Source organism: Bergeyella cardium (genome assembly GCF_003614945.1).
Classification (GTDB): Bacteria; Bacteroidota; Bacteroidia; order Flavobacteriales; family Weeksellaceae; genus Bergeyella_A; species Bergeyella_A cardium.
In genome coordinates this window covers 1,348,517-1,463,859 of the sequence record NZ_QYCZ01000001.1, presented here as the reverse complement: position 1 = coordinate 1,463,859, position 115,343 = coordinate 1,348,517, and the positions used below count along the sequence as shown (strand labels likewise).

Sequence of the window (115,343 nt, the reverse complement as noted above, 5' to 3'; positions counted from 1 at the left end):
TAAAAATACTGAGATTCTTAGGGTTTACAGGCTTGCTATTGCAGTGGCATATAACCGCTATTCAGATTATTATTTTAATTCGGATGTACAAAAAGTCAAGGATTTCTGGGCGCAGACCGAAGCTTTTCTCAATGAAGTCTATATGAGAGACTTGGGTATTCGTTTTGAGTTGATAAATGATGAAAAACTCATCATAAAAGATGCTGCAAATGAGATGGTTTATGATTATCATACACCAGAATATATCATTAGCTATGCAACTCGCAATATAGGTGCGCTTATCGGAGATAAGAACTTTGATTCTGGGCTTTGGCTCTCGGGTTTTAGCCGTACGGGTATCGTAGGGCTTGCGTATATCTTTGGTGCTTACGATAGTGGCAAGGCAGCGGCTGTTGTGAGTAACTATTCTAAGGAAACGATAGCCCACGAAATTGGGCATCTCTTTGGAGGGAGGCATACCTTTTCTACTCAAGTGGTGCAGAGTGACTCCGAAAAAACAGAGCCAGGTCGCGGACAATCTGTGATGAGCTATGGAGCACCTCGTAACTTCTTCTCTCTATCCAGTATCCAGCGAATGAGGGAGAGAATCACAACTCTTCCTTACTATATTGACAAAAAGAGGACTCAGGTGAGAGGAGATGCCAATTTTCCTAATATTCCTTATGGTGAGCAGCTTACCAATACCCCTCCTGTAATTGATAAATCCAAGCTCAAAACCGAATATATCATTCCGAAAAATACTTTTTTCCAATTCTATATTCCTGCTACCGATGCGGATGGAGATGCCCTCAGCTACTCGGCTCAGCAGAGGGATGTTCGTCTTTTAAATTCCCCATCTATAAGTATTTATAAGGCATATAAGCCCACTCAGACCAATCCTGTTAGTTTTCAACGAGAATATGATACCAATTTGAGGGGTGGAGCTATCTATGACAGCCAACCGCCTCAGGATACTACGGGAGAGTTTAGTTTCTGGCTTGCTGCGAGCGACCCTAAAATGAGTACTCAGAACCATTTTATTACGAATTTCGACCTTGCACAGACTACCGTAAAAGTCATAGAAGGCAAACCATTTAAAATCACTACCGCAATAAAGAAAAAGTATAAAGGAGGCGAGAAAATCAACCTCAATTGGGAAGTAGATGAAGCTATTTTTGGTGCGGATTCCAAAGTGAGAATACTCCTTTCTGATGATTGGGGGCAAACCTTTAAATATACTCTTGCAGAGGAGGTTGAGAATAATGGAAATTGTGAAGTAACATTGCCAAATATCAATATCGGTGAGATAGAAGTAGGCTCGGCAAAGCTCAAAGTAAATGCTGGGATTATAAAAGTGGAAGTGATAGACCGTTTAGCTTTTGATATTACCGAAAAAGCACCAAGTGCCAGAGGTGGTTTCATTGTAGAGGAAGACCCAAGTCTTGCTGCAGAAATCACTGATTTAAAGTCATCAGATATACTTATCTATCCAAACCCTGTAAAGAGCAGTTTCTCACTGAAAGGGTTGCCACAGAGTTCAAAAATTAAAGTTTTTGATATCAATGCTAGACTTTTAAAATCATTTGCTCCACAGCAGAATTATGATGTATCTGAGTTATCTAATGGAAATTATATCCTAAGTATAGAAACTCCAAAAGGAGCCCTTCATCTGAAATTTATAAAGCAATAAGCTGTTTAAAGATTTTTTGATGTTCATAGAATTACGAAAATAGAGATTTCTTTTTTTAATATAAGAGTCTCTATTTTTTTTGTTAGTACTTATCTACTATTAGATATTTAACCGTAAAGCCTTTCATTAAATCAAACTTCTCTAATCGCACTCCTCTTGTTTACAGTGGCAGCCTTTTACTTCCATTTCAAAGGTGGAGTGGTGTATGTTTTTGTGGGCTAATGTGTGCCGTAGTTCTTTTTTTATTTGTTCGGTATCGGCAAGGCTTATTTCCTGTGCTAAGACAATATGTGCAGTGAGGGCATTCTGAGAGCTGCTCATTGCCCAAATGTGGAGGTGGTGCAGGCTGTCAATCATCGGGTGTTGCTCTATTGCCTGCTGTATTTCCTTTGTATTGATGTCGGCAGGCACTCCGTCTAATATAAGTTTCAGACTTTCGGTGAGTAAGTGCCAAGTGGAGACTAATATCACCGCTGCTATTACAAAGCTGATGAAAATATCGGCTGCATTCCAACCCGTTAGTGAGATAATGACGCCAGAGATAATCACCCCTACGGAAACTAAAGCATCGACCATTAGGTGAAGAAAAGCCCCTTTGATATTGATATCTTGCTTCTGACCTTTATAAAACAGAAATGCAGAAACCGAGTTGATCATCACCCCTACAAATGCGGTTATACTAATATCCAAACCCTTTACATTGGGCGGAAGACTTAGCCTTTCCACAGCTTCTATACAGATATTCGCAACAATAAACACCAACAGAATAGCATTGATGAGCGAAGCCAAAATAGAGGCTTTCTTATATCCATAGGTATAGGTACGGCTTGCAGCTTTTTGTGCCAGCTTCATTCCCAGCAGGGAGATGATGAGGCTCGCAACATCGCTAAGGTTGTGGCTGGCATCCGAGATAAGCGCCAGAGAATTAATGCTGAACCCTACGCCATATTCCACAATTGTATACAAAAGATTCAGCCCGATGCCTATATAAAAAGCTCGGTTTATAGCATCCAGACTGCTTACTGAGTGGTGGCAATGCCCTTCGTGTGAATGCTCCATAGTATTTTAAGTTTTAAGGTTTAACTTTTTTTCGCCTTGATGAACCTAATCAGCACCAAACCTATGAAAAAGAAGAAGCTCATAGACAAGGCGGCGTATCTCATATTATTAAAATGGTCTATTAGCGCTGAGAAGATAAAGGTACCGAAGATAATCGCGAGTTTCTCCAATACATCATAGAACCCGAAGAAAGTAGTATTGTCCATAGAGTTCTCTGGTAGCAGTTTGGAGTAGGTAGAGCGGGAGAGCGCTTGCAAACCGCCCATTACTAAGCCAATAATCCCCGCAATGCCGTAGAACTGGTACTCTACATTTGGGTTTTCTTTGTTCAGGAGATACGAACCGAGGCACGCAACAATCCAAAGTATTACCGTAATAGAGATAACATTTTTATTTCCTATCCTCTGGGAGAGTTTGGAGAAGACTATGGCACCGATAATCGCCTCTATCTGTATGATGAGTAAAGTAGCGATGAGCTTCCCTTGTTCCAAGTTGATTTCATTGCTTCCGAAGAGGGTTGCCATCAGGAAGATTGTCTGCATACCTACGCTGTAAAAGAAAAAACTCGAAAGGAAGAACTTCAAGTTTCTATCCTCAAAGAGCTGCTTTTGTACTTTGAACAGTTCTTTAAAACTCTGCTTACCAATATCGATATAAAAACGAATATTATCCATTAAAACAGTGAAAAAGCCTCCCTGCTTGGCGTGTTTCTTAAAGATATTGGTATAGTTGAGCAGTACTAAATCTTTCGGAAGATTGTCCTTCACGCTCCCAAACTGTGGCAGGTGCTTAAAGGTGTACTGAGAGAAGCCAAACCACCACGCACCCGTAAGCAGGAAGCTCACCCTTGTGTATAGCTTGGATTCTTCAGCGGTTTGTGCGGCTACTTTTATCAGTAAAAGGCAGATGATTACTAATACAACAGAGCCTACATAGCCGTATACATATCCTCTTGCAGAGAGGGCATCTTGCCTGTCGGGCGAAGCAATATCTGGCAAGAATGAGTTGTAGAAAACCAAACTTCCCCAAAAGCCAACACTCGCTGTAATACTGAACAGCAACCCGAGGAAAACGGTATTCATCCCCGTAAAAATCGCTAAGCCCATACACGATGTAGCCCCAAGATAACAGAAGAATTGGAGGAAAGATTTCTTATTTCCAATAGTATCAGCCAGCGAAGAGAGGAATGGAGACAGCAGCACCACAATAATAAATGATGCCGTGAGCGAATAGCCATAAACGGCATCTGGGTGATAAGCCTCCCCAAAGATTTTAAGGAAATATCTCTCAGGAACTTTTATCCACTGCTGGGTGCTCTCTATAAATTCTTTTTTATAGCCTTTGGTTGTGAGTAGTGAGTAGTAAATTGGGAAGATGGTAGAGGTGATTACTAATGAATAAACAGAATTTGCCCAATCATAGGCTGCCCAAGCATTCATTATTTTAGGGTTATTTTTTATTCCCGTTTTGCTTGTGGTCTTCGTTCGGTTTTGAGACATTCTTTTTAAAAATTATTTTGAACAAAAGTATAAAAAACTAAAAGATATCTATTAAAAGATGTTTAAATATTCTTAAAATTGCGCCTTTAAAAGCAAACAGAGATGAGATTTAATCTGAGATATGGGCTTCTTAGCCTAATCATTTTTGGTATAGAGGTTTGTATCGCTACTATTTGGAAAGACATATTTCTCCTTAGAGCCTATATAGGCGATGTATTGGTTGTAATGCTCCTCTACACCGCTATTCTCAGCTTTTTTAATATAAAAAACAAGGGTACACTTCTTATTTATATATTCCTGTTTTCTGTGTTGGTAGAGGTTGCTCAGTATTTCAAACTGGCTACTCTACTCGGCTTTAAAGAAGGGAGTATAATGTATATTGTCATTGGAAATTCATTTTCTTGGTTAGATATTCTTTGCTATTTTATCGGTGTTCTTCTTATGTATCTCGGTTTAGGTAGCAAGTTATATGCAGTAGGTAGTAAGCAATAGGTATCTATCTATAAATTAATCATAAGTTTCTTATTTCAAAGGGCGGAAGTCTGTACTCTCATACCAAAATTAAATTTTAAGCAAGGTGAATAATCTAAATTAATTTTAAATAAATTTGCGCTAATATTTTATTGGCAATGAAGAGAAGAAAGATTTTATTCTTTGGATTTTTGTTATTGATGGGGTTGTCTTATGCACAGGTAGTACAGGGAGTGGTGCTGGATAAAGAGACGGGCAAGAGTTTGCAAAATGTAAAGATTAGCCCAGAAGGTACAGATTCTTGGACACTGACAGATGCTAACGGGAGCTTTAAAATAGATTTAAAAGGGCATAAAGAGCTGGTATTTATTCTTTCGGGCTATACCGAAATAAAGCAGAGAGCAGAGGAGAATATGGAAGTACTCCTTAGCCCAGCTACGATATACATAAAGGAAGTGCAGCTTACAGCAAAAAGGCGCAGATTTTCAGAAATAGACATAAAGGAAGAAGCGATAAAAAATAATCAGTCCTTTTCTATCGCAGATGTGCTTACACAGCTCCCAGGTCAGTTTATAAAGCCACTTAACAATAATGAGTTTAAGAATGTAGTCTTCCGAACCGGTAGTGGCCAAAGCCTTAATAATAGAAACAACGATTCCTATGGGAATAAAGCTGCAGGGGTATCTGTACTCGTAGATGGATTGGCAGTTTCTAATAATGAGAATATGCAGCAGTACAGTTCGCCATATTCGGCGGTGTACAGAGGACTTTCTTCCAGAACGGATATACCCACTCCATCCTTACCAAACTATGGGGCAGACCTCAGAGAGATAACCGTAGGAGATATAGAAAATATAAAAGTAGTGCAGGGGATTCCAGATGCAAAATACGGAGATCTTACGACAGGGCTCATTATCGTGGAGACGAAATCGGGCAAAAAACCTCTTCAAATAAACGCTTCATTGCAAAGGGGAACTTATCAGGTAGATGTTACCAAAGGTTTTCAGATTAATAAAAAAGGAGATGCTATTAATTTTCTTATCAACTATATGGATGCAAACCCTAACCCGAGGAATAACCTTACTGACTATAAAAGAATTGTAGGTAAAATACTTTGGGAGATGAGCAGTAGAGATAAGACTGTAAGGAATAAAATCAATTTCCAGTATGCAAAGAATCTGGATGAAGGTAAAACTGACCCAGACGACTATAAGGCGAGGTATGTAAAAGCATCAAAAGTGGGGTTTGTTCTCTCTGATAATTTTACGATGAAATTTAAAGACCGATGGATAGATGGACTCTCTGCAAATGTGAGATTCAGCTACGATAAGCAGACAAATATAGATAAGCAGTTCGTCAATTTAGGTGGAAGACCTTACGGTACTGCTATGGAGAATTCGGTGTATTATGCACCTTACACCCCCGTAACCTTTATGACTGAGAGGAATGTAGAAGGCATACCGATTAACCTCAATATGAATGTAGAGATGTATAAACTCATAGAATCGAGGAATAAATGGAGGCATAATATATCTGCTGGTGGAGCTTTTATCTTTGGTGATAATATCGGTAGAGGGAGGTTTGGTACTACCAATTCGGCAATTGTAGGGATATCTAATGCTGCGAGCAATATGGGGTATAGGGACTATGACTACTCTAAAAATGTACCCGCAAGTGTGCAGTACTCTGCCTACTTACAGGATAATTTGAGGAAAGATATAGGTGAGTACTCATCATTAAGTTTAAATGCGGGGCTCAGATTGGATATTCAGAACAGTATAAAAACCCTATCACCAAGGTTTAATGCTTCGTATAAGTATAAAAATATAAGCCTGAGAGGTGGGGTAGGGCTTACCTCAAAAGCACCTACTCTTGCACAGCTCTATACGGGAGATAGATTTTTAGATTACCTGATAGGGGACTTTCGACTGCCAGGTAAATATAATGTAGCCGTAATGCAAACCGTAGTAACCAAAGGGGATAATGTGGATTTAAAACCATCTAAAAGCTGGAAAACAGAAGTGGGTTTAGATTATAAACTTCCATTTGCAATGCTCAGCCTTACAGCTTATTATAATAAACTTTTTGATGGTTTTACCAATGTATCAGAGCTTAATAAAACCCAGATTTCTGATGTAAAAATCAATTATAATGGTAATCAGCCACCTACTTATCAGATTATCGGGCAGAAAGATTATTATTATACACACAGCCGTATTACCAATGCGCTTAATTCAGTAGATAAAGGTATTGAGCTGGGGATAAATTTTAAAAGAATAGAAGCACTAAACTTGGAAGTTGCCCTTAATGCTACCTATGTACGAACCGATGATAAATCTGATGTGCGCTATCTTCAAAAGTCTAATATAGAAACCAGTGAGTATACTTATGGAGTGTTTACTGCTGGGGGGAATGCTTTTGAGAATGCGAGAATCAATGGCACTTTTGCTTATCACTTATCCCAAGTAGGGCTTATATTGGCATTGCAGACCAATACTTTCCTCCTGGATAATTTCTATGTAGATGCAAACAATAAATATCCCGAAGGCTATTATGACAGGAATCTCACCTATCATCCAATTCCAGAATCAGAGAGGTCAGATGCAAAATATCAGAATATTCACAGGCAGGCAACAGAGACTACCACACAGAGGCTTGGTAAGGTATTGCACAATATTCATCTGAGGGTTACGAAGAATTTTCTAAGTGGCTTCCAAGCATCGGTATATGTATATAATGTGCTGAATAGCCGTCCTGCACGCAAAAATCTGAATAATGGAAGTATAGAAGAGTATGATTTCTTTACACCAATATCATTCGGAGCTAATCTTAGTTATAAATTTTAAATTTTAAATTTGGTGTTGTTAATTTTGTATTTTTTATAATTTACCTGGATAAACTGTACCAAATGTCAATTACCAGATAAGATTAAAGCGGGTTTTGTAGGTGAGCGACAAAGATATAAATGTAAAGATTGTAGCTGTTTTTTAGTGCTGAGAAGAAATCGGATGTAAGAACTTCAGAGTAGAAACTTCTTGCTTTAAAAATAAGTCAAAAACGATGTTAGAAAGTTCTTTAAAACTTTTGTTTTTAATGCTAAATTGTAAACATAATAATTTTTAGTAATACCCCAGAAACAAAGAAAATACCTCACGGACTATGGTACATCCATCTAATTCTTCTTCGTACCATAGCCCGTGAGATGAGGCAGTCACAGTGTGATAGACTCTTGCTGTAGTTTAACCTTCTGCTACTTACCGCCTACTACTCAATAATCACTTCCCCTGTCATTTCTTTTGGAATGGTGATGCCCATAGCGGTAAGAATGGATGGAGCTACATCTCCTAATTTACCAGGTCTTAGTGTCCAAGTTTTGTCTTTATCCATTACAATGAGAGGGACGAGGTTTGTAGAGTGCTGGGTGTTGGGTGTGCCATCTGGGTTGAGCATTACATCCGAGTTACCGTGATCGGCGAGGATAAATACCGTATAGCCGTGCTCATATGCTGTGGTGGCAACTTTTCCTATGCACTCATCTACGGTTTCAGCAGCTTTTACGGCAGCAGAGAAAACACCCGTATGCCCTACCATATCGGTGTTTGCAAAGTTGAGGCAGATGAAATCAGCGCTTTCTTGCTCTATTTCTGGTAATATGTTTTTCGTAATGTCGTAGGCAGACATTTCGGGTTTTAAGTCATAAGTAGCTACATCTTTCGGGCTTGGGCAGAGGATTCTTTTTTCTCCATTGAAAGGCTCCTCCCTGCCACCAGAGAAGAAGAAAGTTACATGGGGATATTTCTCGGTTTCAGCGGTGCGGATTTGCCTTTTGCCATTGGCTTCGAGGATTTCACCGAGGGTATGGGTGAGGACTTCTTCATCAAAGACTACTTGTACTCCCTTAAACTCACTGTCGTAATTCGTCATTGTGATGTAGTGGAGGTTCAGTTTGTGCATACCGAAATCTGGAAAATCCTGCTGAGAGAGTACTTCGGTGATTTCCCTGCCTCTATCGGTTCTAAAATTAAAGCAGAAGACCACATCACCATCTTTAATCTTGGCTATGGGGTTTTGATGCTCATCAATGCAGACAATAGGTTTCAGAAACTCATCTGAAATGCCTTCATCATAAGACTTTTGTATGGCTTCCACCGCATCTTGTGCAGGAGCACCAGTGGCATTTACCATCACATCATAAGCGAGTTTTACGCGCTCCCATCTCTTGTCTCTATCCATAGCGTAATACCTCCCGACAATGGTGGCGAGCTTCCCTACATTCTGGTTCATAAAGCTCTGTAAGTCGGTGATAAAGCCTTTCCCCGAGTGTGGGTCGCAATCTCTCCCATCGGTAAAGGCGTGTACAAAGACATTGTCTCTCAATCCGAAATCCTTAGCTGCGGAGAGCAACCCTTTCAGGTGGTTGATATGAGAATGCACCCCCCCATCTGAGCATAGACCGATGAAATGCACCGCAGCATTATTCTCCTGAGCATACTGAAATGCGGATAGAATGGCAGGCTCTTTACCTAAAGTTTTATTCTCCACTGCCATATTGAGCTTCACGAGGTTTTGATAGACCACTCTTCCAGCACCGAGATTCATATGCCCTACTTCGGAGTTGCCCATTTGTCCTGCGGGTAGGCCCACTGCCATACCGCTCGCCTCGAGGGTGGTGTGGGGGAATTTCTGATAAAAGGAGTCCATAAAAGGGGTTTTGGCTTGGTCTATTGCAGAGATTTTTGGGTCTTTGCCCAGTCCCCAACCGTCTAAAATTGCGAGTAATGCTTTGTGTGCCATAGTATATTTTTTTATTGAATTAATGAATAAGTTGCTTAATTTTTTGCGCTAACAAAGTTAAGAAAACTCAAGCGAAATACGATTAAAATCAAAGTGCGAATAGTTTTATAATAGTAAAATATTATTTCTATTAATTTCAGCTTAGTGGAAGCTCGCTTTTGTTTGTTTTCTACTTTTCACTAATTAGTGAAAGCTCGTTTTTATTCATTTTCTACTATTCACTAATTAGTGAAAGCTCGTTTTTGTTCATTTTCTGCCATTCACTAATTAGTGGAAGCAAAAATTTTTTTTTCCATTCACTAAATAGTGAAAGGAAAATTTATTTTTTTCTTATCATTAAAATAATTATTTGCTAAAAAAAATTGCTGCTTGTTGCTTATCGTTTAGTGGTTATTTAACCGAAAGTTAAAATTATTCATTGGCGACCGTCGGTTATTTAACCGAAAGTTAAAATTATTCATTGGCGACCGTCGGTTATTTAACCGAAAGTTAAAATTATTCATTGGCAGCCGTCGGTTATTTAACCGACGCACAAATATTTTTTTTCATCAGTGATTTAACCGACGCATAAAAGTTTTTTTTTCATCATTAAAATAATTATTCGCTAAAAAAAACCGCCGTCTATCGCCTACCGCCTAAGTGCCTCACCGGCTACGGTGTGCTGCTTTTAACCGAAATTTAACAGATTGTAAAACTTCTTTTAACATTAAAACAAATACTTTTGCCATTGGAAATGAGATGATGCGAAAAATTTATTCTTTACTAGTGTTTTTTGTGTTTTTTGCTACGGCTCAGGAGCGGTATAAGACTTCGATATTTGAAGGAAATAGAGCTTTTGAGAAGGAAAATTATGATGAGGCATCGGCCAAGTTTATGCAGGCAGTAAAGCAAAAGGAGAAAGACTTTTCGGCTCATTATAACCTTGGGAATGCCTTGTATAAGGGGAAAAAGTATGACGAGGCAATGGCTGAATACAAAAAAGCAGAAGCAAATGCCAAAACAAAGCAGGATAAAATGGCAGCCCATTATAACCTCGGGAATGCCTATATGCAATCTGGAAACCCTGCAAAAGCCGCTAAATACTACAAAAAAGCACTGAAAAATGATCCCTATAATGAAAAGGTGAGAAAGAATTACGAAATCGCAAAACTGAAAGATAAGGAGAATCAGCAGAGCCAGCAGAACCAAAATCAGCAGGATAAAAATCAACAACAAAAAGATCAGAATAACACCCCCAAAGATGAGAACAATGGGAAGCCCCCGAAAGGTAAAGACCAAAACCAGCAAGGAAATGATGGCAACACTGATCAAAAACAAAACAAAGGCAAAAACGACGGAGAGCGAATGCCGAAAGACTTAGAAGATGCCCTGCTCGAAAGAGTGAAAAGCAGGGAGCAGGAAACCGCAAGAAAAATCCTTAATAAAAATACTTACTCCGTTCCCCAAAGCAATGAGAAAGATTGGTAATGAGCAATAGACTTTTATATATCGTTTTATTATGGTGCTCTGTGCAGTCTTATGCTCAGGTAAATATAGAATTGCTTACCAATAAGAGGGAATATACTACCAAAGATTTGATAGAGCTTACCGTAACACTTGAAATCAACGGAGCAGATATGGTGCAGGAAACGCCCATTAGACTACCGGATTTCTCTCAGTTCTACGAAAGAGGGTCAGGCTCGAGTAAGAATAGTGTATTTGATCCGGTAACCAATACAGCAATCTCTCAGATGGTTTATCAGATCATCCTCCAACCGAAAAATTCAGGGAATCTAAAGATAGGTTCCGCACTGGTAAAGGTAAATGGTAAAGTCTATAAAACCGAGCCTTTTGAAATCAGTGTAGCGGATATTAAATCTCCTGAGCGAGCGGTAAACAGGCTCCCCTCTGCAGAAGTCTATCTCAATATGGAGGTTGAGGATAGAGAAGTCTATCCTTTCCAGCCTGTAAAGGCAGTTTTAAAGGCGTATAGCAGGGATTTTAACAGCTTGAGGAAGTTTAAAAATATTATCCAACCGAGGCAGAAGAATGTAGAATTTTTCCCCGTGAGCTTTTCGCGTTCAGATATAGAGCTTGACAGGTATTCACAAGTAGCTTCGCAGACGGTTGCGGTGTATCTTCTCTTCCCCGAAGAGGCAGGGCTGATTATGATAGACCCGATAATGGCAAGTGTGGAAACCGAAAGGATAAAATCTAATGGTGCTGACCTAAGAGTGAAGAGGCTTCCTGCTGAGAGCCCATTGAGTTTTAAAAATGCAGTGGGAGAATTTAAAATAGAAATTACAAGCCCTCAGAAGGAGCAGAATATAGAAGTAGGTAAACCGATAAATATTACAGTGAAACTAAAAGGGGAGGGCAATCTCACCAAAAAACTTCTGCCAGTTATAAAAGAAACGGAGCAGTATAAGGTATTCCCTCCGAAGATTAGGCAAAATATAAAAACCACTTCTGAAAGCGTTTCGGGGAGTATAGAGGCAGATTATGTAGTGGTTCCTACACAGGCAGGGCGTATAGAAGTGCATACCTCAGAGTTTTCTTATTTCAGTCCAGAAAAGGAGAGGTATATAGATTTAGGAGCAAAGGCCATAAGCTATAATATCCTTACCTAGCAGCAAGTAAATGAGCAAAAAACAGCTCTGGATAAGGTAAATGACTATACCGATAAGATTATAGATAATGTAAATATCCCCATCTTAAAGACCGATAAAAAGGAAATAGAAAAAACTTTCCTCGATGCTCTTTGGGATAATCTGGCGTTTATTATAAGTAGTTTCGGGATATTAGCAGTAGCCCTTATCTTTCTAAGAAAAGGGAAGAGCAAGCCACAGCCCCCTGCTGAAAAAGAGGAAAACATCTCCGATATAGAAAAGAAATTGAGAGATGAGCAGCTCGCCGATCCAGCATTTACCCTTGATGACCTCGATAGGTTGATTAAAGATGAAAATTATACCGCTTATTTGGAGAATGTGGAGCCACTGCTCTCAGATTTAGATAAAAAATATCAAAAGGGAGGTTATACTGATTTGGCTTTATATATTAGCGAGCAAAAGAATGAATTTTTTAAGGATTATCAGGAATTATTGCAAAGAATACAGCATGAGAAATACAGGCCAATTCCTTTAAAAGATAATATTTTAGAGATACATATCCGTTTGAAATCAATTTTAAATCATATTTCGTAATTCCGAAAATAAAATGATATTTTTGCGAAAAATTTAAATAAATGGATATCCTTTCAGGTTTTGATTTAAGACAATCACTCTCAGCTACAATGGTGCTCTTTACGGTAATAGATATTATTGGGTCTATTCCTATTATTGTGAGCTTAAAATCAAAATTTGGCAAGATAGATTCTGGTAAGGCATCTATTGTTGCGGGGTTAATATTGATTTCCTTTTTATTCATCGGTGAAAAGATTTTGAAATTCTTAGCGGTAGATGTTAATTCATTTGCCATTGCGGGAGCTTTCGTACTTTTTATTATTGCTGTGGAGATGATTTTGGGTATAGAAATCCAAAAGGGTGGGGAGTCTAATTCCGCATCTATCGTCCCGATTGCATTCCCTCTTGTAGCAGGAGCAGCATCGCTTACCACTACGCTTTCTCTCAAGGCTCAGTACCACGATATTAATATTATTATCGCTATTCTGATGAATGTTCTCATCGTCTATATCGTCTTAAAATCGGCGAATTGGATAGAGAATAAGCTGGGGGATGATACTCTTCAAGTGCTTAAAAAGGTATTTGGTATTATCCTGCTTGCGATTTCTATAAAGCTATTTACGGCTAATTTTGCGCATTTGTTAGAGAATTACATTCACTTTAATTAATCTGAAATGAAGATATTTTATAAGATATTCATCGTCTTGTTTATCCTGTTTATTGGGGCGAGTCTTTATGCGATTGACTATGAAATCGGCTTTTTTCACGAGGAGAATACAAGTCTTGTATTATCTTTGTCTGCGGGTATTGTAGGGCTGCTGCTTGTTTTTGTTTTAAATGCGTGGGGCTCTATCGGAAAGAAAAAATAATATATGCTAGATTGGATTAAAGCTGCTCGCCTTCGTACGCTTCCGCTTTCTCTTAGTGGGATTGTTATGGGGGCTTTTATTGCTAAATGGAGGCTTGGTTTGCAGGGAGCTGACTGGGACTGGAAGATTTTTGCTCTTGCAATCCTCGTTACGCTTTTGTACCAAGTGCTTTCTAATTTTGCTAATGACTATGGCGATGGTGTAAAGGGCACAGACACACACCGAACCCATACTGCTGAGAACAGAGCCGTAGCCTCTGGGAAGATTAGTCCTAAGCAGATGAAAAATGCAATGCTTCTCTTCTCCCTCCTCTCTCTGGTAGCTACTCTTGCTTTGCTCTATCTGGCTTTTTTTCTTGATTTTATCTACGAGTTTTTGATTTTTACAGGGCTTGGCTTAGCGTGTATCTTGGCTGCCATAGGCTATACTGTGGGCAAAAAACCTTATGGCTATATGGGGCTGGGAGATATTATGGTCTTTATTTTCTTTGGGCTGGTATCGGTTTGTGGGAGTTATTTCCTTTTTACGAAATCTTTTAGCTGGGATATTCTCCTTCCTGCTTCGGCTATCGGTTTGATGAGTACAGCAGTCTTAAATCTCAATAATATGAGGGATATGGAGAGCGATAAAATCTCAGGGAAAAATACACTTGCATTGAGGCTCGGCTTCCGTGGAGCGATGGTGTATCAAATGCTCCTGATGCAGCTTCCACTGGTTCTGATTCTCATATTCTTGGGGGTAAATCAATTCTTTCAGACGCAGAATTATTATGCTTTTATTGTAATGATTCTCTTCTTCCCACTGACCAAACTCAGGCGAAGTATCTTGCAGACCAAAAAACAGAAAGACCTTGACCCATTCCTGAAACAAGTTGGCATCATTACCCTTATGATGGCTGTACTTATGGCTTTTGGGCTTAATTTTTTTAATTAACTTTTTTCGTTCAGTCTTATGAATCTCAATCATCTTTATACCAATAAGCGAACGGGGCAAGATGTTCCCACTAAGGCATCGCGAACGGATTTCCAGAGGGATTATGACAGGATTATCTTTTCTTCCGCTTTCCGCAGGTTGCAGAATAAGACTCAGGTTTTTCCCCTACCAGGCAGTGTTTTCGTACATAACAGGCTTACGCATTCCTTAGAAGTTTCCTCTGTGGGGCGTAGCCTTGGCAGTTTGGTGGGCGAGTTTATTACTGAGCGTTTTAAAGATGAACTTACCGAAGATTCTAAAAATTTTTACCTTTATAATCTCTCCAATGTAGTGGCGTCGGCTTGCCTCTGCCACGATATTGGCAACCCCGCTTTTGGGCATTCTGGCGAAGATGCTATCGCCAGCTTTTTTGAGCGAAATGAGACACTTCTTAAAGATAAATTTAATGACAAGGAGTGGGCAGACCTTCTCAATTTTGAGGGGAATGCTAATGCCATCCGAGTGCTTACCCACCAGCAAACGGGTAAAGATGTAGGGGGTGCTCAGCTTACCCTTACCACTTTGGCAAGCATTGCAAAATACCCTTGCGAAGCGGTGGCAAAAGTGGAAGGCAAGCTTCACCGTAAGAAATTCGGCTTCTTCCAGAATGAGAAAGCTACTTTCCAACAGATTGCGGAGGAAACGAGTATGATGAAGGAGCAGCAGGAGCCATTAATCTACAAAAGACACCCTTTCGTATGGCTTGTAGAGGCGGCAGATGACATCTGCTATAATATTATCGATATGGAAGATGCACACAGGCTGGGCATTGTCTCTACGGCAGATTGTGAGGATTTATTCTTTGGGCTGGTGCAGTCCAGCGGTGTAGGGAGCGACATTAGCAGGATTCAGAAAAAGCTCTCCCAAATTACCAATGAAAACGAGAGAATCTCCTACCTCCGTGCAAAAGTTATCAATACTCTTATCAATAAAGCACTGAGCCTCTACCAAGAGAATTTTGAGGAAATCCTGAGCGGGAACCTTAATACCGCCCTTTTGGATATACATAAGGAGAGCAATCAGGCTCTGAAAGACATAGAGAAATTCTCAATCGAGAAAATCTACAATCATAAAGCGGTGGTAGAGATAGAGAACGCAGGTTATAATGTAATGTATGAGCTCCTTAATCACTTTATTTTCCCAATTCTAAAGCCAAAAACCGAGCGAAAAGCCTACGATAAAAAAGCTCTGAAACTTATCCCTAAGCAATTCCTCTACGAAGGCAGCATCAATGGTAAGGAGTTCTCCGATTATCAAAAAGTACTTGGGGTGATAGACTTTGTATCGGGTATGACTGATAATTTTGCCACCGACCTCTATCGTAAAATCAAAGGAATAGACATTGGAATGACGATGTAGCTTCTGGCTTCTGTCTAAAAATCTCTACCTTTACTTCTTTCTTGAAAGAGGTCAATATAGTCTTTAAAGATGTAGAGTTTTCCTCTTGTCGCTCTTGTAATTTCAGTAAGAATACCTAAGGTTTCTAAATTTTCTATTAGTTTGTAAGCGGTTACGCTTGTTTTTTCAATAACGGCTGCTGCTGTGGTGGCATCTATAACAGGTTTTTCATACATATAGGTAAGCAGTTTCAGTGCATATGAACTTTTAGTTCCTAATATTTTTATTTTATCTTCTGTTGATTTTTGTAGTTGAAGAATATCATCAAAGGTTCTTATTCCTTTTTTTGAAGTTTCTATTACACCTGTGAGAAAGAATTTTAACCATTGTTTCAAGTCATTATGAGTTCTTACTCGCATTAGGTTATCGTAGTAGAGCATTCTGTTCTTTTCAAAGAAGTCAGATAGGTATAAAATAGGCTGTTCCAGAATGCCACAGATCACTAAGTAGAGTGTAATTAATAATCTTCCTACTCTGCCATTACCATCTAAAAAGGGGTGGATGGTTTCGAATTGATAATGGATGATGGCTGTTTTTATTAGAATGGGGAGTTGATTAAATTCATCATTAGCAAATTTTTCCAAATCAGACATTAAGTCAGATAAGCTGGAAGTTGCTGGGGGGATGAATACAGCATCATTAAGCGTAGCACCTCCTATCCAGTTTTGACTGCTTCTGTATTCTCCAGGTAGTTTATGCTCGCCTCTTACTCCTTGTAATAGAATTTTATGGGTTTGCTTTATTAAACGAGAGGAAAAAGGAAAGGTGTGTAGGAGTTTTACTGCTTCTTTCATCGCAGAGATGTAGTTTTGTACTTCTTCCCAATCATCTCTTCGTTCTATTAATATTTCTTCTTTTTTTAAGAATGCCTCCTCTATATTGGTTTGAGTTCCCTCAATTTTAGAAGATTGCGTAGCCTCTTTTGTAATATGCATTTGTATAAACATATCAATATTAACATATTTAGAATACATATCTAAACGGCCGAGTTCAATATCTGCTTTACTTAATAGAGATATAATCTCCATATCATTAAGCAACCAATTACGGTTGATGAGCTCAGGTTGAAAACTTTTATAATATCCTTGATTGATATACTTCCCTGCTTTAAAATCTTGCATACTTTTTTTAGTTAAGATTTATGCAAAGATATAAATTAATAGATCTCCTTAATTAAATTTTTCGCCTAAAATTTAATTAAGGAGGTTTGTTAATTAAGTTTTTTATTAAAAATTAAAATAAGGGATGGGTTTAGTTAAGTTTTTGCCCAAAAATTAAAATAAGAAAAGCAGCCCCAATTTAAATAAACAACAAAAAGAGGAAAACAATCTCTCTCTCCTAATTGTCCCTCAGAAGTTCATTGAGGACTTTTGCGAGTCGGAGACCGCCGTTTCTTAGCTGTTCTTCAAGTAGAGGGGTGAATTTATATTGATATTCGTAGCCCAATTTACTACCTGCGGGGGTGGCAGCGTAGAGTTTATTTGCTGCTTTGTGGGAGGCATATAGCCAGTCCATCAGCGTGCCAGATTGTATTGCTTTAATCTCTTCTTTATTTTTTGTATCCAATAGGGTGGCATATTCTGTATAGCTGTATTTTTGAGCGTCTATCAGCTTGCTATCCCAGAGTGAATGGAGGTTGGTTTTGTTTCCAAAGTAGGTGATTTCTATTTTGTTTCCTCCTAAATCTTCTGCTCTTCCTGTGTGCATAGGCTGTGAGAGGTCTCCCATTAGGTGGATGAGGAAGATAATTGCTGTTTTTCGTTCTTCTTTCGGTCGTTTTTTGTCTTTTATCGTTTCGGAGAGAGCTAAAATCTGGTTGTAGACATTGGGTTTGTTTTGCGCTTTTACTGCGGTTTTAAAGGCTGCAAAATCTGCCTGCGGTTCTACATTGATGTAATGCCAAACGAAGGTGTCTTTCCAAGTGTCTGTGGAGTCAGATTTTATAGCATCTGGCCAATTTGCCCAGTACGCCATTTTCTCTTTTCCGAAGAGTTTTCTCAGTTCTTTTTTAGATTTCTTTGTGAGGTGTCTCTCTGCGATTTCTGCGATTACCCTGTGCCCTGTAATGCCCCACGAAAATACATAGCTAGACATTAGCAACCCGATAAACATCAAGAGTCTTAGATTTATTTTTCCCATTGTTTCTAAATATTTAAAAAGCCTGCAAATATAGTGTATTTATTGACTAACCCCTTAGCAGAGGAAGCACACCTTGCAGGTGATGCAGCCACAGCGTGGCAGGCGATTATCACAAACTAACCACACACCGCCAGAATCCAAAAGCTAATAGCCAGCAGCCAATTGCCAGTTGCGAGAAGCTAATAAAAAACCTTACTTTTGCCCCCGAAAAAAATCACGATGCAAGACATTAGAAATATTGCGATTATCGCACATGTGGACCACGGTAAGACTACTTTGGTAGACAAAATCATTCACGCTACGAATATTTTCAGGGAAAATCAGGAGAGCGGAGAACTTATTATGGACAATAACGACCTCGAGAGAGAGCGAGGGATTACCATCCTGTCCAAGAACATTTCCGTCAATTACAAAAACACAAAGATTAATGTAATAGACACTCCTGGGCACGCTGACTTCGGTGGAGAGGTAGAGCGGGTACTCAAAATGGCAGATGGGGTTATCCTCCTCGTAGATGCCTTTGAGGGGCCTATGCCTCAGACCCGTTTTGTGCTTCAAAAGGCGCTTCAGCTCGGGCTGAAACCTATTGTAGTGATCAATAAAGTAGATAAGGAAAACTGCCGACCAGAGGAGGTTCACGATAAGGTTTTTGACCTCTTCTTTGCATTAGATGCCACTGAGGAGCAGCTCGATTTCCCAACCTATTACGGCTCATCTAAGCAAGGCTGGTTTAATACCAGTTTGGAACCGACCGATAGCATCCTCCCCATCCTCGATGGAGTACTGAAATATGTACCCGCACCGAAAGTAGAGGAGGGCAGCCTCCAAATGCAGATTACCTCTTTGGATTACTCCTCATTCCTTGGGCGAATAGCCATTGGTAAAGTAGCCAGAGGCTCCGTAAAGGAGGGGCAGTGGATAGGTCTCGCTCAGGAGGGCGACCAGATTATCAAAGGTAAGGTAAAGGAGCTCTATGTATTCGAGGGGCTTGGCAAGAAGAAAGTTCAGGAGGTTTTCGCGGGAGATATCTGTGCTATAGTGGGCTTTGATAAGTTCCAGATTGGTGATACTTTCGTGGATTTAGAAAACCCCGAGCCACTCGACAGAATTGCTATAGATGAGCCTACGCTTAATATGACTTTCAGTATTAATAACTCACCATTTTTCGGTAAAGATGGCAAGTATGTAACTTCCAATCACCTGAAAGACCGCCTTGAAAAGGAGCTCGAGAAGAACCTTGCTCTCAGGGTGCAGCCTACCGATGATGCCAATACTTTCCTCGTATTCGGTAGGGGGATTCTCCACCTCTCCGTACTGATAGAAACGATGAGGAGAGAGGGCTATGAGATGACGATTGGCCAGCCACAAGTTATTCTAAGGGAAATCGATGGTGAGAAATGCGAGCCTTATGAAACAATGGTGGTAGATGTGCCAGAGGAATACTCCTCCCGAGTAATAGACCTCGCTACCCAGAGGAAGGGCGACCTCCTCGTTATGGAAACCAAAGGCGAGATGCAGCACTTGGAGTTTGATATCCCTTCCAGAGGGCTTATCGGTCTCCGCTCTCAGATGCTTACCGCTACGGCAGGAGAGGCGATTATGGCGCACCGCTTCAGTGAGTATAAACCCTTCAAAGGGGCTATCCCAAGCCGTATAAATGGGGTGCTTATTTCTAAAAATCAAGGCCAGTCCACCGCCTATTCCATAGAAAAACTTCAAGACAGGGGTCGTTTCTTTGTAGACCCAGGTGAGGAAGTCTATATGGGTATGATTGTAGGCGAGCAAAACAAGCCTGGCGACCTCGTAGTGAATATCGTAGAAGGAAAACAGCTCAATAATATGCGGGCGGCAGGGAAAGATAAGGACGGAAACATCGCTCCAAAAGTCCTGATGACCCTTGAAGAATGTATGGAATACATACAAGCCGATGAAGCCATAGAGGTAACTCCCAACTTCATCCGTATGCGCAAGAAACTCCTCTCCGAAGAGGACAGAAAACGCGCAGAGAGAGGTAGAATGTAACTTTTTTCATTATTAAATCTGAGATCCTTGTATGTAAAGTGCAAGGGTCTCTTTTATTTTTCACTTATCATAATAGAATAAAACAATCACCCATCTGCCATTTTAAGAAATAAAGACAGAAGACTTATGAAGGCTATAGTCGGGTATTGGCTATAAGCAAGAAAGCCACTATTAAAGTTGTATGTCATTAGCTTATTTACTATAATATTTTATACATTTGCAGCCTTATTTTTAAATTAATATCATCAGAATATGTCTAATATTAACAGAGACGAAAACAGTTTTAGAAAGGCAGCATTGGAATACCACCAATCTGAGCCGAAAGGGAAGATAGAAGTAGTACCGTCTAAACCGCACTCATCGCAGAGGGATTTATCACTCGCATATTCGCCAGGGGTAGCCGTTCCTTGCCTTGAAATAGAGAAAAACCCAACCACAGCCTACGATTATACGGGGAAAGGAAACCTTGTAGCTGTGATATCCAACGGTACGGCGGTGCTTGGGCTGGGAGATATAGGGGCAGAGGCATCAAAACCCGTAATGGAGGGGAAAGGTTTGCTCTTTAAAATCTTTGCAGATATTAATGTTTTTGACATTGAAATCAATGAAAAAGACCCAGATAAATTCATAGAAATCGTAAAAGGAATAGCACCGACTTTTGGGGGGATAAATCTGGAAGATATCAAAGCTCCTGAGGCTTTCTATATAGAGCAAAGGCTGAAAGATGAGCTGGATATCCCACTGATGCACGATGACCAGCACGGTACAGCTATCATCTCTGCAGCGGCGCTTATCAACACCCTTGAAATTGCGGGTAAGAAGATTGAGGAGGTGAAAATGGTGGTGAATGGTGCAGGTGCCGCAGCAATCGCTTGTACGAAGCTCTACATCGCCCTTGGATTGAAGAAGGAAAATATTCTAATGTGCGATTCCAAAGGTGTGATTAATGAGAGAAGAGAAGGATTAACGCCTGAGAAATTAGAATTTATTGCAAAAACCGATAGAAATACCCTCACCGAAGCGATGGAGGGTGCAGATGTATTCGTAGGACTGTCCAAAGGAAATGTAGTAACGCCAGAGATGCTACTTTCTATGGCAGAAAACCCAATTGTATTCGGGCTTGCCAACCCAGACCCAGAGATTACCTATGAGCTGGCAACGGCTACCCGTAAAGATGTGATTATGGCAACTGGGCGAAGCGATTATCCTAACCAAGTGAATAATGTGCTCGGCTTCCCATACATCTTCCGAGGGGCGCTTGATGTGCAGGCATCAGGTATCAATGAAGAGATGAAACTCGCTGCTGTAAGAGCCCTTGCCGCTATTGCAAAAGAGCCAGTGCCAGAGTCTGTAATCCTAGCATATAACCTTAAAAACTTACAGTTCGGGAGAGATTATTTTATCCCAAAACCGTTTGACAACAGGCTGATCACCCGAGTATCTATCGCAGTGGCAAAAGCAGCAATGGAAAGCGGTATTGCTGGCCGACCAATCAATGATTTTGAGGCTTATGAACAGCATCTGCTCGATAGAATGGGTAGAGAGGAAAAACTCCTCCGAATGATGCAAAACCGTGCGAAGTCTAATCCTAAGAGGGTAACCTTGGGCAACGCTGAAGAATATAATGTACTGAAAGCTGCTCAAATCTTGGTAGAAGAAGGGATTGCGAAGCCTATCCTCCTCGGTGAGAAGAAATATATCAAAGAGCAAATGGAGAAATTCGGTATTAATATAGATGTACCGATTATAGACCCTGCCGATGATGACCAAGAAGAAAACCGAAGGAGATACAGAGAAACCCTCTGGAAACTCCGCCAAAGAAAAGGGATGAACGAGTACAAAGCGAAGAGGTATGTACGCCAGAGGGATTATTTCGGTCCGCTGATGCTTCACCACGGAGATACGGATGCGCTTATCGTTGGTTTCTCGAAGAACTATTCCAGCGTACTGAGACCTGTACTCAAAATCATTGGTAAAGAAAAAGGAGTAGAGAAAATCGCATCTATGATGATGATACTCTCCGATAAGAAGCCAATGTTCTTTACAGATACAACTATCAACCAAGACCCTACGGCAGAGGAGCTCGCCAATATCGCTAAAATGGCAGAGCGCACTGTGAAAACCTTTGCCATAGAACCGAGACTCGCAATGCTTTCTTTTGAGAACTTTGCAGGATATTCCCGCACTTCTAAAAAGGTAGCCGAAGCGGTGAGAATCCTCCACAATAAATATCCTAATATGGTGGTAGATGGTGAGATTCAGCCAGACTTTGCATTAGATTCCGAACATTTGAGCGATTATCCATTCTCAAAACTCGGAACAGAACCTGCAAATGTCTTTGTGTTCCCGAATCTGGCATCTGCCAACCTGTCTTACAAAATCCTCAGAGGGATGAAAGTAGCACAAATGGTGGGACCAATCCTTATGGGATTAGATAAACCCGTACATGTACTCCAAATGCGCTCCAGCGTAGATGAAATCGTCAATCTCGCTACCATAGCCGTTCTCGATGCACAGAGAAGAGAGGAGAAATAGATAATAAATTTAGAAATCATTATAAGAAAGTCCCCAAACCGAACGGTTTGGGGGCTCTTCATATAGAAATGAGTGGAAAAAAGTATTTACTAAAATGAATAGAAAACTCCGAGCTGAATATTGGAATTTTTAAACCTCGTCATCTTCGTAGAGTTGTTTTCAGGATCTTTATATGGAGTTGTAAGCCCAAGGCTATATCTTAAGTTTACACCAATATTATCCGAAATATGGTATCCTGCACCTATATTCCAACCAAAGGTGAGGGTATTTGTAGCATCTTTAAAATTTACTTCGGGTTTTACTGAATCATCTCCTGCCCTATCTGTAACCACCTGCTTGCTTTCTATATTAATCTGGAGCTCAGGTCCAGTCTCTAAATAGAGCTCAGGAACAGGTTTAAACTGAAAAGATAGAGGTACAGCGATATAATTGAGCTCCCATCTGCCTTTTATATTGGTATTTTGTTTCATTGTAATGGCGGCTCCTGCGTATTGATAAAGCGCTTCTAACTGCACTGCCGTATTTCTGCTGATTTCATAATTCGCAAAGAAACCTCCATAGAAGCCTAATTTGGATTTCAGGTTTCTGTACTTGTCTTCTCCAGTTATTGTAGTGAAGTTACCACCTGCCTTACCTCCAAAATGAAAGGCACCAGCAGAGCTTTTACTGGAATAAGACGGCGAAGACTTTCTTCTGGCAGGCTCTAAGTCATTATTTGTACTTTTCTTTTGTTGTACTGTGGTCTTTTTATGTTTTACATTTTGCTTCCTCTGTGCAGAGACAAAGGCACAGCATAAGCATAAGGTTGAGATTACAATTTTTTTCATTACATTGGTTTTTAATAGGTTTAATGATAAACTTAAGTTGTTTCAGAGATTTTCTATTTCTTAAATATCAAAGTAATAGAACTACTGTTGACATGAAGTGTTTGATTGTCTATAAGGTTAATGGGTAGTTTTGCTTCCCCTGCTCAGGTTCCAGCAATCGAGATTAGATACATCTTGCGATTGATTGCCATTGGAAATAGCTGCTATTTTCCAGTTCCCAACGATAGGGTCTTTGTCTCCTACATTGTCATCTGCTCTCTTGCAGGAGAAGGCTAATAGAGAGAGGCTTAATATAATAAAGAAAGCCTGAATTTTTTTTCTAAAAGATTTCATAAGTGTTTTTTTAATGTTAATCAATAATTTTTTTCAAACTTAGATAAGCTTACAGGTTTATACAATCCTGCTAATTATGGATTTTGAAATCCCCACTTTTAGGGATTTTTCACCTTTAATGCACTTATTTCCCAAAACCTTAGTACTTTTACCTTTATTTAATTTGTATGAGAATAGTCTTTAGCCTGTTGTTTATTATAATATTTAGCGGTATTTCTGCCCAGAAGAATGATACTTTTCTGGATAGCCTTAATAAGAAGCTCTCAGAAGTTCAGAAGCCTGATGAGAAATTTAAGATATTAATGAAAATATCAGATTACTGGTCTTACAGGGATACAGCTATGGCTTTTTCAGCGATAAAACAGGCAGAGCCTTATATAAAAGATGAGTATACAAAAGGGCTGAAATACTTCTACAAAGCGGGAGTTTATTTTGATAAGGATATAGACGCCAGCCAGCAGCTTTATTTAAAGGCAGAGCCTCTCATTGCTACTAAAAAATCAACAGAATCCTACGAATACAGAGCTCGGCTGTGGCATAACTATGGTGTTTTGGAGCAGATAAAAGGCAATGGCAAACGGCTGATGGATATCACCCTTAAAAAGTGCATTCCTTTTGCAGAAAAATCAAATAATAATACCCTTTTAGCAGGTTATCATACCGATATAGGCATTCTTTTCTTTAATATAAAGGAGTACGAAAAGGCGATTCATTACTATAAAAAAGCCATCAGCATTTTAGATAAAGACACCCAATCATCTATACAAAAAGGAGAAACCACTGCTTGGGCATACATCAACCTTGCTGAAACCTATCTCTTTTTAAAGCAGAATATAGAAGCTCTACACTCAATAGAAAAGGCAGAAAAAGCACTTGTAAATATTCCGCAGTCTCAGTATAATGTACTCATATATAAGGTGAAATCTCGATATTATATCAGTACCGAAAACATAACCGAAGCCTTAACTTATATAGAAAAGGGAATTAGTTTTGCTCAGAAAATGGGACTGGAGTATGATGAGCAGTCCTTGAGCTATGAAAAATTCAGACTTTACAGAGATTTAAAGCAGTACAGCGAGGCAAAACAGGTATTGATTAGCCTGTTAGAAAACAAGAAATTTCTCAAGAACAAGAAAAACCATCTTATTTATCTCAATGATATTGCGAGTTTAGAATATGAAAATAAAAACTATAAAGAGGCTTTTGAGTATCTGAAAAAATTTCAGGTAATTTATGATAGCCTTACGCAGGAAGATGAGAAAACAAAAATCATCTCTCTGGAATCCAAGTTTAAAAATAAGGAGCAACAAACCGAAATCCAATATCTTAAATCCAAAAATTACCAGCAGAAGATTATCTTTTGGATAAGTTCAGCTCTCATTATCATCATTGCATTTTTTATTATTTATACTTATCGGCAGAGGAAGAAACATAATGAACAAAAACTCCTTAACATACAGAAAACAAAGGAAATAGAAGTAAAACAAGCCCTTACTGATGGTGAGAATAAAGAGCGAGAGAGGATATCAAAAGAACTGCACGATGGTATAGGTGGTAAAATTACAGGGATTAAAATCAGTCTGGAGCACCTTGCTCGTGAGCAGGAAGATGAAAAACTGCTAAAAGCCATTAATAGCCTTGATGAAGCGGTATCAGAAGTTCGCCTTATCTCCAAAAACCTCGCTCCCATCACCCTCCTCAAATATGGTTTGGAAGAGGCGATAAAGGACTTTTGCCAAAATTCACAAAACGATTATTGCAAGATTTATTTCTATTCCAAAAACCTTAATATTATAAACGATAAAGTAACTCAAATGCACATTTACCGCATCTTGCAGGAGTCTGTAAGCAATGCTATAAAGCACTCAGAAGCAAGTAAAATCATTGTGCAATGCACCTATGAGCCTCCTTTCCTGCTAATGGAAATAGAGGACAATGGTAAAGGTTTCAATCCAGAGACTGTTAGCCGAAATTTAGGACTTAATAATATAGAAAAGAGAGTCATAGCCCTCAACGGGAAACTCACCATAGAATCTGCACTCCAAAAAGGTACAACCATAAATATAGAATGCAACATATGAAAGCAATAGACATTATTATCTGTGATGATCATCCGCTCATTACCGAGGGGCTTCAAAGTTTTATCAATAATACAAAGGAGATGAGAATTATTGCCACAGCTTCTTCTGCCAGAGAGCTATGGGAGATTCTAAAAGATTACCAGGCAGATGTCCTTCTATTGGATATTAGCTTGCCCGATAGCAACGGTGTAGAGCTCTGTGCGGAAATTAAGGCAAAGTACCCTCATCTCAAAGTACTGGCGCTGAGCAATCATAACGAGCGTAGCTATATCCTCCGTATGCTTAGCAGTAATGCATCTGGTTACCTCATTAAAAGCTCATCTATTGTGGAGATTGAAAAGGCAATAAAAGAAGTCCATTCAGGTAGAATTTATTTTGATGATGAGGCGCGGAAAATTCTTGCTTCTCTTGCGAATACCGAGACTACCAGCCTACCACCGATTACCAAACGCGAAAAGGAGGTTCTAAAATACATTTCCGAGGGACTTACCTCTCCTCAGATTGCTGAAAAAATGTATATTACCTCTCAGACAGTCGATAGCCATCGTAAAAATTTAATGGCAAAATTCTCGGTCAATAAAACCATCAACCTCCTCCAAAAAGCTAAAGAATTAGGTATTATATAAAATGAGAGTGAATGGGTATAATACCAGCTTTATCAAATTAATGAGCTCTATTTTTTAAGAGGTTAATAATACTTTTTATACAATAAAACTCAATTTTAATTTTTAAATTATTAAAAATATTTCTGACAATCTGGCAAATCCTATATTTTATCTCCTAAAAAAAATCTACTTAAAATGGAGGCAAAGCAAAGGCGGAAGGAAAAAGTGATAAATATCTAATATCTGCCAAAATGTCTTTTTCCCTGTCTCTTTGTTTGATAAATTAATAATTCCTCCTCTTTATATAGATTATGATATTCTAAAAATGATTACATTTGTGGCAAACTGCTTATTATTATGAAAGAAACATATCTGAAAACCCAGTCGGTTTCCTTTGAAGATTTTAAGAAAAGCATCTTAGATGACTATAAACTTGGAAGAATCTCCCGAGAGCTTTCCTTGCTTGGAAGGCGCGAAGTGCTTACAGGAAAAGCCAAATTCGGTATCTTCGGAGATGGCAAAGAACTCCCGCAAATCGCTATGGCAAAAGTCTTCCGAGAGGGAGATTGGCGCTCTGGCTACTATCGTGATCAGACCCTTGCGCTTGCTGTAGGTGCTCTTAGTCCGCAGTCTTTCTTTGCTCAGCTCTATGCAGATACAGATACCAGCAGAGAGCCTGCAACAGGCGGTAGGCAGATGAATGGGCACTACGCTACCCGAAGCCTGAATGATGATGGTAGCTGGAAAGACCTTACCAAAATAAAAAATGTATCCTGCGATATTTCTCCTACTGCTGGGCAGTTCCCACGACTCTTGGGTTTGGCTCAAGCATCTAAGATATTCAAGGAAATTCAGTTTGAAGGCTCTGAAAAGTTTTCAAACAAGGGTAATGAAATAGCTTTTGGTACCGTGGGAGATGCCTCCACTGCGGAGGGGCATTTCTGGGAAACCCTCAATGCTGCTTGTGCCCTCCAAGTGCCTATGATTATCTCTATTTGGGATGACGGTTACGGTATCTCTGTGCCTACCCATAACCAAAGAGCAAAAGTAGATATTGCCGAAATGCTATCTGGCTTCCAGAGAAAAGCAGGAGAAAAGCAAGGCTGTGAGATTATTCAAGTGAAAGCGTGGGATTATCCTGCCCTCATTGATGCTTATGCCAAAGCGGAGCACTTCGCTCGTGAAGAGAGCGTTCCTGTAGTTATTCACGCTGTAGAAGTAACTCAGCCACAGGGGCACTCTACATCTGGCTCACACGAAAGATATAAATCCGAAGAGAGACTTGCTTGGGAAGCAGAGTATGATGGATTAGCAAAATTCAAAGAATGGATTCTTGAGTATTCTGTTACATTAGATAAGAAAAAGCATCCTCTGGCTACCCTCGAAGAGCTTGAAACTATAGAAAACGAAGCTAAAAAGGAAGTAAAAGAGGCTCAAAAAGCATCTTGGGCAGCATACAGAAAGCCAATAGATGATGCAAAAGCAGAGGTTTATCCACTTGTAAAGGCATTATCCGAAGGAAATGAAAACATAAAACAGGAATTAGATGCTTTTGATAAGATTGTAACCATAGGTAAAAAGGATGTATTCCATTTGGGAAGGCAGGCGCTTTTATTCTCTGTAAATTCACCTCAGAAAGAAGATTTGAAATCCGTATTACAAAGGCTTTTTAAAGCAGAGGAAGATAATTACTCCTCTCATCTCTATTCTCAGTCTCAGTGGAAAGCGACTTCGGTGGAGGAGATTAAACCTGTATATTCCAGCACTTCCTTAGAGGTAGATGGTAGAATTGTCATCAGAAATAATTTTGATAAAATATTTGAAAAATATCCTCAGACGCTCATCTTTGGAGAAGATTCTGGGAATATAGGCGATGTAAACCAAGGTTTGGAGGGTATGCAGGAGAAATATGGTGCTACACGAGTGGCAGATACGGGTATTCGTGAGGCAACTATCCTCGGTCAGGGTATTGGTATGGCGATGAGGGGGCTTCGTCCTATTGCGGAGATTCAGTATTTGGATTATCTGCTCTACTGCCTTCAAGGGATGAGCGATGACCTCGCTACTCTACAATACAGAACCAAAGGAGGGCAAAAAGCACCGCTTATCATCAGAACAAGAGGGCATAGATTAGAAGGAATCTGGCATTCTGGCTCTCCTATGGCAGGGATTCTCAACCTATCAAAAGGGATTAATATCCTTGTGCCAAGGAGCTTAACAAAAGCAGCAGGTTTCTATAATACAATGCTTAAAACCGATGAGCCAGCACTTATTATTGAATGCTTAAATGGCTATAGATTAAAGGAAACTGAACCTGATAACTTGGGTGAATTTACAGTACCTGTAGGTAAGATAGAAATAACCCGAGAGGGGACAGATGTAACGCTGGTAACTTATGGTTCTACTTGGCGTATTGTAACTCAAGCAGCGGAGACGCTTCAAAAATTAGGTATTAATGCTGAGGTGATAGATGTTCAGTCTCTTGTGCCATTTGATATAGCAGGCGAAATCGTTGGGGAGAGTCTTAAAAAGACCAATCGTCTTGTGATTATAGATGAAGATGTGCAAGGTGGAGCGTCTGCTTATATTCTGCAACAGATTTTGGAGAATCAGCAGGGGTATAAGTACTTAGACTCTGCTCCACTGACCATTACGGGCAAAGACCATCGGCCTGCCTATGGCTCGGATGGGGATTATTTCAGTAAGCCTTCGGTGGATGATATTGTAGAGAAGGTTTATGCGCTCTTTAATGAGGTAAATCCCACGAAGTATCCATTAGATTAATATAAAAGAGCTCCTCTGAATACTCAGAGGAGTTTTTTTATGGAATTGAATTCCAACTTTTAGATCTAATCCCTACTAAATTGTTTTTAGCCATCAGTTTATAGTATGGATCGCATTGTTTAAGGCTTTAATTTTAATAAAAACTCTCCCTGTTGGGGGAGAGTTATATCCATTCTATGGGGAAGATTAATTATTTTTAATTACTCACTAATTGCCTTTATACTAATGAGAACTGTTTGAGCATTCGGATATCGTTTTCAAAGAACATTCGGATGTCTCCCATTTGGTAGAGGAGCATTACGATTCGTTCTATTCCCATTCCGAAGGCATAGCCGCTGTATTGGTCGGGGTCTATGTCTACATTAGTCAGTACGGCGGGGTCTACCATTCCGCAGCCCATTATTTCTAGCCAGCCTGTTCCTTTGGTAATTCGGTAGTCGGTCTCGGAGTTGAGCCCCCAATATACATCTACTTCGGCACTTGGTTCGGTGAATGGGAAGTAGGAAGGACGCATTCTTATTTTGGATTTCCCGAAGAGCTCGGTGGTGAAGAACTGAATGGTCTGTTTCAGGTCTGCGAAGCTCACCGCTTTGTCTATATAAAGCCCCTCTATCTGGTGGAAGATGCAGTGCGAGCGGGAGGAGATAGCCTCATTTCTAAATACTCTACCTGGTGAGAGTATTCGGATGGGTGGCTCGCTTTGCTCCATATGGCGAATCTGCACTGATGAGGTATGCGTTCTGAGGAGTATATCAGGATGGGTTTCTATGAAGAAAGTATCTTGCATATCTCGTGCAGGGTGATATTCTGGCAGGTTGAGCGCCGTGAAATTATGCCAGTCGTCTTCTATTTCGGGACCATCTGCTACGGCAAAACCTATGGATTTAAAGATTTCAATAATTCTGTTTCTCACTAAATTGATGGGGTGCCTTGTCCCTAAATCGAGAGGGAAGCCAGGGCGTGTGAGGTCTTCTTTTACTTCGGTTTGGCTGGTTTCAAAGGTAGATTTAAGAGACTCCAGCTTCTCTGCAACGGACTGTTTTAAAAGATTTATTTTCTGCCCAAACTCTTTTTTTTGTTCGTTAGGCACTTCTTTAAATTTTGCAAATAAATCATTCAGAATACCTTTTTTACCATTAAACCGTATTCTGAATTGCTCCATTTCTTCCTTGCCTTGCGCTACGAAGTTTTGTACCTCTTTCAGATAATCTTCTATACTTTGTATCATCTTGGATTTAATCGTTAGTAAGGCGCAAAAGTAAGAATTTTTTTTATAGGCTTGCTTTCTGGTCATTCAAATATTTTATTTAATTTTAGCTCGTGAATCAGTAGAAATATTAACCCTAAAAAGTAAAAATTATGAAAAAAATTCTTTTTCCAACAGATTTCTCGGAAGTGGCAGATAATGCCTTTGTCTATACCCTGCACCTCGCTAAGAGTATGCAGGCGGAGATTATTGTAGTACACGCCTTCGATGCCGATGTACTTTCCAGCTTCCACAGTGGGCATCCAGAGCTGGTAGCCAATGTATATACTACGATGGAGCTTGGCGAATTTGAGCAGTTTAAGAAAGAAGGTCAGAAATTAAGAGAAATTGCCGAAAAGCATCAGCTCAGCGATTTAAAGATTAGTTTTATGTTTGAGGCTGGTGGGCTACCGCACATCCTTACCAAAGTGGCCAAGAAAGAAGACATCAGTATGGTAGTGATGGGTACTAATGGTGCTTCGGGATTCGGTAAAAGATTCTGGGGTACGAATACCCTAAATGCTATGCAATCTATGAACCTTCCCGTGCTCAGTATCCCAGGCAGTGCTGAGTTTCACGCGATAAAAAATATCGGATTTACAACGGCATTTAAGGATTCCGATAAGGAGATATTACAGGAGCTCCTCACTGCTTCCGAGTATTTTAATGCGCAGATAAAAGTTCTCCACATTATAGAATACAGCGGTAATGTAGAGAAGAAAGAGGCTTTTGCAACCGAGAAAATCAATGAGTGGAAACATTTCTTTAGCAGTGATAGATTAGACTTCGTAGTTTCTAAAGCAGATGATTTAAGAAAGGGCGTACTCGGCTTTACAAAATCTGAAAATATAGATGCTCTGGTCATTGCTAAAAGAAATCTCAGCTTTATAGACAGTCTGTTTTATTCCAGCCTCAGCGATAAGCTCGCCTCCAAAATAGATATTCCGCTTTTGGTTATTAAGGAGAAATAGTATTTTTGGGCTATGAATGTACAGGAGTTTTATAACAGTTATTACAAAAGGGCAAATAAGGTAACCATAGACAGCCGAAAAATAGAGCAGAATGATATCTTTTTTGCCTTTTCCGGTGAAAATTTTAATGCTGCTACCTTGGCAGAAAAAGCTGTAGAGCAGGGTGCTTTGGCGGTTATCGTAGAGCAGCAGGAGTTTGAGAATAGAGACCTCAATATATTTTTTGCACCCTCTACTTTAGACTTCTTGCAGGCGCTTGCGAGGCATCACAGGCAGCAGCTCACCATTCCCGTTATAGGGCTTACAGGCAGCAATGGCAAGACCACTACAAAAGAGCTCATCAGCACCGTACTGATGCAGAAATATAAAGTCCAATACACTTTTGGGAACCTCAATAACCACATTGGTGTGCCGCTCACGCTGCTCTCCATAAAACCATCACACGATATTGCAGTGGTAGAGATGGGGGCAAATCATCAGCACGAAATAGAGGCGTTGTGCAGCATTTCTCAGCCTACCATAGGTTATATTACCAACTTTGGAAAGGCTCACCTCGAAGGCTTCGGTGGTTTTGAAGGTGTTATTAAAGGTAAATCCGAGCTTTATGATTATTTAAAAAGCCATCAGCAGAAGATTTTAATGAATGATAATGATGAAATCCAGCGCGAGAAAGTGGGGGATTACTTTAATAGAGTTTCTTTCGGTACGGAGGCATCAGATTTTATGTTCCAGAAATATACTTCTGACCACTTTGTGGGTATAGAATACGCAGGCAGAAAGGCGCTCTCTCATCTCACAGGCGATTATAACTTTACCAATCTCTGTGCTGCTGCTGCTCTTGGACTGTCGTTCGGTATTGATTTTAATGACATTGCCCTTGCCATTGAGGCATATACGCCTACCAATATGCGCTCTCAAATCATCAAAAAAGAGGGGCAAACCCTCGTCCTTGATACCTATAATGCCAATCCGAGCAGTATGTCTGCCTCGCTCCATAATTTCATCACCTTCGAAGGCTCAAAAGCTATTATCATCGGCGATATGCTCGAGCTTGGGGAAGAGAGTTTAGCCGAGCATCAGCAGATTTTTAACCTTGCCAAAAGTCTGGGCTTTGATGAAATTATTACCGTTGGGCAAAACTTTGCTAAAGTAGATACCGAGCACAACTTCCCCAATACCGAAACCCTGATTGAATACCTCAAAACTCATCCTATTCGTTCCCAAAACCTCCTCCTGAAAGGCTCGCGAGGCATAGCTCTGGAAAAACTGCTATAAGTAGAAATTTAGCTAATAGCCACCCACCGCCTATAGCCTACTGCGAGAAGCAAACCACCCCCAGCTAGCAGCTAAAAGCCAAAAGCTAACCGCTAATTGTTGCCAGATAAAAAATAAGTTTTATATTTGCCTCGCAATTAGATGAAAAAAGGATGAAAAGGAATACACAAAACATGACAAATATCACATGTGCAAACTTGCGTATGTGCGATAATTTGTTATCCTTCCTTCCTTCCTTCAAAATATAGTCTTATTTAAAAGACTATATAGAGCGCCGATAGGCGCGCGGGCTCTGCCCGCGCGCCTATCGGCGCTTTTGCGCTTGCCTGCTTCTCACTTTTTCGCTTATGCAGGAGGCTATAATCCCCACAAAGTCGCGAGCGAAGCGAGCGACAAAGCGCTAGTCAATCTTCTTTTAGAACAAAATCAGACAAGAGAGGAGAGAAGGGAGGCACATTGTCGCCAGCCTTTGGCTGGCGACTCAATCGCAGTTTCTACGCTCAATAATTATTCCCAAGGAAGTAACATAAATAATAGATATATGAGATTTAAAATGATTTTAGCGTTTGTGCTAATAGGAGTATTAGCCAGCGCACAGACAGAGTACGACGGCAGAGTCGGAATCAATACAGAGACGCCAAAGGCATCTTTGGAAATAGCAAGGCACACGGGATTACCCGAGACCTCAGTGCAGGGAGTGCTATTTCCTCAGTTAACGACTGAGCAGAGGGATAAATTTACCAAAACGGATGTAGCCGAAGGGACAATGATATTTAACCTGACGAAAAGGTGTTTGGAAATCTTTACTCAAAATGATTGGAACTGTGTAAGCAAGGGGTCTTCTACACCATTAGGAGTAAGTATGCAGGTGATGGGAGCAGGTTGGGAAGGAGTTTTCCAACAAGGAGTGGATATTCCTGCGGGTTCTGGTACTCATAAAGTGAAGTTCCTTATCATCAATAATGGAGCAACGGCATGGACGGGTGACCTGTCTTCTGCCCTTACGATTACCAACACACCAGCACCAGGCCCAAGTGGAACGCCAGGACCCACAGGGACAGTAGATGTAGATGGCTCCCAAAATAGCAGTGTAACCGTAGCTCCTGGGGCATCTCAGGTGGTGACTTACACCCTCAAAGGAAAACCACAGCCTGGCAATATCAAGGCAAGGCTGGAAGTAGGTATCTATGCTGTGGAGCAAAACTATAGCATAGGTGTAGGATATGCAGAGTTCCAAGATTATAGCGTGTTTGTCTTCTCATGGAAGGAGGACAGCTCTGTACAAGGCCCTAGACCAGCCAACCAAAGCTACCAAGGAAAGATTGACAACAGCACCTACAAAATCCCTGTGAAAATCCCATATAGAAACGGAGATGGTAAGGAGTTTGGGGAGTTCAACAAGACGGTAACGATAGGCACGGGTTCTAATCAGAGAACATTGAAACTAACGATACCAGGCGGAAAGTTGCACCAGAACACCAACCCGAACCTCTATAATGTCATTACAGGGACACTGGAAGTCTTAGAACCAACACCGTATTTAGCGCCGCTATTGGAGGCAGGTAGTGCAGATGAGGAGATAGCTACTATTCCTGTACAGCTAACGAGTGCAACTGCTCCATTTAACTTAAAAGTAATCGCAACAGGAGGAGTGAAGGACAAACAGTATAACTTCAAAACGCCTGGGGTGAATAGATATGACCACCGCTTTGTTTATAGCAAGGTGATGACCTATGACCAGCAGATATGGCTAGACAAAAACCTAGGAGCGTACTATGCAGATGCCACGAGATTTGGAGTATTTGGAAATGATCAAACTTATGACAAGCGTAGCCCAAGTGATGGTGGGGACTATAGAGGACTGGGTTCACTATTCCAATGGGGAAGAGAAGCAGATGGACATGAGCTAGTCGACTGGAAGACTACAGAGCCCAATAATGGAGCAGGAGGTGCTTCATTCAAATATATATACCAGTCTCAATTCCCTACAGGGACAATTACAGATGCATGGAAGCGATATACCCCTTCTGAGTATCCTACCAAAGTGACCAGCTATACGGAACCCTGTCCAAGTGGATGGCATACCCCTACAAGAACAGAGATGGAACAATTGCTGTTAAATTTACATGGAACTACAACAGGGGGATGGATACAACAGGGTAACTTTTTATTAGAGTTAAAGCGCTTAGGATCAGGATGGTATAGTCAAGCCCATGGTGGAGTTGTTCGTAGTTATCAGATAAATTATAATATAGGTGGTTTCTGGCTAAGTACTTCATCAGGAACTAAGGCTGATGTAATTGTTTTAAGGTCAGATGAGTATACTAATCCAACATTTAAAATTCCACAGGCATTGAGTGTATTATCATCTAGTGATAATATTTTAATTAGTGCTAATGTACTTAGAAATGAAGGTAATAATGTTCGTTGTGTACAGGACTAAGATACACCCAAGGGGGGACTCCCCCTTTTATAAAAGGAAACATAAAGAATTATATATAAACCAATAAACATTATTACAATGAAAAATACTTTAAAAGCGTGGCTAAGAGACAACCCTCTTACCAGCGACCCATCAGATTTTGTAGGCGTACCCGCAAGCGTAGGGAGTGTAAGCATAGCAGAGATTGTAGCAGAGCTCAAAAAAGAAGGTATGGAGATAAAAGAGGAGACGGCAATAGACATCGTTTCCCGCTTCAATCGCAAGAGCACAGAGCTGGTGCTCCAAGGCTATGTAGTGAATACAGGTCTCGTGATAATGCGCTCAGCCATCAAGGGAGCCTTCCGCGATAGGACTTGGGATAAGGACAAGCACAGCGTCTATGTAAATGTCAATCAAGGTGCCGAGCTAAGAAAAGCCATCTCCCAAACCAAGGTAGAGTTTCTTGGAGAGCAATCCAGCCCAATGGCAATCTTCGGTATTACCGACCTCAGCACAGGCAAAACCGATGGCACCCTTACCAAAGGCAAGAATGCAGAGATTAAGGGAACTTACCTCAAGGTTGCAGGTACTCACACAGATAATGGCATCTACCTCACCAATATAGACACCAAAGCCAAGACCAAGCTTGAAGACCTTGCCCTCAATGAACCTTCTCGTCTCTTGGTGCTTATCCCCGCCTCGCTCCCTGCCGGCAATTATGAACTGAGCATCACAACGCAGTTTAGCAATACCTCGAAAGTCTTTCTAAAAACCCCAAGAACTGAGGTGCTTAATACACCCGTAGTTATTGCCTGATTAATCTACTTAACTATCTATTATAATGCTATTTAAATCATATATTAATGTTTTTTTGGGACAATTGGAAAAGCGAAGGTGACTCGCTCTCTCGGGCGATAGTGTCTCGCTCTCTCGGGCGAAGGTGACTCGCTCTCTCGGGCGAAGGTGACTCGCTCTCTCGGGCGAAGGTGACTCGCTCTCTCGGGCGATAGTGTCTCGCCTACTCAGGCGATAGAAATTAGCCAAGATATCCCATTAAACCTAAACAATAAATAAGCTTTAAGAATGAATAATAAACTCAGCGATGAATTTTAAAGCCATTAGCTGATAAGAAAGAAAATAGAAACCTTGCACTTTATCACTTGTGTGCATAATGCGTTTTTATAATTGTTAGTATTTATTTGTACGGCACCCCATTTGGGGTGCCGTACTTCTTTTTAGCAGATGGCAAATAGCTATTGGCTTTTAGCTATTGGCGGTGCGCGGTTAGCTTCGTGCAGTAAGCAGTAGGCTTTAGGCAGTAGGCGGTGTGCGGATAGTTTGTGATAAGTGTGCCCCACACAGTGGGTGCCTGCCGTGCTACGGCTATAATTTTCGGATTTTGGCTTCTTTTTTTAGGTAGCCTCGGAAGTCTTCGGCGATAGGTCCGAAGTAGGTACCTTTTTCAAGGTTTCTATTGACTCCCACTTGTGCGAGGAGTACTGTGCCAGAGGCTATTTGCAGCCCAGAGGCTATGCCTACCTGCCCCCACATTGTAACATCGTCTTCTATGATGCAGCACCCGGCAATCCCCGTTTGGGAAGCGATGAGGCATCTTTTGCCGATTAGGGTATCGTGCCCGATTTGTATTTGGTTGTCGAGTATAGACCCTTCACCGATTAGGGTAGAATCGGTTACTCCGCGGTCTATGGTGCAGAGGTTTCCTATTTCTACATTGTTCTCTATCACTACATTTCCTACGGAAATCAGCCTGTCAAACCTGCCATCTACCTTTCTGTAATAGAAGGCATCTCCACCGATAACGGTGCCCGACTGTATAATCACATTATCCCCGATAACACAGCGGTCGCCGATGACTACATTGGGGAATATATGGCAGTTTTTCCCGATTTTTACTCCATTTCCTATTACAGCAGAGGGGTGAATAGAGGTGTTTTCGCCTATTTCGGTATCCTTTAAATCTTCTTTAAAGTTGTAAATCTTAGTAAAGTAGGTATTGATTTTATTAAAATCTCTGAATGGGTCGTTGGAAATCAGGAGCGCTTTACCTTCTGGGCAGGGAACTTCTTTATCGATAAGGATAACGGTTGCCGCTGAGCCAAGTGCCTTGTCATAATACTTCGGATGATTTACGAAGACAATATCCCCAGGGCGAACTCTATGGATTTCATTAGTCCCTAAAACGGGAAAATCATCAGCGCCAATATACTTGGCACCGATGATTTCCGCTATATTCTTTAATATTTGAGCGTGCTGGAAAGTCATAAATAATGAGTTTTCACTTATTTTACTCTTTCTATGTAGGAGCCGTCCTCTGTATTTACTTTGATTTTGTCTCCTGGTTCTATGAATAGGGGTACCATAACCCTTGCTCCTGTTTCTACGATAGCATTTTTCAGAGCATTGGTAGCGGTGTTTCCTTTCACTCCTGGGTCTGCCTCTACTACTTCTAAGAATACCGTTGGTGGGATTTCCGCAGAGAGTGGGCTTTCGTCAGATTCTTTCAAGATGATGGTAACCTCCTCACCTGGCTTCATAAACTGAGCATTCTCTATCATATCTTTATTGATATAGATTTGGGAGAAGTCATCATTATTCATAAAGTGGAAACCGTTTTCATCATCATAGAGGTATTGGAACTTCCTTGTGATAACTTTTACTTCCTCTATTTTATGCCCTGCGGAGAAGGTATTATCTACCACTTTACCGTTGGTTACAGATTTAAGTTTTGTTCTCACGAATGCAGGTCCTTTACCTGGTTTTACATGGAGAAACTCGATTACTTTGTAGATGTCGTTACTAAATTCAATACAAAGCCCTTTTCTAATATCAGCTGTTGTTGCCATTAATTAAATATGTTTTATTATTCTTAAATTTTATTCTTTTGTTGTGCCATATCCTTTTACGATACCTCGAGGAGAGTTCTTTATAAATTCGAGAATCTCATCTCTCTCTGCCGTTGGCAGCATTTCTTTTTCTATGAAGTGGGTAGCCTGGCTTACATTCATTTTCATCTGGAAGATGTAGCGGTAGATTTTCTGTATTTCAAAGATTTTCTCATTGCTAAAACCTCTTCTTCTCAGTCCTACCGAATTGATTCCTGCATAGGAGAGTGGTTCGCGGGCAACCTTTACATAGGGTGGAATATCTTTCCTGATGAGTGCTCCACCAGAAATCATTGCGTGTTTGCCTATCTTCACAAACTGATGAACTGCTGAGAGCCCTCCCATTACTACAAAATCATCAATCTCCACATGCCCAGCAATACCACAGCCATTTACGATAATCACATTATTGCCCAAAGTACAGTCGTGAGCAATGTGTGCCGTAGCCATAATGAGGCAGTTGTTTCCTATTTTGGTATATCCTAATGCCTTCGTCCCTCGGTTTATGGTAACACATTCGCGGACGGTGGTATTATCTCCGATGATGACCAATGAATCTTCGCCGTCAAATTTTAAATCCTGTGGAATAGCAGAGATGACTGTACCAGGGAATATTCGGCAGTTTTTACCGATTCTCGCTCCGTCCATAATGGTTACATTAGGACCTATCCAAGTGCCTTCGCCTATCTCTACATCTGCTGCAATGGTAGTGAAAGGCTCTACGGTAACTCCTTTGCCTATTTTTGCTCGTTTATCTACTGCGGCTAATTGATGTATCATTTAATCAATTTTTGTTTTTGCTACTTGTGCCATTAGTTCAGCTTCTACTACTACGCTGTCTCCTACATATCCGTAGCCTTGCATATGTACAATGCCTCTTCGGATAGGTTCCATAAGCTCAATTTTGAAGATAATCGTATCTCCCGGCACTACTTTTTTCTTGAATTTCACATTATCAATCTTCACGAAGTAGGTAGAATAGTTCTCTGGGTCTGGAACATTAGCGAGGACTAAGATTCCTCCCGTTTGAGCCATAGCCTCTATTTGAAGCACTCCTGGAAGTACAGGTTCTTTTGGGAAATGCCCTACGAAGAAAGGTTCATTCATCGTAATGTTTTTAAGACCTACTACATGGGATTCTGATAGCTCAAGGATTTTGTCTATTAATAAGAACGGCGGGCGGTGAGGGAGTAGCCTCATAATACCGTTAATATCATATACTGGAGGTTTGCTCAAGTCAAAATCTGGAACATTTTTCTTCTTTTGCAGCTTCCATTGTCGGTTTAGTTTTTTAGCAAACTGTGTATTTACAAAGTGCCCAGGTTTGTTAGCGATAACTTTACCCTTTATCTTCACTCCTACCAAGGCGAGGTCTCCTATTACATCGAGGAGTTTATGCCTTGCAGCTTCGTTAGGATATTTTAGTGTAAGGTTATCCAATATCCCATTAGGCTGAATGGATATTTTATCCTTATTAAATGCTTTTTTGAGTTTTTCAGCAGTGTCTGGTGTGAGCTCTTTATCCACATATACGATGGCATTAGAGAGGTCGCCCCCTTTTATAAGCCCGTGGTCGAGGAGCATTTCCAACTCGTGGAGGAAGCTGAAGGTTCTTGCAGAAGATATTTCGGACTTAAAATCAGAGATGTTTTTGAGGGTAGCATTCTGTGTTCCTAAAACTTTGGTACCGAAATCTACCATTGTGGTTACTTCATACTGCTCGGAAGGGATGATGGTAATCTCAGAGCCTGTATTAGGGTCTGTATAGTTTAGGACTTCCTTTATTACTAAGTATTCTCTCGGTTTGCTTTGTTCTGCTATCCCTGCTTTTTCTATTGCTTCTACGAAGTGGATAGATGAGCCGTCCATAATCGGAGGTTCGGCAGAGTCCATTTCCAGTATAGCATTGTCTATATCACAGCCCACTAATGCCGCTAAGAGGTGCTCACAAGTATGGATTTTTACGCCTAATTTCTCCAAGGTAGTTCCTCTTTCGGTAGTCGTTACATAGTTTACATCTGCTTCTACTTGTGGGTTGCCTTCCAAATCGGTTCTTACAAAAACAAAACCTGTATTTTCTTTAGCAGGTTTTATGGTAAGATTGACTTCTTTACCCGTGTGGAGACCAATCCCCGACAGGGTTACTTCTTCCTTTAAAGTCTTTTGCAAATCACTCATTGCATTAATATTAATCGTTTGATTTTTTTTCTAATTCTTCTAATCTTTTTACTATATCGTTGAGATGCCTGAAATGCACATAATTTCTCCTGAAATCGCTTGCAGAGATGGCTGGCGAGCCGTATAGAATTTCTTTGTCCTCCACATTTTTATTTACGCCACTCTGTGCTTGTATTTTCACCTCATTGCCGATTTTTATATGCCCTACTATGCCTACTTGCCCACCAATCTGATTCCAGTCGCCAATAACCGTAGAGCCAGCAATGCCCGCCTGTGCAGCGATGACATTATTCTGTCCGATTTTTACATTGTGAGCAATTTGTATAAGGTTATCTATCTTCGTTCCTTTACCGATAATCGTAGAGCCAATTGTACCTCTATCAATCGTACAATTAGAGCCGATTTCTACGCTTTCTTCCAAAACTACATTGCCCAGCTGAGGGATTTTCTGAAAACCATCTGCTGTAGGCTGGAAACCAAAGCCATCAGCACCGATAACCGTATTAGAATGAATGATGCAGTTATCTCCAATTACACAATAATCATAAATTTTCACTCCGCTGTATATCGTGCAATTCTTCCCGATTTTTACATTCTTCCCGATAAATACCTGCGGGCTGATTTGCGTACCTTCGCCCACCTTTACATTTTCGGATATATAAGAAAAAGCTCCTATATAAACCCCTTCGCCAATGTTTGCAGAGGTGTCTACAGAAGCTCCTTGCTCTATTTCGGATCGTTTTACCTGCTTCATTTCATTGTAAAGATTCATCAGAATTTGAAATGAAAGATAGGCGTCTTCCACTGCGATAATGGTTGCCTTGTAGGGTTTATCCGTCAATAATTTTTCTGAAACAACGAGTACCGAGCAGTCCGTGCGCTCTATGAAATCTGAAAATCTCTCCTGTGCTACAAAGGAAAGATATCCTTCTGCACCAGATTCTATCGGGGCTACCCCCGTAATTAAGGCATTTTCATCACCAATGATTCTGCCATTAATTACCTCTGCAATTTGTGAAGCTGTGAATTTCATACCCGCAAAGATAATAATTTCTATAAAACCAATGTGTGCGTTATGAGCAGTAAGTGGTGGCTAGCTTTTAGCCATTAGCTTATGGCTGTGGGCGAATAGTGAAAAGCAGAAACCCAATGATTGGGAGCAATAACTAATTAGTGAAGAGAAAAAAAGATAATTTTCATCCACTAAATAGTGAAAGGTAGAAAATATATAAAAGGGAGCAATAACTAATTAGTGAAAAGGAGAAAATATATAAAAGGAGCCATTCACTAAATAGTGAAAGGCAGAAACCAAAATGTTTGAAGCAATAACTAATTAGTGAAAAGGAGAAAATATATAAAAGGAGCCATTCACTAAATAGTGAAAGGCAGAAACCAAAATGTTTGAAGCAATAACTAATTAGTGAAAGGGAGAAAATATATAAAAGGAAGCAATCACTAATTAGTGAAGAGAAAAAAAAATAATTTCCGTTCACTAATTAGTGAGCGAAGATACTTACTGCAAACTCATCGTAATATAACCACTTACAGTCAATAGCTAAAAGCCAACAGCCAGCTGCTAGCTTATCGTCTGAGAAACCTTATCTTTGCCACTTTAAAAATTACAATACAGATTATGTCAGATAAGAAGATGATAACGGCAGCTTTGCCTTATGCCAATGGTCCAGTGCATATTGGGCACTTGGCAGGAGTTTATATCCCTGCGGATGTCTATGCGAGATTTCAGAGGAGGGCAGGGAAAGATGTTGCCTTTATTTGTGGCTCTGATGAGCACGGAATCCCTATTACGATTAGGGCAAAGAAAGAGGGCGTAGCTCCTCAAGATATCGTAGATAAATACCACGCTATTATAAAGAAATCTTTTGAAGATTTGGGGATTTCGTTTGACAGGTATTCGAGGACTACCTCTAAGAAGCACCATCAGATGAGTCAAGATTTCTTCAAGACGCTCTATGATGCAGGAAAATTTACGGAGGAGACTTCCGAGCAGTATTTTGATGAGCAGGCAGGAGAGTTCCTCGCCGATAGGTATATTGTAGGTACTTGCCCCAATTGTGGAAATGAAAATGCCTATGGAGACCAATGCGAGAAGTGTGGCTCTACGCTTTCTCCTTCAGAGCTCATCAACCCTAAATCTATGCTTAGCGGTAATGTTCCTGTCCTTAAACCTACTCAAAACTGGTATTTGCCACTTAATGAGTATGAAGATTTCCTTAATCAATGGATTATCGAGGGACATAAGGAGGATTGGAAACCCAATGTCTACGGGCAAGTGAAGTCTTGGCTTAATGACGGTTTGAAACCTCGTGCAATGACCAGAGACCTCAACTGGGGAGTACCCGTACCACTGCCCAATGCAGAGGGTAAGGTGCTTTATGTTTGGTTTGATGCCCCTATCGGATATATCTCTTTCACTCAAGAATGGGCAGAAGAAAACGGCAAAAACTGGAAGGATTATTGGCAGAGCGAAAACTCCGAGCTCGTGCATTTCATCGGGAAAGATAATATCGTTTTCCATTGCATCATCTTCCCATCTATGATGAAGGCTCACGGAGGCTATATTATGCCAACCAATGTACCTGCTTTTGAGTTCCTCAACCTTGAGAATGAAAAGATTTCTACCTCGAGAAACTGGGCGGTATGGGCACACGAGTATGTGCAAGACTTCCCCAATCAGCAAGATGCACTGCGCTATGCACTCCTCTCATCTGCACCAGAGACTAAGGATAATAATTTTACTTGGAAAGATTTTCAGACCAAAAACAATTCGGAATTGGTAGGGATTTTTGGAAATTTTATCAATCGTGTGACGGTTCTTACCCAAAAATATTACAACGGAATCGTTCCTCAGCCTAATGAATTTGCGCAAGTGGATAAAGACCTTTACCACGAAATGCAGCAAATTCCAGAAAAAATCGGTAAAAACCTAGATGAATTCCGCTTCCGTGACGCCCTTACCGAAATGATGAATTTAGCAAGATTAGGGAATAAATACCTTGCAGATGAAGAACCTTGGAAAGTGATAAAAGACAATCCAGAGCGCGTGAAAACACAGATGTTCTGCGCATTACAGGTGGCTGGAGCACTAGCGTATTTGTGTGAGCCGTTCCTGCCTTTTACTTCCCAAAAAATGAAATCTGGACTAAATCTCGGAAACAAAAACTGGTATGAAGTTCTAAACACGCCGCCTATCCCAACAGGGCATCAAATCAATGAAATGCCGCTGCTTTTCTCTAAAATAGAAGATGAAGCAATAGAAGCACAGATTAACAAGCTTGAACAGACGAAAATCAATAATCAGAAAACCAACCCACAAGCAAATGCGATGAAGGAACATATTAGCTTTGATGATTTTGCAAAAATAGACCTGAGAACAGCAACCATTCTGGAAGCCGAAAAGGTTGAGAAAGCCGACAAACTCCTCAAACTGAAAGTAGATACAGGTGTAGATATACGCACCGTAGTATCTGGAATTGCCGAGAGCTTCTCCCCAGAAGAGCTTATCGGTAAGCAGGTGATGATTCTCCTCAATCTTGCCCCAAGGAAGATAAGAGGTATAGAGTCCCAAGGAATGCTGCTCCTCACTACAAAAGCAGATGGCAAGCTCGCTTTCGTAACACCAGATGAAACCGTTGCCAATGGTGTAGAAATCGGTTAATCATTAAATAAATCAATCCCCACAGCTGTTTGTAAGTTGTGGGGATTTTTTTATTGTAAATTCTCTATCACTATTGCGGAAGCACCACCGCCACCGTTGCATATCGCTGCTGCTCCATAGCGGGCATTCTGGTGTTTGAGTACGCTGAGCAGGCTAACGATAATTCTCGCTCCAGAGCTCCCCAGTGGGTGCCCGAGGGCTACTGCTCCTCCATTTATATTTACTCTCTCGCTGCTGATGCCGAGCAGTTGGATATTTACCAGACCTACTACCGAAAACGCTTCATTCAGTTCGAAGTAGTCAATATCTTCTATGCTGAGGTTTGCCTTGCGAACTGCCAGTGGTAGGGCTTTAGATGGTGCTGTGGTGAACCACTCTGGAGCTCCCGCTGCATCGGCATAGGAGAGGATTCTCGCCAGAGGCTTTAAGCCGAGTGCTTCCATTCGTTCTCTGGATACGAGTACGAGGGCAGAAGCTCCATCATTTATAGTAGAAGCATTGGCAGCAGTTACCGTTCCCCCGTCCTTAAACACAGGTCTAAGGCTGCTGATTTTATTAAAATCTACCTGTTTGTATTCTTCATCTTCGCTGATGATAAGGGGCTCGCCCTTGCGCTGTGGCACTGTTACGGGCACGATTTCATCATTAAACCTGCCTTCTGCCCACGCTTCTGCTGAGCGCTTATAAGAGGTTATGGCAAACGCATCCTGTTCCCCTCTTGTAATGCCGTACTTCTCTGCACAGCGCTCTGCGAGCTTACCCATATGCTCACCCGAGTAGGCATCGGTAAGCCCATCTTTTACCATCCCATCTTCCATATTGATGTTCCCCAGCTTTACGCCTTTTCTCCCTCCGAGATAGTGAGGGGTTTGAGACATATTCTCCATCCCTCCCGCTACGGCAAGAGAGATATCACCAGACTTAATCGCTTGTGCCGCGAGCATTACTGCTTTCATCCCAGAGGCACATACCTTATTGATGGTGGTGCACGGAACCACATCACTAAGCCCTGCCAGTATTGCGGATTGTCGAGCGGGCGCTTGTCCTTCGCCTGCTTGTACTACATTGCCCATAAACACTTCCTCTACTTCTGAGGCATTGATGCCTATCCTGTCTATCGCTCCACGAATGGCTGTAGCCCCAAGTGCTGGCGCTGGTATGCTGGAGAGGCTCCCCATAAAGCTCCCCATAGGGGTTCGCACAGCGGATACTATAAATACTTCTTTCATTATTCTTTTGTTTTTCGTGTCGGCTAACTTACGAAAAAAATAGTAGAAAAGCCCTTGGTGATTTTGTGTAGAGCAGTATTGGAATAGCGTGTTTAGTTGTATTTACCCTCCAAAAATAAGGGCAGTTCCAACATAACTAGCAAAATGGACACTACAACTTTAGTTGTATTTACCCTCCAAAAATAAGGGCAGTTCCAACAATAATAGAAGAATATCTTCCAGATACACAGTTGTATTTACCCTCCAAAAATAAGGGCAGTTCCAACTTCAGCAGGAGAGACCTTGATGTACAAATAGTTGTATTTACCCTCCAAAAATAAGGGCAGTTCCAACGCCAGGTAATCCTGATTCTAAGCTTCAAGTGTTGTATTTACCCTCCAAAAATAAGGGCAGTTCCAACTTGGCTTACCAGCAACATAAAGAAAGCATGGTTGTATTTACCCTCCAAAAATAAGGGCAGTTCCAACATCATTTGAAAATATCCCTGTATTAGACTTGTTGTATTTACCCTCCAAAAATAAGGGCAGTTCCAACAGACCTAGTATTCTATTCTAAAGATACTTTGTTGTATTTACCCTCCAAAAATAAGGGCAGTTCCAACTGCATACATTAAACTCATTGTGTCCCCCATGTTGTATTTACCCTCCAAAAATAAGGGCAGTTCCAACGAGTTTAAGAGCATTTGTTCATAATTGGGTGTTGTATTTACCCTCCAAAAATAAGGGCAGTTCCAACTTTGTAGAGGTTTAATATATAAGTTTTTAAGTTGTATTTACCCTCCAAAAATAAGGGCAGTTCCAACCTATTTAATCTGATACTGGGGGCAGTTGAAGTTGTATTTACCCTCCAAAAATAAGGGCAGTTCCAACATAGCAGCTTGGCAGACAGCCTTAGGAAAAGTTGTATTTACCCTCCAAAAATAAGGGCAGTTCCAACAATAAGTACTCAAATACCAGCTTTTGAACCAGTTGTATTTACCCTCCAAAAATAAGGGCAGTTCCAACTTGCTCGAATTCTTAATCAAATAACCAATCGTTGTATTTACCCTCCAAAAATAAGGGCAGTTCCAACAAGAATTCGAAAATGCAGAATTCTGGACTGGTTGTATTTACCCTCCAAAAATAAGGGCAGTTCCAACTTTTGCTGGAGATTGGGCTAATAAAAAAGAGTTGTATTTACCCTCCAAAAATAAGGGCAGTTCCAACAGCCTCCAAGTATTGCCGTTACAGGTCTTAGTTGTATTTACCCTCCAAAAATAAGGGCAGTTCCAACAACGTTATAAAAAAACGATTCGACGAGGTAGTTGTATTTACCCTCCAAAAATAAGGGCAGTTCCAACCTCAGATATTAGAATGTTATTAACTTATTTATTAGTAACATTTTATTGCTTTTGATTAGGAAGAATAAAACTTATAAAATACTATATTATATTGTTCTATAAATTTCCTTTTAGTATTTCTGTAATGGTACGAAATATATCCAAGTAATATTTAGCAATAAATTGATCATTATTAATTTCTTTTATCTTTTGGCAGTAGTTAAATGTCTCTAAGTCTGGTAATTGATTATGTGAAAATTTATTTCTAATATTTATTAAAACATAAGTATAGTTTTCAACTTTATTTTGGTCATTATCTTCTTTGAGTTCTTTAGCATAATTTTCTGTATCTGTATCTTTTATATAATTTTTTATTTCACATAAAAAACCTTTAATAATATAGTTTCTAAAATTTGGATTATTAGATTCTAGCAGACAATTTTTATCTTCTACTTGGTCATATATTTCTTTTTCTAATTTGTGTACTTCTTTAAATAGCTCTTCACTTCTTATTCTCTCATATTCCTCCAATTGTCTTTCGATAGAATTATAAGCTGGAGTGTTTTTGTCATTAGGAAGATGACCTACCCATTCTCTATCGGGGAAATATTCTGTTAATAATTTTACCCGACTATCATTTTCATATTTACGATATTTACCAATATCTTTAATCTTTACATTTTTTATTTTTAGCTTCCCTCCGAATAATTCTAATGTTAATGTTTTATCCCATATATTTTGCCCAAATAAATCTGATAGAGTTATATCTAAATTATTATTGGTTAGGAATAAATCGTTAAATATCTCTTTAGCCATATGTAGAGCAAATACATCATTCTTTTTCTGTTGATTGATTTTTTTATTTATGCTCTTTAGTTCAGATTTGCTTAAGTCAGATTTTAATGGATATTTTTCAGTATTATAAAAATCCTGATACTCTTTATTTTTTTTATAGAATTGAAACCAATCTGCAAATAACTCTTCATTACCAGCAAATTTTGTTTTTTCTATCATAGTGGGTTTATTATCTAAAAATCCTCTTTCTATAAATATAGGAGAGGAGAGAATTTGATTGATTTTTTCACTAATAGGTTTTTGAATATAGTTTTTTCTATTAAGAAATATAAAAATTTCTTTTTCAAAGTTTTTAAGTTGTTGTTGTAAAGTAGATAATGTGCTGATTTTAGTATTTAAATAATCTTCGTATAGTTCTTCTAATGTACTGTATTTTTCAAAATTAAAATGTTCTTTTGTACCGGAATTTTCTAATAATTTGAGTACTTCATCTTTACTGATTTCATAATATGCTAATAGTTTTTGTAATTCGTTATGCTGATATCCTTTCCAGTTAGATTTAAATTTTTGAGGCATAAATTGCTTAATCTCATTAGCAAGCCAATTTGCTATTCTTCCTTTTTCATTATTAGTTAGGATATATTTTCTCTCTTTATTATTATAACTATCAATTCTTTCCTGATGTTCTTTTTGAAGATTCTTAGTCTGGTTAATTAGATTCTCCAAATCCTTTTTTAGCTTGTTATAATTAATTTGTTCATTATCAATCTCTATCCTTTTTTTTAGTATTTTAATACCTTCAGATTGATTATGAATATCACCTATTTGTTTCTCAATTTGTCTTCGGATTTTATTTTCAAGTTTTTGTCCACTTGTTCCATTTTTTATTATTTCATATAAAATAGAATGTATGTCATTCATACTTAGATAAGCAGTAGGTGCTCCAAAAGGAATGATAGGATTGTCGTTGTTATTAGCGTTGTTGTTATCAGACTCATTAATATTCAAGACATCATTAACAATATATATTTTTTCTTTTTTATTAGGATTTCTTTCTTGGTTAAGATTGGGAATTTCATTTAGAATATTGTTGATAATGGGATTATTTATAGGCAGCTGTATCCCAATTTTATTAGCATTTTGGTTTTTATTATCAACTATGTTTTCTTTAGGAAAGAGATAACTTGGGTTGGGAAACTCCTCCCATTGTGTATCTATAGTAGAAGAATGGAAATAATTAGCTTTAGCTTTTATTATATCATTTAATTTTCCAAAAACATTGATTTTTTCTTTGATGATTCTATTCTTTGTACTATTTCCAACAAATTTATCCGTTTGATGATGAATATAATTCCCTATATGAACTTGAAATCGTAGCTTGGGGAAATCAGCATACTCATCTAAAAAGCGTAGAGCAAAATAATTGAATTTATCTTCATATCTTTTTCTTATTACAGGATGAACTACTCTTAAATTATCTAAAGACTGATTTTCTTCACCATTGTCTCTAAAATATTCATTCAGATCCATAATAAAGTCCTCTTGTTTAGATTCTTCAATGTTTTTATATATTACATCTGGAACTTTATTTAATTCATCTAGAATCTGTTTCATTAGAACAGCTTTATCAAGGATAGGAGAGGTTTTTAATCTATATTTTAATCCTTTATAAGCCAAATGAGAATTAATTCTATCAATACAGGTGGAATTTAATTTTTTAAATAATTCTTCATCTCCTTTTATAATATCTGGAACAGAGATATTAGCCCTAAAATGATTAATATCTTTTTTATTTAGAAAAATAGACAATAGAATGACTAAACCATCAAGTGAAATAGAAACTTTTAAACCATTATTATTAGGTTGAGATATGTTCTTAGAACTAAAACATTCAGTTTTTAGGTTTCCCTTTTCATCTATAATATCAATTGATTCTTCAAATATAGATTTTAGAACCTCTTCTTTTTTATTATTTTTAGTGTATGTATCTATCTCTTTTTGTAGGAGCTTTTTTAATGCTTCCTGCGTTTTATCTGTTTTTAGAAATTTATTTTTGATTTCTAAAAGCGTATTCTCAAATAATTTATCTAATATTTCAAAAACAGAATCTTCAATCTTTACTTCATTATGAAAATAGTGAGTATAGAAGTTTCTAAGTTTATCAATAGTAGAGATTAGATTTAAAAAGTTATTACGAAAATTATTAATTCTATCTTCTTTTTTATTCCTGTTTTTTTCTTGGTTATCTAAATATGCTACTACTGGAAAATATGAACTCAGAACTTCAATCCATTTTTCATAATCAGAAATAGATATGTTTTCTTTAAATATATTAATTAAGAACTTTTCAAGTTCTTTAAAATCTTTGAAAAATTCTTTTTCTTTGGGCTTTTTATTTTTTAGCTGAAATCTACTGCAAAATTCATTTAATACATCAAAGATATTTTTATGTGCAAGATTAAGATAGCTCCCAAAATAGTGCTTATCTTTTTCAGAAAAAGGATAATATAATGGCATAGTTTATTTTTATTAGATAGTTAATTATTATTTTTATTATTATGCTTAAATACCAGTGCAAACAATACTCCCACTACTAAGGCATAAGCCGCAAAGATGTACCACGCCGAGCGCCAACCTTCCAGCTGCTGAGCGGGAGATTCGCCCTCTTTTACAAAGTAATTGACGATAGATTGTGCTATAAGTAGCCCTATTGTGGCTCCAAAACCATTGGTCATCATCATAAATACGCCTTGTGCAGAGGACTTAATATCTTCATTCGTCTCCTGATCTACAAAGAGAGAACCTGATACATTGAAGAAATCAAAGGCAATACCATAGACAATCATAGAGATAACGAACATCCATACGCCACCACCCGGGTTACCCGCACCCAATAGCCCGAAGCGAAGAACCCACGCTGCCATAGCCATTAGCATTACGGTTTTAATACCAAACCTTTTCAGGAAGAAAGGGATAAGCAGGATGCAGAGTGCCTCCGATGTTTGAGAGAGGGAGATAAGTGCATTGGCGTGGTTGGCTCCGAAGCTGTCTTGGAACTCCTCTATACTTTTAAAGCTGGAGATATAGGGGTTGGCATATCCGTTTGTAATCTGAAGCGATACACCTAAAAGCATAGAAAATATGAAGAATATTGCCATTTTTCTATTCTTAAACAAAGCGAAAGCCTTTAATCCGAAGGCATCTGCTAAGGATTGTTTTTCATTGCTTTTGCTGATTGGGCAGTTAGGCAGTACAAAGCTATACAGGAAGAGTATGATGCCCAGCCCACCAGAGACATAAAACTGGCGATAATCAGACTGGAAGCCCATAAAATCTACCAAAAGCATAGCGCAGATAAAGCCCACTGTTCCTAGCGTTCTGATAGGTGGAAATGCTTTGATAGTATCTAAATTGTTTTGTTTTAATATGGTATATGCAGCAGAATTAGAGAGTGCAATGGTCGGCATAAAGAAGGCTACACTGAGGGAATACAAGCTAAACATAATGGTGAAATTTACCCCCCTCACCTGATGAATATCCGTAATAGCCCGTTAAGATGATAAATACAGCCGCAAGAAGGTGGTTGATACCAAGTAGTCTCTGTACAGGAATCCATCGGTCAGCGATAATCCCCATAATAGCAGGCATAAAGATAGAAACAACCCCTTGCATAGCATAGAAAAGCCCAATTTTACTGCCCAATCCAATAGTGCCGAGGTAATTTCCCATAGAGATAAGATAGGCTCCCCAAACGGCGAACTCTAAAAAGTTCATTACCGTTAATTTTAACTTTACATTATTTGTAGTACTCATCTTGAAAAGATTTTATCGGTTATTAATTTAAGTTAGTTTTTATTTTTTCGTTGTTTGATGATTTCCTGTATTTCAAAGGCGGTATCATAGTCTTCATTTTTTACAGCATTCTCCAGCAGGTTTTCCAAGTCCTCTATCGGCAAGTTGCTAAAGTCCCTAAGGCTTTTCTCAAATTCGGAAAAGTCTATATCTATTTCTGGAATAGCATCTTCTGTTTTCTCAGTAGGGAGAGCATCCAAGTCTAATAGGATACCCGCTTCATCTAGTACTTTTGGGGTGGTGTAGATAGGGATATTGAAACGCACCGCTATTGCAACAGCATCTGATGTACGAGCATCAAGGCTGCTATTTTCTCCAGTAGCTTTATCCATAAAGTTGAGGTTGGAATAGAAGACTCCATCTACGATTTTATAGATAATCACAGATACAAGCTCTAATGAAGAGAGCCTTATGAATGAAGCGAATAAATCGTGAGTAAGGGGACGAGGCGGAGTAAGGTCTTTTTCTAATCCTAAGGAGATGGATTGCGCCTCAAAGCTACCAATAACTACGGGAAGTTTAATAGCGGTCTCTTCATCTTCCAGAAGCAGAGCGTAGGCATTTGCTTGCGTCTGGCTGTAAGATATTCCCCGTATGATGAGTTTTTTGTAATCCATAGAACAAAGATAATGCTTTTATTTGAATGTTTTTTCTACTTCTACGCCTGCTCCAAATACTTCTCCTTGAACGGGTGGAGCAGTTTTGGTAATTTTCATTTTCAGGTAGGTGGTTTGTGGGAATTCTTTTTCTATCCGTGAGAGAATTCTCCCGGCTACTCTTTCCAAAAGTAGAGAGGGAGTTTTCATCTCTTGGTGGATGATATCGTTTATATCTGCATAGCTAATAGTATGGTGCAGGTCATCGGTTTCCATAGCTTTACTAAAATCGGTATGCAGTTCGGCATTGATGAGGTAGTAGGTTCCTATACTCCTTTCCTCTGGAAGTACTCCGTGATGTGCATAGATTTTAATGCTTTCGAGAAATATTTTGGTCGTTAAGCTCATTAGAGTTGTTGATATTATATTATTTGAAAACTATTCTTCCAGATTGAGGTGAGTATATACTTCTTTAAATTCATTAATACTTTCTTCAATGGAGTGGAATGATTTGCCTCCTGCGGCATTAATATGCCCTCCACCATTGAAAAACGATCGGGAGAACTGATTAACATCCACCTCTCTCTTGCTTCGGAAAGAGATTTTGATATAATCTTCATATAAGTCCTCCATAAAGAATGCGGAGACCTGCACTCCCAATATGCTCAGTCCATAATTTACAAAACCTTCGGTATCTCCTTTCTCAAAGCCATACTTTTCCAGTTCGTTTCGTTTTAGATAGAGTATGGCAACCCGTCCATTACCGATAATCTCTATACGGCTCAGGATGAGTGAGAGCAATTGAAATCTTGACAGGGTATTGGTATCCCAAGTGTTGGAGGATATCTCTGCAGGGTCGGCACCTTTTTCTATAAGGTTGGCTGTAATTCTATGGGTAGTAGCACTTGTAGAGCGGAACCTGAAGCCCCCAGTATCGGTCATAATCCCAGTATAAAGGCACTGAGCGATGTCTTTATTCACCAGATGGGCATCTCCCATAGCTTCTATAAAGTGGTAGACCATTTGGCAGGTAGCAGGTACGCTGGTATCCGAATACACGAAATTGAAATCATCTGGCTGCTGGTGGTGGTCTATAAGTATTTTAGTCGATTTTGCCCGCTCGAGCCAAGGAGCTACGAGGTTGCCACTTCTGTGGGTAGCATTAAAATCGAGTATGAATATAACATCTGCATTCTCAATAAGCTCAAAGGCTTTTTTTCTTTTGTAGTCAGCAATGGTTATTTTCTTTGCTTCGGGCATCCATTTCAGGAATTTTGGGAAGTCGTTGGGTACAATGGTATCTGCTTCCAGCCCTTTTGTTTTGAGGTAATGTTTCAGTCCTAATGTACTGCCGATAGCATCACCGTCAGGGTTATAATGAGAGATAATTACGATTTTATTTTCTGGCTTTAAAAGCGCTTTGATTTCTGTTAATTGTTTTTCGCTAAACATTTTGATTTTATAAGACCTCAAAGGTAGATATTTTTAGGAGAATTTCAAGGATTGTTGTAGGTAATCGGAAATTTTGTCAGTGTTATTTAAATTAAAAATACTTTAATTCGGAAATTTTGTCAGATAAATAAGCCTTTTTTGAGGTGTTAAGCCTTGTTGTATAATTTTTGAGAAAGGGAGGGCATAAAACATAAAAACAATTCAGATGAACTTAAACCAATATACAGTAAAATCACAAGAAGCCATTCAGAAAGCACAGCAAGTAGCTTTAGAGTTTGGCAACCAGAGTATCGAACCTCAGCATTTATTAGAGGGGATTTTCCAGGCAGATGAGCATATCTCATCATTCCTTTTAAAGAAATCGGAGGCAGATGCTACGCTCATCAGAGAGAGAAACAGGGAGGCGATAGAAAAACTGCCAAAAGTAGAGGGGGGAAATATCTACCTTTCTCAACCGGCAAATAAAATCTTACTCGACGCTCCGAATATCGCTAAGAAAATGGGAGATGAGTTTGTAACCATCGAGCATCTTTGGCTTGCGCTGATAGAAATCTCCTCACCAGTGGCTACTATGCTCAAAGATATGGGGGTAACCAAATCCCTTTTAGAAGGAGGAATTAAAGAGCTAAGAAAAGGCAGCAAGGCAAACTCGGCAAGCTCCGAAGACACTTACCAAAGCCTTAATAAATATGCAAAAAACTTTAATGAGCTCGCTGCGGAGGGCAAACTTGACCCTGTTATTGGGCGAGATGAGGAAATCCGCAGAGTGCTTCAAATTCTCTCCCGAAGAACCAAGAATAATCCGATATTAATCGGTGAACCAGGTGTGGGTAAAACTGCCATAGCAGAGGGTATTGCTCACCGTATTATCTCGGGAGATGTGCCAGAAAACTTGATGGACAAAACCCTTTACTCTCTTGATATGGGTGCGCTTGTGGCGGGAGCTAAGTACAAAGGTGAGTTTGAAGAAAGGCTTAAATCCGTAGTGAATGAAGTTACCAAATCCGATGGGCAAATCATCCTTTTCATCGATGAAATCCATACCCTTGTAGGTGCAGGTGGTGGCGAGGGCGCAATGGACGCTGCCAATATCCTCAAACCGGCCTTGGCAAGAGGTGAGCTCAGAGCAATTGGAGCGACGACATTAAACGAATATCAAAAATATTTCGAGAAAGATAAAGCCCTTGAGCGCCGTTTCCAAAAGGTAATGGTAGAGGAGCCAGACACGGAATCTGCTATCTCCATCCTAAGGGGGATTAAAGATAAATACGAGTCTCATCATAAGGTGAGAATAAAAGACGAAGCCATTATAGCAGCAGTAGAAATGTCTCAAAGGTATATTTCCGACAGGTTTTTACCCGATAAGGCGATTGACTTGATAGACGAAGCATCAGCTAAGCTCAGAATGGAAATCAACTCCAAACCAGAGGAGCTCGATGTACTCGATAGGAAACTGATGCAGCTTGAAATAGAACTCGCTGCGATTTCCAGAGAGGGCAATCAAACCAAAATCGAGCATTTGAAGGAAGATATCGCTAAGGTTACCGAAGAGCGAAATGCCATCAATGCACAGTGGTTGCAGGAAAAACAGAAGTCTGAGGATTTAACCCAGATTAAAAAAGATATTGAAGCTTTAAAATTTGAAGCCGAAAGAGCTTCCCGAGTGGGCGATTATGCAAAAGTAGCAGAGATACAGTACGGAAAACTCCGCGAGAAGGAGGACGAGCTCAAACAGCTGGAGCTTCTGATGCAAAACGAGGAAAATGAACTTGTAAAAGAAGAAGTAACCGCAGAAAACATCTCCGAAGTTATTTCAAAATGGACGGGAATTCCCGTAACCAAGCTCCTCCAAAGCGAGAGAGAGAAGCTCCTCCACTTAGAAAATGAGCTTCACAGGCGAGTAATTGGTCAGGAGGAAGCCATACAAGCTGTAGCAGATGCCATCCGAAGAAACCGTGCAGGGCTTAGTGATGAGAAAAGACCTATCGGCTCCTTCCTCTTCCTTGGGACTACAGGGGTTGGTAAAACCGAGCTTGCAAAGGCACTTGCCGAGTTTCTCTTTGATGATGAGAATAACCTCACCCGAATAGATATGAGCGAATATCAAGAGCGCCACAGTGTTTCCCGATTGGTGGGTGCGCCTCCTGGGTATGTGGGCTATGATGAGGGCGGTCAGCTCACTGAGGCCGTGCGCAGGAGACCTTATTCCGTAGTCCTCCTCGATGAGATTGAAAAAGCCCATCCTGATGTTTTCAATACGCTTCTCCAAGTTTTGGATGACGGTAGGCTTACCGATAACAAAGGTAGAGTGGTCAATTTCAAAAACACGATTATCATTATGACCTCCAATCTCGGTTCGCATATTATTCAGGAGAATTTTGAGGGAATAAATGATGATAACCAGTTTGAAGTGGTAGAAAAAACCAAAATCGAAGTTTTTGACCTTCTCAAACAAAGCCTCCGACCAGAGTTTGTCAACAGGATAGATGAGGTGGTACTCTTCCAACCGCTTAATAAAAAAGAGATTGGCAAGATTATCGGGCTTCAGCTAAGAGGCTTCAACAAAATGCTCGAAAAACGAGGCATCATAATGACGGCTACCGAAGAGGCAGTAGATTATATTATGAACAAGGGCTACGACCCAGCCTTTGGAGCAAGACCTCTAAAACGAGTGCTCCAGCAGGATGTTCTCAATAAACTCTCTAAGGAAATCCTCGCAGGAAAAGTAAATGACGGCGATAGAATAAGCCTTGATTTCTTTGATGGTGAAGGGCTCATCTTCCGAAAGATTGATTAAATAATAGTTTTTTGATTTTAAAATCACCTCTCTCATCCAGAGGTGGTTTTTTATTTAGTATTTTTCAATTGGGAGATAATATTGAGAAATTTTCTACATTTACCATTAAATTTTAGTTCTATGAAAGTAAAAATATTATTAATCTTTTTAGTATTGGCATTGGTATCCTGCCGCCCGAGTTATTTCACAAAACTGGAAAATTTGGAAAGTCTGAATGGAAAGTACTATTCCAAATCTTTATTTAAGTATAATGGAAAGAAGAAGATACCAGACACGAAGGCTCATATGTTAAGGTTCTTTAATAGTGAGAAAAATTTGGAAACTGTAAATTGGGTCGAGATGAAATTTCAGGAGCCTGATAAAGTGGAGCTCACCTATCCTGTGATGGAGCTGGGGGAAATCACCACCAAGAAGCAGACATTTACAGGGAAGAGAAGAAGAAACTATCTAAAAGTGACTCACTGGAACGAGGATATTTTTATCCCGCTGATATATGGTAATACACAGAAGAACTATATTAAAATAGGCAAGACAAAGGAAAATCAACTCTTGATACAGCACTATTATGAGAATACAGGAAATATTCTAATCTTGGCTGGAGGAGTTGCTTACACTTCGGATTTTGTCTTCGAGAAATATGACAAATATGCAGGCAATAAGGCTTTTTATAAAGATGGTAAATATGGGATAAAGAGGGGAGAGAAGGAGATTGTCCCTGCTATATATGATATTGCCTACACCTATAAGGATGAATATATTAAGGTAAAAATCAATGATAAGTATGGGATTTTGGATTATGAGGGTAGGGAGATAGTTCCTGTCAAATACGATGATATAGAATATGAAGAATACGAAATAAATCCTGTATTCTATGTGAAGAATATGGGTAAAATGGGCTTAGTTAATATGAAAGGAGAGGAGTTTGTTCCCATAAGATATGATAAGATAAAAAGTTATAATAGCAAATTCTATGAATTGCATCTCAATAATAAACAAGGTCTTGCTAATCTTAATGGCGTACTCTATCCAGCGATATATGAAAACTTGGGCTGGTCTTCTGTAAATCACAATCGTTACTTTGATGCATATGATGAGTACATAGCAGTAAAAAGAGATGGCACAGACTATCTCATCGATACAAGAGGATATGAGTACCAAGTGAATAAAAAAATCCCAAAAATCGGGGGAATAGCTTCTATCTATCCATTATTAGAAACCGCTCGAAAGGTGTCTCTTGACGAAGAAGCAGAATAAAAAGGCATTCAAGTAGACAGTTTTTTTATTGAAAAATTGAGGATTCCTTATAAACACATCAGTTCTTTACTAATTTTAATATAAATAGGGGGCTTAGACCCTTGCTTTACTAAGATTAAATTTTCTGTATTGTATTTGAAATAGGTATTTGATTGAGTCTTCATCAATCCAAAATAAGCCTATAAAAACACATCGGACTGAGGAAATCCCCAGCCCGATGCACTAAAAAAAACTTTAAACGATATGAAAAAATTAAAACTTATAATTGACCTGTACGGCAAAGTTTCTCGGGTCATTCCTATTGATATACCCTCCGCGGTAGTAGGCGTTGTAGCCTAAGGCATTGTTTAGATTATTCGCGAATACCCTCACGCCAACATTCTTATAAGCGTAGCCCGCTTGGAGGTTTAGGGTGGTGTAGGCATTCAGGTTAAAGGGCTTTACGCCAGGGGTCGTGTTATGAATTATGACCTTCTGGGTGTATTCATTCACTGGTCTTTCGCCTACATAATACGTGCCTCCACCGATGTTAAACCCTTTAAGGGCGCCACTTCGGAAGGTATAGTTGAGCCACGCATTAGCCGTATGCTCAGCCGCCATCATCGGTCGGGAATCGTTCACATACGCAGGGCTGTTTTTGTACTTCGCATCGAGGTAGGAGTAGCCTGCCATTACTTCGAGCTCGGGGAGGATTTTCCCGATGAGGTCTATCTCCACGCCTTTTCGGGTAAGGTCACCCGCGAAGTCATAAGTCTTGGTTCCATTTCCAGCCGCATCGAGAACTTCGTACGAAAGATTGTTAAGGTTCATAGCGTAGAGGTTTAGATTAAACCTGAGTTTTTCATCAAACCAATCGGATTTGAAGCCCGCTTCCCACTGTTGGGTGATGGTTGCCCCTATTGTGCCTTCGCCATTAGCGAGGACTCTGTCGTTCCCCCTAAGGTCAGTCGTCGTAGTGAAAGAGCCGTAGATATTCATATTCTCTAATGGAGAAATCATTAGCCCGAGAGAGGGGTTCCAAGCGTCTTTCTTGCCTGTCTGGTTATTTCCTTGGTAGGAGCTGTATCGGATGCCGAGAACCGCTTTTGCATACTTCCCGATAGCCATTACTTCCTGTGCCGTAATGCCGTAGATAGGAGATTTTGCAGAGATTCTATCCCCCTTATGCACTAAATCATCAGGGTTAAAGGTTGCAGGGAGGTCATTGGTAAATTCGCCCGTTACATCAGCGATTTTATCTATTGGAATGTAGCTAAGTGGGGAGGTTTTTCCTCGTACGACTTCGGTGAGGAATTTATGCTGATAGGTACCGCTTAGGGTGTAGGATTCTTTCCAGTCAAACCCAATCTGGAAGGTGTGTTTTAAGAAACCTGTCTCCACTTCCTGACCGATAAAGTCCGCTTGGAATACCTTAGAGTGGTCTTCACTGCTAAACTTCGTCCATCTTCTGTTCCTCTCTTTGTAGTCTTTTATAATCTGTTTTTTGGGGTTTTTAGGGTCTGGATAGGTAACGGTTGCGAGGGAGTAAGACTCTCCATTGTTGCTTACATCACCTTGAAGATAGGCAATGCGAACGCGGAACTTATCACCGAGTTTCCTATCAGCATACGCTCCAAAGTTGAGGGAAGTTGTTTTATTAAAATTGGTTTTAAAGCCTAAAAACTTGTTTGTAGGCAATTCGTAGAGGGCATTTGTATCATCTGGAGCGAGGTTTACTGTACCTCTGTTTGGTGTGTTTTGATTATACATATAGTCCATCTCTACCGTTATATTGGTTTTATCATCAGGTCTGTAAGAAACCGATGGGTTGATGTATAGTCTCTCACCTTTTACATAATCGGCGAAGGATTCTTTGTTTTCATAAGCAGCATTGAGCCTGAAAGCTACTTTGCCTTCGCTGTCTAATACCCTTTGGATGTCGAGCGTTGGTCGGAATAGATTCCAGTTTCCATACCTGAAACCTACTGTTCCTGCATTGATGAATTTTGGTTTTTTGGTGGTAAGGTTAATTACCCCTCCCGCAGCTCCAAGCGATGAACCTATCCCCTGAGTAATCGCTACCGAACCTCGTATTACTTGTAGGCTTTCTACGCCCTGCATATCGGTAAGTATAGAGCTTGTTCTGAAATCGGAATACATCAGTACTCCGTTTTTAAGTACAGGAGTTCCTCTATATCCACGGATAGACATAGACTCCTCCCCATCTCCATAGGTACTGAAAAGTACTACACCAGGGATGTTTTTTGCTGCATCTGTTACGGTAAGGGCTCCCATTTCTTCGATGGCTCTATCAGAAATTACAGAGATGCTCTGTATCTGATCTCGCACTTTCAAAGGCATACGGGTGATAACTTCCATACCTTTGTTCTGCTTTTTTCTCTCTCCGAAGAGTTCTACTTCAGGGATTGTTTTAGATTTTAAACTGTCTTTGGTCGTTTGTGCATTTCCACAAATGGCACCCACCACAACCAAGGCTAAGGATAATGAATTATTCATCATATATTCTATTTTTAATGCCGGCAAAAGTATTGTTTAAAAACATTCTAAACAATAGAGGTTAATAGAAAATATCTTTTAATATCAATAGATTTCAACTACTTCTCCTGAAATAATAAACGCCCATAAAACGAGTACAATTACTAAAAAAGACTATCTTTGCCCAGCTTTTAAATGAAAAGAGAAATGACAAATCCTTTATTCTATGCTAAAATCCTACTGTTTGGTGAGTATGGAATCATTGAAGACTCGCAAGGACTTACCTTACCTTACAGCTTTTATAAGGGTACATTGAAGTTTTCGGACTTATCTACCGATTTTGAAAAACAATCAAACGAGCATCTGCTCAATTATTCAGATGAGCTTCTTGGTATAGACCTTCCAGCGGGTTTTGAGATTAATATCTCTGCTCTTAAAGATGATATTGCTAAGGGGCTTTATTTTGATAGCAATATCCCACAAGGTTATGGTGTCGGTAGCTCGGGAGCATTGGTTGCTGCCATCTTTGAGAAGTATTCCATTAAGAAATACAACCCCGAAAGCATCAGCAAAGAAGATTTAAAGGAACTCAAAAAGGTCTTTGGACTTTTGGAAAGCTATTTCCACGGTAAGAGTTCGGGTATAGACCCACTCATCTGCTATATGAACTTGCCTATCCTTATCGAAAACCGCGAGAATGTAGATAAAGTCTCCATCCCAAAAGAGGAGCAAGGCAGGGGGGCAATCTTCCTCATCGATTCTGGAATGGTTGGAGAAACAGGACCTATGGTTCAGATCTTTTTTGAGAAAATGAAGACCGAAGGTTTCCGAAAAACCTTGAAGGAAGAGTTTATACGATACAATAATGCCTGCATACAAGCGTTTCTGAAAAAGGATATGAATCCGTTCTTTAAAAACCTTAGGAAGCTCTCCATCTGGGCATACGACCACTTTAAACCGATGATACCCGACAGTATCTACAACGCTTGGAAAAAAGGTCTGGATACCAATGCCTACTATCTCAAGCTCTGCGGAAGCGGTGGTGGGGGCTATATTCTCGGTTTTACTCAGGATTATCCTAAGGCAGAAGAGATGCTTAAAGGCTTCCACAAAGAGATTATTTATAGATTTTAGCGTATGAAGAGCAAAGGGCTATACAGATTTTCGCAGTTCATCAGTTTGCTTTTGGGTGCGAGGGTTTTCGTCCTTTCGTTCTTTACTTTTACACTCTATGTCTCTACTTTTTTCTTGTTTAATCAGGAGGAGAGCCTCAGGAACTTCGTTTTTGATATTAAAGTGAATGGGATTATCTTCTGCTCGGTACTGAGCATTGCCGCAGGGGGTATTATCAATCAGTTTTATGATTGGGACAAGGACAGCGTAGAGCGCCCACTTCGTGTACGGTTGCAGAGCTTCGTCTCTCAGAAGCATTTCCTCTATACCTATTTATTTCTAAATGCTCTCTCTCTCGTCGTAGCCTTATTCTTGTCGTACAGAATTTTCTTTTTCTTTCTTTTTTATCAGTTCGTTATCTGGTTTTATAGCCACAAGCTGAGCAAAATCGCAGTTGTGAATAACCTCACTTATGTAGCTCTCACCCTCTATCCGTTCTCAGGTATGCTGGTCTATTATCAGCATTTTTCTGTTCGTATAATGGCGATGGCAGTCTTCCTCTTCCTTATTCTATGGGAGGTAGATGTAATGAAGGATGTCCTCACTCAGCGCTCCGATAAAATCTTTAACTACTGTACTCTCCCTATCGTGCTCGGGAAGTGGGGTACTCAGGTGGTTCTCCTCCTCCTTCTTCTTATCAATGCTGCGACTGCGGTTTTTATCTACTACGCGGATTATATACAGCAGGCGGGTGTGCTTTCCATTTATTTTTTGGTTTCTGCGGGTGTGCTTCTCCTCTCTATGATTCCCATTTTCTCATTTAATAGAAAAAATATTTTCTGGCTAATGAACCTCCTCCGTTTCTGGATTTTCATTGGGGTACTTGCAATGTTCCTCGATGGTGTTATTCCTCTTCTGAAGGCATTTCTATAGCTCTGCTTTAATGCTTATACCACAATCGGGCTCACCACCCACTTGCGTGGAGAGTACTTATTCACTTACTATTTCGCTTAATAGATAAGCTAGATTACGGATGCCGTAGTCGGCACTACACATATTTACATTCATCTTACTCAATAGATAAGATAGATTGCGGATGCCGTAGTCAGCACTACACATATTTACATTTATCTTACTCAATAGATAAGCTAGATTGCGGATGCCGTAGTCAGCACTACACATATTTACATTTATCTTACTCAATAGATAAGCTAGATTACGGATGCCGTAGTCGGCACTACACATATTTATATTCATCTTACTCAATAAGATAAGATAGATTACAGAAAAGTTCCGTCATATCACTCTATCTATAATCAATGTTACTTAATAGATAAGATAGATTGCGGAAAAGTTCCGCTATATCACTCTATCTATAATCAATGTTGCGGAAGAGTTCCGCAACATTGCAGAAGAATTCCGTCATATCACTTTATCTATAATCAATGTTGCGGGAGAGTTCCGAAATATTGCTGGAAAGTTCCGTGAGATTACAATAAGTAAAGGCAGGGTGGTTTAGAGCAGGAAATTCGTTACGGTGAGGAAAAAATCGGTAGGGTTTTCTGCTTGCACCCAGTGCCCTGCATTTTTTATCTTAACGATTTTGGACTGGGGGAACTGCTGCTTTATCAGAAAGCCGTCTTGGGGGAGGATATAGTTGGATTTCTCGCCAGCGATGAAGAGTGTCTCCCCAGTAAAGGTACCGAAGCGGATGGTATTGGCTACGGCGGTGGTGTATTCATCGGAGAGAACTTGGAGGTTAAAGCGCCAGTTGAGTTTCTTCTCATCGGTCCAATAAAGATTTTTGGTGAGGAACTGAATCACCGTCCGCTCGTGGATGTAGTGGGCGAGGAGGGCTTCTACCTCGCTGCGGGAAGTTACCGTGTTAAAGTCTATGCTGTGGAGGGCTTTGAAGATTCCTTGGTGATGGGGAGGATAGGCTTTGGGGGCGATATCTACGACGACGAGCTTTTCGACCCTATTGGGGGTATTGATGGCGAACTGCATCACCGCCTTTCCGCCGAGTGAATGCCCGAGGAGGTGGGCTTTCTCAATGTTGTGATAATCCATATAGTTCAGGATATCGCGTGCGAGGTCATCGTGAGACATTCCTGCCGAGTGGAAGCTCTTGCCGTGATTGCGAAGGTCGAGGAGGTGCACAGGGAAGAACTCGCTCGTGTCCCTACCGAAGGTACCCCAATTGTCGAGCATCCCAAAAAGCCCGTGGAGCACGAGGAGGGGAGTACCGCTTTTATCTTGTCCGTAGATTTTAGAATGTAGAATGTTCATTATGCTTTTTTATGGGTTTTAGATGATGAGGTTACCACTTTGCCAGGCGTTTCAGATAGGCTTGTATCGTATTTTCGAGACCTAAATAGAGAGCTTCGGAGATAAGGGCGTGCCCTATGGATACTTCCAGTAGATTGGGGATGTTTTCTGCGAAGTATTTGAGGTTTTCAAGGCTAAGGTCGTGTCCAGCATTGAGCCCCAAGTGGTATTCCTCTGCTTTCTGTGCGGTTTGCAGATAGGGCTGTATTGCTGCTGCTCTATCGCTACTGTATTGCTTGGCATAGGCTTCTGTGTAGAGCTCTATCCTGTCGGTACCCGTATCTGCTGCGTGCCGTACCATTTCTGGATTGGGATCAAGGAATAGGGAAGTTCGTATTCCTGCTTTTTTAAATTCTGAAACCACTTCTTTCAGGAAATCTTTGTGTTTTATGCAGTCCCACCCCGCATTAGAGGTGAGTGCATCATCGGCATCGGGTACGAGGGTTACCTGCTCTGGGCGAACTTCCAGTACGAGGTCTATAAATGGCTGGTGGGGATTACCTTCTATATTAAATTCTGTGCTTATAAGAGGTTTTAGGTCGTATACATCCTTTCTTGTGATGTGTCTTTGGTCTGGTCTTGGGTGCACGGTAATGCCTTGCGCACCGTATCTCTGGGCATCTATGGCTACTTGGGTTACGCTGGGCACATCTCCCCCTCGTGCATTTCTAAGGGTCGCAATTTTGTTGATATTTACACTGAGTTTTGTCATTTCTTTCTTTTGTTTAAGGTTTTAACATCGTTTTTTTTTATGATTAACATCGGAATTTTCATCATTAACACCAATTTTAAAAGGGTTAATAAGTCTTTTTTCGGCGGGCTAATTTCCAAAAAAAATGGCATTCCTCAAAACTAAAACACTTTCACTGCTGCTAAGAAGGGGAGGGCGGTATTCATTTTTTTAATAGCTTTGTTTCTCGGTTTTTTAGTATAAAAGAGGAAGAAGAAGGTGCAAAATCCCATTCTTGTGAGGGGTATTGAGAGGATTAAATCTATAATTCTATAGCAGTTCAAGTAAATTATTAATGAAATAGACACGCAATGAAAAAAGTATCGGTATTATTCGGCTTGGTTTTAGGGTTTTCTGTAATGGCGCAAATTACGGTGAGAGGGGTGGTTTCGATGAGGAATGGTAAGCCCTTAGAAGGGATTTTTGTCTCTAATGGTAGGGAAGAGGTGCGTACCAATGCAAAAGGCTTCTACGAGATACAGGCGTACCAGTGGGATAACCTCCTCTATTACGGGGAAAGCCCTGTGAAAGGCTTGAGCCTTGATAGCAATTGTGCTCCTATCGTCGAGAATGCACCAAAGCAGAGAATAGATGTAGTGATGGTTGATTATCCTCACGATATGCTTTTTGAAAAGAATGAGATGTGTGGGATATTGTTTATCCTCAATGGAAAATTGGTAACGGATAAGGCGGTAGACAAGCTAAAACAACGCCTCCGCAACGATAAAACCTTAAAATACAAGCTCCTCAGAAGAAGCGAGCTCTACAAAAAGTATGGATACAGTGCTACTTATGGCTTGGAAATCTCTACCCACTCCCAAAAGCAGAAAAAATAAAAAGGGTAGTTTTTGGGCTTTTGGGGGCTTTATATCGTAGAAAGCAGGCTTAGGCTTGCCCTTAGAAGAGATGATATCAAAGACTGAAAACTCCTCAATAGGTATTCTTTATGGATAAAAAATCCTCTCGTTGAGCGGTCTTATCCTATTTTTTTTATATCTTCGTTTCTCAGTTTTTTAATTTATTTAATGATGAAAAAATCCGTTTTATTCTCCGTGGTATTTAGCCTTGTTACAGGGCTGGCTTCTGCACAGAAACCGATTTATACCAAAGCAAAAGTAACCGCCGTAAAGGTGTACAGAAACTCTGCTGAGCTGCAAAATGTAGCTTCTATCACCGTACCTGCGGGCATCTCCGAAGTGGTGATTGGCAATATCTCTGAAGAAATCAACGAAAAAACCATTCAAATTGGGGTCAATGCTAAGAATATCTCCATTCTATCCTCACAGTTTACGGACGATTATTCCTCCGACTTTAAGATGGATACCACCAATCCGCAAATAAAGAAAGTGAATGACAGCATCAAAATTGTCGAAAGCCTCATTACCAAAAACAAGATAGAACTCGACGCCAATAAGAAGGCCATCGAGCTCCTCGATAAAAACCAAACCGTACTGGTAGGGAGCAATGCTGGAAGCGTGGCTCAGCTGACCCAACTGACCGATTTCTACACTAAAAAACGCATTGAAATCGATAACAAACTCGTGGCTCTCAGAAAAGACGAAACCGAGCTCGCTAAAAAGCTCTCTCGCCTGAAAAGTAGCCTAAAAACAAAAGAGCAAAAAGAAGCCGAAGAGTTCGCAAGTGGCGTCCTTGTCCTCAAAGTGATGGCTTCCACGGCGGGCAACTTGAAGCTCAATATCAACTATCTTGCGAATGATGTAACTTGGAATCCTTATTACGAAATCAAAAGTGAGAAAGTTTCCGCTCCGCTGGATGTAACCTTTAAAGCGATTGTAAAACAAAGAACAGGTTTGGACTGGAAAGGCGTAAAGCTCACCCTTATCAACGGAAACTCCTACCGAAACAACACCGCACCAGAGCTTAGTCCTTGGTTCATCTATGCTCAAAGCGCTAAAGAAAGGCAGCAAGAATACGAAACCGCTAAAAGGTCTGCCCAAGTAAAAATAAGAGGTCTGGCATCTGTAAAACAAGATGCCGTAGCCTATGAATCCAATGCTATGGAAGGTGCAGTAGCAGATGTCGTGGTTGTAGGTGCTAATTTCTCAGTGAATGCCAATCAACTTAACACCAGCTATGATGTAGATGTGCCTTATGACATTCTCTCCAATGGCGAAGACCACCTCATCAGCCTGTTTAACCAGAAAATACCAGCGGAATATCAGTACTACACCGCTCCAAATTATACTCGTGAGGCGTTTCTTTTAGCGAAGATTAAGGATTTTAGTAATTATCATTTGGTAGGAGCACCTGCAAGCGTGATTTTTGAGAATATGTATATCGGTGAGACGACCATTAGCCCAAATCTTACGACCAATGAGCTGAACATTACGCTCGGAAACGACCCTAAAATCAGCATCCGAAGGGAAAATATTCAGGATAAGTCGGGCGAGAAATTCCTCTCCTCCTATCGTGAGAAAACCATAACCTATGACATTATTATCAAGAATAATAAGAAAGACGCTGTGAATATTGAGGTGAAAGACCGTATCCCGCTAAGCAATAACGATGCTGTAAAAGTAGAACTCCTCGAAAAAAGCGGTGCTAAGAAAGACGACGAGAAAGGCTTCCTCCTCTGGACAACCAAACTCTCGCCCTCCGAAACCAAGAAATACCGCGTAAGCTATAAAGTTCGCTACCCGAAAGACTATATCATTAGCAATCTTTAAGCGAGAAAAATCAGTCCCCACTATAGCTTTAGCAGTGGGGATTATTATTTTGTGCATTCTTTCCTCAGTGGTTTTGTCTTGGTGGGTTTAGATTTTATTTGATATTTTCGCCATTGAAATAAAGTACTTGTGAAGAAGATAGAAGTCTTAATATGCTTAAGTATTCTGCTCGTCTCCTGCGCTACAGCCGAGAGATACAATGCGGTGACGAACAGAGATATCCCCCCGGAAGAATTACATCAAGATATAGATAAGGTAAGGAAGAACCTCTTTGCCCACCATCCTGATATTGATATGTACCTGACCAAAGAGCAGATTTCTCACAAGCTGGACAGCCTTAAAAAGACAGTAAAAAAACCGATGAAGTCCGCCGACTTCTCCCGTGAGCTGTTTAAAGTGGTTTCCAAGTTTGGGCACGGGCATATCTACCTCACTTCTCGCCCGTACAAGATGACCAAAGTAGAGCGCCACCATACCAAAGGCTCCAAAGGTCCGCTCTCCCAGCTCAGCGTAGAGGGGGCAGGTGATAGGCTGATGCTCAAAAAAATCACAGGCAAGAAATCTTCACAAGATGTCTATGCAGAGCTCATTAGCATAGATGATATTAAGTATAAAGACTATTACAACCTCTACAAAGGTACAAGACCTGGCGATGGATACATCAAGACAATGGATTCCTATATCATTTCAAAAAACTATCTGAACTATGTATCCAGAGTCTTGGGGGTGCAGGATGCGATTATCCTCACCCTGAAAAAGAACGGTTCGGTTTATACCAAAGTTGTAAAAAGGGAGTTTTTGGAGCATAAAAATGCCAAAAGCAAGCAAGCTCCAGCCCCTCAGAAGCAGAAAATCGTAAAGAAAACCCCAGTGAAATACCCCACAAGGGAGGAAATCATCAAGAGAAATGCCTTAGAAAAGTACCAGAATAAGGTGAAGAAATATTTGGGCTACAACCCTGCAACTAAGCAGTACAGTAGGGAGATTTCATTCCCAGTAAAGGGAGATTCCAGCATTGCTGTGCTCAAAATAAGGGACTTCAAGCGAGGGAGTGTAAAGAAAGGTTATGCTTTCATCTTTGACTCTCTTCATAAGCACAAAGTGCAGTATCTTATCTTAGACCTTAGAGGAAATGGTGGTGGCTATGTACGGCACGGGAACACCCTCTACAGCTATCTGAGCAAGGACTCTCACCCTGTAATAATGGACTCTGCAAAAGTGATGTCTAAAACCGCAATGGCAGGCTTGAATTTCACTAAGTTTAATGCCTTTCAGCATACCGTATTCTTGCCTCTTACCCTCGCTTTCTCCACCTCCGAATATTTTAATACCCAAAAAGGGAAAGATGGGAGCTACTACTACAAAATGATGAACAAAAGCGACCACAAAGCCAAGCCTCTGAATAAATACACAGGCAAGCTCTATGTGCTTACCAATGGTGCTACTTACTCTATGTCGTCAGTTCTTGCGGCATCTTTGCAGGCAGAAGGTCGCGCTACATTTATAGGCGAAGAAACAGGGGGCGACTTCAATGGTACCGTAGCAGGGCACTCCCGATGTACAAAACTCAGAAATTCCCACACTGATTTCTGCTTTGGGGTAATGACCATAAAACCCAACGCCCAGCGAAAGCTCATCGGTAGAGGCGTACTTCCCGATATCCCCGTACCAACTACCTTAGAAGACCTGATAATGAAAAAAGACCCTGTGCTGGGTAGAGCGGTTAATGGGATACGGTTGCCATAGCTACAGTTACAATTCAGAAATTAATAATAAAATATCTTATTAAATAAAATTTGGCTATTAAAATTTTATTATTACTTTTAGGGCTCAATTTAAAATTTTAAAATTATGCCAAAAAACCAAATCAGTGCTGCCATTTCAGATCAAACGCTAGCACAAATCGAAACAAAAATCAGTGAAATTCGCCAGCTGCTTAGCCCTTATCTGGTAAATCTAACCCCAGAAGAGCGAACTAAATTGCCAAAAATGAGCGACAAATCCGTATCCTTCGTATCCAAAGTGATGGAATACATCAAAACCAATCCCGACCTCATCCCACCGATGATGGACAAGGAGGAAATGGAGAAAGATTTCAAGCTCAATCAATCCCTTCAGCCAGTCTTTAAGATTCTGAAACAGCTGTCCGAAAATGTAAGCGAAACCCTTATGCTCACAGGACACGAGGCGTATGCGCAAGCCCTACTCTACTACGCTACCGTAAAAATGGCAGCCAAAACAGGCAGCCCAGACGCTAAAACCATCCAAGAGGATTTAGGGAAGAGGTTTGCGAAGAAGTCGCCAAGTAAAAAACAAACTCCAAAAGGATAAACACTAAGGAGTAAAACTAAAAAACAAAACAAGGATGAACCAAAATCAAAGGTTCATCCTTATATTTTGAGGGTAAAAGCCTCAACTTTGTCAGTTTTTGTGACAACATCTGAGCAAAAACCCTCAACATTCAAGCAAAATGTGACAACTTTGTCAGTAAAACTGACAACATTCACCCTAAAACATCAAAACTTGTCAGAAAAACTGACAAGGTTATGTGTAAAGTGTTAGATTTTTTATTGGAGAGTGATGGAAAAAAAATGATTAAGAACTATTTAAGATATAGATTTCATTGATTTAATTAAGAATATTAATTGTTCTTGATGATTTTTTAATATTGATTGAATTGATTCTTCATTAATAGTTTGAGGAGACATTTGTTCAAAAACAACAATACCTAAAGGAGGTCTTGAATCTTCATTTTCAATCCTGCGGATATGAAATGAACGACTTTTCATTGTTATCTTATTTAATGTTGAATCATTAATACTACATTTTTGTTTTATAAAATCTTTGTATTCCTTCCCTTTATTTATCCATTTAGGAATACCTTCAATTTTGAAAGTTCCCATTTCCCAACCTTTTGCTATAAATCCTTCATTAGCTGAATATTCTCCTCTTCCATATTTATTATATATATTATTGGTTGCGTATCTCCCTAATAATTTAAATTTATCTTCTTTATTTTCATTTGTATAATGTTTATATATGCTAATTCTTCCCTGCCCCTCAGCACTTGAGTAAAATTCTTTAAACATCACTTTTATAATATCAGAGCACAGTTTATAATACTCTTCTTTTATTTTTTCGAACTTACCATTAGTCTCTTCTACCTTTTTATTAGCTTCTTCTATTGTTAGAGAATTTTTAGAGTTTTTGGAATATATATTAATACCAATACTTATAATAAGTACAGATTCCCCTAATATAATTAGCCAAAAATTAACAGAGTTAAAATCTATATCAATCTTTATTCCTACTAAGAAACATATAAAATTTCCTACAAGTGTAATAACTTCTGTATAAGCCTTAAGAAATATTTTTCGTGTAGGGTTTATAGCATATAATAATGCTAAAATTACTAAGAATATTAAAATTAAATATATCATATGTTTGTTATTAATTCTCTCTACTCCCCCCACTCACTAATAAAGTGTAGTTTTACATTTGGGAATTTCTCTTGGGTCATTGTAATGGTAAAGGAGGAGTCGGCAAGGAATACAAGCTGGTTATACTTGTCCCTCGCGAGGAAGCGTTGTTTTAGTCTTGCAAATTCTTTGAACTCTTCGGATTTTTCATTCGCCTCTACCCAGCAGGCTTTATGGATGCTGATAGGTTCGTAGGTGCATTTTGCGCCGTACTCGTGCTCCAGTCGGTACTGGATTACCTCATACTGCAAGGCGCCCACCGTTCCGATAATCTTTCTACCGTTCATCTCGAGGGTGAAGAGCTGTGCTACTCCCTCGTCCATCAGCTGGTCGATACCTTTTGCGAGCTGTTTTGCTTTGAGTGGGTCATCATTATTAATGTATCGGAAATGCTCTGGTGAGAAGCTCGGTATTCCCTTAAAGTTGAGCTTTTCTCCTGCGGTAAGCGTGTCGCCAATTCGGAAGTTTCCCGTATCGTGTAGTCCTACGATATCGCCAGGGAAGGACTCATCTACTACCTCTTTTTTATCGGCGAAAAAGGCATTCGGTGAGGAGAATTTCATCTTCTTGCCTTCCCTTACGAGGAGGTAATTTTCATTCCTTTTGAATGTCCCTGAAACGATTTTCACAAAGGCGAGTCTGTCTCTGTGCTTAGGGTCCATATTGGCGTGGATTTTAAAGACAAATCCCGTGAAGTTGCTCTCTTCTGGCTTTATGATTCGGGTGTCAGACTCCTTAGGTTGAGGGTTTGGGGCAATGTCTATAAACGCATCAAGGAGCTCTCTCACACCGAAGTTATTCAATGCCGAACCGAAGAACACGGGCTGCTGAGTGCCTGCCATATATTCCTCTCGGCTAAACTCTGGATAGACGGACTGCACGAGCTCCAGCTCCTCGCGGAGGGTTTGTGCGGCCTTTTCGCCAATGGCTTCTGCGATGGCAGGGTCATTAATATCATTAAAGGTAATGCTCTCGCCTACTTTCTGTTTTTTCTCTTCGAGGAAGAGCTGGATGTTGTTCTCCCAGATGTTATAAATCCCTTGGAAGTCCGCTCCCATACCAATCGGCAAGGAGAGTGGCACTACAGAGAGCCCGAGCTTTTGCTCCACTTCGTCGAGGAGGTCAAAAGCGTCTTTACCCTCTCTATCGAGCTTGTTGATGAAGACAATCATCGGAATGCTTCTCATTCGGCATACTTGAACGAGCTTTTCGGTTTGCTCCTCCACCCCTTTTGCCACATCGATGACTACAATCACCGAATCTACCGCCGTAAGGGTACGGTAGGTGTCCTCCGCAAAGTCCTTGTGCCCAGGAGTATCGAGGATATTAATCTTATGCCCGCGATAGTTGAACGCCAGCACGGAAGTAGCCACCGAAATCCCCCTTTGTCTCTCGATTTCCATAAAGTCGGAAGTCGCGCCTTTCTTTATTTTGTTGGATTTTACCGCTCCCGCCTCCTGAATAGCCCCACCAAAGAGGAGGAGTTTCTCTGTAAGGGTGGTTTTCCCTGCATCGGGGTGGGAGATAATTCCAAAAGTCTTTCTTTTCTGTATTTCTTTTATTAAATCTGACATATTGTATTTTAAACGCGTGCAAAAATCGGAATTTTAAATTGAAATACCTTGCAATTAAGCAATATCTTGTAGATAATCTGAAAGAATGAGACTGAGCAGGAGAATTTCAATTCTCTCTTTTGCAATAAATCACAAAAAAATCAGAAAGCATTTGCCTTCTGATTTTTATTATTGTGTAATGAGTTTAGAGTTTGATGCTTAGGTTGAGGATTTTGTCGCCTCGTTTTACCTGTGCGGGGACTTCATCGCCAGATTTCAGCTTGGAGAGACATTCCATATAAGTATAAATATTGGTTATCTGGCAATCGCCGAGTTTTATCAGAATATCGCCCTGCTGTATTCCTGCTTTATCTGCGGGTCTACCTTCTGAAACACCCTCTATATGTAGCCCATCATCGGCATCTATGAAGCTCGGCATTACACCGATGGTTACTTTAAAGCTCGGTACATCTGTTTTCTTCATTTTTGTTTTAGTGAAGGGGATTTCTTCCCGTTGCGAAAGTGTTTTGGCGATATCAAAAACATATTGTGTAATGATTTTTAGCCCTTCGTAGTTGATTTTATCGGAATCATCACTCGGTTTATGATAGTCTGAGTGTACGCCTGTGAATAAAAAGAGTACGGGGAGGTCTTTCGAGTAGAAAGAAGTATGGTCGCTCGGTCCTACTCCTGAGCTATCAATTGCGATTTTAACTCCTTCGGGGCGATGTTTCTCAATCAGGCTTCCGAAAAGGGGAGAAGTGCCTACTCCGCCCACTGTGAGGGCTTTTTCTGCATTTAATCTACCCACCATATCGAGGTTGATCATCGCTATGGGCTTAGGATATTTTTCTTTTACGGTTTCTGCGAATGCTTTTGAGCCCATCAGTCCATCTTCTTCGCCAGAGAAGAGTACAAAGACGAAGTTTGCTTTTTCCTTTGTCTTGTTTTTACTAAACATCCTCGCGATTTCCAATACCGATGATACGCCAGAGGCATTGTCATCAGCACCGTTGTGTATCATTCCTTTGGAGTTGGGTAGGGTAGAGTTGTTGTGCTCATTAAGCCCGAGATGGTCGTAGTGTGCTCCGATAATGATGGTGCGCTCTGCCTTGTTGTTTAGGTAGCCGATCACATTTCTGCCCGTTACTTTCACGGGAGTGGAGTGCGGATTTCTGTCGGGTCTTACCGAATAGCTAAAGTCTTGAAGCTCGGTTTTTAATCCAAAAGATTTGAGCTTTTTTTCGAGGAAAGCAGAGGCTTTTTTCTCGCCTTCACTTCCTGTGAGCCGTCCTTGTAGCTCGTCTGATGCGAGATAGACAAGGCTTGACTTGAGGTTGTCATCCGAAATGATTTCCTGCTTGTCTCTTTTCTGTGCCTGAGCGAGTAGCGAGAGGGCTACAAGCCCGAAAATGATGTGTTTTTTGAAATTCATAATGAGGTTTTTTCTGGCAAAGGTAGCTAATTTTGCCTCATTCTAAATATTTTCTTAGAAAGGATAACCAAAAGCAAAGTTAACAATACCATCAAGCAGGCGCCAGTCCTTAAACACCCAGCGATTGCCCACAGGGAGGTTGGGGTCATAGACCTTGTATGCGGTATCTATCCTCAGCGTGATGTAAGCGATGTTTATCCTCAGTCCAAAGCCCGTACCTATCCCCATCTGGCTGATGAATTTATTAAACTTGAAGAGCCCTCCAAAGTCATTATTGTTTAAGCTCCAAATATTACCTGCATCTGCGAATAGAGCCCCTTCAAACATTTTATTGAATGAGATTCTGTACTCTATATTGGTGGTGAGTTTCAGGTTTTCCATTACATAGGCACGGATTTTAGGGTCTATTTGGGAGTCTGCGGGCCCTAATCCGCCATATACCCTCCACGCTCGTATATCGTTGGAGCCTCCAGTGAAGTAGCTTCGGACGAATGGCATAGAACGAGAGTTTCCGTAAGGAATCCCAATACCGATGAGCTGTCTTATCGCAAGGGTTTGGTTACGGTAGAGCTTAAAGTACTTTCTTATATCAAAGTCGAGCTTTACGAATTGTGAATATGGCACGCCGAAAATGTTTCTGCTCTCCGATTCAAAAGCATCAGAAGATTTATTCCTTCTGCTGAAGAGCCCTAAAAGATTTCCTGCGGTCTCCACCCGAGCATTAAAGTAAAATGGGTGTTTGTAGTCCTGCTTCCCAATTTCATTGTAAGTAAAATTGTATAGTATGGAGGAGATAATCACATCCTGAGTCTGCCTCTCCTTATTATATAAAGATTGAAGGAAAGAGGTATAGGTCTCTTGGTTCTCTTTGGAGAGCGTTTGGGCGAAGTTAGGGTCGCTGAGGACTCTCTCTGTAAAATCATTAGAAGAGATAAGCCCCTGCTCAAACTGTTGGTACAGCGCGGCATCATACAGCTTGAAAATAGAGTTCCTCAGCTCTCTATCTCGTGGGAAGAAGTTATAAAAACTGTCTTTGTCTCGAGTAAAGCTCAGTTGGGTATTGAATAGCGAGAGTTTGTGGCTGACGATTTCATTTACATCTGCGTAATAATTAAGCCCTGCATTGAAGTTTAGCCTTCCTAAGCCGAGATTATTCTGTATGGAGGTTCCTAATGTGATGGATGAGGTGGGAGAGTAGCGTTTCGGGATGAGTTTATAGTATTTGAAGGGGAGCAATAGCCTTGGGAAGCTAACGCCCACCTGAGCAGATATCTCGGAAGCGAGGGTTCGCTTGTCGGTATTTTTGGTGTCTTCTACAAATCCGAAAACCCCAGAGAAGTTGGCATTAAAGTTCTCTGCACCCCTGAAGATATTACGGGAAGTGAAGTCCAGCGCAGGGGAGAGACCAAAGTTGAGGATTTGAGAATAGGTAGCATCCGTAGAAACTTTAAATTCATAGCGGGGGAGGGGTTTGAGGGTATAGCGCACATCCAAAATGCTGTCGGCACCCGCTCTTTCCTTAATCTCCTGGCTTATGTTGAAGTTGTTCATCAGGGTGAAGTTTCTCTTCGTCAGGTCAAAGTTCCGTTGTTTATAGACTTCGCCAGGTTGCAGGATTACGGCTCTCCAGAGCGCACTGCTTTTGTAGTGGTCGTTTGCTTTTTCAAATGATATTCCTCTTATCGAGTCCTTTTTCAGGGGGGTATTGTCGTCATTATCTTTCAGCACTACTTTGATGTCTCCGATCTTGGTTTTGTGGTAAGGCGAGTCTAATGAATCCTTCCTTATCTCTAAGAAGAGGGGAACTTTCTTTCGGCTGCTGAGGGTATCGGCGGTGAAGAATATTTCTTCGTTGGACGCATTAAATTTATAATACCCCTCATTTTGCATTAGTTCGGAGATTCTTTTGGCTTCGCTTTCCAGTTTGCTTTGGTCGAGCCTGTGCCCTGCGCGAACGATGGTTTTATGCAGCGAACCCTCGTAGATACTTCGAATTCCAGGGTCTGAAATTCGGTAATGATACTCGCTAATCATCGTCGGGTCTTTATGGGTGATGATGTAATCTATCTTCGCTTTCTTGGCTGATGAGTCCAAATCTTCCTTATAGGTAGTCTCCGCGTCCCAATATCCGTGGTAGATGAGCATCTTCCGTATGTTGTTTGCCGAAGCCTTTGTCTTCCCGGCATTCCATATTACGGGCTGGGAGCCGAGGTTGTGCAGGAATCTCTGCCCCCACAATGATTTTCCTCTGTACTCGGGGTGATTGTATTTGATAAATAATGAATCCAGTAGGTTCCTATTCCTCATATCCGAAGGGAAAGCCATATAATCATTAAGAATGGTATCATACTTAGGATTCGTCATATTGTAGAACAAAAGCCTCGAGGGCAAAAAGGGTATCGCGCTCTTGTTCGGCTTTTGGATGATATAATCAGGGATTTCACTTGAAAGGACTTTACCGTCTTTAAACGAAATTTTATTTTTCGTAAGGAGGAATTCTCCTTTGGGCACTTTCTTCGTCGTAGAGCAGGCGAGGAGCGCTAATACCGTACTTGCAGAACAGAAAAATATATAATACTTTTGGAAATATTTCTTGATATGCTTACAGCCCATACAATAAAAATTTTACAGTCTTTAGATAAAAAAAAATTCAGGCAAAAATACAATTTGTTTTTGGTCGAAGGTAATAAAACCATACGCGAACTCCTACATTCAAACATTAAAATCAAAGAAATATTTTCTACCCACCCAGAATCTTTGCACAAAATCAATGCACCCATACACAGAATCGATGCTCACCAGCTCAAGAAAATCTCCTTCCTCCAGCACCCTAAGGATTCCGTAGCCGTCTGCGAAATTCCACAGCAGCACCTGAGAAACTGCCGCTTTAATATCGTGCTGGATGGCATACAAGACCCAGGTAATTTCGGTACCATCATTCGCTTGGCAGACTGGTTCGGGATAGAGCAAATCGTTTGCAGCGAAGACACCGCAGACCTCTACAACCCAAAAGTAATACAAGCTACGATGGGCAGTTTCGCCCGAGTGAATATCGTTTATCAAAACCTTACCCACTTCCTCCAAAATACCCAAAATCTCAATCTCGGCACCGATATGCAGGGGCAGAATATTTACACCGCCCACTATCCTGAGAACATCAACCTGATTATGGGCAACGAGGGCAATGGCATCCGCCCCGCTACCGAGCAGCTCCTCCACCAGACGCTGAGCATCCCTCGCTTTGGCAGGCACCAAAGCACCGAGAGCCTCAATGTCTCCATCGCTACCTCCATTATCCTTGGGCAGATTTTTTCTAAGCGGTAGCCTAAAATGATAGGGAGTGGGTTATGAAAAAAAAACTCATAGAGGGCTTTGTGGGTAAATTATTTTATGTATTAGTTACTTGGCTTGTGGAGGATAGGTTTTCATCATTTCAAAGACGAGTGCTGGGATTTCTTTTTGTTTTCTTTTTGGGGAATCTACTGAAAGCCCGCTTCCTATTCCTTGCCAGATGAGTTTTTGGCTTTGGGCATCGATGAGGTCTATGATGAGGCTGCCTGTGTTGTGCTCAGATGCCCAGCTGCGCTCTATACCGAAGCCAAAGCCCCAGCCTGCGCTGCCCCAGCCCCAAGCGCCGTAGGGGGAGGTGCGCTGTACATCGGTGATGTGCTTGTGCTCTGCCTTTACATTGACGATGAGGTCTGGGGAATCGCCTACGGAGAGCCCTTTGAGCTGTAGCTGTTTTGAGACTTCGTTGAGCACTCGGTCTTTGTCGATATCGTTCAGCTTGAGGTCATCAATCCTCAGTTTATAGGTTTTGTAGGCGGTAAAATCAGCGCTTACCGCATAGTCGGTTCTTACCTGAAACGGGCTACAAGAGGTGCTAAGAGCGAGTGTAGCCATTGCGAAACTTGAAATTAAAAACTTTTTCATACGATTATTTATTATTGTTGTTCTTTTTAAATGTATCGGTTTTTTTATCATAACCATAGGGGCAATGTTTGCATCCACTTTTGCAGCAGTAGCCGCGCTTTAGGTGGTGTTTTTCGGTGAAGACTCTGTAGCCCTCTTGGTTGTAGTAAAAGTCTTCGTTTTCTTTTAAACTCGCTTGCATTGTGCCCTCAGGTTTGGAATAAAATATTATATTTGTGCAATGATAATTATCTGCCAAAGATTATTCAAAAATACAAATTTTATTGGTATTACGATTTTTCCGTTTATTATCTTGAGAAATATAGCTTTTAAACAGGATGAAAAAGTTTTAAGCCATGAAAAAATCCATCTACGGCAGCAGATTGAGCTCTTGATAATCCCCTTTTATATTTGGTATATAGTGGAATTTATGCTCCGCTATGTGCAGTATAAAGACAGACACAAAGCCTATCTGAACATTAGTTTTGAAAGAGAAGCCTATGCTCACGAAACCGATGGAGATTATCTGAAACGAAGGAGACTTTATAGTTTTTTGAAATACATTAAAGACAAGTAGGAATATATGGAGCACGATGTAAGACCGTGGGGAGAGTATTGGGTCTTGGAAGACGCAGAAACCCACAAAGTGAAAAGAATTTTAGTGAACCCAGGGGGGAGGCTCTCCCTACAATACCATCATAAGAGAGGAGAGGTATGGACGATAGTCTCTGGAACAGGCACTGTAACAATAGACGATAAGGTGAAGGACTACTCCGCAGGGGAAGTGGTGCAGATCCCTCAGGGAAGCAAGCACAGGATAGAAAACAGAACCTCAATGCCTGTGGTCTTTATAGAAGTACAGTACGGCACCTACTTCGGGGAGGATGATATCGTCCGTATAGAAGATGATTATAACCGTATATAAACAATTGATAAAGTAAATGACAGACGACAAACTACCGAAGTATAAACTGGACTTAGCAGGAATCGGGATTTTATTTATGGGGGGGCTTGTTCCCAATATCGGGCTTGCCCTTTTATTTTTTGTGCCAGGAGGGAAGGATTTTCTTACTTCGCCCATCGGGATGGTGGTGTCTAATCTGATAATGTGGCTCACGATAATCCTCGCATTTGACTTTCTTATTTGTAAAAATCAGACGGGAAGGAGGCTGAAGTTTGATTTCTCCTCTGTAAGCCTTAAGTCCTACCTTATTATCTTCCCAATGATGTTCGGAATGATGCTCATTGGCGATGTGATTGCAGGGCTGATACCCACCGAAGGAGAGATATTGGGAGCGCTGTATAAGTCGTTTGATGAGATGATGCGCAGGATGCAGTCCAGCTTCTCAGCGATGTTCATTGCAGCGGTGATAATGGCACCGCTCTTTGAGGAGGTGGTATTCAGAGGAATCATTCAGAAAGGGCTTATCAATGGAAAAAAGAATCCGCAAGCGGCAATCTGGATATCGGCTCTTTTGTTTGGCATTGTACACGCCAACCCTTGGCAGTTTGTGGGAGGAGTCTTGCTCGGATATGTCTTGGGGGTAGTCTATCACAGGACGGGCTCTTTATTATTGCCTATTTTACTTCACGCTTTTAATAACCTCAGCTCTATCCTTCTTGTCAAACTGACCGATGAGGAGAGTTTTAGCAAAATCTTGGGTGTATCGCCATTGGTTCTTTTCGCCGCTGGGGTGAGTATCTTTGGAATATTTTATTATCTCTTTAAAAAATTAAGTTTTAAGAATGGAGCTTTTAGTAGCCACACATAATCAGCACAAGAAAGACGAAATACAGCAGATTCTCGGTAGCCGATATACGGTAAAGAGCCTTGCCGACTATAACCTCCACGATGAGATTGTAGAAGACGGGAAGACCTTTGAAGAAAATGCCCTTATCAAAGCAAAATACTGCTATGAGAAAACGGGAATCCCCAGCCTTGGAGATGATTCAGGTCTGGCAGTAGAGGCGCTGGATGGAAAGCCTGGTATCTACTCTGCGCGCTATGCGGGAGACCATAATTTTGAGAAAAACATCGCTAAAGTCCTCGAAGAAATGCAAGGAGAAGAGAATAGAAATGCACACTTCATCACTGTTCTCTGCTATTATGATGAAACAGGTGCTACCTATTACAAAGGCGAGGTCTATGGAGATTTACTCACCGAAAACAGAGGGCATAAAGGCTTTGGATACGACCCAATTTTCGTTCCCAAAGGGCACAGCATCACTTTTGCGGAGATGCCTCCTGAGGAGAAAAATAAGATGAGCCACAGAAAAAAGGCAATTGAAAAATTCTTGGACAGACGATAGTGATTATACGAATTAACCATTTAAAAATAGTATCTAATGATTAGAAAAATTTTTATAGCATCGGCATTATTACCTGCGGTTATCGCTTTTGCACAGCAGTATGGAGGGATGTGGATGCCTACCGAACTCAACGAAAAAGAAATGAAACAGCTCGGGATGAAGATATCCGCAAAGGATATTTATAACACCGAGAAGCCAAGCATAAAAGACGCCGTAGTGCAGTTTGATGGAGGCTGTACCGCCGAAGTGATCTCACCAAAAGGCTTGATATTGACCAACCACCACTGTGGGTATGGAGAGATTCAGTCGCACTCCACCGTAGAAAATGATTTGCTGACCAATGGTTTTTGGGCAAAGAATATGTCTGGTGAGCTTCCCAACCCTGGTGTAACGGTAGATTTCATTACCGATATAAAGGAGGTTACCTCTCAGATTTTAGAAGGTACGAAAGGGCTTTCAGGGGCGGATTTAGAGGATAAAATCAATCAGAATATTCAGAATTATAAAGCCTCTCAGAAGATAGAAAGCTATCAGAAAATCGTAGTGAAATCAATGTACTACGGTAATAAATACTACGCTTATGTAATTGATACTTACAAGGATATTCGCTTGGTGGGCGCTCCGCCGTCTGCCATTGGGAAGTTCGGCTCGGATACCGATAACTGGGTGTTCCCGAGACATACGGGCGACTTTTCTCTGTTTAGAATCTATGCGGGTAAAGACAATAAACCCGCGGAATATTCTAAGGACAATGTGCCTTTTACGCCTAAGCACTACCTCCCTATTTCCATAAAAGACAAGAAGGAGGGGGACTTTACTTTTGTGTTTGGCTTCCCAGGGAGGACTACCGAGTATCTCCCAGCCATTGCGGTAGAGAAAATAATGAATGAAACCGACCCAGCGATGATTTCCGTGCGAGATGTAGCCCTCAAAACCTTGAATGAAAAAATGCGCGCTGATGATACTACCAGAATTAAATATGCATCTAAATATGCGAGGATTGCCAACTACTGGAAAAAATGGATTGGCGAGGTAGAGGGGCTAAAAAAATCCCGTGCCGTAGAGAAGAAAAAGCAGTACGAACAGCAGCTTATCGCTAAAAATCCTGCCATAAAACCAACCATAGAGCAGCTCAACAGGCTTTATAATGAGCAGGCGCCGTATGCCCTCAACCGTGCATATTACTTGGAACTTTTAAGAAATGCTGAGACCCTTACTCTGGCAAATATCTACTTGGGATACCTCCAAAATGCTAAGGATGGAAGAGCAGATGCTCAATATCTGAATAGATTAAAGAGCTACCTTAAATCTTTCTACAAAGATTATGATGCTCAGCTTGATGCTCAGGTTACCGCAAAACTCCTCGTTCTCTACGGAGATAAAACACCGAAGGAATACCTGCCATCAAGCTTTAAGAATGATTTTAAATCATCAAATCAAGATGCTATCTTGGAGAGTATGGAGCGGTTTTCAGCTAATTCCATCATCACAGGGAGAAAGGCACTCAACGGAAGCACCGTTTATTCGGATATTGATAAGGTATTTAGCAATCAACAGGCGCTCTTAGAAGTATTAGAAAAAGACCCTTTCATTACGCTGGTGAGAGATCTAAAAGCGGTTTATTCTCGAACGACTGATGTTAATTTCGCACAATATCAAACCCAGATTGATGCGCTCCAAAAGACCTTTATGGCTCAGCAAATGGAGACCGATAAAGACAGGAAATTTTTCCCAGATGCTAATTCTACCCTTAGGGTTACTTACGGTCAGATAAAGGGTTCTTCCCCTCGAGATGCCGTTTCGTATAACTATCAAACCCACTTGAAAGGGGTGATGGAAAAGTACATTCCTAACGATTATGAATTTAATGTCCCTGAAAAGCTCATCAATCTTTATAATGCCAAAGATTATGGCGTTTATAAGGATAAAACGGGTGATGTGCCAGTGAATTTCACAGCGACGAACCATACTACGGGGGGCAACTCTGGAAGCCCCGCTCTTGATGCGTACGGAAACCTCATTGGGCTGAATTTTGACAGGCAATGGGAGGGCACGATGAGCGATATAAACTACGACCCCAACCTCTGCCGAAACATAATGGTAGATACCAAGTACATCCTCTTCATTATAGATAAATATGCCGATTCTAAATGGCTGATAGACGAAATGAAGATTGTAAAATAACTCCTGAAATGGCTAACAGAAATCTTCTCGTTAGCCGTTTTTATTCTCAAATGAATTTCTATAAACTCATCAAGAGGCTTGTTATAGATAGCCAGATTTTCGTCTCCCTTATGGGCACCTCCCTTGCGGTATTTTTCTTTTTACAGCAGGGTGTTTTCCGCTTGCCAGCTACTTTGCTTATCTTCATTACTTACCTCTGTGGCTACCTCTATACCAAGTACCAGAGCTCGAAATATTTCCTTGCTGTTCTCTTGCTCTGTGGCTTTTCTGCCCTTGTCTGCATTGCTTTCATCATCTATAATCACAACTTGCCCACTCTTCTGAAATGGGTGTTTATCGTAATTTTGGGATTGTTTTATAACTCTTCTTTCCTTGCGATATACATCAGGAGGATTCCTCTGCTGAAAATCTTCTATGTGGGATTGGTTTGGGCATTGGTCAATTCTTGGCTGGTCTTTGAGGCACTGAATATCCCTGTATTTTTTATTAGTTTTTTCTTTGTTTCGGCATTGGTGCTCCCCTTTGATATTCGGGATATGAATGATGACGAGGTGCTTACCTTTCCAAAGATTATTGGGGTGAGGAATACTAAAATTCTCGCTCTGCTGATGCTTCTCGCAGCGCAGATACTCGGTTTTTTCTATCTACCCAATCCTTATGCTACTGCTTTTAGCGGTGCAGTAGGAGTTTCTCTCTTTTTTGTTCTCTTTTCTAAAACCTCCAATCCTGAATCCTACTTTTCCATTGGTGTAGAATCCTGTTGTGGACTGCCTTTTATACTCTTACTTTTCCTTTAAATAGAAAGGCTTTCTTTTACTTTGATAGGTTATTCTGCATTCTATTGGGCAGACTCCTCTCGTATTAGTTTTGTTTTTCTTAAAAGGAATAGGATTTTTATTTTCATAGAATTAATAGTATTTAAAGTGGGTAACCTATTTTGATTTTGGGTAACCTAATTATATGCCTCCCTCATCAAAATTCACCTTTAAAATCCTATAAAAATGAGCATAAAAAAAGAGAACCCTTACAGATTCTCTTACTTAGTAGCGGGAGCAGGACTCGAACCTACGACCTTCGGGTTATGAGCCCGACGAGCTACCTACTGCTCCATCCCGCGATATTTAGTAGCGGGGGCAGGACTCGAACCTACGACCTTCGGGTTATGAGCCCGACGAGCTACCTACTGCTCCACCCCGCGATATCGGACTGCAAATATACAATTAATTTTAAAATATCCAAATCCACTCAATAAACGAACTCTATCTAAGCAGTCTTTTGCTCTCCCTTTATTTTTCGTTATTTTCGCCGTTCAAAAATTCGTTTATGCAACCATTAGTTACCGTTTCTATCCCCGTTTTTAAGTGTGAAGACTTCTTAGAAAAATGTCTTCTATCAGTTTTAAATCAATCCTATCAGAATTTAGAGGTAACTTTAATTAATGACCAAACGCCAGATCATTCAGTGCAGATTGCAGAGGAGTTTATCCGTAAGTATAACCTTAAAAATTGGAAAATATATCATCTGAAAGAAAATTCTGGGCTCTCAGTTGTTAGAAATAAGGGTATAGATACCGCACAGGGCAAGTACATCTTTTTTCTGGATAGCGATGATACCATTACCCCTGATTGTATTGAAACTTTGGTGGCTATATCGGAACGAACAGGTGCTGAAATGACAGTCTCTCAGCTCGAATGTGAGCAGTTGGAAACGGGCGAAAAATCCATTTGTATAAAAATTCAGGCAGAAGAAAGCGTTATCAATGGTAATGACAATTTGCTCAAAGCATTTTCTGAGGGAAAGATGGTAACTTATGCTGTGAATAAGCTGTTTATCGTAGATTATCTCAGAAAAAATAAACTTTATTTTGTGAAAGGTCTCTTTGCACAAGATGAGCTTTGGACTTTCCACCTTATGCTAAAAATGAGTAAAGTCGCCATTCATAAAGGGATTACTTATACCTATTATCTACATAAAAAATCGGTGATTCATAATCGTAATAAGAGGAATTTTGACAACTGGTTTACCATCGCACAGCACATAGATCAGGCGCTGAAACAGGAAAAAAATGAGACGCGAAAGCGCTGGATTCTTACCTATTTCATCAATTATAAGTACCTCACTCTTCAAATGAATTGGAAGGCGCAGCAGAATGAATCCCTTTGGAAGGAGTCCTACGCTAATTATAAAACGCTCAGTAGCCTTCGTTTTTTGGATTATTTTTCTTCCAACTACTCCAAAAACACAAAAAAGCTGGATTTCTATTGCTCTCTGCCCACTTACCTTGGCTTTAAGCTCTTCAAATGGCGATATGAGGGGATGAGGCTCTTTTAGCCATATAAATCCAAGTGGTTTTTTATAAATAAATCTCCATAAAAGGAAAAAATAAACAGTCACACGCGAGAAACCTTCTCGACAAAAGTTTTGGGGTTTTCAGGTCGCCTGACGGCTTCCCGACAAAAAGGTTGGTGCTTTCACGTGAATTATTCTCAATAAAACATTTGTTTAATTATTAAATCCATAAAATCATCCTTTCTTTCATCATTAGAAGAGGTGTTATTAAGCTTAAAAGAAAACACTACTTTTGTGGGAAATTTAAAAACAAAATGGACAAAAGAGATAAAATCATCGTGATAGGAGGAGGCTTTGCAGGGCTAAAGCTCGCAAGGATGCTCAGCGGGAGAAAAGATCAGAAAGTAATGATTATCGATAAGGTAAATCACCATATGTTTCAGCCACTGTTTTACCAGCTGGCGAGCGGTAGGATAGAGCCGTCGAACATATCATTCCCATTTAGAAAGATTTTCCAGAAGTCTAAAAATATCCAGTTTAGAATGACGGAGGTGAAGGAAATTCGCCCCGAAGAGCATAGAGTCATTTGTGAAGATGGTACTTTTAGCTACGACAAACTCGTTATCGCCACAGGTTGTAAGACCAATTTCTTCGGAAATACCCATATGGAGGAAATGGCATACGGGATGAAGAATACGCAGGAGGCGATTAATATCAGAAATAAAATTCTCCTCACCTTTGAGAAACTTATCATTGAAAAAAGCCGAAGTGCAGAGGGAAACTGGAATATCGTCATCGTGGGGAGTGGGCCTACGGGAGTGGAGCTCGCTGGGGCTTTTGCCGAGATGAAGAAGCAAACCCTACCGAGAGACTATCCTAAAATGGATTTCTCAAAGCTGAGAATTATCCTCATAAGTGCTACTGAAAAACCTCTGAGTGTGATGAGTAAGGAGGCACAAGAAAAATCTGAACTCTACCTGAAGCAGCTCGGTGTAGAGTTCGTAAGTGGAGAAATAGTAACCGACTATGATGGCGAAAATCTGAAAATGCAGAGTGGGATGGTCATCCCCTCAAAAAATGTAATCTGGGCAGCAGGAGTTACAGGAAATATAATTCCAGGACTTAACCCAGACATCATCGTAAGAAACCGATATACCGTAGACCGATTCAATAAAGTAAAAGGCTATGAAGATATTTACGCCATAGGAGACATCGCCTATATGGAGACACCGAAATACCCTCAGGGGCATCCTCAGGTAGCAAATGTGGCGATTAATCAGGCAAAAAACTTGGCAGAAAACTTCCTTAGAGCCCAACCTTCTCAGTGGAAAGAATATGAGTATAATGACCAAGGTTCTATGGCTACCATTGGTAAGCACAGGGCGGTAGTGGACCTCCCTAAATGGAAATTCCAGGGGACTTTTGCGTGGTATTTCTGGATGTTTCTCCACCTGATGCTCATCCTCGGTGTCAGGAACAAGCTCGCGATATTTTTTAACTGGATGTGGAGCTACTTTAATAAAGATTCATCACTAAGGCTCATCACCGTTCAACCAAAAAAGAAAGCCTAAATCATCAATACAAAAATGAGAATAGATATTATAAGCGTACTTCCAGAATTAATGGAAAGTCCATTCCAGACCTCTATCTTAAAAAGAGCGATGGAAAAAGGATTGGCAGAGGTGCATTTTCACCAGCTTAGAGATTGGAGCATAGGTAAGCACAGGCAGGTAGATGATGAGCCCTATGGCGGAGGTGCAGGTATGGTAATGATGGTAGAACCACTGGATAAATGTATCTCTGAGCTTAAATCTCAAAGAAACTACGATGAAATCATTTATCTAACTCCAGAGGGAGAAACCCTTAATCAGAAAATTGCCAATACCCTCTCGATAAAGGAGAATTTAATGCTTATTTGCGGGCATTATAAGGGGATAGACCAGCGGGTTCGGGATTTACACATCACGAAGGAGATTTCTATTGGGGATTATGTACTTACGGGTGGGGAGCTTGCTGCTTGCGTACTGGCAGATGCTATTATCAGACTGCTACCAAGGGTTCTTAATGACGAGCAGAGTGCCCTTACCGATAGTTTCCAAGATAACCTTCTCTCCCCACCGATATACACCCGGCCAGAGGAGTATAAGGGACTGAAAGTTCCCGAAGTTTTGCTCAGTGGTAATTTTGGGAAGATAGAAGAATGGAGGTATGAGGAAGCTCTAAGAGTAACTCGTGAGCGCCGTCCAGATTTACTCAGTGAGGATTTCTGATATTTTAGAATTATAAAAAAATAATAGGCTTTTTTGTAGCATTATCAAATTAATTTATATATTGCGACCTCTTAAAAAAAGAAGAATATTATGGCAAAAATCAAAGTTCAATACGAGTTTCCGATGCATTGTCTTTCAGAGATTTTATACGAGTATATGGCAAGTGCAGAAGGGCTTTCTGAGTGGTTTGCAGATGAGGTGGTAGAGAAAGGAGATGATTTTTATTTTTCTTGGGGTGGCAGTGAGCCAGAGAGAGCTACACTCATACGATATAAGCCAGAGGGTTTTGTGAGATTCCGTTGGGAAGAAGACGAAGGCACAAAGAATTTCTTTGAAATGGCCATAAATATAGACGAGATTACAGAAGACCTTTCCCTTAATATTATTGATTTCTGCGATGAGGACGATGAAGAAGAAAACAGAATCTACTGGGAAAACCTCATTGAGAATTTGAGAATAAAATTGGGTGCTGGTTAAGCATCTCATAATTAAGATAAATGAACGAAATTGTTTTTTCGTTCATATTTTTATTTATTGAAATGAAGATGAGTTATACATCAGAAGATTTTTCAGCTATTAATACCGCTTTCTTGTTTGGCGATGCCGTTAAAGTTTCATTTTTTGTGAGAAATGGGGCTATCATTATGGCAGAAGAATGCTACTTCTACCTTATGGCATCTATGAGAAAGATGCGTATGCGAATACCGCTTACCTATACCTTAGAGTATTTTCAGGACTTGTTTAATGCCGAAGTTTTAGCAAAGGGCGTACAGAATGCAATCATTAACTTAATCGTTTATAGAAATGTGGAAGATACTCTCCTTAAGAAGAGAAATGTATCTTATTATTTTGATGTGAGCCCAATTGATGATATCCTCAAAATACAGACTGAGTATTCATTAGACATTATAAAAGAAGTTATTGTGAATACCAGCCTCCTCAGTAATATAAGGACGCACTGCCCAGAGAATATCTATGCAGGTATCTATGCAGAGGAAAATGATTTGGATGAAGTAATCCTGCTCAATGCAAATAAACGAATCGCGAGGAGTATCTCTGGAAATCTCCTTTTCCTACAAGAGGGGAGGATAAAAGTCCCTAAACAAACCGAAGGCGCATTAATATCTCCTTTAATGGAGAATTTTGTAACCTTCCTTCATCGTCAGAATCTTGCAGAGGTAGATCAGGTAGAAATGGCAGCTTTTGAGTCTCAAAAGGCAGATGAAATCCTTCTGGTTTCAGATGAAAAAGGGCTTTATTCCGTTACCAGAATTAGAAATAAAACCTTTGGTACGCAGACTTTCTCTAATTGGGTACAGCAGTGGCAAGAGAAGTTTAATGATAAAGAAGATTAATCAAAGAGACAATAGATTTTAAAACCATTTTATTAACTAAAAAAAAGTAAATATGAATCAAGATCCTATTTTCAGCTTAATTGAACAGGAAAGACAGAGACAATCTCACGGAATTGAGCTTATAGCTTCCGAGAATTTCGTTTCTGATAATGTAATGAGAGCAATGGGTAGCGTGCTTACCAATAAGTATGCAGAGGGCTACCCAGGTAAGAGATATTACGGCGGTTGTGAGGTGGTAGATGAGGTAGAAACCCTCGCTATTAACAGGGCAAAGGAGCTTTTCGGTGTAGATTATGTAAATGTACAGCCACACTCTGGCTCTCAGGCAAATGCTGCAGTATATCTGGCTTGCCTTAAACCAGGAGATACCATTCTGGGCTTAGATTTATCTATGGGAGGGCACCTTACACACGGCTCTTTCGTGAATTTTTCAGGTATTCAGTATAATGCTCAGTTCTACGGAGTAGAGAGAGAAACTGGGCTTATAGACTACGAAGCGATGAGGCAAAAAGCCCTTGAAGTAAAACCTAAGATGATTATTGCTGGTTTTTCTGCCTACTCCCGAGATTTGGATTATAAGAAATTCCGTGAGGTGGCAGATGAGGTAGGGGCAACCCTTTGGGCAGACATTGCTCACCCTGCTGGTCTCGTAGCGAAAAAGCTCCTCAATAATCCGTTTGAGTATTGCCATATCGTAACAACAACAACTCATAAAACCCTTAGAGGCCCTCGTGGAGGGATGATTCTTATGGGGAAAGACTTCGTTAATACCTACGGGCATAAAACTCTGAAAGGCGAGCTGAAGATGATGAGCCAGGTACTCGATGGGGCTGTATTCCCAGGTGTTCAGGGAGGGCCTTTGGAGCATATCATTGCGGGTAAGGCGGTATCTTTTGGTGAGGCGCTTGACCATAAGTTTGAAATCTATGCAAAGCAAGTCATTAAAAATGCTCAAGCTCTTGCAAAAGCAATGATGGATAGAGGTTTTGAAATCGTAAGCGGTGGTACGGAAAACCACTTGATGCTCATTGACCTTAGAAATAAAGGCGTGAATGGTAAGGAAACCGAAAAAGCACTCGTAAAAGCAGATATTACCTGCAATAAGAATATGGTTCCTTTTGATGATAAATCGGCATTCACAACTTCGGGTATCAGGCTGGGTACGGCGGCGATTACCACTCGTGGCCTTAAAGAAAATGATATGGACACCATAGCCGAGCTTATCTCTACTGTGGTGGATAATCTGTCTAATGATACCATAATAGCCGAAGTGAAATCAAAAGTAAATCAACTAATGGACGGCAGAGCGCTGTTTAACGAATAAAAAGAAAGTAATGTGGTTTGGGACGAGCTCCCTTCGTTTTCATATTATTATGTTTTTAAGGTTGGATGCCCTAAACCGAGATGGTTTGGGGCTTCATTTTAGAGAATCAGCAGTGCTTTTTATTTATTTTTCTTACTTTTGCCCACTATTTTTATAATAAAATAATAGATAAAAACTTTTAATTAATCAACAATGAGAAAAACTTCAATTTTATTTAGTATGTACTGTACTAATGTTTGCACAGAGACCTTTTATAGGTAAATGGGAATCAAAAGAAGGGAAGATAACCTTGCCGGCAAGAGGGACTTTTTCCTATACTTATGCAAAGGTAGAGCTCCCAACCACAATACTCGGCTCAGGAAATAGCGATCCCAATATCACTACGGTTATCAATGTCTCTCAGGACGGGGAATACATTATTTCCATTAGCCCGACAGGTGAGTTGGGTTTTTCTTATGGAGATGAACCCCAGCCTACCCCAGAGCAGTTTAAAGAGATACAGCAGTGGGGAGACATCACTTGGGCAAAAGACCTGACAGGTGCATTTTTAGGCTGCATTCACCTGACCATAAGCGCTACAGACCTCCCTAATTTCTCTACTGTAACCGATATGAGCAGTATGTTTAGCGGTTGCTCTTCCATAACAAACATACCGAATATCAATCAATGGGATGTAAGTAAGGTTGAAACAATGACCTCAATGTTTAGAGGAGCAGGTAAGTTTAATGCCGATATTTCTAATTGGAAGGTAGGCGAAGTTAAATTTATGAATCAAATGTTTTATGAGGCTATTGCTTTTAATCAAGATATCTCTGGATGGGCTGTAAGCAGCGTTACACGAATGAACCAGATGTTTTATGGTGCTACTGCTTTTAATCAGAATTTAGCAGGATGGGCGATAAAAGATGGCGCACAAATGACTGATTTTTTCACAGGCTCAGGGCTCTCTTGTGAGAATTACAGCAAAGCCCTCAAAGGCTGGGCAGAGAACCCCAATACAGGCAAGAATGTATCTTTTTCCTCTGCTAAAACCTATGGCGTGGGAGCAAAAGATTTCAGAAATACCCTTACCAATGAGAAAAAATGGAAAATCTCTGGCGATTCGTATGACCCCTCCTGTACGCCAGATTTATCAACCGAAGATGTAGCCCATAAGCCTGCTTTCTCTGTGCTAAACCCAGTAAAAGATGAGCTGATGATTCAAGGTTTAGGAAGTATTAAGACCATAGAGATTTATTCTGCAAATGGCAGATGGATTAAAACCTTAGTAGGAAGCCAGCGAGAGGTGAGTAGCCTCCCAAGAGGGCTTTATATCCTTAAAATCACTACTGAAAAAGCCACTTATACAGAGAAAATCATTAAGAAATAGTATTTTTTCATTTTATAAATATTTATTATTAACTGTGTTCCCAGAGTCTATAGCTCTGGGAATTTTTCATTAGTCCCCACTCGCTGGGGAGCACTCGTTAGCACGAGGGGGCACTTACCCACTCGCGTGGGGAGCACTTAACTTACCACCCACCGCCTACCGCCAAAAGCTAACAGCCATCTGTAGCCACTTCGGGACCACCCAACACCCACTTCCGAACTAGGTGAAACCCCAAAAACAGTGCAAACTTGATAATTTTAACAGGGTTTTATTGGCAATAATGCAATTCGCTGGCTATTGGCTAATAGCTGTTGGCCAATAGCCAGAAGCTAAAAGCCAGTCGCCAGAAGCTAACCGCCAGTTGCTACTTGTGTGCAGGGGGGGAATTTGTATTTTTGTGCCTTTAATAAAAAGAAATTTCAGGTATGAGAGATAGGGTTAAGGCTCTGCTGGTAGTGATTTTAGCATTGCAAAGTGCGGGTATTTGTGGTCAATTTATCCCGAAAGATTACAGCCATAAGGAGATGAAAGCAGCAAAAAACTGGGTAGATTCTACTTATAACCACTTGTCTATGGATGAGCGGCTGGGGCAGCTGTTCATTATTGCGCTCTATACCAATAAGGGCGAGGAGCACATAGAAGAGGTGAGGAAAGTTGTGAAAAATGAGAAGATTGGTGGGCTTATTCTGATGCAGGATGATGCTCGGCGGGAGATAGAGCTGTTGAATGAATTTCAATCGGAGGCGAAAGTTCGCCTTTTGGTGGGTATGGATGCTGAGTGGGGTCTTTTCCAAAGGATAAAAACCGCGTATAAACTCCCTTGGGCAATTACACTCGGTGCGATTCAGGACAAGCGATTGCTCTACGAGATGTCTGCACAGATTGCTGCAGACGCTAAGAAAGTGGGTGTGCACTGGGACTTTGCCCCTGTGGTGGATGTAAATACCAATCCTAAAAACCCGATTATCGGTAATAGGAGTTTTGGCTCCGATGTGGGGAATGTAGTGCAGTCGGCACTCCACTATTCCAAAGGCTTGCAGGAGCAGAATATTCTGGCAGCAATAAAGCATTTCCCTGGTCACGGAGATACGGATGTGGATTCTCATTTGGATTTACCGCTGGTGAGCCATTCGATCAAAAGATTAAACGAAGTAGAGCTTGCGCCTTTCAAGGCATTAATAAATAAAGGTATTGGGGGGGTAATGGTGGCTCACCTCTATGTACCGGCATTGGAGAAGAGGGCGGGCATTCCTGCTTCGGTTTCTTATGATATCGTTACCCAATTATTAAAGAAAAAACTGGGCTACAAGGGGCTCATTATAACCGATGCCCTTAATATGGGTGCCGTAGCGAAGAGGTATAAAGCTGGAGAATTGGATGCTATGGCATTTAAGGCGGGGAATGATATTATGCTCTTTTCTCAGGGAGTAGCAGAGGGGAAGAGGCTTATCAGGAAGGCGATTGAGGCTGGGGAAATCCCTCAAAAAAGATTGGAAGAAAGCGTGAAGAAAATCCTCCTTACGAAATATTATTTGGGCTTGAATAAGGAGTATACACCGCTCTCAGCAGAGAATATCGATAGAGAATTGAGCTCGCCAGCACATAAAGCCTTAGCTCAAAAGCTCTACTCGGCAGCGCTTACATTGATAAAGAATGATGAGCATTTGCTCCCCCTCAGTAAAAATGAAACTTATTATTATCTCCCGTTAGAGGAAGCACCTCATCAAGCCTTTGCTGATGAGCTTGCAAAGGAGAATACCATCGTTATCATTAAAAATGAAAAAGAAATAGCCAGTATTCCAAGAAATTCAAAGCTCATTGTGGGGCTTCATAAGGATAATTCTACTGCCTATAAACCTTATAAAATATCGGATAAGAGTAAGGCGATGCTATTAAATTTAGCTGAGAATCATCAGGTAATTCTGAATGTATTTGGTAGTCCTTATGCTCTAAAAGATATTGATATCACTCCTATTTCTACCGTATTGGTCTCGTATGAGAATAATGATGATTCTATGGTGGCAACTGCCCAATCTATGCAAGGCAAGCAGCCGATTAATGGAAGAATTCCCGTCCTTGTAAACGATACTATTACTTACGGTATGGGGATGAGCTTAGATTAAAAATTGTACTTTTGCCCGATGAAATACACAAAACGAATCTTGCAATTCGCAAAGCCTCATCAGAAGTTCCTCTGGGGTAGTATGTTTTTTAATATTCTATACTCTGTACTCAATATTTTCTCCGTCGGTACTATGCTCCCTATCTTAGGGCTGATGTTTGGTACGGTAGATAAAGTTGATACCTCTGTACCCCCTCAGTGGAATGGAAATTATGGTGGGTATTTCTCTTATCTGAAAGATTCTGCGTATTATCATATCCAGCTGAGTATAGAGCAGTATGGTACGGTGAGTGTTTTGGCTGTCTTGTGTAGCGTAACGGCAGTAGCATTCCTGCTGAGGAATGTGTTTAGATATATAGGGGCGTTTTTATTGGTCAATTATCGTGTGGGGATTACCCGAGACCTCCGTACAGCGATGTATGATAAGTTCTTGAAACTTCCCGTTTCATTCTTTACCGAACAGCGAAAAGGAGATATGCTCTCGAGAATCTCAAATGATATAGGGAGTGTTGAGAGTGGGATAATGTCTAGCCTTGTAGATGTGATCAACTCTCCATTTATGATTATTTCGTCGCTTATTACCCTATTTTTACTTGCGCCTAATCTTACCTTATTTTCCCTCATCGTATTCCCAATAATGGGTTGGCTGATTTCCTGGGTAGGTAAAAGCCTTAAAAGGCAGGCTCATCAAGCGCAAGCTGAACTGGGAAACCTTTTTTCGCTTGTAGATGAAACCTTGAAGTCATCAAAAGTGATTAAGATATTTAATGCCGATAAAATCCTTAAAAATCGTTTTAATACAACGACTGATAACTGGCAGAAATACGCTATAGGAATGAGCAGAAGGAGGGAAATGGCATCTCCTATGAGTGAATTTTTGGGCTCGGTTACTATGCTCCTTATAGCGTGGTTTGCAGGGGTTCAGATTATAGAGAAACAATCTATGGAGCCAGAGACTTTCCTGGTGTTTATAGGAATGTTTTATCAAATATTAGAGCCGGCAAAGAAGTTATCCAGTGCAGTATCTTCTATTCAAGGAGGGGTAGCGAGTTTGGAACGGGTTTCTGAGGTGTTAGACTATGATTTAAAGATAGAAGAGCCTCAAAACCCAGTTTATATTTCAGATTTAAAGGAGAAGATTGAGTTTAAAAACATCACTTTTCAATATGATAAGGATAATGTAATCCTTAGAGATTTTAATCTCAGCATTCCGAAAGGTAAAACCATTGCATTGGTGGGGCAGTCGGGGAGTGGGAAGACTACCGTTGCCAACCTTCTGGCAAGGTTTTATGATGTCTCCCAAGGGCAGATCCTGATTGATGGGAATAATATAAAAGATCTCAACTTAGCCCAGTACAGAAGTCTTTTAGGTATGGTTACTCAGGAATCCGTTTTGTTTAATGACACTGTTTATAACAACATCCTGATGGGTAAGCCCGATGCCACCAGAGAAGAGGTGATAGAAGCAGCTAAAATCGCTAATGCTGACCAGTTTATCTCTCAGCTTTCGGAGGGCTATGATACTAACATAGGAGACGATGGAAGCAAGCTCTCGGGAGGACAAAAACAACGGGTGTCCATTGCCAGAGCTGTACTGAAAAACCCTCCTGTAATGATTTTGGATGAGGCAACCTCTGCCTTGGATACAGAATCTGAAAGGATGGTTCAGAATGCCCTCGATAGAATGATGGAGAATCGCACTTCGCTTATTATTGCCCATAGATTATCCACAATTCAGAAAGCAGACCTTATTGTTGTAATGGAAAAAGGTCTAATTGTAGAGCAGGGTACTCATACTGAGCTTCTGCAAAAGGAGGGTATCTATAAAAAACTGGTAGAACTTCAAAATTTCCAAGATTAGGAACAGAGCTCTATTTAACTTTTTCATTTTTCTCAAATCAAAACTTGCGATAGCTTAGTATGAAGCATAGAGACGAGGAAATCATCTCCTTAATGCGTCAGCCAAAGACGAGTAACAGGGGATTTCGTATGCTAATGGATGCTTATCAGGAGCGTTTGTATTGGCATATCCGTCGTATGGTGGTAGAAAATGAGTCTGCACAAGATATCTTACAGGAAACCTTCATCAAAGTTTATCGCAATTTTCATCAGTTTAAGCAGGATAGTCAGCTTTACACCTGGTTATACAGAATAGCTACCAATGAAGCCCTTCAATACCTTGCCAAGATGAAGAAAATGAAAAAAATAGATGGAGATGTGAGTTTTTATTTGCAGAATAGGGTGGCTCATAATGCTAAACACGATGCAGAAGAGATACAAATCTTGCTACAAAAGGCAATACACAGCCTTCCGGAGAAGCAGAAGCTGGTATTCACGATGAGGTATTATGATGAGCTGCCGTATGAGGAATTAAGCAAGGTACTGAATATGTCGGTGGGAACTTTGAAGACCAACTATCACTATGCTAAGCAGAAAATAGAGGAATACATCAAACAAAACTCGGATATTTAAACTTTGGAAAGATGAAAAACTTGGATTTGGAAAAGCTGAAAAGGGAAAATATATACCAAACTCCTGAGCATTTATTTGAAGGGGTGCAATCCCGCGTATTTTCTCAGTTATCGCTCCATAAGAGTAGTGTTTCTAATGCTAAAGTCATTGAGCTATTTGGGAAATATGCTGTAGCAGCGGCAGTTGTCCTTATTTTTAGCATTGGAGGCTTTGTTTTATTCAAGCATCAAAGAGAGGAAACCTTACCAGCAAACAGAGAGGAGGTATTGCTCACTTACCAAGAAGATACGGCTATAGAAGTACAGCCTCATACCGAAATTGAGGAGGAGAAAATCCATTATACCGCAGTAAAAACTATCATTCCCGAGACAAATCCCCCTGTTCAGAATTTACATACTATCATGCATAAGAATATTGATAAAAATATAGACGAACTTATCTCTTCTTACTCCAATGTGGAGATTAATCAGTTGGTAAATGAGTCAGAACCCGATGTATATTTAGATATATTTTATTAAAAATGAAAAAATCAGCTGTAATATTTCTGTTATTTTTCGCAATGAGTCTTAATGCTCAGAAAACAGACAAGAGATCTCATAATCAGGACCCAAAAGAGAGGAAAGAAGAGCTCTGGAAATACCGTGAGCAGCTTTTAATAGATGAGCTGGGCATAGCACCAGACAAGCAAGACGCCTTTAAGCAGATTCATAAACAATATCACGAGGAGAATAGAAGGATTAAAAAGACTTTTAACCCCGTTTTTGATGTTCATAAGCTCAGTGATGCCGAAGCTCAGGCTAAAATAGAGCAGGGCTTCATCGTGGGGGAGCAGTTGATTGCCAACAGGAGGAAATTTGCAAAAGAAATGCAGGCGATTCTCAGTCCACAGCAGATTTTGAAGCTTTTCCAAGTGGAGGGGATTATCAAAGAAAAGGTAAGGACGAGACATTGTCAGATAGATGACAAGAAAAATAAAGGGATTAAGCAATGAGCGAAGACCTTGAAATAAAAAATCGAGTATCGGAGAGCGGACTTATCAATTTTGATATTTCAACCCTCATTCCTACCGGTAAAAGAATTGGTATAGACCTTAAAGATTTCCTCTTTCAGGGGTTAATACTTAAAGAAAAAGACTTCCGTGAGAGCATTCGCCAGATAGCTACAGAGGACTACCGAGGAGCTTTCGTTTATATCTTTAATTCAGCGGATGCTATCGTACCACTTTGGGCATATTTCCTGCTAACAGCAAAGCTCACAGGGGTAGCCGAAAAAATTATCTTTGGAACGAGGGAAGTACTCGAAAATCTACTGATGCACGACGCTATATTGTCCTACGATTTCACCTCTCTGAAAGGTAAAAGGGTCTTGGTTAAAGGTTGTGCCGAGCAAGAAATTCCAGAGAATGCCTATGTAGAGCTGGTGCAAGCCCTAAAACCCATAGTGAAGTCCCTAATGTTCGGAGAAGCCTGCTCCAATGTACCGATTTTCAAAAATCCATAAACAACGCCCCATTATCTCATCGTAAAAACCATTTCATCATCAATATTTACCACTTTTTATATTGATGATAACCGCAGACATATCCATTCTACTCCGTTGGAAACAATTTTTATATATTTGCAACTATGGAATACAACACACAGAGGACCAACCTCCACCTCCCTGAGTATGGAAGAATCATACAAAACCTTGTAGAGCAGTGTAAAGCCATACAAGACCGTCAAGAAAGAAATGAAGTAGCAAAATCAATTGTCCATTTTATGGGACAGCGCAATCCTCACCTACGAGATGCAGAAAACTACAAGCACAAACTCTGGGATCATTTGTTTATACTTGCAGATTACGACTTAGATGTAGATTCTCCCTACCCGATTCCCTCAAAGGAGGACTTCAATGTTCAGCCGAACCGAATGAAATACCCTAAACTACAAGGGGAATACAAATTTTACGGTAAAAGCATCCTTCAGCTCATAGAAAAAGCGATTTCTCTCGCAAATGGAGACGAAAAAGACGCCCTCGTAGCCGTTATAGCCAATAATATGAAGAAGTTTTACAATGTCTATAATAAAGAGCATGTAGCTGATGAGGTGATTTTCCGCCATTTGAAAGAACTTTCGGACAACAGATTGGATTTAACCAATATCAGTTCATTAGACAAGAGCAAAATCTACTATCCGAACAAGAATAATTCAAATAATAAGTACAAAGCACAGAACAATAGGCACAAAAACTTCAATAATAAAAAGAGAAAATCAGAATGAGCGGGACTTTTGTAATACGGGGAGGGAAGCAACTCAATGGGGAAATAACACCACAAGGTGCTAAAAACGAAGCACTCCAAATTCTCTGCGCCGTACTCCTTACCGACGAGGAAGTAAGGATAAAAAACATCCCAGATATCCATGATGTAAACCGATTAATTGAGATTTTAGGCGATTTCGGCGTTAAAGTAACCAAAAATGCCCACAGGGACTATACTTTTAAGGCAGATGAAGTTAATTTTAACTACATTAAATCCCCAGAATTCAAGAAAGACGGCGCTCGCCTCAGAGGCTCCGTAATGCTCCTCGGTCCAATGCTTGCCAGATTCGGAGAAGCCTGTATGCCTACCCCTGGGGGCGATAAAATTGGCAGACGAAGGCTGGATACTCACTTTCAGGGCTTTGTAGAGCTCGGTGCAGACTTCTCCTACGACGAAGATAACGCCTTCTACACCCTTAAAGCAAAGGAACTCCACGGGAAGTTCATCTTATTAGAAGAGGCTTCCGTAACGGGAACCGCAAACATCATAATGGCAGCCGTTTTGGCGAAAGGAAAAACCAGAATTTACAATGCTGCTTGCGAGCCCTACCTGCAACAGCTCTGCAAAATGCTCAACCGAATGGGCGCGAACATCTCAGGCATCGGGTCTAACCTGCTCACCATCGAGGGCGTAAGCCATTTGCATGGTACCGACCACACAATGCTCCCCGATATGGTGGAAATAGGCTCTTGGATCGGCTTAGCAGCGATGACGAAATCAAATATTACCATTAAGGATGTCAATTGGAATCAGTTGGGCGTTATTCCTTCCACCTTCCGCAAGCTCGGTATCGAATTGGAGCAGCAGGGCGACGATATCATCATCCCCGCACAGGAAAATTACAGGATACAGAAGTTTATTGATGGCTCCATACTCACCGTCTCCGATGCTCCTTGGCCTGGTTTCACGCCAGACCTTCTATCCATCGTCTTAGTTGTTGCTACGCAAGCGAAAGGAACCGTTCTCATCCACCAAAAAATGTTTGAATCTCGCCTATTTTTCGTAGATAAACTCATCGATATGGGGGCGCAAATCATTCTTTGCGACCCTCACCGAGCAACCGTTGTAGGGCTCAACCACGAGTTTCCTCTTCGTGGAACAACGATGACTTCTCCCGACATACGCGCCGGCAATGCTCTACTCATCGCCGCTCTGTCCGCTGAGGGTAAGTCCATCATCCACAACATCGAGCAAATAGACCGTGGCTACGAAAACATCGACGGCAGATTACGAGCCCTCGGCGCAGATATCCAAAGAATTTAAGAGGCATCGCCTCTTTTTTTATTGACAGGTATTAGCCGTAGAGTAAGTGTTTAGCAGTATGTATTTACCATCTACTGCTTGTCTCTAAACACCCTTATACAATGGGCTTTTATTGGAAAATTGTTATTTTTGCAACTTGATTCTTAAAGTTTATTCAAATGAATATTACAATAGTAGGTACAGGGTATGTAGGTCTGGTAACGGGGACTACACTCGCGGAGCTCGGGAACTCAGTCTATTGCGTGGATATAGATTCAGCGAAAGTGGAGCGAATGAAGCAGGGTATCGTTCCGATTTATGAGCCCAACCTTGAAGAAATGTTCCTAAGAAATATTCAGGCACAGAGGCTGTTTTTCACAACCGATTTAAAAGAAGCGGTTGACAAGAGCGAAGTTATCTACCTTGCGCTTCCAACTCCTCCAGGTGAGGATGGTTCTGCCGATCTTTCGTATGTACTCGATGTGGCGGAGCAGATTGGAGAAATTATAACCGATTATAAAGTCATTGTGAACAAATCTACCGTTCCCGTAGGCACTTCCGACAAGGTAAAAGCAGTGATTTCTGCTAAAACGGCGGTGGAGTTTGATGTAGTATCCAACCCTGAGTTTCTGAGAGAGGGTTTTGCTGTAAAAGACTCGATGAACCCCGCCAGAGTAGTGGTGGGATGTAGCTCAGAAAAGGCAAAAATCGTTATGGAGAAGATATATCAGCCCTTTACTAACACAGGAATCCCTATAATCTTTATGGATGAGAAGTCATCCGAGCTCACGAAGTATGCATCTAACTCATTCCTCGCTGTAAAGATCACTTTTATGAACGAAATAGCGAACTTCTGCGAGAAAGTAGGCGCGGATGTAGATAAAGTACGCCTCGGGATGGGGAGTGATGACAGGATTGGTAATAGATTTTTGTTCCCAGGTATTGGCTATGGAGGGAGCTGCTTCCCAAAAGATGTGAAAGCCCTCGTAAAATCAGGTAAGGAAGAGGATTTCTCGTTTCAACTCCTTGAAGCAACCGAAAATGTTAATAAATCACAGAAAACCATCCTTATTTCTGATATTGAAAGCTATTTTAATGGTGATCTAAATGGTAAAAATATCGCACTATGGGGCTTAGCGTTTAAAGCAAACACAGATGACATAAGAGAAGCCTCTTCTCTTGATAATATTAGGATTCTTCTCGGGAAAGGAGCGAAAATAACCGCGTATGACCGAATAGCAGAGGGAAATGTGCGAAAAATACTCGGAGATAGCATCTGCTATGCGGGAGATATGTATTCTGCCCTTGAAAATGCCGACGCATTGCTCATCGCTACTGAATGGTCGGAGTTTAAAAACCCTAATTTCCAGCTGATGGCAGAAAAAATGAAGAACAAAGCGATATTTGATGGAAGGAATGTTTTCTCATTAGAGCAAGTAGAAGGCACAGGGTTCTATTATAAGAGTATTGGTAGGAGAGTGATTAATAAATAAGTGGCGATAATGAGCAAAAACGACGGATTTAAGAGGCATTCAATAGTAGGATATTTCAGGTACTTTAAAAATATACTTGGTTGGCATATCTATTCCTTTATTATACTGAACGCTTTTGTTGGAATATTAGATGGTATCGGCCTTACGATGTTTATTCCACTACTTTCAGCGGCTACGGACAGCAGTAATGCGAATGAATCCCTCGGTCAGTTGCAATTGGTTATAGACTTTATAAAATCATTGGGAATAAGTTTCACGGTTGTTAATATGCTTCTGCTGATGATTTTCTTGTTTACAGCAAAGGGAGTTATTAATTATTTAAAGACTGCTTATATAGCAAAAGTGAATGTTCTTACCACAAGGAAACTCAGATTTACTCTTGTAGACAGTTTAGAAAAACTCTCTTATGAAGGCTTTACTACAATGAGTGTTGGGAGAATTCAGAATCATATTTTTGGAGAGGCGGGTAGGCTAATCACTGCGATGACTATGTTTCTTAACTCTATCCAGTTTGCCACGATGTTGCTTACTTACTTGGCATTAGCTGCGGTTTCTAATTGGCAATTTGCCATTATGGTTGCTATAGGAGGCTATGTCACTGATTTTATATATAAATATATTAATTCTCTTATTAGGAAATATTCAAGGAAAATAGTTAATCTTGGTAATAATTTTAATGAAATACTGATTCAGGCAATAAATAATTTTAAATATCTGAAAGCAACCAATAGCTCAAAAGAGTATAATCATCGCTTAAGAGATAATATAATAGATAATGATGAATATAATTTAAGAATAGCAAAATTGGAGGCCATTATGGTCAATGCCCGTGAGCCAATGATTATAATGATTATTGCACTTGTTATTATTATTCAGATAAAGATTTTTAATGGGGATTTGGCTTCTATATTGGTTAGCTTATTATTGTTTTATAGGGCTTTAGGCTATCTGGTTAATTTACAGGGAGCTTGGGCAGGTTTTGTTAGAAACTCTACGGCTATTGAATCTATTGATACCATTATAAAAGAGTTTAAGGAGAATGAAGAACCTCAAAATTCTACTCCTATTCATAAGATAGAAGATATACAAGTTAAGGATTTAGAGATTACTTTTGGAAATACTCCAGTATTAAAAGGCTTGAATATGAATATTCCTCCTAAAACATCAATAGCTTTTGTTGGAGAAAGTGGTGCTGGTAAAACTACTTTGGCAAATGTAATCTGCGGACTTCAAATTCCACACAGGGGAGAGGTAATTGTAGAGAATAAATCCCTTTATACATCTAATTTAAACTCATATAGGAGTAAGATAGGCTATATTACCCAAGAGCCTGTAATATTTAATGATACTTTATTTAATAATGTAACTTTTTGGGCAGAAAAAACGCCTCAGACCCTTGAAAAGTTTTATAAAGTAATGGATATGGTATCGATGAAAGACTTTGTGGAGAATTTGGAGTATAAAGAAGATTCTACATTAGGAAATAATGGAGTATTGGTTTCGGGAGGCCAAAAGCAAAGAATATCTATTGCAAGGGAGCTTTATAAAGATGTGGAGCTCCTCATTATGGATGAAGCTACATCTGCCTTAGATTCAGAAACGGAAAAGTATATTAAAGATAATATCGATATGCTCCACGGAAAATTCACTATGATTATTATAGCTCACAGACTTTCCACAATTAAGAATGTAGATACTATTTATTTATTAGATAAAGGAAAAATATTAGCTTCTGGAAGCTATAAAGACCTTATAGATAAGTCAGACAGATTTAAGCGAATGGTAGAACTTCAAGAACTTTAAAGTATATTTTAGAGCCTGTAATCACAGAATTATGGGCTTTAAAAATATTATTTCTCAAGCATAAGACTTATTCAGTAAAAATTCTTACATTTACCAAAATTTTTTAACAGGTAAAAAATCTAAATTTTAATTATAATAAAAGTATAAATAAAATGTCAGTATTAGTAAACAAAGATTCTAGAGTAATCGTACAAGGATTTACAGGAAATGAAGGAACTTTCCACGCAAGCCAGATGATTGAATATGGTACTAATGTAGTAGGAGGTGTAACCCCAGGAAAAGGAGGTACAGAGCATCTTGGTAAGCCTGTATTTAATACCGTAGCAGAAGCAGTAGAAAAGGCTGGAGCTAATGTATCTATTATCTTTGTACCACCAGCATTTGCAGCTGATGCGGTGATGGAAGCAGCAGAAGCGGGAATTAAGGTTATTGTTTGTATTACCGAAGGTATTCCAGTTGCTGATATGGTAAAAGTAAAAGCTTATATTGCAGATAAAGAATGCCGTCTTATCGGTCCTAACTGCCCAGGTATTATTACATCAGAAGAAGCAAAAATTGGTATTATGCCGGGCTTTGTTTTCAAAAAAGGTAAAATAGGTATTGTTTCAAAATCTGGAACTCTTACTTATGAAGCTGCTGACCAGGTAGTAAGAGCTGGCTTTGGTGTGTCTACGGCCATTGGTATTGGAGGCGACCCAATTATTGGCACTACTACAAAAGAGGCTTTGGAATTATTTATTAATGACCCAGAAACCGATGCAGTTGTAATGATTGGAGAGATTGGTGGTTCATTAGAAGCTGAAGCAGCAAGATGGTACAAAGCAAGTGGCTCTACTAAGCCAGTAGTAGGCTTTATCGCAGGGCAAACTGCTCCTAAAGGTAGAACAATGGGGCATGCTGGTGCTATTGTAGGTGGAGCAGAAGATACAGCACAGGCTAAAATGGCAATTATGAGAGAGAATGGTATTCATGTAGTGGATTCTCCTGCCGATATAGGCTCTACTGTAGCTAAAGTATTAGGATAAAATTAAAGAATGAAAAAAGTTTTTTTTAGTTTAGTTCTTGGGATTGCTACATCTTTATCTCTTTCTGCTCAGATAGACTTTAGCAGTACGAGATTTGGTGTTATCGGAGGAATGAATTATTCAAGAGTGAAGAATGCTCATAATCCTTCTGGGCCAAGATATACTTTCCAAGCAGGAGCTTTGGCCTTAATTCCTATTGATAAAAATGACCAGTTTTACTTTCAGCCAGAAATAGTCTATTATGGTGCTGGGGAAACGGGTAAAGATAAGGCAGCAAAAGGAAAACATGGCTATAATGCTCTTTATGCTAATAACTATATTAGTATTCCAATTTATTTTAAGGCTTTCTTTTCAGAGGCAGAATCTGAGTTTTTTGGATTGATAGGTCCAAGATTCAACTTTTTAATTGATCAAAAAGTTACAGATGCAGCGAAGGATATTTATGACCCTAATCATACTTCCTCTGATACGAATGGGAAGGCTAATGGGTTTAACTTTGCTATTGGAGCAGGTGTAGGCTTTAGCTATAAAAGGAAGTTAGAACTGAGTATACGATATGATTTGGGACTTTCTAACACTTATAAAGGCTTGATGACAGAATATGGGGGAGACCCTAATATCCAAAAAAAGAAATCCGAACAGGTTTTAAGTGTTGGTCTAAATTATATTTTCGACTAAGAAAAATAAGGCTATATAATAAACTCCTTAACTTTTAATAGGTTAAGGAGTTTATTTTTTTTTATATCTTTAAAATTATTTAAATTCTGTTAAAATTCTATAGGGGTGGGTATTTTTCTAATAAACATTTGCTTCATTAGTTTTTTTTTGTAATTTTGCTCCGCTTGAAAGAGTAATTCTTGAGGAGCAATAATTTTTTTTTCATCATTTGTGTTTTTGGGCTCATATTGTAAAATATGAGCCATTTTTATTGTTCAGACTCGTATCTAATAAAGAGCTCGAGGAAGTAAGAATAGGTGATGACACCTTCCTGCTGATTGGTTTTTAGGAATATATCATTGGCTTTTCGGAAAAGATCCTCAGCTTTTCCTCCATATTTAGCATTAAATTCAAGTTCATACGCCTGATCTCTTTTCATTGCAGGAGAATAGCTTTCCAATACACTTTCTACAAAATCAGTATGTTTATCATACAGTGTTTTCAGAAGGCTTTTCAGTATAAAATAATAAGTGCTGTAACGAAGACTGGCTGATTTTGCCTCTTTTCCTGTAAGAAATGCGATAAAGTGTGCTTCCTGTTCCCTTGCATAGCCTCTTTGGTGAGCCATTTCGTGCGCAATGGTAAAGGGGATATAGGTATCGGGTTGGGTAGAGCAGATTTGTGCCTCTCCACTAAAAGGATTATAATACCCGAGAATACCCGCATAGTTCATTATGGGAGAGTACAGGCTGTTTTTAATACTCTGTGATTGGATCGCTTTCTTATCTATAAGATTCTTGGGGAGACTCTTTTGCAACTCTATTATTTCTAATTTTAATGCATTTATATCTTCTATAATGAAGACACCTTGTGCATTCTCTTTTGTCCTCTCCCTTTCTTTTTTGCAGAGTTCGAGATATTTTAAGCTAAGTTGTTTCAGCTCTTCGGTTGTGATTTGTTTTTCTGGGAGTTTATTGATTATCGGTTCTTGAAAGTAAAGCATACCCCAGAATATTTGGTAGATAAAATAGAAAATATTTAAGGTAATGAGAAGTTTTAATAATGATTTCTTCCTCTTCTTAGGCTTTGATAAACCGCTCATCAGTATTAAAATATAAATTCCTAATAAGATGTAGGCTGTATCTCCAAATGAGAAAGGGAATAATGAAAATATTTTGGTGTGTATTTCTTTCTGAACTTCAAAAAGGAGTTCAAAAAAGTATATAGCAGAACCGATTTTAGACAATGTGTAAAACAATGCAATCTGCACTAATAGAGCTATGCTCCAAAACCTTTTTTTATGTATTGGCATCTCTTTACTTTTGCGCAAATATAGGGTTCTTCATCTTTGTTTTCTCCTTGTTTTTGTACATTTGCTTGCAAAATTATAGTGGAATTTTATGGATATTAAGCAACGAATAGAGCAACTAGCCGAGGAGCTTCATCAGCATAATTACAACTATTATATTTTGGATGAGCCTACGATTTCCGACTTTGAATTTGATTCCAAGTTGAAGGAATTACAAGAGCTTGAGCAGCAATATCCTGAATTTTCAACACCCAATTCGCCCACACAGCGGGTAGGAGGGGGCATTACTCGCAATTTTCCTACAGTCCAGCACCAGTACAGGATGTACTCTCTGGATAATTCATACGATTTTGATGACCTTAAAAACTGGAAGAATCGCCTTGAAAAAGCGATAGATGAGCCCATTACATTTGTAGCAGAGCTGAAATACGATGGTGCCTCTATCTCCATTACCTATGAAAATGGAAAACTCACCCAAGCCGTTACCAGAGGAGATGGTATTCAGGGAGATGAGATTACAGCAAATGTTCGTACTATATCTGATATTCCTCTTGTATTAAGGGGTGATTTCCCTCAAAAATTCCATATTCGTGGAGAGATTTATCTTACAAAAAAGAACTTTGAAAAGCTCAATGAAAGCCGGCGAGAAGAAGGTTTGGACTTGTTTATGAACCCGAGAAATACTGCCAGTGGAAGTCTTAAAATACAAGATTCTGCAGAGGTTCGCAGGCGCAATCTCTCAGCTGTACTCTATCAGTATATCGCAGAAGACTTTCCTGCAAAGACTCACTGGGAGCTTCTGGCAAAGGCTAAGAAATGGGGCTTTAAAGTTTCAGAAGATCAGGCAAAGCTCTGTAGAAATTTAGATGAAATAAAGGAGTTTATCAATTATTGGGATAAAGAAAGGCATCATCTCCCTTTTGAAATAGATGGTATTGTCATTAAGGTTAATTCTCTTAAACATCAGCAGCTACTCGGCTATACAGCAAAGTCTCCTCGCTGGGCTATGGCGTATAAATTCAAAGCCGAAAAGGTAGAAACTGAGCTTCTTAGTGTGGATTATCAAGTGGGGCGTACGGGTGCCATAACCCCTGTGGCAAATCTAAAACCCGTTCTACTGGCGGGGACTATCGTGAAACGAGCCTCTTTGCACAATGAGGATATTATCAAGAAACTGGATTTGCATAATGATGACTTTGTCTATGTAGAGAAAGGTGGGGAGATTATCCCCAAAATAGTGGGGGTAAATACAGAAAAGCGAAGCCTCCTCCAGCAGCCATTGAGCTATATAAAAAACTGTCCAGAGTGCGGTACACCTCTTATTAAGATACCCACCCAAGCAGTACACTTCTGCCCAAATGAAATGCACTGCCCACCGCAGGTCATCGGAAAAATGATACATTTCGTCTCTCGAAAAGCACTCAATATTGAGAATCTCGGTGAAGAAACCATAGAGCTCCTCTACCGTCATCAGCTGGTAGAGAACCCTGCCGATTTCTACACCCTTACCAAAGAGCAACTGCTCCCACTCGAGAGAATGGCAGAGAAATCCGCACAAAACATCATAGATGCAATACAAAAATCTAAGGAAATTCCCTTCGAGAAAGTTCTCTTTGGGCTTGGTATAAAGCATATCGGGGAGACCGTAGCCAAAAAACTCGTAAAAACTTTCCCCAATATAGATGCACTGAGAACCGCTTCTTTTGATGAACTCATACAGGTAGAAGATGTAGGCGATAAAATTGCCGAAAGTCTGATACGCTTCTTTAAAAACGCTGAAAATCTCCTACTCGTAGAGCGACTAAAGTCCTATGGCGTGCAGATGGAGAGGAAAGAGAGCACAACTGAAACTCTTAGCAATATCCTCAAGGGTAAAACTTTTCTTTTTACGGGTAAGCTCAGTCTATTTACCCGCGAGCAAGCCGAAGATATGGTAGAAAAGCACGGCGGAAAGAATATCTCTGCAGTGTCTAAAAATCTCAACTATCTTGTAGTAGGAGAGAAGGCCGGTAGCAAACTCAAAAAAGCCCAAGCTATAGGGACTATTAGAATTTTAGATGAGCAGGAATTCCTCAATTTAATTTCCCAATAGCGTAGGGAGCACTTACCTATAAATAATCACCTAACAACTTTTGCTTATTACTTAAAGACTGCTACTTATTGCATTTAGCAGGGTAGCGAAAGTCATTACTTCTCCTGAGAAACTAGTCTCTATTGTATCTTTTAGGTGCAAGAGCTCAGAGTTTAGGAAATCATCCCTGTCGGAAGAAGTATTGAAGAATAAGAGGAGGTTATAGTTTTTGCCTTCGTTTATCATTTCAGAATATATTTCGGAGAAGATATGTTGATGAACGCTTTTAAACCCTTGAATAGACTGGAGAAGTTGCTGATTAAAGTATTTTTCCCAGTTTTTAATTACAGCTTCTGGGCAGTGGAAGGTAAGGCTAAGTATGCTCATAAATTCGTATTTGTTCTCGTGCAAAAATAGAGTTTTCAGTAAAAAAAGATAAGGGGAAAACGATTATCTTTGCCCCAATTTTTATGAAAAACACACAGAAAAATGCAGCGATGGGCTTTATTTTCATCACGCTGCTAATTGATATTACAGGCTGGGGCATCATCATCCCCGTAGTACCAAAATTAATAGAAGAACTCATCAATGGCGATATAAGCCAAGCCGCTAAATATGGCGGATGGCTTAGTTTTGCTTATGCTTTTGTACAGTTTGTTTTCTCGCCTATTGTGGGGAATCTCAGTGACAAATATGGTAGGCGACCGATTATCTTGCTTTCGCTTTTTGGCTTTGCGGTAGATTATATCTTCCTTGCCCTCTCGCTCAATATCTGGTGGCTCTTCATTGGGCGGATTATCGCAGGGGTTACGGGGGCGAGTATTACCACTGCCAGCGCTTATATCGCTGATATTTCTAATGATGAAAATAGGCCGAAGAATTTTGGGATGATAGGTGCGGCATTTGGTTTGGGCTTTATCATTGGTCCCGTGCTCGGAGGTTTGCTCGGGGCGTATGGCTCGCGGGTGCCGTTCTATGCTGCTGCCGTTTTATGCTTTTTAAACTTCCTTTATGGGTATTTCGTGCTCCCTGAAAGTCTTCCGAAAGAAAAACGCCGCCCATTCGAGTGGAAGAGAGCTAATCCTGTCGGTTCGTTGCATTTTCTCACCAAATATCCTACGCTTTCTCGGCTTGTTGTTGCTCTAATCCTTATACAAATCGCCCTCCACGCTGTGCAGAGCAATTGGAGCTATTTCGTGATGTATCAATTCGGATGGACGGAGAAAATGGTCGGGCTTTCGCTCGGTTTCATCGGGCTGCTGGTTGGTTTGGTGCAGGGGGTGCTTATCAGATGGAGTACAAGGCGGATTGGTGAGCGAAACAATATTCTCTACGGGCTAATGATGTATGCCATAGGTATGCTCCTCTTCTCTTTTGCCTCTCAGGGATGGATGATGTTTGCCTTTCTTATTCCTTACTGCTTGGGTGGGGTTAGCGGGCCGTCATTGCAGTCCCGAATTACGAAAAATGTACCTTCCGATGAGCAGGGTGCACTCCAAGGAGCCCTCACATCGCTGATGAGCGCCACCTCTATCATTGGTCCACCCTTAATGACCAACCTCTTCTATTATTTCACCCACGAAAATGCACCATTTGTTTTCCCAGGAGCACCATTTTTCCTTGCTTTTCTCCTTTTTATCATCGGTATCCTTCTCGTAAGGCATAGTTTCAAGCGATAGCCCACCTTGCAGGTGATGCACAGCTTCCAGCTGAGGGACTTATCCTTTTAGCGTGGAGAAGGAGTTTTTTCTAATCTTTTCCTCTTTTATTTTATGAGTTCATTATGGGGAGCACTTAGAAATAATTGCCCCACCGGCTACGGTGTGGAGGAAAATTCGCGTGAATCTTGTCAATATTTTTCTCATTGGAGGAAAATTCGCGTGAATCTTGTTAATATTTTTCTCATTGGAGGAAAATTCGCGTGAATCTTGTTAATATTTTTCTCATCGGAGGAAAATTCGCGTGAATCTTGTTAATATTTTTCTCATCGGAGGAAAATTCGCGTGAATCTTGTTAATATTTTTCTCATTGGAGGAAAATTCGAGCGTTTCTAGTTTCATCCAAGCCCACTACGTGGGGAGCACTTAGAAATAATTGCCTGCTATGCTGTGGCTAATCGTCTGCCACGCGAGTGGTTGCCTCCCCTGCTAGGAGGGTGCTCTTCACGCGAGTGGTTGCTTCGCTAGCTAGGTGGGGGGAGGGGGGATGTTGAGGTTATTTTATTGGCTAGGGTATGCTATGGTGCAAAATAGTATATTTGCGGTCGCGAGAAAGTTGGCCTGTTGATTCTCCACTTTGGAGGGTAGGAAAGTCCGGACTCCACAGGGAAGCATAGCGGATAACATCCGTCCGCCGCGAGGCGAGGACAAGTGCAACAGAAAGAATGTACAGTACGGCTGTAGTGAAATCAGGTAAACTCTATGCGGAGCAATGATAAGTATATCGGTTCTTTTGGCTTAGCCAGAATAGGAGTGCCCGCTCCGAATGCCGAGGGGTAATCAGCTCAAGCTATGCAGCAATGTATGGCGTAGATAAATAACAGGCATCTCGGTTTCGAGGTACAGAATCCGGCTTATAGACTTTCTCGCGTTTTTATTTTCAATTTTTCTCAAAAAATCAGCTTAATATTATACATTCCGCAAATTTGTTTATATTTGTGCATCATCAAAAATTAAGAAAATGGCAGAATATAAATTATTACTCCCCTCTATGGGCGAGGGCGTTATGGAAGCAACAGTAATTACTTGGCTCGTGAATGAGGGCGATAGGGTAAATGAAGATGATAGCGTAGTAGAAATCGCAACAGATAAGGTAGATTCTGATGTGCCCACTCCCGTGTCTGGGAAATTGGTAAAAATTCTAAAAAATAAAGACGAAATAGCAAAAGTAGGAGAGCCTATTGCCATTTTAGAAATTGAAGGAGAGGGTACAGCAGATGCAGAAGCCGTAGAAGCACCTCAGAAAGAAGAATCAGTGCCTGCTGTAGAGGTAGTTGCTGCATTGGAAGAGCCGCTCAAAGCAGTTGCGAGCGGGGAATCAGGGCAGTTTTTATCGCCATTGGTGAAGTCCATCATCCAGCAGGAAAAAATTACAGAAGCAGAGCTTGCCAGCATAAAAGGTACAGGTCTGGAAGGTAGAATTACCAAAGATGACATCCTCGCCTTTGTGAAAAATAGAGGCTCCCAGCCTGCCAAAGCAGAAGTAGCTCGTACTGAAACGAAAGAAGCACCTAAGGTGGAGGCTAAGCCTCAAACACAGACTGTACAAACACTTTCTGCAAGTGCTGGAGATGAAATTATCCCAATGGACAGGATGAGGAAAATCATCGCTGAGAATATGGTGAAGTCTAAGCAGATTTCTCCGCATGTAACTTCATTTATTGAAACTGATGTAACCAATGTGGTAAAATGGAGAAACAAAAATAAATCTCTGTTTGAAAAGCGTGAGGGCGAGAAACTCACCTTTATGCCGATATTCGTGAGAGCAGTGGTAAGGGCTATCCAAGATTACCCGATGATTAATATCTCTGTAAATGGAGACCAGATTATTAAAAAGAAAAATATCAATATAGGTATGGCTACGGCGCTGCCAGACGGTAACCTCATCGTGCCTGTAATTAAAAATGCAGACCAGCTCTCGCTCTCTGGGCTTGCAAAAGCGATTAACGACCTTGCACACAGAGCGAGGAATAAGAAATTAAAACCGGAGGATACGCAAGGCGCTACTTATACTATCTCCAATGTAGGGAGCTTCGGGAATCTGATGGGGACGCCTATCATTCCTCAGCCACAGGTTGCTATTTTAGCAGTAGGGGCTATTGTGAAGAAGCCCGCAGTCCTTGAAACCAAAGATGGAGATGTAATTGCCATTAGAAACTTGATGTTTATGTCTCATTCCTATGACCACCGAGTGGTAGATGGCTCTTTGGGCGGATTATTCCTGAAAAGGGTAAATGATTACCTTGAAAGCTGGGATTTAGATACAGAGGTTTAATTAACTCCACCGATAATGTTAAGAGTAGGATTAGTAGGAGCGGGGCATTTAGGGAAAATTCACCTGAAATTACTCCATCAATCGGAAAAATATGAACTTGTAGGCTTTCACGATAAAGATGTGGAGAGCGGGAAGCACCTTGAAGCTGAGTTTGGTTATACATTCTTTGAAGATTTTGATGAATTGCTCTCTCAGGTGGAGGTAATAGACATCGTTACCCCAACTATTTATCATTATGATTATGCCCAAAAAGCGATAGACAGAGGTATTCATTTCTTTATAGAAAAGCCCGTTACCCAGACCTTAGAGCAGGCAGAGAGCATAATGAAATCCAGCTCCGAGAAAGGAATTAAGGCGCAAGTAGGTCATGTGGAGCGGTACAATCCTGCATTTATTGCGACTAAGGGCTATATCCACCATCCGATGTTTATAGAAATCCACCGTTTGGCGGAGTTTAACCCTCGTGGAACCGATGTTTCGGTGGTATTAGACCTGATGATTCACGATTTGGATATCCTCCTTAGCATTGTAAAATCTGAGATAAAAGAAATACACGCCAGCGGAGTATGTGTGGTGAGCAAAACGCCAGATATTGCCAATGCACGGATAGAATTTGAAAACGGCTGTGTAGCGAATCTTACGACTTCCAGAATATCGATGAAAGCGATGCGCAAATGTAGATTCTTCCAGCAAGATGCTTATATTTCGGTAGATTTCTTTGAGAAAAAGGCAGAAGTTATCCGAATGAAAGAAGCACCGAAAGAACCTTCCGAATTTGATATGATTATAGAAAACGCCGAAGGAGAAAAAAATCAGATTCTCTTTGAGTATCCCAAGATAGAGCCTAATAATGCGATACTCGATGAGCTTAATGCCTTTGCAGACTCAATAGAAAAGAATACACCGATACAAGTCCCCTTAAAAGACGGTACAGAAGCGCTGAAAGTAGCCCTGAAAATAGCAGAACTTATTAATAAATAGAGAGGAGAGAAAAATTCTCTCTTTTTTATGTTTTCTTATTAGTTCTGCTGAATCTTTTTTTGAAATTCTGCTGAGAAAACTTCTCGGTCTTTGCGGAGTTTTTCCAAAGTTTTGGGAAGGGTATAGCTGAAAATTGGGGTGTTTTCGGAGTTGAGGAAGATGATATGCTTTTCCTCACCGTCAATCATTTGAGAGAAAATATCCCACATAGAAGTTTCTTTTAGTTTTAGGAGTTCGAAAAAGTCAGGAGCTTTTATTTGTATTGTTTTCATTGCGTAAAAGTAAGAATTTAGAAGAATAAACCGTTACATTTGTGGTATGATTTCACAGGCTACGATAGATAAGATTTTCTCTGCAATGCGGATAGAGGAGATTATTGGCGAGTATGTTCAGCTCAAAAGGGCAGGCACTACATTGAAGGGGCTTAGCCCTTTTCAGGATGAGAAAACACCAAGTTTTGTAGTCTCCCCGAGCAAGCAAATCTGGAAAGATTTCTCCTCTGGAAAGGGGGGGACGGCACTTTCTTTCCTTATGGAAATAGAGGGCTTTAGCTATCCCGAAGCACTGAGATTTGTTGCTAAAAAATATGGAATCGAGGTAGAGGAAGACCGAAAGGAACTCAGCGAAGAGGAGAAACATCAGCGCTCCGAGAGAGATTTACTCTATAAAATAAATGAAGTTGCCAATGCCTACTACCAAGAGCAACTTTGGGAAACGGAAGAAGGAAAAGCTATCGGGCTCTCATACTTTAAGGAAAGGGAACTGAAAACCGAGGTTATACAGAAGTTTCAGCTGGGCTATTCTCCAGAGAAAAAAGATGCATTTACCGAATATGCGCTCTCCAAAGGCTATTCAAAAGAGATACTTGAAAAGTCTGGGATTTCTATTTTTAGGGAGAATAGTGGGATTGACAGATTCCGCGAGCGGGTAATCTTCCCTATCCATAGCTTTTCGGGGAGGGTTTTAGGTTTTGGTGCGAGGATATTAAAGTCCAATGTAAAAGCTGCGAAATACCTTAACTCGCCAGAGACGGAAATTTACCATAAATCCAATGTGCTCTACGGCTTGAACCAAAGCAAGCAAGCGATTTCTAAATATGACAAATGCCTTTTGGTTGAGGGGTATATGGATGTGATTTCCCTACACCAGGCGGGGATAGAAAATGTGGTCGCGAGCTCGGGAACCGCCCTTACCGTAGAGCAGATAAAACTCATTAAAAGGCTTACTGAGAATGTAACCATCCTCTTTGATGGAGATAAAGCAGGGATAAAAGCCAGCTTCAGAAGTATAGATTTACTCCTTACACAGGGGATGAATATTAGAGTTTTGCTATTCCCAGACGGTGATGACCCCGACAGTTTTGCGAGGAAACATCCAAGAGATTATGTAGAGGCGTTTATCGATAAGCATTCGCAGGATTTTATCGATTTTAAAGCAGAAATTCTCTTCAAAGAAGCCGATAATGACCCGATAAAAAAAGCAGAAGCAATTCGGGATATCGTAAAATCTATAGCCCATATAGAAAATATCCTGAAACAGGAAGTCTATATAAAGGAGGTTTCTACAAAGTTTCAGATTAGTGAGCCATCGCTCTTCAATGAATTGAGCGTACAGCAACAGATACTCAGAGGGAATTCTTCTGCCGAGAGGCAGAGGCAGCCCACTATAAAACTTGAGGTTATAAAATCCAAAAGTTCGGAGCTGGGGGTAAATCCGCTTCTCGTCCTTGAAGAAAAATTGGTAGAGCTGATGCTCAAATACGGCAATTATGTACTGCAAAGAAAAGATGAGGAGGGAAATGACTACAAAATAACCGCAGTAGAGGAGATTATTAACTATTTTGATGAAGATGATTATTCGGTAATCTCACCCGTAAATCAGATGATTATTAATGAAATTAAGGCGGGCTTAGCAGAGGGAGAGCTCCGTACCGATAGCTTTTTTCTCACCCTGATGGATGAAGATATTACCAAGAAAATCGCCGATATATCGGTAGAGAGATACCATACCAGCAATTGGGAAAAGTACAATATCTATTTCAGCCGAGAAGAAGAGGTGGTTCCTAAAATAATAAGCGACAGTATTTACAGACACAAACGAGAATATGTAGTAAGCCTCATACACGAGATAAAGAAGAATTTGGAAGATTCGGAAAATAAAGAGGAGGATTACTTAAAAATCGTGAAGCTCACTCAGCTTAAAAACGAAATTGATAAAGTTTTCGGAAGTGTGAAGATCGACCTTATGAGAAATCAAATTTAACCAAATCATCCAGGTTTTTGAGTAGAGGATTAATCTCTAAAAACTTCTCAAAAGTACTTTTTTCACTTACAATTTCTCTTTTAGTACTCACATCAAGCGTATATTCTACAGAGATATTGAAGTGCTTGGTCTTGTGCTTAAAAGCATTAAAGAACTCAAGCTGTATCGCTTCAAATTTATCTTTTGCCGTCTCTGATGGATACTTTATTTCAATTGTATTTTCGCCAGTTTTGGTTAGAACAAAGCCATTAATAGCCGCATAGACTACTATATTTTTCACTTTCAGCAGTTCTAAGAATTTATTCCATTCCGTCTCTAAATCCGTTTGAGAAAAGTGCTGATTGGGTAGGGGGGCATTGCTCACCTCTGTTTCCGTAGTCTCTGTTTTCTCCTCGCTGTTGAGTTTGTTGTGTATATTAAACTTGGAAGCAACGGATTTGCTCCCCGCCAACGGCTTTGATGCCTTAGGAATTGAGATTTCTTTTCTAAGCTCTGAGAGGTCGGCTGCTGGTTTTGGGGCACTTTCTGTTTTAGTGGGCTTGGTTTTCTCTTGATGAGGTTCCGCTTGGTCCAAGAAAGGAGCGATTATTCTAAACTTTTTTTTTTAAGCCCTTCTGTTTCTGCCATCAGGCTTGAGAGCTGCATTAATGCAATTTCTACCGTCAGCCTTGGGTTTTTGGAGGTTTTGTAATTAATATCGGCAGTGTTGCATATTTCTATGGCATCAATCAACAGTTGAGGTTTCCACTTTTTGCTTTGCTCGGCAAATTTAGCTTTTGTTACTTCGCCAACTTCTATTAAGTTCAGCGTATTGGGGTTCTGAGCCATCATTAAATCTCGGAAATGGCTTCCAAGCCCTGCAATGAAGATATGCGGGTCAAATCCCTTTTTTACGATTTCATTAAAGGCGGTGAGAACCTCTGGTATTTTGGTTTCAAAGGCTAAATCAGCGATTTTCAAATACTGGTCATAGTCCAGCACATTTAATACTTCTGCAGCTTGTTGTAATGTGATATTCTTTTGGGTAAAGGTAGAGAGCCTGTCAAATATAGAGAGTGCATCTCTTAGAGCGCCATCGGCTTTTTGTGCAATGAGGTAGAGGGCATCATCTTCGTATTGAATATTCTCTTCCTGTGCAATTTTTTTTAGGTGATTCTGAATATCCTCAATGCCTATTCTTTTGAAATCATAGATTTGGCAGCGGGAAAGAATGGTCGGGATAATCTTATGCTTTTCCGTAGTTGCTAAAATGAAAATAGCGTGTGCAGGAGGCTCTTCCAATGTCTTTAAAAAAGCATTAAATGCTGCCTGAGAAAGCATATGAACCTCATCTATAATATAGACTTTGTATTTGCCTACTTGTGGAGCAAAACGAACCTGGTCTATAAGATTTCTAATATCATCTACCGAGTTATTAGAAGCCGCATCGAGCTCATAGATATTATAAGCGAAGCCATCCTCTGATGTAGAGCCATCTTTTTCATTGATTTTTCTTGCGAGAATCCTTGCACAAGTAGTTTTACCCACCCCACGAGGACCACAAAATAAAAGAGCCTGAGCAATCTGCCCATTCTCTATTGCGTGTTCCAAAGTATCAGTGATGTGTGCCTGCCCAA

93 protein-coding genes, 2 tRNA genes, 1 other RNA gene, 1 pseudogene and 1 CRISPR repeat array (2 of these 98 running past the window's edge) are annotated in these 115,343 nt (G+C 40.3%); of the genes and pseudogenes, 61 read left to right on the top strand and 36 right to left on the bottom strand.

Going from position 1 to position 115,343, the window contains the following annotated elements; genetic code table 11:
* Positions 1-1,669 carry the 3' portion of a zinc-dependent metalloprotease gene (locus D8991_RS06600; RefSeq protein ID WP_120489355.1) on the top strand. Its footprint begins 440 nt before the window's first position, so the window shows 1,669 of its 2,109 coding nt (coding positions 441-2,109); its start codon lies beyond the left edge, outside the window; the stop codon is at positions 1,667-1,669.
* A gap of 141 nt (positions 1,670-1,810) precedes the next feature.
* On the opposite strand, the gene D8991_RS06595 is transcribed toward D8991_RS06600, so the two are convergent.
* Together D8991_RS06595 and D8991_RS06590 are read right to left on the bottom strand one after the other, a co-directional pair.
* A complete protein-coding gene (locus D8991_RS06595; protein WP_120489354.1) occupies positions 1,811-2,728 on the bottom strand; it encodes a cation diffusion facilitator family transporter in 918 nt (305 codons plus the stop codon).
* Positions 2,729-2,748: 20 nt separating this feature from the next.
* Positions 2,749-4,227, bottom strand: coding sequence for an MFS transporter (locus D8991_RS06590; RefSeq protein WP_120489353.1), 1,479 nt, complete (start codon positions 4,225-4,227; stop codon positions 2,749-2,751).
* Between the two features lie 102 nt (positions 4,228-4,329).
* Between D8991_RS06590 and D8991_RS06585 the strand changes: the two genes are divergently transcribed.
* The 3 genes from D8991_RS06585 to D8991_RS09175 all read left to right on the top strand — a co-directional run bounded on the left by D8991_RS06585 (position 4,330) and on the right by D8991_RS09175 (position 7,712).
* Positions 4,330-4,719 carry a ribosomal maturation YjgA family protein gene (locus D8991_RS06585; protein ID WP_120489352.1) on the top strand — a complete coding sequence of 130 codons (390 nt, stop codon included), beginning with the start codon at positions 4,330-4,332 and terminating at the stop codon, positions 4,717-4,719.
* Between the two features lie 137 nt (positions 4,720-4,856).
* Positions 4,857-7,544, top strand: a complete 2,688-nt coding sequence (locus D8991_RS06580; protein WP_120489351.1) for a TonB-dependent receptor — start codon at positions 4,857-4,859, stop codon at positions 7,542-7,544.
* Positions 7,545-7,592: 48 nt separating this feature from the next.
* Entirely contained in the window at positions 7,593-7,712 is a 120-nt protein-coding gene (locus tag D8991_RS09175) for an IS1/IS1595 family N-terminal zinc-binding domain-containing protein (protein WP_455550136.1), read from the top strand.
* 250 nt (positions 7,713-7,962) lie between these two features.
* On the opposite strand, the gene gpmI is transcribed toward D8991_RS09175, so the two are convergent.
* Positions 7,963-9,492 carry a 2,3-bisphosphoglycerate-independent phosphoglycerate mutase gene (gene gpmI, locus D8991_RS06575; RefSeq protein ID WP_120489350.1) on the bottom strand — a complete coding sequence of 510 codons (1,530 nt, stop codon included), beginning with the start codon at positions 9,490-9,492 and terminating at the stop codon, positions 7,963-7,965.
* Between the two features lie 765 nt (positions 9,493-10,257).
* On the opposite strand from gpmI, the gene D8991_RS06570 reads away from it, so the two are divergent.
* From D8991_RS06570 to dgt, 7 genes are all read left to right on the top strand, one after another.
* On the top strand, positions 10,258-10,959 hold the full coding sequence (locus D8991_RS06570; RefSeq protein ID WP_245957196.1) for a tetratricopeptide repeat protein: 702 nt from the start codon (positions 10,258-10,260) through the stop codon (positions 10,957-10,959).
* Positions 10,959-12,101, top strand: coding sequence for a BatD family protein (locus D8991_RS06565; RefSeq protein WP_120489348.1), 1,143 nt, complete (start codon positions 10,959-10,961; stop codon positions 12,099-12,101). The genes D8991_RS06570 and D8991_RS06565 overlap by 1 nt, the downstream gene beginning before the upstream one ends.
* Positions 12,102-12,365: 264 nt before the next feature.
* Positions 12,366-12,674: a hypothetical protein gene (locus D8991_RS06560; RefSeq protein ID WP_120489347.1), complete on the top strand. Its 309-nt coding sequence runs from the start codon at positions 12,366-12,368 to the stop codon at positions 12,672-12,674.
* Positions 12,675-12,715: 41 nt separating this feature from the next.
* Positions 12,716-13,321, top strand: a complete 606-nt coding sequence (locus D8991_RS06555; protein ID WP_120489346.1) for a MarC family protein — start codon at positions 12,716-12,718, stop codon at positions 13,319-13,321.
* A 6-nt stretch (positions 13,322-13,327) separates the two neighbouring features.
* Positions 13,328-13,522, top strand: a complete 195-nt coding sequence (locus D8991_RS06550) for a hypothetical protein (RefSeq protein ID WP_120489345.1) — start codon at positions 13,328-13,330, stop codon at positions 13,520-13,522.
* 3 nt (positions 13,523-13,525) lie between these two features.
* Positions 13,526-14,455, top strand: coding sequence for a 1,4-dihydroxy-2-naphthoate octaprenyltransferase (gene menA / locus D8991_RS06545; RefSeq protein WP_120489344.1), 930 nt, complete (start codon positions 13,526-13,528; stop codon positions 14,453-14,455).
* An 18-nt stretch (positions 14,456-14,473) separates the two neighbouring features.
* A complete protein-coding gene (gene dgt, locus D8991_RS06540; RefSeq protein WP_120489343.1) occupies positions 14,474-15,853 on the top strand; it encodes a dGTP triphosphohydrolase in 1,380 nt (459 codons plus the stop codon).
* Between the two features lie 14 nt (positions 15,854-15,867).
* Here dgt and D8991_RS06535 read toward each other — a convergent pair whose 3' ends face one another.
* Together D8991_RS06535 and D8991_RS06530 are read right to left on the bottom strand one after the other, a co-directional pair.
* Positions 15,868-17,013: a Fic family protein gene (locus D8991_RS06535; protein ID WP_120489342.1), complete on the bottom strand. Its 1,146-nt coding sequence runs from the start codon at positions 17,011-17,013 to the stop codon at positions 15,868-15,870.
* Between the two features lie 217 nt (positions 17,014-17,230).
* Positions 17,231-18,031 carry a S1/P1 nuclease gene (locus D8991_RS06530; protein ID WP_120489341.1) on the bottom strand — a complete coding sequence of 267 codons (801 nt, stop codon included), beginning with the start codon at positions 18,029-18,031 and terminating at the stop codon, positions 17,231-17,233.
* A gap of 219 nt (positions 18,032-18,250) precedes the next feature.
* Here D8991_RS06530 and typA point away from each other — a divergent pair, with 219 nt between their 5' ends.
* Together typA and D8991_RS06520 are read left to right on the top strand one after the other, a co-directional pair.
* Positions 18,251-20,053 (top strand): translational GTPase TypA, encoded by a 1,803-nt coding sequence (gene typA / locus D8991_RS06525; protein WP_120489340.1) that lies wholly within the window; start codon positions 18,251-18,253, stop codon positions 20,051-20,053.
* A 252-nt stretch (positions 20,054-20,305) separates the two neighbouring features.
* Positions 20,306-22,588 carry an NADP-dependent malic enzyme gene (locus D8991_RS06520; protein WP_120489339.1) on the top strand — a complete coding sequence of 761 codons (2,283 nt, stop codon included), beginning with the start codon at positions 20,306-20,308 and terminating at the stop codon, positions 22,586-22,588.
* An 89-nt stretch (positions 22,589-22,677) separates the two neighbouring features.
* Here the strand turns inward: D8991_RS06520 and D8991_RS06515 are convergent, their stop codons facing one another.
* On the bottom strand, positions 22,678-23,415 hold the full coding sequence (locus D8991_RS06515) for a porin family protein (RefSeq protein ID WP_120489338.1): 738 nt from the start codon (positions 23,413-23,415) through the stop codon (positions 22,678-22,680).
* A 117-nt stretch (positions 23,416-23,532) separates the two neighbouring features.
* The gene (locus tag D8991_RS06510) at positions 23,533-23,748 is read right to left on the bottom strand and encodes a hypothetical protein (RefSeq protein ID WP_120489337.1); all 216 of its coding nucleotides are present in this window, start codon (positions 23,746-23,748) and stop codon (positions 23,533-23,535) included.
* Between the two features lie 167 nt (positions 23,749-23,915).
* On the opposite strand from D8991_RS06510, the gene D8991_RS06505 reads away from it, so the two are divergent.
* The 3 genes from D8991_RS06505 (at position 23,916) to D8991_RS06495 (ending at position 29,218) form a co-directional block, all read left to right on the top strand.
* Positions 23,916-25,829: a tetratricopeptide repeat-containing sensor histidine kinase gene (locus D8991_RS06505; protein ID WP_120489336.1), complete on the top strand. Its 1,914-nt coding sequence runs from the start codon at positions 23,916-23,918 to the stop codon at positions 25,827-25,829.
* Positions 25,817-26,455 (top strand): response regulator, encoded by a 639-nt coding sequence (locus tag D8991_RS06500; protein ID WP_120489335.1) that lies wholly within the window; start codon positions 25,817-25,819, stop codon positions 26,453-26,455. Before D8991_RS06505 ends, D8991_RS06500 begins: the two co-directional genes overlap by 13 nt.
* A gap of 336 nt (positions 26,456-26,791) precedes the next feature.
* On the top strand, positions 26,792-29,218 hold the full coding sequence (locus tag D8991_RS06495; protein ID WP_120489334.1) for an alpha-ketoacid dehydrogenase subunit alpha/beta: 2,427 nt from the start codon (positions 26,792-26,794) through the stop codon (positions 29,216-29,218).
* Between the two features lie 217 nt (positions 29,219-29,435).
* On the opposite strand, the gene pheS is transcribed toward D8991_RS06495, so the two are convergent.
* Positions 29,436-30,446 (bottom strand): phenylalanine--tRNA ligase subunit alpha, encoded by a 1,011-nt coding sequence (gene pheS / locus D8991_RS06490; RefSeq protein WP_120489333.1) that lies wholly within the window; start codon positions 30,444-30,446, stop codon positions 29,436-29,438.
* A 131-nt stretch (positions 30,447-30,577) separates the two neighbouring features.
* On the opposite strand from pheS, the gene D8991_RS06485 reads away from it, so the two are divergent.
* From D8991_RS06485 to D8991_RS06470, 4 genes are all read left to right on the top strand, one after another.
* Positions 30,578-31,435, top strand: a complete 858-nt coding sequence (locus D8991_RS06485; RefSeq protein ID WP_120489332.1) for a universal stress protein — start codon at positions 30,578-30,580, stop codon at positions 31,433-31,435.
* A 12-nt stretch (positions 31,436-31,447) separates the two neighbouring features.
* The gene (locus D8991_RS06480; RefSeq protein ID WP_120489331.1) at positions 31,448-32,710 is read left to right on the top strand and encodes a UDP-N-acetylmuramoyl-tripeptide--D-alanyl-D-alanine ligase; all 1,263 of its coding nucleotides are present in this window, start codon (positions 31,448-31,450) and stop codon (positions 32,708-32,710) included.
* 541 nt (positions 32,711-33,251) lie between these two features.
* Complete coding sequence (locus tag D8991_RS06475; protein WP_162926741.1) at positions 33,252-35,153, top strand: FISUMP domain-containing protein; 1,902 nt, start codon at positions 33,252-33,254, stop codon at positions 35,151-35,153.
* Between the two features lie 78 nt (positions 35,154-35,231).
* Complete coding sequence (locus D8991_RS06470) at positions 35,232-35,948, top strand: DNA-binding domain-containing protein (RefSeq protein WP_120488499.1); 717 nt, start codon at positions 35,232-35,234, stop codon at positions 35,946-35,948.
* Positions 35,949-36,515: 567 nt separating this feature from the next.
* On the opposite strand, the gene D8991_RS06465 is transcribed toward D8991_RS06470, so the two are convergent.
* From D8991_RS06465 to lpxD, 5 genes are read right to left on the bottom strand one after another with little or no spacing between them, the layout of a single operon-like run.
* The gene (locus D8991_RS06465; RefSeq protein ID WP_120489329.1) at positions 36,516-37,415 is read right to left on the bottom strand and encodes an LpxD N-terminal domain-containing protein; all 900 of its coding nucleotides are present in this window, start codon (positions 37,413-37,415) and stop codon (positions 36,516-36,518) included.
* 17 nt (positions 37,416-37,432) lie between these two features.
* Positions 37,433-37,996: an elongation factor P gene (gene efp / locus D8991_RS06460; RefSeq protein WP_120489328.1), complete on the bottom strand. Its 564-nt coding sequence runs from the start codon at positions 37,994-37,996 to the stop codon at positions 37,433-37,435.
* Positions 37,997-38,026: 30 nt separating this feature from the next.
* Positions 38,027-38,815 (bottom strand): acyl-ACP--UDP-N-acetylglucosamine O-acyltransferase, encoded by a 789-nt coding sequence (gene lpxA, locus D8991_RS06455; protein ID WP_120489327.1) that lies wholly within the window; start codon positions 38,813-38,815, stop codon positions 38,027-38,029.
* Complete coding sequence (locus tag D8991_RS06450; RefSeq protein ID WP_120489326.1) at positions 38,816-40,213, bottom strand: bifunctional UDP-3-O-[3-hydroxymyristoyl] N-acetylglucosamine deacetylase/3-hydroxyacyl-ACP dehydratase; 1,398 nt, start codon at positions 40,211-40,213, stop codon at positions 38,816-38,818.
* 10 nt (positions 40,214-40,223) lie between these two features.
* Entirely contained in the window at positions 40,224-41,246 is a 1,023-nt protein-coding gene (gene lpxD, locus D8991_RS06445; protein WP_120489325.1) for a UDP-3-O-(3-hydroxymyristoyl)glucosamine N-acyltransferase, read from the bottom strand.
* 600 nt (positions 41,247-41,846) lie between these two features.
* On the opposite strand from lpxD, the gene metG reads away from it, so the two are divergent.
* A complete protein-coding gene (gene metG, locus D8991_RS06440; protein WP_120489324.1) occupies positions 41,847-43,889 on the top strand; it encodes a methionine--tRNA ligase in 2,043 nt (680 codons plus the stop codon).
* A gap of 50 nt (positions 43,890-43,939) precedes the next feature.
* On the opposite strand, the gene D8991_RS06435 is transcribed toward metG, so the two are convergent.
* From D8991_RS06435 to D8991_RS06410, 6 genes and pseudogenes are all read right to left on the bottom strand, one after another.
* Complete coding sequence (locus D8991_RS06435) at positions 43,940-45,118, bottom strand: acetyl-CoA C-acyltransferase (RefSeq protein WP_120489323.1); 1,179 nt, start codon at positions 45,116-45,118, stop codon at positions 43,940-43,942.
* 95 nt (positions 45,119-45,213) lie between these two features.
* Positions 45,214-46,457: a CRISPR direct-repeat array (repeat unit 37 nt; unit sequence GTTGTATTTACCCTCCAAAAATAAGGGCAGTTCCAAC).
* Positions 46,458-46,553: 96 nt separating this feature from the next.
* Positions 46,554-49,748: a type VI-B CRISPR-associated RNA-guided ribonuclease Cas13b gene (gene cas13b / locus D8991_RS06430; RefSeq protein ID WP_120489322.1), complete on the bottom strand. Its 3,195-nt coding sequence runs from the start codon at positions 49,746-49,748 to the stop codon at positions 46,554-46,556.
* Positions 49,749-49,768: 20 nt separating this feature from the next.
* A pseudogene (locus D8991_RS06425) lies at positions 49,769-51,005 on the bottom strand (MFS transporter).
* A 71-nt stretch (positions 51,006-51,076) separates the two neighbouring features.
* On the bottom strand, positions 51,077-51,700 hold the full coding sequence (locus tag D8991_RS06420; RefSeq protein WP_120489321.1) for a bifunctional nuclease family protein: 624 nt from the start codon (positions 51,698-51,700) through the stop codon (positions 51,077-51,079).
* 18 nt (positions 51,701-51,718) lie between these two features.
* On the bottom strand, positions 51,719-52,087 hold the full coding sequence (folB, locus tag D8991_RS06415) for a dihydroneopterin aldolase (protein WP_120489320.1): 369 nt from the start codon (positions 52,085-52,087) through the stop codon (positions 51,719-51,721).
* Between the two features lie 30 nt (positions 52,088-52,117).
* The gene (locus D8991_RS06410; RefSeq protein ID WP_120489319.1) at positions 52,118-53,131 is read right to left on the bottom strand and encodes a DHH family phosphoesterase; all 1,014 of its coding nucleotides are present in this window, start codon (positions 53,129-53,131) and stop codon (positions 52,118-52,120) included.
* 205 nt (positions 53,132-53,336) lie between these two features.
* On the opposite strand from D8991_RS06410, the gene clpB reads away from it, so the two are divergent.
* Entirely contained in the window at positions 53,337-55,928 is a 2,592-nt protein-coding gene (gene clpB / locus D8991_RS06405; protein ID WP_120489318.1) for an ATP-dependent chaperone ClpB, read from the top strand.
* Positions 55,929-56,048: 120 nt separating this feature from the next.
* On the top strand, positions 56,049-57,182 hold the full coding sequence (locus D8991_RS06400) for a WG repeat-containing protein (protein ID WP_120489317.1): 1,134 nt from the start codon (positions 56,049-56,051) through the stop codon (positions 57,180-57,182).
* 252 nt (positions 57,183-57,434) lie between these two features.
* Here the strand turns inward: D8991_RS06400 and D8991_RS06395 are convergent, their stop codons facing one another.
* Positions 57,435-59,681, bottom strand: coding sequence for a TonB-dependent siderophore receptor (locus tag D8991_RS06395; RefSeq protein WP_245957195.1), 2,247 nt, complete (start codon positions 59,679-59,681; stop codon positions 57,435-57,437).
* Between the two features lie 183 nt (positions 59,682-59,864).
* On the opposite strand from D8991_RS06395, the gene D8991_RS06390 reads away from it, so the two are divergent.
* Together D8991_RS06390 and D8991_RS06385 are read left to right on the top strand one after the other, a co-directional pair.
* Positions 59,865-60,791 carry a mevalonate kinase family protein gene (locus D8991_RS06390; RefSeq protein WP_120489725.1) on the top strand — a complete coding sequence of 309 codons (927 nt, stop codon included), beginning with the start codon at positions 59,865-59,867 and terminating at the stop codon, positions 60,789-60,791.
* Between the two features lie 3 nt (positions 60,792-60,794).
* Positions 60,795-61,703, top strand: a complete 909-nt coding sequence (locus D8991_RS06385; protein ID WP_120489316.1) for a UbiA family prenyltransferase — start codon at positions 60,795-60,797, stop codon at positions 61,701-61,703.
* Positions 61,704-62,285: 582 nt separating this feature from the next.
* Here D8991_RS06385 and D8991_RS06380 read toward each other — a convergent pair.
* Positions 62,286-63,059 (bottom strand): alpha/beta fold hydrolase, encoded by a 774-nt coding sequence (locus D8991_RS06380; protein WP_120489315.1) that lies wholly within the window; start codon positions 63,057-63,059, stop codon positions 62,286-62,288.
* Positions 63,060-63,090: 31 nt separating this feature from the next.
* Positions 63,091-63,810, bottom strand: coding sequence for a pyridoxine 5'-phosphate synthase (locus tag D8991_RS06375; protein ID WP_120489314.1), 720 nt, complete (start codon positions 63,808-63,810; stop codon positions 63,091-63,093).
* Between the two features lie 329 nt (positions 63,811-64,139).
* Between D8991_RS06375 and D8991_RS06370 the strand changes: the two genes are divergently transcribed.
* From D8991_RS06370 to D8991_RS06355, 4 genes are all read left to right on the top strand, one after another.
* Positions 64,140-64,664, top strand: a complete 525-nt coding sequence (locus tag D8991_RS06370) for a peptidase associated/transthyretin-like domain-containing protein (protein ID WP_120489313.1) — start codon at positions 64,140-64,142, stop codon at positions 64,662-64,664.
* Between the two features lie 189 nt (positions 64,665-64,853).
* Complete coding sequence (locus D8991_RS06365; RefSeq protein ID WP_120489312.1) at positions 64,854-66,515, top strand: DUF4139 domain-containing protein; 1,662 nt, start codon at positions 64,854-64,856, stop codon at positions 66,513-66,515.
* 129 nt (positions 66,516-66,644) lie between these two features.
* The gene (locus tag D8991_RS06360) at positions 66,645-68,261 is read left to right on the top strand and encodes a S41 family peptidase (RefSeq protein ID WP_120489311.1); all 1,617 of its coding nucleotides are present in this window, start codon (positions 66,645-66,647) and stop codon (positions 68,259-68,261) included.
* A gap of 105 nt (positions 68,262-68,366) precedes the next feature.
* The gene (locus D8991_RS06355; RefSeq protein ID WP_120489310.1) at positions 68,367-68,846 is read left to right on the top strand and encodes a hypothetical protein; all 480 of its coding nucleotides are present in this window, start codon (positions 68,367-68,369) and stop codon (positions 68,844-68,846) included.
* 275 nt (positions 68,847-69,121) lie between these two features.
* On the opposite strand, the gene D8991_RS06350 is transcribed toward D8991_RS06355, so the two are convergent.
* From D8991_RS06350 to tamL, 4 genes are all read right to left on the bottom strand, one after another.
* Positions 69,122-69,955, bottom strand: a complete 834-nt coding sequence (locus D8991_RS06350) for a hypothetical protein (RefSeq protein ID WP_120489309.1) — start codon at positions 69,953-69,955, stop codon at positions 69,122-69,124.
* Positions 69,956-69,975: 20 nt separating this feature from the next.
* Positions 69,976-71,568, bottom strand: a complete 1,593-nt coding sequence (locus D8991_RS06345; protein WP_120489308.1) for a peptide chain release factor 3 — start codon at positions 71,566-71,568, stop codon at positions 69,976-69,978.
* A gap of 184 nt (positions 71,569-71,752) precedes the next feature.
* Positions 71,753-72,982 carry a M20/M25/M40 family metallo-hydrolase gene (locus D8991_RS06340; RefSeq protein ID WP_120489307.1) on the bottom strand — a complete coding sequence of 410 codons (1,230 nt, stop codon included), beginning with the start codon at positions 72,980-72,982 and terminating at the stop codon, positions 71,753-71,755.
* Positions 72,983-73,036: 54 nt separating this feature from the next.
* Positions 73,037-75,595, bottom strand: a complete 2,559-nt coding sequence (tamL, locus tag D8991_RS06335; RefSeq protein ID WP_120489306.1) for a translocation and assembly module lipoprotein TamL — start codon at positions 75,593-75,595, stop codon at positions 73,037-73,039.
* On the opposite strand from tamL, the gene D8991_RS06330 reads away from it, so the two are divergent.
* Complete coding sequence (locus tag D8991_RS06330) at positions 75,581-76,306, top strand: TrmH family RNA methyltransferase (protein ID WP_120489305.1); 726 nt, start codon at positions 75,581-75,583, stop codon at positions 76,304-76,306. The two genes, tamL and D8991_RS06330, sit on opposite strands and share 15 nt — an antisense overlap.
* 75 nt (positions 76,307-76,381) lie before the next feature.
* Here the strand turns inward: D8991_RS06330 and D8991_RS06325 are convergent, their stop codons facing one another.
* Entirely contained in the window at positions 76,382-76,915 is a 534-nt protein-coding gene (locus tag D8991_RS06325; RefSeq protein WP_120489304.1) for a DUF4136 domain-containing protein, read from the bottom strand.
* A gap of 4 nt (positions 76,916-76,919) precedes the next feature.
* Positions 76,920-77,096 (bottom strand): DUF5522 domain-containing protein, encoded by a 177-nt coding sequence (locus D8991_RS06320; RefSeq protein ID WP_160224429.1) that lies wholly within the window; start codon positions 77,094-77,096, stop codon positions 76,920-76,922.
* A gap of 228 nt (positions 77,097-77,324) precedes the next feature.
* On the opposite strand from D8991_RS06320, the gene D8991_RS09145 reads away from it, so the two are divergent.
* Genes D8991_RS09145 through D8991_RS06290 form a run of 6 tightly spaced genes read left to right on the top strand, consistent with a single transcriptional unit; the run spans position 77,325 to position 82,185 of the window.
* Entirely contained in the window at positions 77,325-77,471 is a 147-nt protein-coding gene (locus tag D8991_RS09145; RefSeq protein WP_309568988.1) for a hypothetical protein, read from the top strand.
* 6 nt (positions 77,472-77,477) lie between these two features.
* Entirely contained in the window at positions 77,478-77,819 is a 342-nt protein-coding gene (locus D8991_RS06310) for a phosphomannose isomerase type II C-terminal cupin domain (protein ID WP_120489301.1), read from the top strand.
* 16 nt (positions 77,820-77,835) lie between these two features.
* The gene (locus D8991_RS06305) at positions 77,836-78,666 is read left to right on the top strand and encodes a CPBP family intramembrane glutamic endopeptidase (protein WP_120489300.1); all 831 of its coding nucleotides are present in this window, start codon (positions 77,836-77,838) and stop codon (positions 78,664-78,666) included.
* Positions 78,641-79,204, top strand: coding sequence for an RdgB/HAM1 family non-canonical purine NTP pyrophosphatase (rdgB, locus tag D8991_RS06300; protein WP_120489299.1), 564 nt, complete (start codon positions 78,641-78,643; stop codon positions 79,202-79,204). The genes D8991_RS06305 and rdgB overlap by 26 nt, the downstream gene beginning before the upstream one ends.
* A gap of 36 nt (positions 79,205-79,240) precedes the next feature.
* Positions 79,241-81,388, top strand: a complete 2,148-nt coding sequence (locus tag D8991_RS06295) for a S46 family peptidase (protein ID WP_120489298.1) — start codon at positions 79,241-79,243, stop codon at positions 81,386-81,388.
* An 8-nt stretch (positions 81,389-81,396) separates the two neighbouring features.
* Positions 81,397-82,185 (top strand): UbiA prenyltransferase family protein, encoded by a 789-nt coding sequence (locus tag D8991_RS06290; RefSeq protein ID WP_245957194.1) that lies wholly within the window; start codon positions 81,397-81,399, stop codon positions 82,183-82,185.
* Between the two features lie 247 nt (positions 82,186-82,432).
* Here the strand turns inward: D8991_RS06290 and D8991_RS06285 are convergent.
* Together D8991_RS06285 and D8991_RS06280 are read right to left on the bottom strand one after the other, a co-directional pair.
* A tRNA-Met gene (locus D8991_RS06285) sits at positions 82,433-82,505 on the bottom strand.
* Between the two features lie 8 nt (positions 82,506-82,513).
* Positions 82,514-82,586 (bottom strand) — tRNA-Met (locus D8991_RS06280).
* Positions 82,587-82,711: 125 nt separating this feature from the next.
* Between D8991_RS06280 and D8991_RS06275 the strand changes: the two genes are divergently transcribed.
* The 19 genes from D8991_RS06275 (at position 82,712) to D8991_RS06185 (ending at position 103,132) form a co-directional block, all read left to right on the top strand.
* Entirely contained in the window at positions 82,712-83,719 is a 1,008-nt protein-coding gene (locus tag D8991_RS06275; protein WP_120489296.1) for a glycosyltransferase, read from the top strand.
* A gap of 272 nt (positions 83,720-83,991) precedes the next feature.
* On the top strand, positions 83,992-85,248 hold the full coding sequence (locus D8991_RS06270; RefSeq protein WP_120489295.1) for an NAD(P)/FAD-dependent oxidoreductase: 1,257 nt from the start codon (positions 83,992-83,994) through the stop codon (positions 85,246-85,248).
* 15 nt (positions 85,249-85,263) lie between these two features.
* The gene (gene trmD / locus D8991_RS06265) at positions 85,264-85,947 is read left to right on the top strand and encodes a tRNA (guanosine(37)-N1)-methyltransferase TrmD (protein ID WP_120489294.1); all 684 of its coding nucleotides are present in this window, start codon (positions 85,264-85,266) and stop codon (positions 85,945-85,947) included.
* A 90-nt stretch (positions 85,948-86,037) separates the two neighbouring features.
* A complete protein-coding gene (locus D8991_RS06260; RefSeq protein WP_120489293.1) occupies positions 86,038-86,424 on the top strand; it encodes an START-like domain-containing protein in 387 nt (128 codons plus the stop codon).
* 68 nt (positions 86,425-86,492) lie between these two features.
* A complete protein-coding gene (locus D8991_RS06255; protein WP_394364118.1) occupies positions 86,493-87,302 on the top strand; it encodes an aminotransferase class IV in 810 nt (269 codons plus the stop codon).
* A gap of 52 nt (positions 87,303-87,354) precedes the next feature.
* Complete coding sequence (gene glyA, locus D8991_RS06250) at positions 87,355-88,626, top strand: serine hydroxymethyltransferase (RefSeq protein WP_120489291.1); 1,272 nt, start codon at positions 87,355-87,357, stop codon at positions 88,624-88,626.
* Positions 88,627-88,858: 232 nt separating this feature from the next.
* Entirely contained in the window at positions 88,859-89,995 is a 1,137-nt protein-coding gene (locus D8991_RS06245; RefSeq protein WP_120489290.1) for a BspA family leucine-rich repeat surface protein, read from the top strand.
* Positions 89,996-90,420: 425 nt separating this feature from the next.
* A complete protein-coding gene (locus D8991_RS06240) occupies positions 90,421-92,118 on the top strand; it encodes a glycoside hydrolase family 3 protein (RefSeq protein ID WP_120489289.1) in 1,698 nt (565 codons plus the stop codon).
* Positions 92,119-92,136: 18 nt separating this feature from the next.
* Positions 92,137-93,978 (top strand): ABC transporter ATP-binding protein, encoded by a 1,842-nt coding sequence (locus tag D8991_RS06235; RefSeq protein ID WP_120489288.1) that lies wholly within the window; start codon positions 92,137-92,139, stop codon positions 93,976-93,978.
* Between the two features lie 59 nt (positions 93,979-94,037).
* The gene (locus D8991_RS06230; protein ID WP_120489287.1) at positions 94,038-94,589 is read left to right on the top strand and encodes an RNA polymerase sigma factor; all 552 of its coding nucleotides are present in this window, start codon (positions 94,038-94,040) and stop codon (positions 94,587-94,589) included.
* Positions 94,590-94,600: 11 nt separating this feature from the next.
* Positions 94,601-95,107, top strand: a complete 507-nt coding sequence (locus D8991_RS06225) for a hypothetical protein (RefSeq protein ID WP_120489286.1) — start codon at positions 94,601-94,603, stop codon at positions 95,105-95,107.
* A gap of 2 nt (positions 95,108-95,109) precedes the next feature.
* Entirely contained in the window at positions 95,110-95,580 is a 471-nt protein-coding gene (locus D8991_RS06220) for a hypothetical protein (RefSeq protein WP_160224443.1), read from the top strand.
* Positions 95,577-96,089 (top strand): DUF2480 family protein, encoded by a 513-nt coding sequence (locus tag D8991_RS06215; RefSeq protein WP_120489284.1) that lies wholly within the window; start codon positions 95,577-95,579, stop codon positions 96,087-96,089. Before D8991_RS06220 ends, D8991_RS06215 begins: the two co-directional genes overlap by 4 nt.
* A gap of 125 nt (positions 96,090-96,214) precedes the next feature.
* Positions 96,215-96,850 carry a DUF4290 domain-containing protein gene (locus D8991_RS06210; protein ID WP_120489283.1) on the top strand — a complete coding sequence of 212 codons (636 nt, stop codon included), beginning with the start codon at positions 96,215-96,217 and terminating at the stop codon, positions 96,848-96,850.
* Complete coding sequence (murA, locus tag D8991_RS06205; RefSeq protein ID WP_120489282.1) at positions 96,847-98,154, top strand: UDP-N-acetylglucosamine 1-carboxyvinyltransferase; 1,308 nt, start codon at positions 96,847-96,849, stop codon at positions 98,152-98,154. Before D8991_RS06210 ends, murA begins: the two co-directional genes overlap by 4 nt.
* A gap of 158 nt (positions 98,155-98,312) precedes the next feature.
* Positions 98,313-99,626, top strand: a complete 1,314-nt coding sequence (locus D8991_RS06200; RefSeq protein WP_120489281.1) for a UDP-glucose dehydrogenase family protein — start codon at positions 98,313-98,315, stop codon at positions 99,624-99,626.
* 9 nt (positions 99,627-99,635) lie between these two features.
* Positions 99,636-101,429, top strand: coding sequence for an ABC transporter ATP-binding protein (locus D8991_RS06195; RefSeq protein ID WP_120489280.1), 1,794 nt, complete (start codon positions 99,636-99,638; stop codon positions 101,427-101,429).
* A 152-nt stretch (positions 101,430-101,581) separates the two neighbouring features.
* On the top strand, positions 101,582-102,454 hold the full coding sequence (gene sucD, locus D8991_RS06190) for a succinate--CoA ligase subunit alpha (RefSeq protein WP_120489279.1): 873 nt from the start codon (positions 101,582-101,584) through the stop codon (positions 102,452-102,454).
* A 9-nt stretch (positions 102,455-102,463) separates the two neighbouring features.
* On the top strand, positions 102,464-103,132 hold the full coding sequence (locus D8991_RS06185) for a porin family protein (RefSeq protein WP_120489278.1): 669 nt from the start codon (positions 102,464-102,466) through the stop codon (positions 103,130-103,132).
* An 89-nt stretch (positions 103,133-103,221) separates the two neighbouring features.
* Here D8991_RS06185 and D8991_RS08925 read toward each other — a convergent pair whose 3' ends face one another.
* Positions 103,222-103,377 carry a hypothetical protein gene (locus D8991_RS08925; RefSeq protein WP_160224446.1) on the bottom strand — a complete coding sequence of 52 codons (156 nt, stop codon included), beginning with the start codon at positions 103,375-103,377 and terminating at the stop codon, positions 103,222-103,224.
* A 2-nt stretch (positions 103,378-103,379) separates the two neighbouring features.
* Positions 103,380-104,423, bottom strand: coding sequence for a DUF3810 domain-containing protein (locus D8991_RS06180; protein ID WP_120489277.1), 1,044 nt, complete (start codon positions 104,421-104,423; stop codon positions 103,380-103,382).
* Positions 104,424-104,511: 88 nt separating this feature from the next.
* On the opposite strand from D8991_RS06180, the gene ligA reads away from it, so the two are divergent.
* Complete coding sequence (gene ligA / locus D8991_RS06175) at positions 104,512-106,512, top strand: NAD-dependent DNA ligase LigA (RefSeq protein ID WP_120489276.1); 2,001 nt, start codon at positions 104,512-104,514, stop codon at positions 106,510-106,512.
* 51 nt (positions 106,513-106,563) lie between these two features.
* Here ligA and D8991_RS06170 read toward each other — a convergent pair whose 3' ends face one another.
* Positions 106,564-106,878, bottom strand: a complete 315-nt coding sequence (locus D8991_RS06170; RefSeq protein ID WP_120489275.1) for a DUF4286 family protein — start codon at positions 106,876-106,878, stop codon at positions 106,564-106,566.
* An 83-nt stretch (positions 106,879-106,961) separates the two neighbouring features.
* Between D8991_RS06170 and D8991_RS06165 the strand changes: the two genes are divergently transcribed.
* From D8991_RS06165 to D8991_RS06150, 4 genes are all read left to right on the top strand, one after another.
* Positions 106,962-108,170: a TCR/Tet family MFS transporter gene (locus tag D8991_RS06165; protein ID WP_120489274.1), complete on the top strand. Its 1,209-nt coding sequence runs from the start codon at positions 106,962-106,964 to the stop codon at positions 108,168-108,170.
* Between the two features lie 587 nt (positions 108,171-108,757).
* Positions 108,758-109,082, top strand: an RNA gene (gene rnpB, locus D8991_RS06160) — RNase P RNA component class A.
* 88 nt (positions 109,083-109,170) lie between these two features.
* Positions 109,171-110,484, top strand: coding sequence for a dihydrolipoamide acetyltransferase family protein (locus D8991_RS06155; protein ID WP_120489273.1), 1,314 nt, complete (start codon positions 109,171-109,173; stop codon positions 110,482-110,484).
* 15 nt (positions 110,485-110,499) lie between these two features.
* Positions 110,500-111,465, top strand: coding sequence for a Gfo/Idh/MocA family protein (locus D8991_RS06150; protein ID WP_120489272.1), 966 nt, complete (start codon positions 110,500-110,502; stop codon positions 111,463-111,465).
* A 38-nt stretch (positions 111,466-111,503) separates the two neighbouring features.
* On the opposite strand, the gene D8991_RS06145 is transcribed toward D8991_RS06150, so the two are convergent.
* Positions 111,504-111,737 carry a hypothetical protein gene (locus D8991_RS06145; RefSeq protein WP_120489271.1) on the bottom strand — a complete coding sequence of 78 codons (234 nt, stop codon included), beginning with the start codon at positions 111,735-111,737 and terminating at the stop codon, positions 111,504-111,506.
* Between the two features lie 46 nt (positions 111,738-111,783).
* On the opposite strand from D8991_RS06145, the gene dnaG reads away from it, so the two are divergent.
* Positions 111,784-113,727 carry a DNA primase gene (gene dnaG, locus D8991_RS06140; RefSeq protein ID WP_120489270.1) on the top strand — a complete coding sequence of 648 codons (1,944 nt, stop codon included), beginning with the start codon at positions 111,784-111,786 and terminating at the stop codon, positions 113,725-113,727.
* Here the strand turns inward: dnaG and D8991_RS06135 are convergent.
* Positions 113,708-114,301: a hypothetical protein gene (locus D8991_RS06135; RefSeq protein WP_120489269.1), complete on the bottom strand. Its 594-nt coding sequence runs from the start codon at positions 114,299-114,301 to the stop codon at positions 113,708-113,710. The two genes, dnaG and D8991_RS06135, sit on opposite strands and share 20 nt — an antisense overlap.
* Before the next feature lie 11 nt (positions 114,302-114,312).
* Positions 114,313-115,343: the 3' portion of a DNA polymerase III subunit gamma/tau gene (gene dnaX / locus D8991_RS06130; protein WP_120489268.1), read on the bottom strand. The gene runs 58 nt beyond the window's last position; 1,031 of the gene's 1,089 nt are visible here — the last part of the coding sequence; the start codon falls outside the window, past its right edge; its stop codon occupies positions 114,313-114,315.

What these genes read in the sequence shown, in the direction of transcription:
- D8991_RS06595 (WP_120489354.1), bottom strand. Translation starts at nt 2,728, where the DNA reads ATGGAGCATTCACACGAAGGGCATTGCCACCACTCAGTAAGCAGTCTG.
- D8991_RS06590 (WP_120489353.1), bottom strand. Translation starts at nt 4,227, where the DNA reads ATGTCTCAAAACCGAACGAAGACCACAAGCAAAACGGGAATAAAAAAT.
- D8991_RS06585 (WP_120489352.1), top strand. Translation starts at nt 4,330, where the DNA reads ATGAGATTTAATCTGAGATATGGGCTTCTTAGCCTAATCATTTTTGGT.
- D8991_RS06580 (WP_120489351.1), top strand. Translation starts at nt 4,857, where the DNA reads ATGAAGAGAAGAAAGATTTTATTCTTTGGATTTTTGTTATTGATGGGG.
- gpmI (WP_120489350.1), bottom strand. Translation starts at nt 9,492, where the DNA reads ATGGCACACAAAGCATTACTCGCAATTTTAGACGGTTGGGGACTGGGC.
- D8991_RS06565 (WP_120489348.1), top strand. Translation starts at nt 10,959, where the DNA reads ATGAGCAATAGACTTTTATATATCGTTTTATTATGGTGCTCTGTGCAG.
- D8991_RS06555 (WP_120489346.1), top strand. Translation starts at nt 12,716, where the DNA reads ATGGATATCCTTTCAGGTTTTGATTTAAGACAATCACTCTCAGCTACA.
- D8991_RS06550 (WP_120489345.1), top strand. Translation starts at nt 13,328, where the DNA reads ATGAAGATATTTTATAAGATATTCATCGTCTTGTTTATCCTGTTTATT.
- menA (WP_120489344.1), top strand. Translation starts at nt 13,526, where the DNA reads ATGCTAGATTGGATTAAAGCTGCTCGCCTTCGTACGCTTCCGCTTTCT.
- dgt (WP_120489343.1), top strand. Translation starts at nt 14,474, where the DNA reads ATGAATCTCAATCATCTTTATACCAATAAGCGAACGGGGCAAGATGTT.
- D8991_RS06535 (WP_120489342.1), bottom strand. Translation starts at nt 17,013, where the DNA reads ATGCAAGATTTTAAAGCAGGGAAGTATATCAATCAAGGATATTATAAA.
- D8991_RS06530 (WP_120489341.1), bottom strand. Translation starts at nt 18,031, where the DNA reads ATGGGAAAAATAAATCTAAGACTCTTGATGTTTATCGGGTTGCTAATG.
- typA (WP_120489340.1), top strand. Translation starts at nt 18,251, where the DNA reads ATGCAAGACATTAGAAATATTGCGATTATCGCACATGTGGACCACGGT.
- D8991_RS06520 (WP_120489339.1), top strand. Translation starts at nt 20,306, where the DNA reads ATGTCTAATATTAACAGAGACGAAAACAGTTTTAGAAAGGCAGCATTG.
- D8991_RS06515 (WP_120489338.1), bottom strand. Translation starts at nt 23,415, where the DNA reads ATGAAAAAAATTGTAATCTCAACCTTATGCTTATGCTGTGCCTTTGTC.
- D8991_RS06510 (WP_120489337.1), bottom strand. Translation starts at nt 23,748, where the DNA reads ATGAAATCTTTTAGAAAAAAAATTCAGGCTTTCTTTATTATATTAAGC.
- D8991_RS06505 (WP_120489336.1), top strand. Translation starts at nt 23,916, where the DNA reads ATGAGAATAGTCTTTAGCCTGTTGTTTATTATAATATTTAGCGGTATT.
- D8991_RS06500 (WP_120489335.1), top strand. Translation starts at nt 25,817, where the DNA reads ATGCAACATATGAAAGCAATAGACATTATTATCTGTGATGATCATCCG.
- D8991_RS06495 (WP_120489334.1), top strand. Translation starts at nt 26,792, where the DNA reads ATGAAAGAAACATATCTGAAAACCCAGTCGGTTTCCTTTGAAGATTTT.
- pheS (WP_120489333.1), bottom strand. Translation starts at nt 30,446, where the DNA reads ATGATACAAAGTATAGAAGATTATCTGAAAGAGGTACAAAACTTCGTA.
- D8991_RS06485 (WP_120489332.1), top strand. Translation starts at nt 30,578, where the DNA reads ATGAAAAAAATTCTTTTTCCAACAGATTTCTCGGAAGTGGCAGATAAT.
- D8991_RS06480 (WP_120489331.1), top strand. Translation starts at nt 31,448, where the DNA reads ATGAATGTACAGGAGTTTTATAACAGTTATTACAAAAGGGCAAATAAG.
- D8991_RS06475 (WP_162926741.1), top strand. Translation starts at nt 33,252, where the DNA reads ATGAGATTTAAAATGATTTTAGCGTTTGTGCTAATAGGAGTATTAGCC.
- D8991_RS06470 (WP_120488499.1), top strand. Translation starts at nt 35,232, where the DNA reads ATGAAAAATACTTTAAAAGCGTGGCTAAGAGACAACCCTCTTACCAGC.
- D8991_RS06465 (WP_120489329.1), bottom strand. Translation starts at nt 37,415, where the DNA reads ATGACTTTCCAGCACGCTCAAATATTAAAGAATATAGCGGAAATCATC.
- efp (WP_120489328.1), bottom strand. Translation starts at nt 37,996, where the DNA reads ATGGCAACAACAGCTGATATTAGAAAAGGGCTTTGTATTGAATTTAGT.
- lpxA (WP_120489327.1), bottom strand. Translation starts at nt 38,815, where the DNA reads ATGATACATCAATTAGCCGCAGTAGATAAACGAGCAAAAATAGGCAAA.
- D8991_RS06450 (WP_120489326.1), bottom strand. Translation starts at nt 40,213, where the DNA reads ATGAGTGATTTGCAAAAGACTTTAAAGGAAGAAGTAACCCTGTCGGGG.
- lpxD (WP_120489325.1), bottom strand. Translation starts at nt 41,246, where the DNA reads ATGAAATTCACAGCTTCACAAATTGCAGAGGTAATTAATGGCAGAATC.
- metG (WP_120489324.1), top strand. Translation starts at nt 41,847, where the DNA reads ATGTCAGATAAGAAGATGATAACGGCAGCTTTGCCTTATGCCAATGGT.
- D8991_RS06435 (WP_120489323.1), bottom strand. Translation starts at nt 45,118, where the DNA reads ATGAAAGAAGTATTTATAGTATCCGCTGTGCGAACCCCTATGGGGAGC.
- cas13b (WP_120489322.1), bottom strand. Translation starts at nt 49,748, where the DNA reads ATGCCATTATATTATCCTTTTTCTGAAAAAGATAAGCACTATTTTGGG.
- D8991_RS06420 (WP_120489321.1), bottom strand. Translation starts at nt 51,700, where the DNA reads ATGGATTACAAAAAACTCATCATACGGGGAATATCTTACAGCCAGACG.
- folB (WP_120489320.1), bottom strand. Translation starts at nt 52,087, where the DNA reads ATGAGCTTAACGACCAAAATATTTCTCGAAAGCATTAAAATCTATGCA.
- D8991_RS06410 (WP_120489319.1), bottom strand. Translation starts at nt 53,131, where the DNA reads ATGTTTAGCGAAAAACAATTAACAGAAATCAAAGCGCTTTTAAAGCCA.
- clpB (WP_120489318.1), top strand. Translation starts at nt 53,337, where the DNA reads ATGAACTTAAACCAATATACAGTAAAATCACAAGAAGCCATTCAGAAA.
- D8991_RS06400 (WP_120489317.1), top strand. Translation starts at nt 56,049, where the DNA reads ATGAAAGTAAAAATATTATTAATCTTTTTAGTATTGGCATTGGTATCC.
- D8991_RS06395 (WP_245957195.1), bottom strand. Translation starts at nt 59,681, where the DNA reads ATGATGAATAATTCATTATCCTTAGCCTTGGTTGTGGTGGGTGCCATT.
- D8991_RS06390 (WP_120489725.1), top strand. Translation starts at nt 59,865, where the DNA reads ATGACAAATCCTTTATTCTATGCTAAAATCCTACTGTTTGGTGAGTAT.
- D8991_RS06385 (WP_120489316.1), top strand. Translation starts at nt 60,795, where the DNA reads ATGAAGAGCAAAGGGCTATACAGATTTTCGCAGTTCATCAGTTTGCTT.
- D8991_RS06380 (WP_120489315.1), bottom strand. Translation starts at nt 63,059, where the DNA reads ATGAACATTCTACATTCTAAAATCTACGGACAAGATAAAAGCGGTACT.
- D8991_RS06375 (WP_120489314.1), bottom strand. Translation starts at nt 63,810, where the DNA reads ATGACAAAACTCAGTGTAAATATCAACAAAATTGCGACCCTTAGAAAT.
- D8991_RS06370 (WP_120489313.1), top strand. Translation starts at nt 64,140, where the DNA reads ATGAAAAAAGTATCGGTATTATTCGGCTTGGTTTTAGGGTTTTCTGTA.
- D8991_RS06365 (WP_120489312.1), top strand. Translation starts at nt 64,854, where the DNA reads ATGATGAAAAAATCCGTTTTATTCTCCGTGGTATTTAGCCTTGTTACA.
- D8991_RS06355 (WP_120489310.1), top strand. Translation starts at nt 68,367, where the DNA reads ATGCCAAAAAACCAAATCAGTGCTGCCATTTCAGATCAAACGCTAGCA.
- D8991_RS06350 (WP_120489309.1), bottom strand. Translation starts at nt 69,955, where the DNA reads ATGATATATTTAATTTTAATATTCTTAGTAATTTTAGCATTATTATAT.
- D8991_RS06345 (WP_120489308.1), bottom strand. Translation starts at nt 71,568, where the DNA reads ATGTCAGATTTAATAAAAGAAATACAGAAAAGAAAGACTTTTGGAATT.
- D8991_RS06340 (WP_120489307.1), bottom strand. Translation starts at nt 72,982, where the DNA reads ATGAATTTCAAAAAACACATCATTTTCGGGCTTGTAGCCCTCTCGCTA.
- D8991_RS06330 (WP_120489305.1), top strand. Translation starts at nt 75,581, where the DNA reads ATGCTTACAGCCCATACAATAAAAATTTTACAGTCTTTAGATAAAAAA.
- tamL (WP_120489306.1), bottom strand. Translation starts at nt 75,595, where the DNA reads ATGGGCTGTAAGCATATCAAGAAATATTTCCAAAAGTATTATATATTT.
- D8991_RS06325 (WP_120489304.1), bottom strand. Translation starts at nt 76,915, where the DNA reads ATGAAAAAGTTTTTAATTTCAAGTTTCGCAATGGCTACACTCGCTCTT.
- D8991_RS06320 (WP_160224429.1), bottom strand. Translation starts at nt 77,096, where the DNA reads ATGCAAGCGAGTTTAAAAGAAAACGAAGACTTTTACTACAACCAAGAG.
- D8991_RS09145 (WP_309568988.1), top strand. Translation starts at nt 77,325, where the DNA reads ATGCTCCGCTATGTGCAGTATAAAGACAGACACAAAGCCTATCTGAAC.
- D8991_RS06310 (WP_120489301.1), top strand. Translation starts at nt 77,478, where the DNA reads ATGGAGCACGATGTAAGACCGTGGGGAGAGTATTGGGTCTTGGAAGAC.
- D8991_RS06305 (WP_120489300.1), top strand. Translation starts at nt 77,836, where the DNA reads ATGACAGACGACAAACTACCGAAGTATAAACTGGACTTAGCAGGAATC.
- rdgB (WP_120489299.1), top strand. Translation starts at nt 78,641, where the DNA reads ATGGAGCTTTTAGTAGCCACACATAATCAGCACAAGAAAGACGAAATA.
- D8991_RS06295 (WP_120489298.1), top strand. Translation starts at nt 79,241, where the DNA reads ATGATTAGAAAAATTTTTATAGCATCGGCATTATTACCTGCGGTTATC.
- D8991_RS06290 (WP_245957194.1), top strand. Translation starts at nt 81,397, where the DNA reads ATGGCTAACAGAAATCTTCTCGTTAGCCGTTTTTATTCTCAAATGAAT.
- D8991_RS06275 (WP_120489296.1), top strand. Translation starts at nt 82,712, where the DNA reads ATGCAACCATTAGTTACCGTTTCTATCCCCGTTTTTAAGTGTGAAGAC.
- D8991_RS06270 (WP_120489295.1), top strand. Translation starts at nt 83,992, where the DNA reads ATGGACAAAAGAGATAAAATCATCGTGATAGGAGGAGGCTTTGCAGGG.
- trmD (WP_120489294.1), top strand. Translation starts at nt 85,264, where the DNA reads ATGAGAATAGATATTATAAGCGTACTTCCAGAATTAATGGAAAGTCCA.
- D8991_RS06260 (WP_120489293.1), top strand. Translation starts at nt 86,038, where the DNA reads ATGGCAAAAATCAAAGTTCAATACGAGTTTCCGATGCATTGTCTTTCA.
- D8991_RS06255 (WP_394364118.1), top strand. Translation starts at nt 86,493, where the DNA reads ATGAGTTATACATCAGAAGATTTTTCAGCTATTAATACCGCTTTCTTG.
- glyA (WP_120489291.1), top strand. Translation starts at nt 87,355, where the DNA reads ATGAATCAAGATCCTATTTTCAGCTTAATTGAACAGGAAAGACAGAGA.
- D8991_RS06245 (WP_120489290.1), top strand. Translation starts at nt 88,859, where the DNA reads ATGTTTGCACAGAGACCTTTTATAGGTAAATGGGAATCAAAAGAAGGG.
- D8991_RS06240 (WP_120489289.1), top strand. Translation starts at nt 90,421, where the DNA reads ATGAGAGATAGGGTTAAGGCTCTGCTGGTAGTGATTTTAGCATTGCAA.
- D8991_RS06235 (WP_120489288.1), top strand. Translation starts at nt 92,137, where the DNA reads ATGAAATACACAAAACGAATCTTGCAATTCGCAAAGCCTCATCAGAAG.
- D8991_RS06230 (WP_120489287.1), top strand. Translation starts at nt 94,038, where the DNA reads ATGAAGCATAGAGACGAGGAAATCATCTCCTTAATGCGTCAGCCAAAG.
- D8991_RS06225 (WP_120489286.1), top strand. Translation starts at nt 94,601, where the DNA reads ATGAAAAACTTGGATTTGGAAAAGCTGAAAAGGGAAAATATATACCAA.
- D8991_RS06220 (WP_160224443.1), top strand. Translation starts at nt 95,110, where the DNA reads ATGAAAAAATCAGCTGTAATATTTCTGTTATTTTTCGCAATGAGTCTT.
- D8991_RS06215 (WP_120489284.1), top strand. Translation starts at nt 95,577, where the DNA reads ATGAGCGAAGACCTTGAAATAAAAAATCGAGTATCGGAGAGCGGACTT.
- D8991_RS06210 (WP_120489283.1), top strand. Translation starts at nt 96,215, where the DNA reads ATGGAATACAACACACAGAGGACCAACCTCCACCTCCCTGAGTATGGA.
- murA (WP_120489282.1), top strand. Translation starts at nt 96,847, where the DNA reads ATGAGCGGGACTTTTGTAATACGGGGAGGGAAGCAACTCAATGGGGAA.
- D8991_RS06200 (WP_120489281.1), top strand. Translation starts at nt 98,313, where the DNA reads ATGAATATTACAATAGTAGGTACAGGGTATGTAGGTCTGGTAACGGGG.
- D8991_RS06195 (WP_120489280.1), top strand. Translation starts at nt 99,636, where the DNA reads ATGAGCAAAAACGACGGATTTAAGAGGCATTCAATAGTAGGATATTTC.
- sucD (WP_120489279.1), top strand. Translation starts at nt 101,582, where the DNA reads ATGTCAGTATTAGTAAACAAAGATTCTAGAGTAATCGTACAAGGATTT.
- D8991_RS06185 (WP_120489278.1), top strand. Translation starts at nt 102,464, where the DNA reads ATGAAAAAAGTTTTTTTTAGTTTAGTTCTTGGGATTGCTACATCTTTA.
- D8991_RS08925 (WP_160224446.1), bottom strand. Translation starts at nt 103,377, where the DNA reads ATGGCTCATATTTTACAATATGAGCCCAAAAACACAAATGATGAAAAA.
- D8991_RS06180 (WP_120489277.1), bottom strand. Translation starts at nt 104,423, where the DNA reads ATGCCAATACATAAAAAAAGGTTTTGGAGCATAGCTCTATTAGTGCAG.
- ligA (WP_120489276.1), top strand. Translation starts at nt 104,512, where the DNA reads ATGGATATTAAGCAACGAATAGAGCAACTAGCCGAGGAGCTTCATCAG.
- D8991_RS06170 (WP_120489275.1), bottom strand. Translation starts at nt 106,878, where the DNA reads ATGAGCATACTTAGCCTTACCTTCCACTGCCCAGAAGCTGTAATTAAA.
- D8991_RS06165 (WP_120489274.1), top strand. Translation starts at nt 106,962, where the DNA reads ATGAAAAACACACAGAAAAATGCAGCGATGGGCTTTATTTTCATCACG.
- D8991_RS06155 (WP_120489273.1), top strand. Translation starts at nt 109,171, where the DNA reads ATGGCAGAATATAAATTATTACTCCCCTCTATGGGCGAGGGCGTTATG.
- D8991_RS06150 (WP_120489272.1), top strand. Translation starts at nt 110,500, where the DNA reads ATGTTAAGAGTAGGATTAGTAGGAGCGGGGCATTTAGGGAAAATTCAC.
- D8991_RS06145 (WP_120489271.1), bottom strand. Translation starts at nt 111,737, where the DNA reads ATGAAAACAATACAAATAAAAGCTCCTGACTTTTTCGAACTCCTAAAA.
- dnaG (WP_120489270.1), top strand. Translation starts at nt 111,784, where the DNA reads ATGATTTCACAGGCTACGATAGATAAGATTTTCTCTGCAATGCGGATA.